General features: G+C 69.1%; 99 protein-coding genes and 2 pseudogenes (1 of these 101 cut by a window edge). 58 read left to right on the top strand and 43 right to left on the bottom strand.

Features of this window, described 5'->3' with window-relative positions:
- Positions 1-265, bottom strand: partial view of a sugar ABC transporter substrate-binding protein gene (locus AUL33_RS13470; protein WP_062208859.1) — the start only. 761 nt of this gene lie to the left of the window's left edge; only the first 265 of its 1,026 coding nucleotides appear in the window; it begins with the start codon at positions 263-265; its stop codon lies off the left edge, out of view.
- Between the two features lie 245 nt (positions 266-510).
- Between AUL33_RS13470 and AUL33_RS13465 the strand changes: the two genes are divergently transcribed.
- Entirely contained in the window at positions 511-1,743 is a 1,233-nt protein-coding gene (locus AUL33_RS13465) for an ROK family transcriptional regulator (protein ID WP_244492219.1), read from the top strand.
- Between the two features lie 18 nt (positions 1,744-1,761).
- On the opposite strand, the gene AUL33_RS13460 is transcribed toward AUL33_RS13465, so the two are convergent.
- A complete protein-coding gene (locus tag AUL33_RS13460) occupies positions 1,762-3,369 on the bottom strand; it encodes a bifunctional UDP-sugar hydrolase/5'-nucleotidase (RefSeq protein WP_062208856.1) in 1,608 nt (535 codons plus the stop codon).
- 199 nt (positions 3,370-3,568) lie between these two features.
- Between AUL33_RS13460 and AUL33_RS13455 the strand changes: the two genes are divergently transcribed.
- From AUL33_RS13455 to AUL33_RS13445, 3 genes are all read left to right on the top strand, one after another.
- Complete coding sequence (locus tag AUL33_RS13455) at positions 3,569-5,764, top strand: malate synthase G (RefSeq protein ID WP_062208853.1); 2,196 nt, start codon at positions 3,569-3,571, stop codon at positions 5,762-5,764.
- A 196-nt stretch (positions 5,765-5,960) separates the two neighbouring features.
- Positions 5,961-6,416: a YqaA family protein gene (locus AUL33_RS13450; RefSeq protein ID WP_244492217.1), complete on the top strand. Its 456-nt coding sequence runs from the start codon at positions 5,961-5,963 to the stop codon at positions 6,414-6,416.
- A 42-nt stretch (positions 6,417-6,458) separates the two neighbouring features.
- Positions 6,459-7,115 (top strand): ceramidase domain-containing protein, encoded by a 657-nt coding sequence (locus AUL33_RS13445; RefSeq protein ID WP_062208850.1) that lies wholly within the window; start codon positions 6,459-6,461, stop codon positions 7,113-7,115.
- An 83-nt stretch (positions 7,116-7,198) separates the two neighbouring features.
- On the opposite strand, the gene AUL33_RS13440 is transcribed toward AUL33_RS13445, so the two are convergent.
- Both AUL33_RS13440 and AUL33_RS13435 read right to left on the bottom strand, forming a co-directional pair.
- A complete protein-coding gene (locus AUL33_RS13440; RefSeq protein ID WP_062208847.1) occupies positions 7,199-8,179 on the bottom strand; it encodes a phosphoribosylaminoimidazolesuccinocarboxamide synthase in 981 nt (326 codons plus the stop codon).
- Positions 8,180-8,478: 299 nt separating this feature from the next.
- Positions 8,479-9,246: a L,D-transpeptidase gene (locus AUL33_RS13435; RefSeq protein ID WP_062208844.1), complete on the bottom strand. Its 768-nt coding sequence runs from the start codon at positions 9,244-9,246 to the stop codon at positions 8,479-8,481.
- 237 nt (positions 9,247-9,483) lie between these two features.
- Between AUL33_RS13435 and AUL33_RS13430 the strand changes: the two genes are divergently transcribed.
- Positions 9,484-9,930, top strand: coding sequence for a MerR family transcriptional regulator (locus AUL33_RS13430; RefSeq protein ID WP_062208841.1), 447 nt, complete (start codon positions 9,484-9,486; stop codon positions 9,928-9,930).
- A 416-nt stretch (positions 9,931-10,346) separates the two neighbouring features.
- Positions 10,347-10,853 carry an MmcB family DNA repair protein gene (locus AUL33_RS13425; protein WP_062208838.1) on the top strand — a complete coding sequence of 169 codons (507 nt, stop codon included), beginning with the start codon at positions 10,347-10,349 and terminating at the stop codon, positions 10,851-10,853.
- A gap of 189 nt (positions 10,854-11,042) precedes the next feature.
- On the opposite strand, the gene AUL33_RS13420 is transcribed toward AUL33_RS13425, so the two are convergent.
- The 4 genes from AUL33_RS13420 to AUL33_RS13405 form a co-directional block, all read right to left on the bottom strand.
- Positions 11,043-11,612, bottom strand: a complete 570-nt coding sequence (locus AUL33_RS13420) for an ActR/PrrA/RegA family redox response regulator transcription factor (protein WP_062208834.1) — start codon at positions 11,610-11,612, stop codon at positions 11,043-11,045.
- A gap of 93 nt (positions 11,613-11,705) precedes the next feature.
- Positions 11,706-13,094 (bottom strand): ActS/PrrB/RegB family redox-sensitive histidine kinase, encoded by a 1,389-nt coding sequence (locus AUL33_RS13415; protein WP_062208831.1) that lies wholly within the window; start codon positions 13,092-13,094, stop codon positions 11,706-11,708.
- Between the two features lie 112 nt (positions 13,095-13,206).
- Positions 13,207-15,741: an ATP-dependent helicase HrpB gene (gene hrpB / locus AUL33_RS13410; RefSeq protein ID WP_062208828.1), complete on the bottom strand. Its 2,535-nt coding sequence runs from the start codon at positions 15,739-15,741 to the stop codon at positions 13,207-13,209.
- Between the two features lie 46 nt (positions 15,742-15,787).
- A complete protein-coding gene (locus AUL33_RS13405; RefSeq protein WP_062208824.1) occupies positions 15,788-16,462 on the bottom strand; it encodes a DUF1345 domain-containing protein in 675 nt (224 codons plus the stop codon).
- Positions 16,463-16,897: 435 nt separating this feature from the next.
- On the opposite strand from AUL33_RS13405, the gene AUL33_RS13400 reads away from it, so the two are divergent.
- Positions 16,898-17,656 carry an SDR family NAD(P)-dependent oxidoreductase gene (locus AUL33_RS13400; RefSeq protein ID WP_062208821.1) on the top strand — a complete coding sequence of 253 codons (759 nt, stop codon included), beginning with the start codon at positions 16,898-16,900 and terminating at the stop codon, positions 17,654-17,656.
- 200 nt (positions 17,657-17,856) lie between these two features.
- Here the strand turns inward: AUL33_RS13400 and AUL33_RS13395 are convergent, their stop codons facing one another.
- The 7 genes from AUL33_RS13395 to dnaK all read right to left on the bottom strand — a co-directional run bounded on the left by AUL33_RS13395 (position 17,857) and on the right by dnaK (position 25,154).
- Entirely contained in the window at positions 17,857-18,453 is a 597-nt protein-coding gene (locus AUL33_RS13395; protein ID WP_062208817.1) for an HdeD family acid-resistance protein, read from the bottom strand.
- A gap of 51 nt (positions 18,454-18,504) precedes the next feature.
- Complete coding sequence (locus tag AUL33_RS13390; RefSeq protein WP_062208814.1) at positions 18,505-19,086, bottom strand: NADPH-dependent FMN reductase; 582 nt, start codon at positions 19,084-19,086, stop codon at positions 18,505-18,507.
- On the bottom strand, positions 19,083-19,712 hold the full coding sequence (locus AUL33_RS13385) for a class I SAM-dependent methyltransferase (protein WP_062208811.1): 630 nt from the start codon (positions 19,710-19,712) through the stop codon (positions 19,083-19,085). The genes AUL33_RS13390 and AUL33_RS13385 overlap by 4 nt, the downstream gene beginning before the upstream one ends.
- A gap of 74 nt (positions 19,713-19,786) precedes the next feature.
- Positions 19,787-20,299 carry a class I SAM-dependent methyltransferase gene (locus AUL33_RS13380; protein WP_202815303.1) on the bottom strand — a complete coding sequence of 171 codons (513 nt, stop codon included), beginning with the start codon at positions 20,297-20,299 and terminating at the stop codon, positions 19,787-19,789.
- Between the two features lie 180 nt (positions 20,300-20,479).
- Positions 20,480-21,646 carry a molecular chaperone DnaJ gene (gene dnaJ, locus AUL33_RS13375; protein WP_062209056.1) on the bottom strand — a complete coding sequence of 389 codons (1,167 nt, stop codon included), beginning with the start codon at positions 21,644-21,646 and terminating at the stop codon, positions 20,480-20,482.
- A 209-nt stretch (positions 21,647-21,855) separates the two neighbouring features.
- Positions 21,856-22,950 (bottom strand): acyltransferase, encoded by a 1,095-nt coding sequence (locus AUL33_RS13370; protein ID WP_062208805.1) that lies wholly within the window; start codon positions 22,948-22,950, stop codon positions 21,856-21,858.
- Positions 22,951-23,228: 278 nt separating this feature from the next.
- On the bottom strand, positions 23,229-25,154 hold the full coding sequence (gene dnaK / locus AUL33_RS13365) for a molecular chaperone DnaK (protein ID WP_062208802.1): 1,926 nt from the start codon (positions 25,152-25,154) through the stop codon (positions 23,229-23,231).
- Between the two features lie 351 nt (positions 25,155-25,505).
- Between dnaK and AUL33_RS22940 the strand changes: the two genes are divergently transcribed.
- From AUL33_RS22940 to AUL33_RS13350, 4 genes are read left to right on the top strand one after another with little or no spacing between them, the layout of a single operon-like run.
- The gene (locus AUL33_RS22940) at positions 25,506-25,634 is read left to right on the top strand and encodes a hypothetical protein (RefSeq protein WP_280137818.1); all 129 of its coding nucleotides are present in this window, start codon (positions 25,506-25,508) and stop codon (positions 25,632-25,634) included.
- A gap of 32 nt (positions 25,635-25,666) precedes the next feature.
- Positions 25,667-26,422, top strand: coding sequence for a hypothetical protein (locus tag AUL33_RS13360; RefSeq protein WP_062208799.1), 756 nt, complete (start codon positions 25,667-25,669; stop codon positions 26,420-26,422).
- Entirely contained in the window at positions 26,419-26,811 is a 393-nt protein-coding gene (locus AUL33_RS13355; RefSeq protein ID WP_062208796.1) for a phage holin family protein, read from the top strand. Before AUL33_RS13360 ends, AUL33_RS13355 begins: the two co-directional genes overlap by 4 nt.
- Positions 26,808-27,884, top strand: a complete 1,077-nt coding sequence (locus AUL33_RS13350) for a DUF3618 domain-containing protein (protein ID WP_062208793.1) — start codon at positions 26,808-26,810, stop codon at positions 27,882-27,884. The genes AUL33_RS13355 and AUL33_RS13350 overlap by 4 nt, the downstream gene beginning before the upstream one ends.
- A 97-nt stretch (positions 27,885-27,981) precedes the next feature.
- Here the strand turns inward: AUL33_RS13350 and AUL33_RS13345 are convergent, their stop codons facing one another.
- From AUL33_RS13345 to AUL33_RS13335, 3 genes are all read right to left on the bottom strand, one after another.
- Entirely contained in the window at positions 27,982-30,678 is a 2,697-nt protein-coding gene (locus AUL33_RS13345; protein ID WP_062208790.1) for a transglycosylase domain-containing protein, read from the bottom strand.
- 355 nt (positions 30,679-31,033) lie between these two features.
- Entirely contained in the window at positions 31,034-31,855 is an 822-nt protein-coding gene (locus AUL33_RS13340) for an alpha/beta fold hydrolase (RefSeq protein WP_062209053.1), read from the bottom strand.
- Positions 31,856-32,023: 168 nt separating this feature from the next.
- On the bottom strand, positions 32,024-32,860 hold the full coding sequence (locus AUL33_RS13335; protein ID WP_062209050.1) for a MipA/OmpV family protein: 837 nt from the start codon (positions 32,858-32,860) through the stop codon (positions 32,024-32,026).
- Positions 32,861-33,134: 274 nt separating this feature from the next.
- On the opposite strand from AUL33_RS13335, the gene AUL33_RS13330 reads away from it, so the two are divergent.
- Together AUL33_RS13330 and AUL33_RS13325 are read left to right on the top strand one after the other, a co-directional pair.
- Entirely contained in the window at positions 33,135-34,112 is a 978-nt protein-coding gene (locus AUL33_RS13330) for a tripartite tricarboxylate transporter substrate binding protein (protein ID WP_062208787.1), read from the top strand.
- 220 nt (positions 34,113-34,332) lie between these two features.
- Positions 34,333-35,004: a hypothetical protein gene (locus AUL33_RS13325; protein ID WP_156419409.1), complete on the top strand. Its 672-nt coding sequence runs from the start codon at positions 34,333-34,335 to the stop codon at positions 35,002-35,004.
- A gap of 57 nt (positions 35,005-35,061) precedes the next feature.
- On the opposite strand, the gene AUL33_RS13320 is transcribed toward AUL33_RS13325, so the two are convergent.
- The 3 genes and pseudogenes from AUL33_RS13320 to AUL33_RS13315 form a co-directional block, all read right to left on the bottom strand.
- Entirely contained in the window at positions 35,062-35,328 is a 267-nt protein-coding gene (locus AUL33_RS13320; protein WP_062208782.1) for a BrnA antitoxin family protein, read from the bottom strand.
- A gap of 9 nt (positions 35,329-35,337) precedes the next feature.
- Complete coding sequence (locus AUL33_RS21665; protein WP_244492231.1) at positions 35,338-35,520, bottom strand: BrnT family toxin; 183 nt, start codon at positions 35,518-35,520, stop codon at positions 35,338-35,340.
- Between the two features lie 122 nt (positions 35,521-35,642).
- A pseudogene (locus tag AUL33_RS13315) lies at positions 35,643-37,019 on the bottom strand (dipeptidase); the annotation flags it as partial.
- 653 nt (positions 37,020-37,672) lie between these two features.
- Between AUL33_RS13315 and polA the strand changes: the two are divergent.
- From polA to AUL33_RS13250, 13 genes and pseudogenes are all read left to right on the top strand, one after another.
- Entirely contained in the window at positions 37,673-40,594 is a 2,922-nt protein-coding gene (gene polA, locus AUL33_RS13310) for a DNA polymerase I (RefSeq protein WP_062208779.1), read from the top strand.
- 169 nt (positions 40,595-40,763) lie between these two features.
- Positions 40,764-41,978, top strand: coding sequence for a PAS domain-containing protein (locus tag AUL33_RS13305; RefSeq protein ID WP_062208777.1), 1,215 nt, complete (start codon positions 40,764-40,766; stop codon positions 41,976-41,978).
- Positions 41,975-42,709 (top strand): orotidine-5'-phosphate decarboxylase, encoded by a 735-nt coding sequence (gene pyrF, locus AUL33_RS13300; protein WP_062208774.1) that lies wholly within the window; start codon positions 41,975-41,977, stop codon positions 42,707-42,709. Before AUL33_RS13305 ends, pyrF begins: the two co-directional genes overlap by 4 nt.
- Positions 42,710-42,731: 22 nt before the next feature.
- Entirely contained in the window at positions 42,732-43,028 is a 297-nt protein-coding gene (locus tag AUL33_RS13295; RefSeq protein ID WP_062208771.1) for a DUF1330 domain-containing protein, read from the top strand.
- The gene (locus AUL33_RS13290; protein ID WP_062208768.1) at positions 43,025-43,606 is read left to right on the top strand and encodes a GNAT family N-acetyltransferase; all 582 of its coding nucleotides are present in this window, start codon (positions 43,025-43,027) and stop codon (positions 43,604-43,606) included. Before AUL33_RS13295 ends, AUL33_RS13290 begins: the two co-directional genes overlap by 4 nt.
- Positions 43,607-43,862: 256 nt before the next feature.
- Positions 43,863-45,083: pseudogene (locus tag AUL33_RS13285) on the top strand (polyhydroxyalkanoate depolymerase); the annotation flags it as partial.
- Positions 45,084-45,792: 709 nt separating this feature from the next.
- Entirely contained in the window at positions 45,793-46,233 is a 441-nt protein-coding gene (locus tag AUL33_RS13280; RefSeq protein WP_062208764.1) for a DUF2852 domain-containing protein, read from the top strand.
- A 246-nt stretch (positions 46,234-46,479) separates the two neighbouring features.
- Entirely contained in the window at positions 46,480-47,250 is a 771-nt protein-coding gene (locus AUL33_RS13275; RefSeq protein WP_244492213.1) for a M48 family metallopeptidase, read from the top strand.
- 118 nt (positions 47,251-47,368) lie between these two features.
- The gene (locus AUL33_RS13270) at positions 47,369-48,106 is read left to right on the top strand and encodes a phosphoribosylanthranilate isomerase (RefSeq protein ID WP_082652576.1); all 738 of its coding nucleotides are present in this window, start codon (positions 47,369-47,371) and stop codon (positions 48,104-48,106) included.
- Positions 48,103-49,326 carry a tryptophan synthase subunit beta gene (gene trpB / locus AUL33_RS13265; RefSeq protein WP_062208762.1) on the top strand — a complete coding sequence of 408 codons (1,224 nt, stop codon included), beginning with the start codon at positions 48,103-48,105 and terminating at the stop codon, positions 49,324-49,326. The genes AUL33_RS13270 and trpB overlap by 4 nt, the downstream gene beginning before the upstream one ends.
- A 126-nt stretch (positions 49,327-49,452) precedes the next feature.
- Positions 49,453-50,280, top strand: a complete 828-nt coding sequence (gene trpA / locus AUL33_RS13260; RefSeq protein ID WP_062208758.1) for a tryptophan synthase subunit alpha — start codon at positions 49,453-49,455, stop codon at positions 50,278-50,280.
- A gap of 94 nt (positions 50,281-50,374) precedes the next feature.
- Positions 50,375-51,289 carry an acetyl-CoA carboxylase, carboxyltransferase subunit beta gene (gene accD / locus AUL33_RS13255; protein ID WP_062208755.1) on the top strand — a complete coding sequence of 305 codons (915 nt, stop codon included), beginning with the start codon at positions 50,375-50,377 and terminating at the stop codon, positions 51,287-51,289.
- Positions 51,290-51,322: 33 nt separating this feature from the next.
- Positions 51,323-52,663, top strand: coding sequence for a folylpolyglutamate synthase/dihydrofolate synthase family protein (locus AUL33_RS13250; protein ID WP_062208753.1), 1,341 nt, complete (start codon positions 51,323-51,325; stop codon positions 52,661-52,663).
- A gap of 505 nt (positions 52,664-53,168) precedes the next feature.
- Here AUL33_RS13250 and trxA read toward each other — a convergent pair.
- From trxA to AUL33_RS13185, 13 genes are all read right to left on the bottom strand, one after another.
- Positions 53,169-53,492, bottom strand: coding sequence for a thioredoxin (gene trxA / locus AUL33_RS13245; protein WP_062208750.1), 324 nt, complete (start codon positions 53,490-53,492; stop codon positions 53,169-53,171).
- 130 nt (positions 53,493-53,622) lie between these two features.
- Complete coding sequence (gene addA / locus AUL33_RS13240) at positions 53,623-57,261, bottom strand: double-strand break repair helicase AddA (protein ID WP_062208747.1); 3,639 nt, start codon at positions 57,259-57,261, stop codon at positions 53,623-53,625.
- Positions 57,258-60,353: a double-strand break repair protein AddB gene (addB, locus tag AUL33_RS13235; RefSeq protein ID WP_244492211.1), complete on the bottom strand. Its 3,096-nt coding sequence runs from the start codon at positions 60,351-60,353 to the stop codon at positions 57,258-57,260. Before addB ends, addA begins: the two co-directional genes overlap by 4 nt.
- A gap of 250 nt (positions 60,354-60,603) precedes the next feature.
- On the bottom strand, positions 60,604-61,317 hold the full coding sequence (locus tag AUL33_RS13230) for a nucleotidyltransferase family protein (protein WP_062208740.1): 714 nt from the start codon (positions 61,315-61,317) through the stop codon (positions 60,604-60,606).
- Positions 61,318-61,394: 77 nt separating this feature from the next.
- Positions 61,395-62,957 (bottom strand): tRNA (adenosine(37)-N6)-threonylcarbamoyltransferase complex ATPase subunit type 1 TsaE, encoded by a 1,563-nt coding sequence (gene tsaE, locus AUL33_RS13225; protein ID WP_062208737.1) that lies wholly within the window; start codon positions 62,955-62,957, stop codon positions 61,395-61,397.
- A complete protein-coding gene (locus tag AUL33_RS13220; RefSeq protein WP_082652575.1) occupies positions 62,954-65,473 on the bottom strand; it encodes a PAS-domain containing protein in 2,520 nt (839 codons plus the stop codon). Before AUL33_RS13220 ends, tsaE begins: the two co-directional genes overlap by 4 nt.
- 261 nt (positions 65,474-65,734) lie before the next feature.
- Entirely contained in the window at positions 65,735-67,135 is a 1,401-nt protein-coding gene (gene ahcY, locus AUL33_RS13215; RefSeq protein ID WP_062208734.1) for an adenosylhomocysteinase, read from the bottom strand.
- 264 nt (positions 67,136-67,399) lie between these two features.
- Positions 67,400-67,726: an HPr family phosphocarrier protein gene (locus tag AUL33_RS13210; RefSeq protein ID WP_062208731.1), complete on the bottom strand. Its 327-nt coding sequence runs from the start codon at positions 67,724-67,726 to the stop codon at positions 67,400-67,402.
- A gap of 66 nt (positions 67,727-67,792) precedes the next feature.
- Positions 67,793-68,194, bottom strand: a complete 402-nt coding sequence (locus tag AUL33_RS13205) for a PTS sugar transporter subunit IIA (protein ID WP_062208728.1) — start codon at positions 68,192-68,194, stop codon at positions 67,793-67,795.
- A gap of 219 nt (positions 68,195-68,413) precedes the next feature.
- Positions 68,414-68,893 (bottom strand): HPr kinase/phosphorylase, encoded by a 480-nt coding sequence (locus AUL33_RS13200; RefSeq protein WP_062208726.1) that lies wholly within the window; start codon positions 68,891-68,893, stop codon positions 68,414-68,416.
- Positions 68,890-70,638: a sensor histidine kinase gene (locus AUL33_RS13195; RefSeq protein ID WP_062208724.1), complete on the bottom strand. Its 1,749-nt coding sequence runs from the start codon at positions 70,636-70,638 to the stop codon at positions 68,890-68,892. The genes AUL33_RS13200 and AUL33_RS13195 overlap by 4 nt, the downstream gene beginning before the upstream one ends.
- Before the next feature lie 92 nt (positions 70,639-70,730).
- Complete coding sequence (locus tag AUL33_RS13190; RefSeq protein ID WP_062209045.1) at positions 70,731-71,432, bottom strand: response regulator transcription factor; 702 nt, start codon at positions 71,430-71,432, stop codon at positions 70,731-70,733.
- A gap of 240 nt (positions 71,433-71,672) precedes the next feature.
- Positions 71,673-72,152, bottom strand: coding sequence for a pyridoxamine 5'-phosphate oxidase family protein (locus AUL33_RS13185; protein ID WP_062208721.1), 480 nt, complete (start codon positions 72,150-72,152; stop codon positions 71,673-71,675).
- Between the two features lie 346 nt (positions 72,153-72,498).
- Between AUL33_RS13185 and AUL33_RS13180 the strand changes: the two genes are divergently transcribed.
- The 6 genes from AUL33_RS13180 to AUL33_RS13155 all read left to right on the top strand — a co-directional run bounded on the left by AUL33_RS13180 (position 72,499) and on the right by AUL33_RS13155 (position 77,160).
- Positions 72,499-74,109, top strand: a complete 1,611-nt coding sequence (locus AUL33_RS13180) for a phosphoenolpyruvate carboxykinase (RefSeq protein WP_062208718.1) — start codon at positions 72,499-72,501, stop codon at positions 74,107-74,109.
- A 166-nt stretch (positions 74,110-74,275) separates the two neighbouring features.
- Positions 74,276-74,719 carry an alternative ribosome rescue aminoacyl-tRNA hydrolase ArfB gene (gene arfB / locus AUL33_RS13175; protein ID WP_062208716.1) on the top strand — a complete coding sequence of 148 codons (444 nt, stop codon included), beginning with the start codon at positions 74,276-74,278 and terminating at the stop codon, positions 74,717-74,719.
- Positions 74,720-74,966: 247 nt separating this feature from the next.
- The gene (locus tag AUL33_RS13170) at positions 74,967-75,530 is read left to right on the top strand and encodes a fasciclin domain-containing protein (RefSeq protein ID WP_062208712.1); all 564 of its coding nucleotides are present in this window, start codon (positions 74,967-74,969) and stop codon (positions 75,528-75,530) included.
- 207 nt (positions 75,531-75,737) lie between these two features.
- Entirely contained in the window at positions 75,738-76,226 is a 489-nt protein-coding gene (gene msrB / locus AUL33_RS13165) for a peptide-methionine (R)-S-oxide reductase MsrB (RefSeq protein ID WP_062208708.1), read from the top strand.
- 185 nt (positions 76,227-76,411) lie between these two features.
- The gene (locus AUL33_RS13160; RefSeq protein WP_062208705.1) at positions 76,412-76,843 is read left to right on the top strand and encodes an Hsp20 family protein; all 432 of its coding nucleotides are present in this window, start codon (positions 76,412-76,414) and stop codon (positions 76,841-76,843) included.
- A 44-nt stretch (positions 76,844-76,887) separates the two neighbouring features.
- A complete protein-coding gene (locus AUL33_RS13155) occupies positions 76,888-77,160 on the top strand; it encodes a DUF1150 domain-containing protein (RefSeq protein ID WP_062208702.1) in 273 nt (90 codons plus the stop codon).
- Positions 77,161-77,318: 158 nt separating this feature from the next.
- Here the strand turns inward: AUL33_RS13155 and ptsN are convergent, their stop codons facing one another.
- From ptsN to lptC, 6 genes are all read right to left on the bottom strand, one after another.
- Positions 77,319-77,777 (bottom strand): PTS IIA-like nitrogen regulatory protein PtsN, encoded by a 459-nt coding sequence (gene ptsN / locus AUL33_RS13150; RefSeq protein ID WP_062209043.1) that lies wholly within the window; start codon positions 77,775-77,777, stop codon positions 77,319-77,321.
- A gap of 150 nt (positions 77,778-77,927) precedes the next feature.
- Positions 77,928-78,503: a ribosome hibernation-promoting factor, HPF/YfiA family gene (gene hpf, locus AUL33_RS13145; protein ID WP_062208697.1), complete on the bottom strand. Its 576-nt coding sequence runs from the start codon at positions 78,501-78,503 to the stop codon at positions 77,928-77,930.
- Between the two features lie 227 nt (positions 78,504-78,730).
- Positions 78,731-80,242, bottom strand: a complete 1,512-nt coding sequence (rpoN, locus tag AUL33_RS13140; RefSeq protein WP_062208695.1) for an RNA polymerase factor sigma-54 — start codon at positions 80,240-80,242, stop codon at positions 78,731-78,733.
- A gap of 175 nt (positions 80,243-80,417) precedes the next feature.
- Positions 80,418-81,212 (bottom strand): LPS export ABC transporter ATP-binding protein, encoded by a 795-nt coding sequence (gene lptB, locus AUL33_RS13135; RefSeq protein WP_374754435.1) that lies wholly within the window; start codon positions 81,210-81,212, stop codon positions 80,418-80,420.
- Between the two features lie 175 nt (positions 81,213-81,387).
- A complete protein-coding gene (locus AUL33_RS13130; RefSeq protein ID WP_062208688.1) occupies positions 81,388-82,008 on the bottom strand; it encodes an LptA/OstA family protein in 621 nt (206 codons plus the stop codon).
- The gene (gene lptC, locus AUL33_RS13125) at positions 82,005-82,736 is read right to left on the bottom strand and encodes an LPS export ABC transporter periplasmic protein LptC (protein WP_062208685.1); all 732 of its coding nucleotides are present in this window, start codon (positions 82,734-82,736) and stop codon (positions 82,005-82,007) included. The genes AUL33_RS13130 and lptC overlap by 4 nt, the downstream gene beginning before the upstream one ends.
- Positions 82,737-82,959: 223 nt before the next feature.
- Here lptC and sppA point away from each other — a divergent pair, with 223 nt between their 5' ends.
- The 3 genes from sppA (at position 82,960) to AUL33_RS13110 (ending at position 84,900) form a co-directional block, all read left to right on the top strand.
- Positions 82,960-83,919: a signal peptide peptidase SppA gene (gene sppA, locus AUL33_RS13120; protein ID WP_062208682.1), complete on the top strand. Its 960-nt coding sequence runs from the start codon at positions 82,960-82,962 to the stop codon at positions 83,917-83,919.
- A gap of 110 nt (positions 83,920-84,029) precedes the next feature.
- Entirely contained in the window at positions 84,030-84,314 is a 285-nt protein-coding gene (locus AUL33_RS13115; RefSeq protein ID WP_062208679.1) for an integration host factor subunit beta, read from the top strand.
- 172 nt (positions 84,315-84,486) lie between these two features.
- Entirely contained in the window at positions 84,487-84,900 is a 414-nt protein-coding gene (locus tag AUL33_RS13110) for a lipopolysaccharide assembly protein LapA domain-containing protein (RefSeq protein ID WP_062208676.1), read from the top strand.
- A gap of 90 nt (positions 84,901-84,990) precedes the next feature.
- Here the strand turns inward: AUL33_RS13110 and AUL33_RS13105 are convergent, their stop codons facing one another.
- Complete coding sequence (locus AUL33_RS13105) at positions 84,991-85,461, bottom strand: CoxG family protein (protein WP_062208673.1); 471 nt, start codon at positions 85,459-85,461, stop codon at positions 84,991-84,993.
- Between the two features lie 158 nt (positions 85,462-85,619).
- Here AUL33_RS13105 and AUL33_RS13100 point away from each other — a divergent pair, with 158 nt between their 5' ends.
- The 4 genes from AUL33_RS13100 (at position 85,620) to AUL33_RS13085 (ending at position 89,266) form a co-directional block, all read left to right on the top strand.
- On the top strand, positions 85,620-86,798 hold the full coding sequence (locus AUL33_RS13100; protein WP_062208670.1) for a class I SAM-dependent methyltransferase: 1,179 nt from the start codon (positions 85,620-85,622) through the stop codon (positions 86,796-86,798).
- Positions 86,783-87,673: an RNA methyltransferase gene (locus tag AUL33_RS13095; protein ID WP_082652573.1), complete on the top strand. Its 891-nt coding sequence runs from the start codon at positions 86,783-86,785 to the stop codon at positions 87,671-87,673. Before AUL33_RS13100 ends, AUL33_RS13095 begins: the two co-directional genes overlap by 16 nt.
- Complete coding sequence (gene lspA / locus AUL33_RS13090; RefSeq protein WP_062208663.1) at positions 87,673-88,161, top strand: signal peptidase II; 489 nt, start codon at positions 87,673-87,675, stop codon at positions 88,159-88,161. Before AUL33_RS13095 ends, lspA begins: the two co-directional genes overlap by 1 nt.
- Positions 88,162-88,339: 178 nt before the next feature.
- Positions 88,340-89,266, top strand: coding sequence for a GNAT family N-acetyltransferase (locus AUL33_RS13085; protein WP_062208660.1), 927 nt, complete (start codon positions 88,340-88,342; stop codon positions 89,264-89,266).
- Between the two features lie 69 nt (positions 89,267-89,335).
- Here the strand turns inward: AUL33_RS13085 and AUL33_RS13080 are convergent, their stop codons facing one another.
- Positions 89,336-89,638 carry a DUF1236 domain-containing protein gene (locus AUL33_RS13080; protein ID WP_062208657.1) on the bottom strand — a complete coding sequence of 101 codons (303 nt, stop codon included), beginning with the start codon at positions 89,636-89,638 and terminating at the stop codon, positions 89,336-89,338.
- Between the two features lie 293 nt (positions 89,639-89,931).
- Between AUL33_RS13080 and mutS the strand changes: the two genes are divergently transcribed.
- The 8 genes from mutS (at position 89,932) to AUL33_RS13040 (ending at position 102,468) form a co-directional block, all read left to right on the top strand.
- On the top strand, positions 89,932-92,670 hold the full coding sequence (gene mutS, locus AUL33_RS13075; RefSeq protein ID WP_374754431.1) for a DNA mismatch repair protein MutS: 2,739 nt from the start codon (positions 89,932-89,934) through the stop codon (positions 92,668-92,670).
- A 201-nt stretch (positions 92,671-92,871) separates the two neighbouring features.
- The gene (locus AUL33_RS13070) at positions 92,872-94,314 is read left to right on the top strand and encodes an Nramp family divalent metal transporter (RefSeq protein WP_062208655.1); all 1,443 of its coding nucleotides are present in this window, start codon (positions 92,872-92,874) and stop codon (positions 94,312-94,314) included.
- 198 nt (positions 94,315-94,512) lie between these two features.
- A complete protein-coding gene (locus tag AUL33_RS13065; RefSeq protein ID WP_062208653.1) occupies positions 94,513-95,358 on the top strand; it encodes an SDR family oxidoreductase in 846 nt (281 codons plus the stop codon).
- Positions 95,359-95,476: 118 nt separating this feature from the next.
- Positions 95,477-98,368 (top strand): [protein-PII] uridylyltransferase, encoded by a 2,892-nt coding sequence (locus AUL33_RS13060; RefSeq protein WP_244492207.1) that lies wholly within the window; start codon positions 95,477-95,479, stop codon positions 98,366-98,368.
- Positions 98,365-99,972: a murein biosynthesis integral membrane protein MurJ gene (gene murJ / locus AUL33_RS13055; protein WP_062208652.1), complete on the top strand. Its 1,608-nt coding sequence runs from the start codon at positions 98,365-98,367 to the stop codon at positions 99,970-99,972. The genes AUL33_RS13060 and murJ overlap by 4 nt, the downstream gene beginning before the upstream one ends.
- Before the next feature lie 303 nt (positions 99,973-100,275).
- Positions 100,276-101,361: a tryptophan--tRNA ligase gene (gene trpS, locus AUL33_RS13050; RefSeq protein WP_062208650.1), complete on the top strand. Its 1,086-nt coding sequence runs from the start codon at positions 100,276-100,278 to the stop codon at positions 101,359-101,361.
- Between the two features lie 233 nt (positions 101,362-101,594).
- Positions 101,595-102,086 carry a universal stress protein gene (locus AUL33_RS13045; protein ID WP_062208648.1) on the top strand — a complete coding sequence of 164 codons (492 nt, stop codon included), beginning with the start codon at positions 101,595-101,597 and terminating at the stop codon, positions 102,084-102,086.
- Positions 102,087-102,114: 28 nt separating this feature from the next.
- The gene (locus AUL33_RS13040; RefSeq protein WP_062208646.1) at positions 102,115-102,468 is read left to right on the top strand and encodes a VOC family protein; all 354 of its coding nucleotides are present in this window, start codon (positions 102,115-102,117) and stop codon (positions 102,466-102,468) included.
- A gap of 34 nt (positions 102,469-102,502) precedes the next feature.
- On the opposite strand, the gene AUL33_RS13035 is transcribed toward AUL33_RS13040, so the two are convergent.
- Positions 102,503-103,381 (bottom strand): 5'-nucleotidase, lipoprotein e(P4) family, encoded by an 879-nt coding sequence (locus AUL33_RS13035; RefSeq protein WP_244492206.1) that lies wholly within the window; start codon positions 103,379-103,381, stop codon positions 102,503-102,505.
- 161 nt (positions 103,382-103,542) lie between these two features.
- Here AUL33_RS13035 and AUL33_RS13030 point away from each other — a divergent pair, with 161 nt between their 5' ends.
- From AUL33_RS13030 to AUL33_RS21660, 11 genes are all read left to right on the top strand, one after another.
- On the top strand, positions 103,543-104,124 hold the full coding sequence (locus tag AUL33_RS13030; RefSeq protein ID WP_062208645.1) for a NifU family protein: 582 nt from the start codon (positions 103,543-103,545) through the stop codon (positions 104,122-104,124).
- Positions 104,125-104,134: 10 nt separating this feature from the next.
- Positions 104,135-104,857, top strand: coding sequence for a tRNA (adenosine(37)-N6)-threonylcarbamoyltransferase complex dimerization subunit type 1 TsaB (tsaB, locus tag AUL33_RS13025; protein ID WP_062208643.1), 723 nt, complete (start codon positions 104,135-104,137; stop codon positions 104,855-104,857).
- 97 nt (positions 104,858-104,954) lie between these two features.
- The gene (locus AUL33_RS13020) at positions 104,955-105,479 is read left to right on the top strand and encodes a GNAT family N-acetyltransferase (RefSeq protein WP_082652572.1); all 525 of its coding nucleotides are present in this window, start codon (positions 104,955-104,957) and stop codon (positions 105,477-105,479) included.
- A gap of 49 nt (positions 105,480-105,528) precedes the next feature.
- A complete protein-coding gene (locus AUL33_RS13015) occupies positions 105,529-106,320 on the top strand; it encodes a lysophospholipid acyltransferase family protein (protein ID WP_374754434.1) in 792 nt (263 codons plus the stop codon).
- A 229-nt stretch (positions 106,321-106,549) separates the two neighbouring features.
- Complete coding sequence (gene miaB, locus AUL33_RS13010) at positions 106,550-107,995, top strand: tRNA (N6-isopentenyl adenosine(37)-C2)-methylthiotransferase MiaB (protein ID WP_062209023.1); 1,446 nt, start codon at positions 106,550-106,552, stop codon at positions 107,993-107,995.
- Positions 107,992-109,035 (top strand): PhoH family protein, encoded by a 1,044-nt coding sequence (locus tag AUL33_RS13005; protein ID WP_062208641.1) that lies wholly within the window; start codon positions 107,992-107,994, stop codon positions 109,033-109,035. The genes miaB and AUL33_RS13005 overlap by 4 nt, the downstream gene beginning before the upstream one ends.
- 25 nt (positions 109,036-109,060) lie before the next feature.
- A complete protein-coding gene (gene ybeY, locus AUL33_RS13000; protein ID WP_082652570.1) occupies positions 109,061-109,651 on the top strand; it encodes an rRNA maturation RNase YbeY in 591 nt (196 codons plus the stop codon).
- Positions 109,648-110,670, top strand: coding sequence for a hemolysin family protein (locus AUL33_RS12995; protein WP_062208639.1), 1,023 nt, complete (start codon positions 109,648-109,650; stop codon positions 110,668-110,670). The genes ybeY and AUL33_RS12995 overlap by 4 nt, the downstream gene beginning before the upstream one ends.
- A 136-nt stretch (positions 110,671-110,806) precedes the next feature.
- Complete coding sequence (lnt, locus tag AUL33_RS12990) at positions 110,807-112,507, top strand: apolipoprotein N-acyltransferase (RefSeq protein WP_062209021.1); 1,701 nt, start codon at positions 110,807-110,809, stop codon at positions 112,505-112,507.
- Positions 112,508-112,658: 151 nt separating this feature from the next.
- Positions 112,659-113,105, top strand: a complete 447-nt coding sequence (locus tag AUL33_RS12985; RefSeq protein ID WP_062208637.1) for a helix-turn-helix domain-containing protein — start codon at positions 112,659-112,661, stop codon at positions 113,103-113,105.
- Positions 113,106-113,271: 166 nt separating this feature from the next.
- A partial coding sequence (locus AUL33_RS21660) for an S-adenosylmethionine synthetase N-terminal domain-containing protein (protein WP_374754433.1) occupies positions 113,272-113,395 on the top strand: 124 nt, incomplete at its 3' end.

Raw genomic sequence — 113,395 nt, 5'->3', positions numbered from 1 at the left:
TGCCCTTGGCGCCCGCCGCGATGCAGCTTTCGATCGCCTGGACCTGGCTGTCCGAGTCGCCGTCGACGCGGCCGGCATAGGACTGCAGGTTGATGCCGAGTTCCTTGGCCTTGGCCTCGGCACCTTCCTTCATCTTGACGAAGAAGGGGTTCGTGTCGGTCTTGGTAATCAGGCAGACCGTCATCGGCGACTGCGCGGAGGCGCTGCCGGCGAGAGCGAGGACACCGAGCGCGCCGACGGCGGCGGACGCGAAGAGATGACGCAAATTCACTTAAGAAGCCTCCCGAAAAAAACGATCACCGGCCGGCCCGACCTTCGAGGCCGGGCGTCGGACGCGGGCGACCCGAGCCTCCTCGCCGGGTCGTACCGGGGCATCCAACACAAGCCGTCAGCCCCTGTCAATCTATAACTCACGAGGATTTATTTATTGACAGGGTCCGCGGGTTGGGAAAGGTTCGGCCGTGACAGCCGGCGCGAGATCGGCCTCACATCGGGGGAGGGCCACAGGGCATGGGCGACGCGATGCTGCCGACGGACGGGTCGGCGCGCCCGGCGAGCGGCGGCGACGAACGCCTCCGGGGCTCGAACCAGGCGGGCCTTCGCGCGCACAACGAGCGCGCCGTGCTCTCGCTCATCCGCCGCCACGGCGAACTCGCCAAGTCCGAGATCGCGCGCCTCTCCGGCCTCTCGCCGCAGACCGCCTCGGTGATCATGCGCTCGCTCGAGGGCGACGGGCTGGTGCTGGCCGGCGAGCCGCGGCGCGGGCGCGTCGGCCAGCCCTCGGTGCCGATGCGGCTCAACCCGGACGGCGCCTTCGCGCTCGGCCTCAAGCTCGGCCGGCGCACGAGCGAGATGGTGCTGATGGACTTCGTCGGCACGGTGCGCGAGAGCCGCGCCATCCTCTACCGCTTTCCCCGCCATGCCGAGATCCTCGCCTTTGTCACCCGCGCCGCCGACGAGCTGCGCGCGGCGCTGCCGCCGCTCCTGCGCCGTCGCCTGTCGGGCCTCGGGGTCGGCATGCCCTTCGAACTCTGGGCCTGGGGCGAGGCCAACGGGGCGCCGCCCGGCGAGATGGAGGAATGGCGCCGGCTCGACTTCGCCGCCGAGCTCGAACAGGCGACCGGCGAGGCCGTCTATCTCGCCAACGACGTGACCGCGGCCTGCGGCGCCGAGCAGGCCTTCGGCACCGCCGTTTCGGCCCATTACATCTACTTCTTCGTCGGCGCCTTCGTCGGCGGCGGCATCGTCATCGACGGCGCCCTCGTCTCGGGGCGCACCGGCAATGCCGGCGCGCTCGGCTCGATGCTGGTCCCGACGAGAGAAGGCCCCGAGCGCCAGCTCATCCACGTCGCCTCGATCCACGTGCTGGAGCGCATGGTGGAGGCCTCCGGGCGCTCGAGCGTCGAGCTCTGGCGCCGGGATGCCGACTGGAGCGATCTCGGGCCGCTTCTTAACGAGTGGATCACCATCGCGGCTGGCGGGCTCGCCCATGCGGTGGCCGCGTCTGCCGCGGTCTACGACTTCGAGAAGGCCGTAATCGACGGCAGCTTTCCCGCCACCGTGCGCCGGCGCCTCACCGAGGCGACGCGAGAGGCGCTGGCGCGGCTCGACCTGCAGGGCCTGCCCCCCGTCGCGGTGGCCGAGGGCACGATCGGCCGCTCGGCCCGCGAGGTCGGCTCGGCGAGCCTGCCCTTCTTCGCCAAGTTCCTGCTCGACCACCGGGTGCTTCTCGCCGACCGTTGAGGCGGCACCCGAGCGTTCCTACCGCGTCTCGCGGATGCGCCCGTCGGTGGACGGCCGGTAGGGCGCGTTCTCCGCCGTCAGGTAGGCGATGACGGCGTCTTCGAGGTTCGGCCCGTAATCGTAGGCGTTCACCGCCTTCTCGGCGAAGACCTTGTAGCCGTCGCCGCCGGTGCGCAGGAAGTTGTTGGAGACGAGCGTGTAGGTGACGGCCGGGTCGATCGGCACCCATCGGCCTGCATCGTCGCGCACCCGCACTGCCTCGATCCGGCTCTCGTTCGGCCGCCCGGTTCGCGACCAGTCGAACTGCAGCCCCGCCACCTGCGGGAAGCGGCCGGCGCCGGCCTCGACCTCGGCGACGCCGCCCTCCAGCGCCGCCACGACGTCGGCGCCCGTCAGCTGGAACGTCGCGATCGTGTTCTGGAAGGGCAGCACCGTCAGCACCTCGCCGAGCGTCACCGGGCCGGCGTCGATCGAGGCGCGAAGGCCCCCGCCATTGGCGATGGCGATCGTCACGCCCTGGTCCCCGGTGCGCGCCAGCATCGCCTCGGCGACGAGATTGCCCATCTGGCACTCGCCGGTGCGGCAGGTGTCGCGCGAGCCGTCGATGGCGGCGGCGCTCGTCCCCACCACCTTCGTTCGCATGGCCTCGAGCGGCACCGCCAGCTCAGCGACACGCGCCACCATGGCGGGGTCCTCGGGCAGGCTCTGCTCGAGAAGGATCGGCGCGCCCTCGGCCCTGGTCACGACGCCGCGCTCGTCGAAGGTCACGGTGAGGTCGCCGAGATACTTGCCGTAGGCGTAGGCTTGCACGATCGGAACGCCCACCCCGTCCGACCCGGTGACGAGCGTCGGATAGGGTCCGGCGGCCTTCGGGTCGGTGGCGGAGAGAAGCGTGTGCGAATGGCCGCCGACGATCACGTCGAGGCCGGGCACCTCGGCCGCCAGCCGCTGGTCGAGCGCGTAGCCGGAATGGCTGAGGAGCACGATCTTGGTCACGCCCTGCGCCGTCAGGCGCTCGGCCTCGCGCCGCGCCGCCGCGACGGGATCGCCGAAGCCGACAGTCCTGCCGCCGATCGTCAGCTCCGCCGTGTCGGGCGGGGTCAGGCCGATGGTGCCGATCCGCTCGCCGCCCTTCTCGACCACCGTGGAGGGCGCGATGAGCGCGGCGAGGTCCGGCTCGCGCGTGAGATCCAGATTGGCCGAGAGCACCGGAAACCGGACGCTGCGGGCGAAGTCCGAGAGCACCGGCACGCCGTCGTCGAACTCGTGATTGCCGACGGCCGTCGCCTCGAAGCCCATCGCGTTCATGAACTCCGCGGCGTCCCTGCCCTTGTAGACCGTATAGAACAGCGATCCCTGGCTCTGGTCGCCGGCATCGAGGAGCAGCACCGGCGTCGTGCCGGCCCTGGCGCGCTCGTTCGCGATCGCCGCCGCCAGCCGCGCCACCCCGCCGAAGCAGGCACCGGCCTCCGCGTCTTTGACAGAGCACGGGCCGTCGCTCCGACTGATCGGCTCGACCCGCGAATGGACATCGTTGACGTGCAGGATCTTGAGGTCGAACGCTTCGGCCGGCAGCGTGGCGGACGCACCGAGCGCGGCGGCGAGGGCGAGAAGGGCGGGTCTCATCGGCAGGTCGGTCCTTTCGGGTCGGCGGCGTGCGGCAGTGCGGAACGGGCGCGAGGGGCCCGGCGATCATCGTAGGCGAGGCGCCCGGTCCCGTCTCGCACGGGGCGGTAAAGTCCGTTTGACAGCCGCGCCCCTATTCGCGACACCTCCACGGGAACCAAGCGCCCGCGCGCCGGGATCGCACGAGGGGAAAAGCCGCATGTCCGCCGCCGCCGATGAAAGCCGCACCGAACTTCATGGCCTGAAGGTCGATGATCGCCTGAAGCAGTTCGTCGAGACCGAGGCGCTGCCGGGAACCGGCATCGAGGCCGACGCCTTCTGGCGTGATCTCTCGGGGCTCCTCCACGATCTCGCGCCCCGCAACCGCGAGCTTCTCGCCATCCGCGACGACCTCCAGTCGAAGATCGACGCCTGGTGCCGCGACCGGCGCGGCGGCACGGTGGACGGCGTGGAATACGAGGCCTTCCTGCGCGAGATCGGCTATCTCGTGCCCGAGGGCGGCGCCTTCTCGGTCGAGACCGCCGATGTCGATGCCGAGATCGCCGGCATTGCCGGGCCGCAGCTCGTCGTGCCCGTCCTCAACGCCCGCTTCGCGCTCAACGCCGCCAACGCCCGCTGGGGCTCGCTCTACGATGCGCTCTACGGCACCGACGCCATCTCGGAAGAAGGCGGCGCCGAGCGCGGCCGCGGCTACAACCCGGTGCGCGGCGAGAAGGTCGTCGGCTGGGCGCGCGACTTCCTCGACCGCTCCGTGCCGCTGAACGGCGCCTCCTGGCGCGAGGCGGAAGGCTTCGCGGTGGAGAAGGCACGGCTGATGACGACGCTGCACGACGGTCGCCTCGTGCCGCTGGCCGAGCCCTCGCAGTTCGCGGGCTATCGCGGCGAGCCGGGCGCCCCGACCTCGATCCTCTTCGCCACGAACGGCCTGCACGGCGAGATCGTCATCGACCCGACCTCGCCGATCGGCTCCACCGATCCCGCCGGCCTTTCCGACGTGATCCTGGAAAGCGCGGTCACCACGATCCAGGATTGCGAGGATTCGGTCGCCGCCGTCGATGCCGAGGACAAGGTCGCCGTCTATCGCAACTGGCTCGGCCTGATGAAGGGCGACCTCGTCGAGAGCTTCCAGAAGGGCGGCGAGACCGTCACCCGTCGCCTGAGCCCCGATCGCGACTACACCGCGCCCGACGGCTCCGCGCTGACCCTGCCCGGCCGCTCGCTCATGCTCATCCGCAATGTCGGGCACCTGATGACCAACCCGGCCGTGCTCCTGCGCGACGGGTCGGAGGCGCCCGAGGGCATGCTCGACGCCGCCATCACCACGCTCGTCGCCCTTCACGACCTGAAGAAGCAGCAGGGGCCCCGCAACTCGCGCGCCGGCTCGGTCTACATCGTCAAGCCCAAGATGCACGGGCCCGACGAGGTCGAATTCGCCGACGAGATCTTCGCCCGTGTCGAGAGCGCTCTCGGCCTCAAGCCCAACACGATCAAGATGGGCATCATGGACGAGGAACGCCGCACCACGGTGAACCTCAAGGAGGCCATCCGCCGCGCCAAGAACCGCGTCGTCTTCATCAACACCGGCTTCCTCGACCGCACCGGCGACGAGATGCACACCTCGATCGAACTCGGCCCGATGATCCGCAAGGGCGACATGAAGGCCGCCCCCTGGATCAAGGCCTACGAGGATCGCAACGTCGACGTCGGCCTTGCCTGCGGCCTCAAGGGCCACGCCCAGATCGGCAAGGGCATGTGGGCCATGCCCGACCTCATGCACGCCATGCTCGAGCAGAAGATCGCCCACCCGCGCGCCGGAGCCAACACCGCCTGGGTGCCCTCGCCGACCGCCGCCACCCTCCACGCCACCCACTATCACGAGGTCTCCGTCGCTCAGCGCCAGACCGAGCTCGCCGGCGGCTCGCGCACGAAGCTCTCCGAGATCCTCACCATCCCCGTCTCGGTGCGCCCGAACTGGACACCCGAGGACATCCAGGCCGAGCTCGACAACAACGCCCAAGGCATCCTCGGCTACGTCGTGCGCTGGGTCGACCAAGGCGTGGGCTGCTCGAAGGTGCCCGACATCAACAATGTCGGCCTGATGGAAGACCGCGCCACCTTGCGCATCTCCTCCCAGCACATCGCCAACTGGCTTCTCCACGGCGTCGTCACCGAGGCGCAGGTCGTCGAGACCCTCCGGCGCATGGCCGCCGTCGTCGATGGGCAGAACGCCGGCGACCCGCTCTACGAGCCGATGGCCGGCCATTTCGACGAGTCCGTCGCCTTCCAGGCGGCCCTCGAGCTCGTGCTCGAGGGCCGCATCCAGCCCAACGGCTACACCGAACCCGTCCTTCACCGCCGCCGCCGCGAGAAGAAGGCCGCCGGCCGCCGGGCGTGAGGCGCGCGATGGCGGGGCTGCCGCCCCGGTCCCCGCCCGGGAATGAATTCCCGGACCCTTCTTTTCTTTTGTCCCTCGATGGGGCGGGCCAACGGCCCACCCCATCGAGGGAAACCAGAGAGTGGGTTCCAAGGGGCTTCAAGTCCCTTGGCGGGGGTGCGGGGGCAGCGCCCCTGCTTGCCACGCGCCGCGCTCCGTGACCGTCGAGCTTCTGGCGGCGTATGGCGGGTTGTTCGCGGCGGCGTTTCTGGCGGCGACGCTCATTCCGGCATCGTCGGAGGCAGTGCTGGTGGGCCTGCTTCTGGCGGGCACGGGAAGCCCGTGGCTGTTGACCTTGGCGGCGACGCTCGGCAACACGTTGGGCGGGCTGTTCAACTGGGGTTGCGGGCGATTTCTGGCGGCCTACCGCGAGGCCAAGTGGTTTCCGGTGCCCGAGCGACGGATCGCGCGGGCGAGCGGCTGGTTCGAGCGCTTCGGGCTGCCCTCGCTCCTGTTCGCCTGGGTGCCGGTGGTGGGCGACGCGCTGACGGTGATCGCGGGGCTGCTGGGCGTGCGGGTGGTGCCGTTCCTGCTGCTGGTCGGCACGGGCAAGGGCCTGCGCTATCTCTTCGTGACGCTGACGACGCTGGGTCTGGCGTCGGGCGGCGGCTGAGGCCGGCGGGCACTGCGATCGGGGAAGCGGGAAGGGCAGGCCATGGACTGGTTCGCGCCGATCGACGCCTATTGCGAGCGCACGAGCGGGGCCTTCTGGGCCGAACCCGTCAACGCGCTGTCGAACGTGGCCTTCCTCGTCGCGGCGGCGCTGGCCTTTCGCCTCTGGCGGCGGCGGGCCAAGATCGAGGGCGGCGACCGCGCGACGTTAGCGCTGATCGCGCTCGTCGCGGTGATCGGCATCGGCTCGTTCCTGTTCCACACCTTTGCCGACCAGTGGTCGGTGCTTGCCGACGTGATCCCAATCGCGATCTTCATCTACGGCTATTTCGCGCTGGCGCTGCGGCGGTTCGTCGAACTCGGCCGGGGCGCGAGCGCGCTCGGCACGCTGGCTTTCGCGCTTGGCGGTCAGGCGCTGGCACCGCTGGCGGAGCCGTGGATGGGCTCCTCGGCCGCCTATATTCCGGCGCTGGCGGCGCTGTTCGGCCTGGGTACGCTGCTGACCGCGCGAGGCCATCCGGCGGCGCGAGCGCTTCTCGGCGCGGGCGGGGTCTTCGCGGTGTCGCTGACGTTGCGCACACTCGACAGCCCACTTTGTGCCGCGGTGCCGCTCGGGCTGCATTTTCTCTGGCACGTGCTGAACGCGACCGTGCTCGGGATCCTTCTCGTGGGGGCGATCCATGCGCCCCGACGCGCCTAGAGCCGATCCGGCGAACAAGGGGTCACAGGATCGGCTCTAGGTCTTTGTGAGCCGCGTTGTCCGCTGGAAATGCTCTGGACCCCTCAGCGGCCGCCGAAGAGCGGGGCGAGGCGCGTGTGGATGCGCTCCAGCACGCTGTCGCCGGAGAGATCGGGCTCGAAGAACCGCCCGGTGATCGTCTCGAAGGCTTCGACATAGACGAGCGCGGTGTCGAGGATCATGTCCTCCGGAATCTCCGGGATCTCGTCCTGGTACGGGTCGCAGCGCGCCGCGACCCAGGAGCGCACGAAATCCTTGTCGAAGCTGTCGGGGCGCTCGCCCGCCTCGAAGCGCTCCTCGAAGCTCGCGGCCTTCCAGTATCGGCTGGAATCGGGCGTGTGGATCTCGTCGGCCAGCACGATGCGCCCGGCCGGATCGGTGCCGAACTCGTATTTCGTGTCGGCGAGGATGAGGCCGCGATCGGCGGCCATCGCCTGGCCGCGTGCGAAGAGGGCCAGCGCATGGGCGCTGACCTCGTCCCATTGCGCGGGCGTGAGGAGGCCGCGCTCGAGGATCTCGGCCGGCGTCAGCGGCTCGTCGTGACCGCCGTCGAAAGCCTTCGAGGTGGGTGTGATGATCGGCTGCGGCAGACGCTCGTTGTCGCGCAGGCCGTCCGGCATGTGGACGCCGTACATGTCGCGCTGGCCGCTCTTGTAGAGGGTCAGGATCGAGGTGCCGGTGGTGCCCGCGAGATGGCCACGCACCACGATCTCGACCGGCAGGATGTCGAGGCGCTGGCCGATCACGACGTTCGGGTCGGGCGTGTCGAGGACATGGTTGCGGCAGATGTCGGAGGTCGCCTCGAACCAGAAGCGCGCGGTCTGCGTCAGCACCTGCCCCTTGAAGGGCACGGCGCAGAGGATCCGGTCGAAGGCGCTGAGCCGGTCGGTGGCGATGATGACGCGGCGCCCGTCGGCTAGGTCGTAGTTCTCGCGCACCTTGCCGCTGTAGAAGCCCGGCAGTTCGGGAAGGACGGCGGCCGGCAGGACGCGATGCGCCTGGGCGCGCAGGAAGTCTGGATCCATGGGGCGGGGCTCGAATGCTGGGACGAAGGGACGACGGAATGCGCCGTCCCTATAGCACCGCTCCGATGACGCCGCGCGGTTTTCGAAGACGGCGCGTGTGAAGATGCAAGGGAGGGAGGGATGCGTCCTCGACGTCCGATCAAGCCCGGGCCCGATCGAAGGGGTGGGGGACGCCCAGCCCACCAGTTGCCGTCCGAGAACATGGATCCCCGGTCCGCTCGCAAACAAAAAGGCCGGACGCTTCCCCCGAAGCGTCCGGCCATGGCGGTCCCCCGCCTTTAACTCGTGTGGGAGCTCGATCAGCTCTGCGGCGCGGTGCGGCGACGCGATTCCAGCGTCTCCTTGCCCTGAAGCACGATGACGCTCGCGTTCATCGGAACGCGGTCGTAGAGGTCGACGATGTCCTGGTTCATCAGGCGGATGCAGCCCGACGAGACCGACTTGCCGATCGACCACCATTCCGGCGTGCCGTGCAGGCGGAACAGCGTGTCCTTGTTGCCCTGATAGAGGTAGAGGGCGCGGGCGCCGAGCGGGTTCTGCAGGCCGGGATTCATGCCGACCTCGTTGCCATAGGGCTTGAGCTCGGGCCTGCGCGCGATCATCTCGACCGGCGGAAACCACTTCGGCCAGTGCTGCTTGTCCTTGATCTCAGCTTGGCCGGACCACGAGAAGCCGGCCTTGCCGACGCCGATGCCGTAGCGCATCGCGGTGCCCTGCGGCTCCACGACGTAGAGGAAATGGTTCTTCGTATCGACCACCACGGTGCCGGGCTCGAGACCCTCGCCATTGTAGACGACGCGCTGGCGGCGGAACTCTTCGGAAACCTTCGAGATCGGGATGGCCGGCAGCTTGAAGCCGCCGTCCTCGATCGAATCGTAGGCCGTCAGCTCGACCGGGCCAAGCGGTCCGCCCGACTTGATCTGCTCGACCGGGGCCGGCGCGACATAGGCCTGCGCCATCGGCACGTCGGTGCTGATCGACGCCCGCTGCTGGGTCGTGCAGCCGCCGAGGGCGGCCAGAGCGGCGAGCGAGACGCCGAGAAGGGAGAGGGTCGAGCGGGTCGTCATGGGGCGTCCGGGTCAGGCTGCGAGGGTTGGGCGGCCAGGCGAGGCACGGTTCCCGGATCGGGCGTCCCGGGAGGGCCGTCCTTCTGGTACGCCGATGCGATTCAGCTGGCAACGACACGAGTAGACCCCTCCATGGTTAAGATATTCTTGTTGCAACGCGAGCACAGTTGACGATCCCCAGCTTTGCCGCATTTCCTCTCTCAAGGGACGAAAATGCTGACAAATCGGGGACTTCGGATGAATATCGGCGAAGCGTCGAAACGGTCCGGCCTGCCGTCGAAGACCATCCGTTACTATGAGGAGGTCGGGCTCGTGCAGCCGGCCCGCGCGGCCAACGGATACCGCGACTATTGCGAGCGCGACGTGCATGTCCTGCGCTTCCTGCAGCGCTCGCGCTCGGGCGGTTTTTCGATCGACGAGGCGCGCAAGCTCCTGGCGCTCTATGGCGGCGAGGCGCGCGATCGCGGCGATGGCCGGCGCCTCGTGGCGCGGCGCATCGGCGAGATCGACCACAAGATCGAGGAGCTTCAGTCCCTGCGCCGGGCGCTGGCCATGCTGAGCGAGGAATGCCATTCCGGCCGCGAGCCCGACTGCCCGATCCTCGACGAGATCGCCGGTGAGAGCGCGCGCATAGCCAGCCCGGCGCTGGCGTCGGCGGGAGGCGAAGCCGCCGGCCATCGTTGAGGCGCGGCGTGTTCCGCCTCCGGATGGTGTGATTACAACGCGCAACGACGCCGGGACTTCCAGCGAGGCTGGATCTGGCGATGCAGATCGCGTCGATCCGGGCTGTCTGCAGAGACGCGTCGTTCTCCAGGAAGGGGAAGGCCGACTGACTGATCGGCCCTTGCAAGTCGTTCGGGTTCGCTGGGGAACAGTTGAACTCGACGTCACTCCGTTTGCGCGAACGAGCTTATCGCATTCGCATCCGCTCCCGCCCATCCCGTGCGTGTCGCGGCACCGAATGCTCCGCTCAAGGCGGCGCATTCGCCTCGTCGGCCCACAAGCGTTCGCCTTTCTCATGCGGCGGAACGACTCGGCGTTTCGGTTTTGCTCGCCGGGCGTCTTGATCGACCGGCGCGTCGCGGTCTACGCCTTGCGCCATGCCTCTCGTCTCGCCCAACCGCCGCGATCCCCTCGTCGACGGCCGTCAGTCCGAGCGCGCCATGCTTGTGCGGCGCGGCGTCCAGCGGTTGATGATCCGTCTGCGCGTGTCGGTCCTGCCGGAAATACCGCTCGTCTCGGGGCGGCGCGCCGATCTTCTCTGCCTGTCCGAGAAGGGTGAGTTCACCATCGTCGAGATCAAGTCCTCGATCGAGGACTTCCGCGTCGATCGCAAATGGCCCGACTATCGGCTCCACTGCGACCGCCTCTACTTCGCGACCCATCCCGGCGTTCCCACCGACATCTTCCCGGAGGATTGCGGCCTCATCCTCTCGGACGGCTACGGCGCCGAGATCCTGCGCGAGGCGCCTGAGCACAAGCTGCCTTCGGCCACCCGCAAGGCGCTGACGCTGCGCTTCGCCCGCCTCGCCTCCGATCGCCTGCTTCAGGCTGAATGGACCGCCAACCCGTTCCTCACGGGCGAGCCGACGTTGGACGAGGATTGACGCATGGCGGGGCTGCCGCCCCTTCCCCGCTCGGGGCCTGACGCCCCGAAGCCCCCGCTTCTTTTGATCGATCATCGGAAAGGGCCGGCGGCCCTTTCCGATGATCGACAGAAGTGATGGGGTTCCAAGGGCCTCAGGCCCTTGGCAGGGGTGCGGGGGCAGCGCCCCTGCATCGCATCGCCCCACGCCTCAGCGCGGGGCGCGCTTCGCGAGGATGCGCTGCAGGGTGCGGCGGTGCATGGAGAGGCGGCGCGCGGTCTCGGAGACGTTGCGGTCGCAGAGTTCGTAGACGCGCTGGATGTGCTCCCAGCGGATACGGTCGGCCGACATCGGATTCTCGGGCGGCTCGGCCTTGGTGCCGGGCTCGCGCATGAGCGCGGCGATCACCTCGTCGGCATCGGCGGGCTTGGCGAGATAATCGATGGCGCCGAGTTTCACGGCGGTGACGGCGGTGGCGATGTTGCCGTAGCCGGTGAGGACGACGACGCGGGCGTCGGGGCGGGCGCGGCGCAGCGCCTCGATGATCTCGAGCCCGTTGCCGGTGCCGAGCCGCATGTCGACGACCGCATAGGCCGGGGCCTGGGCGCGGATGGCGGCGATGCCGTCCGACACGCCCTCGGCGGTGCGCACGTCGAAGCCGCGCTGCTCGAAGGCGCGTCCGAGACGCGTTACGAACGGGCGGTCGTCGTCGACGAGGAGGATCGAGTGGTCGCCGTCCGGCAGGCGGGCGGGGACGGGGGTGGAAGCGGTGACGTCCATGAGCATGGTTTCGTTCCTTTTCCGTTCTGATTTGGAGCCGTTCGCGCGCAAGTCAACGGGCGCGACATCGCGTCCGATGGACAGAGTTTAGGATCAGAGGGAGGGGAGGGCCGACATCGAGACCCGTTCCTCGCTGTCTTCGCTGGCGGCGAGCCGCCCGAAGATCTCGCGCGGCCATGAAATGGCGACGAGGGCGCCGGGGCGCTCGGCCTCCGGGCGGTTGCCGAAGACGATCCGGGCGCCCGAGCGCTCGAGCAGGGTCTTGGCGATGAAGAGGCCGAGGCCGAGGCCGCCGCCGGAATTGCGCGGTCCCGCCTCACGCTGGGCCATGTAGGGATCGCCGATCCGGGCGAGCACGTCGGCGGGAAAGCCCGAGCCATCGTCGACGATCTCGATGTCGATGCGTTCTCCCGTCCATCCCAGCGAGATCGTGACTTCGCCCGCGGCAAAATCGACGGCGTTCTCGACGATGTTGCCGAGCCCGTAGACGATGCCGGCATTGCGCCGCATCACCGGTTCGGGGCCTTCGCGCCGCGCCGCGATGACGCGGATGGTGACGCCGAAATCGCGATGCGGGGCGACGACCTCCTCGACGAGCGACAGGAAAGACAGGCGTGCCAGATGCTCCTCTGAGGACGACGAGAGGCTGGTGAGCTGGCGCAGGATGTCGCGGCAGCGCTCGGTCTGGGTAATGAGGAGATCGACGTCCTCGCGCATCGGATGCGCGGTCGAAGTGGACCGGCCCATCTCCTTGGCGACGAGGGCGATCGTGGCAAGCGGGGTGCCGAGTTCGTGCGCGGCGGCGGCGGCGAGCCCGTCGAGGGCGGAGAGATGCTGCTCGCGCTGGAGCACGAGTTCGGTGGCGGCCAGCGCGTCGGAAAGCGTGCGGGCCTCTGCGGCGACGCGGTAGATGTAGAAGGTGGAGAACAGAAGCGTGGTGACGAGCGCGAACCACATGCCGCCGAGGTAGGGGAGCGGCAGCGCGAAGGGAAGGTCGAGCGGCCAGGGCATCGGCATATGGACGAAGGCGAGCACGGTGGACGCCGCGACGGCGAGGATGCCGAGGCCGATCGTGGTGGCCGGCGGCTGGGTCGCCGCGGCGGTCATCGCGGGCACGATGAGAAAGATCGCGAACGGGTTCTGGATGCCGCCGGTGAGGAAGAGGAGCCCGGTCGGCTGCAGGATGTCGAAGGCGAGGATCGCGGCGACCTGCCGCGACTCCAGCCGCTCGCTCTTGGGAAAGCGCAGCGAGAGGACGATGTTCAGCGCCACCGACAGGGCGATGAGACCGAAGCAGAGAAACACCGGATAGGGATACCAGAGGCCCCAGGCGACGAAGACGCAGGCCGCGGTCTGCCCGGCGATCGACAGCCAGCGCAGCCGCGTCAGCGTCGCCAGGCGCATGCGCTGGCCCTCGTTCGAGGCGCGGCCGGACCAAGACGGACCCGGTTCGAAATCGGCATGGTGCGATCGGTTCATCATGCGGCCGCACTTAGAAGCGGGCGCACCCCTGCCAAGATGCGACGCGTCGGCGCAACCTCTTTCCCTTGCAATGGAAATTCGGCCGTCCGGTGCCGCGCGGTCTGGCCTTGCGTCAGGTGCCGCGCGGCTTGGCCCGTGCGGTGGGGGCCGCGCTCGCGGGATCCTCGGGCCAGGGATGGCGCGGATAGCGGCCGCGAAGGTCGGCGCGAACGTCGGCCCAGGAACCGGCCCAGAAGCCCGGCAGGTCGCGCGTCACCTGGATCGGGCGCCCGGCCGGCGACAGAAGTTCGAGGATGAGCGGCAGGCGCCCGTCGGCGACGGCCGGATGGCGCTTCAGCCCGAACAGTTCCTGCACGCGCACGGCCAGCACCGGCCCCTGCGGCTCGTAGCGGATGGGATGGCGCTGGCCGGTGGGGGCATCGAAATGCGAAGGCACGATCCCCTCGATGCGGCGGGCCTCGGCGGGGTCGAGGCGGGCGAGCAGCGCCTCGCGGATCGCACCGGGCGCGATCGAAGCCAGCGACGCGGCGCCGGGCACGAAGGGCGCCAGCCAGTCCTCCAGCGTCGTCAGGAGCGCGTCGTCCGAGAAGTCGGGCCAGCCGGCCTCGGGGCCGAGCGCCTCGGCGGCAAAGCGCAGGCGGGCGAGCAGCCGCTCGCCGTCGCGGTCGATCGGCAGGGGCGCGAGGCCGAGACCGAGATCGCGAAGCCCGGCCATCAATGGGCCGACGGCGCTCCCGTCCTCGGGCAGCGGGCGCGGGGCTTCCGAAAGGATGGCGTGGCCGAGGCGGCGGACATGGCGGGCGCGCACCGAGCGGCTCGCGGGATCGAAGACGATGACGTCCTCCTCGACGATGCGGGCGGCGAGAATGCGCTCCAGCGCCTCGCGCGGCAGGGCGACGGCGGAGCGGATGCGCCCGACGCGCGGCGCCCCGGCGCGGGAGGGCCCACCGGGCGCGACGCCCTGCAGGTCGGCGACGATGAGCGCGGGCTCGCGCGCCAGCGCCTCGGTTTCGGCCAGGACGCCGCCGCGCCCGTTCGACAGGACGAAGGCGCCGCGCGCGCCGCGCGGCAGGGCGACGCGATCGGGATAGGCGAGCGCCAGCAGCGCGCCGGGGTCCGCGTCGTCGTGGTCGCCGATCCCGGGCTCGTCGCTCGATGCCGGCACGCTGCGCACCATCCGCGCGGCGAGGTCGTCGGCCATCCTGGCGCGCGGCGAGCGCTCGCTCGCCCAGCGGCGCAGGCGCTCGGTGAGATCGACGTCCAACCCGCCGAGCCCGTGTTCGGTGAGGAGCACGGCAAGGCGCGCGGCGGTGCGGCGCGGCGCGCCCGGCGCGGCGCCGGCCACCATGCGGGCCAGGCGCGGCGGGGCGGGCAGGCGGCGCATCGTCTCGCCCATCGCGGTCAGGCGGCCGTCCGGACCGATCGCGCCGAGATCGGCGAGCAGCGCGCGCGCTTCCGCCACGGCGGGCGCGGGCGGGGGATCGAGAAAGGCGAGTTCGGCCGGATCGCGCGCGCCCCAGGCCAGCGTGTCGAGGACGAGCGAGGCGAGATCGGTCGAAAGGATCTCGGGCCGGTCGAAGGCGTCGAGCGCGCCGGTCTCGGCCTCGCGCCACAGCCGCACGGCGATCCCCGGCGCGGTTCGGCCGGCGCGGCCGGCGCGCTGGTCGGCCGAGGCGCGCGACACCCGCACCGTCTCCAGCCGCGACAGGCCGGTGGCCGGCTCGAAGCGCGGCTGGCGCTTGAGCCCGCCATCGACGACGACGCTGACCCCGTCGATGGTGATCGAGGTTTCCGCGATCGTGGTGGCCAGCACCACCTTGCGCGTGCCCGCCGGGGCCGGGCGAATGGCGAGATCCTGCGCGGCCGCGTCCATCAGCCCGTAGAGTGGGGCGAGGATCGTGCCGGGCGGCAGCCTGGCGGCGAGGCGCTCGGCGGTGCGCTCGATCTCGCGCTGGCCCGGCAGGAAGGCGAGGATCGAGCCGGGACCGGCCGCGATCTCGGCCAGCACCGCGCCGGCCACGGCGTCCTCGATCGGCTCGGTGCCGGGGCGGTCGCGGTAGCGGATGGCAACGGGAAAGGCGCGGCCCGCGCTTTCGATCACCGGCGCCTCGCCCAGCAGCCGCGAGACGCGCGCGCCGTCGAGCGTCGCCGACATGACGAGGATCTTGAGGTCCGGCCGCAGCGCGCCGCGAAGGTCGAGCGCCAGCGCCAGCCCGAAATCGCCGTCGAGCGAGCGCTCGTGGAATTCGTCGAAGAGGATGGCGGCGACGCCCGGCAGATCGGGCTCGGCGAGGATCATGCGTGTCAGGACGCCCTCGGTGACGACCTCGATGCGCGTGGCGGCCGAAACCTTCGTGTCGAGCCGCATGCGCCAGCCCACGCGCTCGCCGGGTCGCTCGCCGAGCAGAGAGGCCATGCGCGTGGCAGCGGCGCGGGCGGCGAGGCGTCGGGGCTCGACGAGGAGGATGCGCCCCTGCGCGATCTCGCCGAGGAGATGCAGCGGTGTGAGCGTCGTCTTGCCGGCGCCCGGCGGCGCGACGAGGACGGCCATGCCGATGCGGCCGAGGGCCTCCGCCACCGCCGGCAGCACGGCCGAGACGGGCAGCGCCGGAAGCACGAGGGGAAGAGCGGCGGCGGGCGTGGTCATGGCCGGCTTGTCGGGGATCGGCGCCGCGCTGTCCAGCAGCGTGCGTTCAGATCACGCTCGCGCCGACATTCACGGCGAGCGCCAGGATCGTGGTGTTGAAGAGGAAGGCGAGGATCGTGTGCGCCAGCACGAGGCGGCGCATGCCCCGCGTCGTCACCGCCACGTCGGAGGTCTGGGCCGCCGCGCCCATCGTGAAGGCGAAATAGAGGAAGTCGAGATAGTCCGGCTCCTCGTCGCCGCCGGGAAAGGCCATGCCGCCCTCGGCCTTCGGGTCGCCGTAATATTCGCCGGCATAGTGGATGGCCATGACGACCTGCGTCATCGTCCAAGACAGAAGAATGGTGGCGCCGGCGAGCGACAGGCGCCAGCCCGAGATCGCAGCACCGCCCATCCCGTGCAGTTCGACTGCGATGGCACCGAAGCTGACGGCGATGGCGAGGCTGGTGATGACGAGGATCGCGGCACGCCCCTCGTCCTGCCCCGCCGCGTGGCTTCGGATGTCGCCGGCATCGGCGCCGAGCATCACGCGCGCTGTGGCCGCCAGATAGACGAGGACGCCGCAGTTCCAGCCGACGAGCCCCCGCGTCGACGCCGCGAGGCTCGCGGGCAGAAGCAGCGCCACTGCGATCGTCACCGCGAACCCGGCGAGGAGGCGCGGCCGTGCGCGCAGCACCCGCCAGACACGGACGACCGGTCCGGATTGAGAAAGGGACTGAGGCATGCCGGATCCGTCGAACGTCGGCCGCGACCGGCCGGGGGAGGCTGAGAAGGCGACGTCTGCGGCGTCGGAAGACGATGGCGTCCAACCGACCCGGCAGGGCTCGGCGTCCCGCCCGCCACCGGATCGTCGCCGGCCATCGACGTCCCGCATAGCCGATTTTCGCGTGTGCCGGGAGAGCGCTCCGCGCCGACGGCAGGGTTTGCCTGCGGCACCGCGTGCCGTGCTCGAGGTGGATCGTTGCAGACCGCGCGCACCCCGCTCGGCATCCTTCGTCCGATGAGCCCTCTCTGGCTGAAACGGGAAGTGGAGCGGGCGGCGAAAGATATTCCCCCGGCTCGCCCCGGTGGTCTAAAGGAAGGACGGCGCGGCGGAGTTCGATCCAAAGCGCCGACCCGCGGCCGCCGCCGGCCGCTTTCGCTCTTCGCACGAGGTCCCATGTCGCTGTCCGAGCCGCAAGACGCCCGCAAGACGCTGGTTCTCACAGGTGCCTCGCGCGGCATCGGCCACGCCACCGTCAAGCGCTTCTCGCGCGAGGGCTGGCGCGTCATCACCTGCTCGCGCCAGGATTTCGCAGCCGATTGCCCCTGGCCCGCCGGACCAGAGGACCACATCAAGGTCGATCTCTCCGACCCGGAAGACGTCGGCTACGCCGTTTCCGAGATCCGCCAGCGCCTGCAGGCCAATGGCGGGCGCCTCAACGCGCTCGTCAACAACGCGGCCATCTCGCCGAAGGTCGAGAAGGGCGCCCGCATGGATTCCATCCGCACCCCCATGCATGTCTGGCGCGACGTCTTCCAGGTGAACTTCTTCGCCCCGATCATGCTCGCCCGCGGCCTCCACACCGAACTGGCCAGCGCGAAGGGCTCGATCGTCAACGTCACCTCGATCGTCGGCAGCCGCGTCCATCCCTTCGCCGGCACCGCCTACGCCACCTCCAAGGCGGCGCTGGCCTCCCTGACGCGTGAGATGGCCGCCGACTTCGGTCCCGACGGCATCCGCGTCAACGCCATCGCCCCCGGCGAAATCGACACCGCCATCCTCTCACCCGGCACCGAGAAGATCGTCGAAACCATCCCCCTGCGCCGCCTCGGCCTGACCTCCGAGGTCGCCGACATCATCTACTTCCTCTGCTCCGACCAGGCCTCCTACGTCAGCGGCGGCGAAATCCACATCAACGGCGGCCAGCACGTCTGAGCCGGCGGCGGGTGGCATGGCGGGGCTGCCGCCCCGTGCCCCGCCCGAGGGCTGACACCCCCGGACCCCCGCTTTCTCCTGTCAGTCACCGGGGAGGGCCGCTGGCCCTCCCGGTGACTGAAACAACAGATGGGGATCCAAGGGCCTCAGGCCCTTGGCAGGGGTGCGGGGGCAGCGCCCCTGCATGCGACCCTCGCCCGCTAGCGCCCGGGCTTCGGCCCCGTGCGGGCATCGAGCGCGGCGGCGAGGAGGCTGAGGCCGGACATCAGCAGGGAGATGCCGAGGAAGACGCCGACAGCCCATGAGGCGGTGCCGGGCAGGCCAATGACGAGGAAGAAGGCGAGGGCGACGTTGAGCCCGCCGGCGAGGGCCAGCAGCCAGAAGCGCCCAGTGGAGGTGCGGAAGGCGCGGGCGAGCGACAGGATCGTCAGGCCGGTGAGGAGGAAGTAGACGGCGAGGACCGTGGTGAGGGTCACGGCGCCGGCGAAGGGATCGGCGAGGATGACGATTCCCAGCAGCAGAAGCAGGACCGAGAGCGCGAGGTTCGACCAGAAGCCGGCGGCACCGCGCATGCGGAAGCAGGCGATGAAGGCGGCGCCGGCGAGCGCCAGCACCAGCCAGCCGAGGAAGATCGAGGTGGCGAGTGTGGCGAGGAGCGGCGCAACGAGCGCGGCGACGCCGGCCAGCGCCATGAGGAGGCCCTGCAGCGAGAAGGCGCGCCAGTGCTGATGCAGGTAGCGGCGAACCTCGCGCCGCACGGTGGCGGCGGGGGCCGGCCGGTTCTTCTCGTCGCTCATTCTCAGCCTCTTGTCGCGTCATGCGAAATGCGGGTCGTCGGGCGTGGGGGCTCAGATGCCGCGCCCGAGGGCGCGGGCGTGGTCGAGCACCGCGTCCACGAGGTCGTCGAGATGTCGCCGATCACCCTCGCCGGCAAGGCGTCCGTCGGCGTCGAAGAGGGTTTCACCGGCCGTGATGCGGCATTCCGCCGTCACGATCTCGGCACCCAGCGCCGCCAGGACCTCTCGCAGGTGCCGCAGGCCTGCGCCGGTGCCACCTTCGGCGGGCGACAGGCCGGCAAGTCCGACGACGACGCGCCGGAACGGCGACGCGGCCTGAGGCGGCAGCGTGGCGCCGGCGGCGGCGATCCAGTCGATCGCGTTCTTCAGGAGCGGCGCGATGCCGGCATGGATCTCGGGCGCGATCACGAGGATGGCGTCCTGCAGCGCGAAGCGGCCGGCGAGAAGGCGGGCGTTTTCGGGCACCGCGCCGGGCGGAGCGCCGTCGAGGATCGGCAGTGGATAGTCGGCGAGGTTGGCAGTGGTGAGCGCCACGTCGGTCATCGCGAGAAGGCGCGTCGCCTCGCCGGCGAGGCGCAGAGTGGGCGAGCCGGGTTCGGCCGAGCCCGGCAGGATCAGGATGCGCGGGATCAAGGCGCCGGCTTGGTGGGGAGCCGAGCCGGGCGGTAGATCCAGACGCGGGCCGGGGGAATGTTGTCCCAGACGATGGGCGAGGCCGAGACGTCGAAGACCCCGGCCACCGGCTTCACCGGCGGGGTCCAGAGGTAGGAGAGCTGGGTCAGGTTGCCGCCCGGCGCCAAGCGCGCGAAGTAGCGGGTGAACAACGCCTGACGCTCGGCCTGCGGCAGCTTCACGATGGGGATGGCGAAGAGGATCGTCGAGAAGCGCGTCGCGCCGCCGTCGGCGAGCGTCGCATCGAGGTCGAAGCCGTCGCCGTGGATGACGTTGACGCCGGGGAAGCGGCGAGTGAGCGTGGCCGCGAAGTCGCGGTCGTATTCGATCGAGGTGATGCGCGAGGGGGCGACGCCGGCATCGAGAAGCGCGCGGGTGACGACGCCGAGGCCGGGGCCGAGCTCGAGGATCGGCCCGTCGATCTCGGTGGTGGAGGCCGCCACCATCGTGGCGCAGTAGCTGGCGGAGGAGGGCGCGACGGCGCCCATCTTGATGGGGTTGCGCACCCAGGTGCCGAAGAAGCGCACGAGATCGGCGCGTCGCTCGCGGGCTTCTGCGTTGCTCGTCTGACGCTCGTTCCGCTGCATGTCGGGCCTCGCCTTCTTCCTCTTGCGATCGCCGGTCCCGGCGATTCGTCGGACCGTCCTACCGCATCAGTTTGTCAGATCGACGAAATCGGACAAGTCTGTGTCGCATTCAGGCCAGAACCGCCGCGGCGATAGATCAGGACGCGGGCCGGCGGCAGGTTGCGCTTGATCCAGTGCGTGGCGAAGGCGCTCGCGCCGATGCGCTCGGGCTTCACCGGCAGCGAGGGCGAATAGGTGAACTGGATGAAGGGCGCACCGGGCGGCAGGAGGTCGAGATAGTCGGCGATGACGCAGGCGCGCTCGAGTTCGGGCCGCGCCATCAGCGGCAGCGAAGAGACGACGGCCGCCAGCGGCCGGTCGCCGATCCAGCGGCGAAGGGCGACGTCGGGCCGGTAGGCGTCGCCTTGCACGATGTGGGCGCGCGGGTGAAGCGCCCGCAGCAGCGCGCAGAACTCCGGCGCGTATTCGAGGCAGGCGAGATCGCTTTCCTCGACGCCGCGCTCCAGGAGGCAGCGGGTGACGACGCAGGTGCCGGGGCCGAGTTCCAGCACCACCGACCCGCGCTCGATCGGCACATGCGCCGCCATGAGGCGGCCCAGCGCCTTCGACGAAGGCGAGACCGCGCCGACCTTCAGGGGGTGGCGCAGCCACTCCTTAAGGAAATGGGCGTTGATCGGCTCGCGCCGTGGCTTGTCGCGATGCGTAAGCAGTCCGGCCTCCCGTCATTCGCTTGGAGCTCGGTCTTTACGCGCGTCAAAGACCGAATGCTACTCGCTGAGCCCTTCGAAGAAGTCCTTCATGCGCGAAAAGAAGCCGGTCGACTGCGGCGAGTTCTCGGAGGAGGAGATCTCCTCGAATTCCTCAAGCAGCTCGCGCTGGCGGCGCGACAGGCTCTGCGGCGTCTCGATCGAGATCTGGATGAAGAGATCGCCGGTCTGCGCCGAGCGCAGCACCGGCATGCCCTTGCCCTTGACCCGGAACTGCTTGCCGAACTGGGTGCCTTCGGGAACCTTGACCCGGGCCTTCTGGCCATCGAGCGTCGTCACTTCGAACGTGCCGCCGAGTGCGGCGGTCGTCATCGAGACCGGCACCTTGCAGAAGAGATCGGCACCGTCGCGCTGGAAGAACTCGTGCGGCTTCACCGAGAGGAAGATGTAGAGATCGCCCGCCGGCCCGCCGCGAAGCCCCGCTTCGCCCTCGCCGGCCAGACGGATGCGCGTGCCGTCCTCGATGCCCGCGGGGATCGAGACGGAAAGATTGCGCTCTTCGGGAAGGCGTCCGTCGCCGCCGCACTTGCCGCAAGGGTCGGCGATGATCTCGCCTCGACCCTGGCAGGTCGGGCAGGTGCGCTCGATCGAGAAGAAGCCCTGCGCCGCACGCACCCGGCCGATGCCGCCGCAGGTCGGGCAGGCCTTCGGCGCCGTGCCGGTGCGCGCGCCCGTGCCGTTACAGACGTCGCACTGGATGGTCGTCGGCACGCCGATCTCGGCGGTCTTGCCGCCGAAGGCCTCTTCGAGGCTGATTTCCATGTTGTAGCGAAGGTCCGAGCCGCGCTCGCGCCCCGACTGGCCGCCGCCCCGGCGCCCTGCGCCCTGCGCGCCGCCTCCGCCGCCCGGTCGCTGGCCGCCCATCATCTCGCCGAAGATGTCGTCGAAGATGTCGGCCATGGACGAGGCGAAGTCGCCCTTGAACCCGGCGCCGCCCTGTCCATTCTGGAAGGCGGCATGGCCGAAGCGATCGTAGGCCGAGCGCTTCTGCGGATCCTTCAGGACCTCGTAGGCCTCGCCGATCTCCTTGAAGCGGACCTCCGAGGCGGCATCGCCCTGGTTCTTGTCCGGATGATACTGCATGGCCAGCTTGCGGAACGCCGCCTTCAGGACCTTGTCGTCGCAGCCTCTGGCGACGCCGAGCGTCTCGTAGTAATCGACCTTCACGGACACCGTTTCACCGTTCTCATCATCTGACTGGAAGAGCGGCCTCGCATGGGCCGCCGCACGGGCATGCAGCCGATCGGGCCTGTTCTGGCCTCGACTGCCGTTCGCCGCATGTAAGGGCTGGAACGACGCGTTACCATAGGATGACGCAGCGCAAAAGCTGCGAACGGTCCCTGCCGGACCAAGGCGCCCGTTCGAGGACGCGTCGCTCAGACCTTCGCGAGCACGGCTGCGGGCTTCGGTTTGGCCGCCGGAGACGGACCGGCGAGGACCCGCGCGATCCGCCCTTCCAGAAAGCGTTCCGACAGGAAGGCCGCGGCGATCGAGGCGGCCATCGGCAGCAGCCACACGAGATAGAAGCTCACGGTGCCCGTCGGCTCTATCACCCGCTTCCACAGGAGCGAGAGGAAGATCGTCTCCATCACGGGATGCCAGAGATAGATGCCGAAGGAGAGGCGCGTCAGCGGCATCAGGGGCGCCAGCACCGCGGTGGAGCGGGGACGCGCCGTCTCGGAGAGGCCGACGAAGAGAATGGCGAGGAAGAGCAGGACGAGTGAGACGTAGGGCGAGAACTCGCCGAGCATCGCCGCGACCGCGAGCGCCAGGAAGCCGAGGCCCGGCAGGTGCGAGCGCACGGCGAGGACGCGCCGCCCGACGAGCAGCGCCGCGATCGAGCCGGCCAGGAAGTCGGCAAAGGCGCGATAGGCGCCGAGTGTGTCGGCATCCGTCCAGTGACCGCTCGGAAAGACGCCGCGGCGGCTCAGAAGTTCGAGCGCGCCGACCCACACCGCGAGAAGCAGGACGAGACCGCGCAGGCCGCTATCGCGCGCCACCACGAGGATCAGCGGGAACAGGAGGTAGCAGAAGATCTCGGCGCTGACCGACCAGGACGGATAGTTGAAGGCGAGCGCATCCGTCGTGCCCCAGGCATGGACGGCGAGAAGCTGCAGCGGCAGCACCGCGAAGTCCCAGCGCTGTGTTTCGCTGAGATGGACGAGCCCGGTCGAACCGATCAGCGCGACGCCGACGAAGAAGGCGAGCGTGATGAGGTGGAGCGGGTAGAGGCGGGCGATCCGCCGGCGCAGGAACGTCGCGTATTCGCCGATGCTGTGGATCTTATCGTGATAGCGGCTGGCGATGAAGAAGCCCGAGATCATGAAGAACATGTCGAGCAGCGGCAGCAACCGGTGCAGCACGGCAGTCCCCGCCACCGCGCCCTGACCCGGCGCGAAGTAGAGGAAGTGGTAGGTCATTACCAGCATCGCGGCGGTGAAGCGCCAGCAGTCGAAGATCCGGAAATACATTGTGCCGTCCGTTCCGGCATCACGCCGCCTAGCCCGTCGAGGATGGTTATAGGGCTTTAAAGGTCCGCCTTTGAGTCTTTGCGTCGTTTACCTCCCGTTAACGTAAACTCCGACCGCCCTCGGGTTCGGCTCATCCTAGGCTCCGATCTCCTTCCGCAAGATGAAGGCGGCCGGCGCTCGTGTTTTGCGGCCGATACGAAAAAGAGCCCCGGCGCGATGCGCCAAGGCTCCTTGCGAGATGTCGATCGAGCGATCCCGGAAGGATCGTTCGCGAGAGATCAGGCCGACTTCTTGCGGCCGTCGTCCTGCACTTCCTCGAAGTCGGCGTCCACGACGTCGTCCTGCTGCGAGCGGGCATCGGCCTTGGCCTCAGCCTCGTCCGCCTCGCCCGACTGCGCGGCGTCGTACATCGCCTGGCCGAGCTTCATCGAGACCTCGGCGAGACGATCGCTCTTGGCCTTGATCGTCTCGGCATCGGCTTCCGGCTTGTCGAGTTCGGCGCGCAGATCCGTGATCGCGTCCTCGATCGACTTGCGGTCCTCGGCCGAAACCTTGTCGCCGTAGTCCTTGACCGACTTCTCGGCCGAATGGAGCAGCGACTCGCCGTGGTTCTTGGCTTCGACGCCGGCACGACGCTTCTTGTCGTTGTCGGCGTTCGCCTCGGCTTCCTTCACCATCTTGTCGATGTCGGCATCCGACAGGCCACCCGAAGCCTGGATCGTGATCCGCTGCTCCTTGTTGGTGCCCTTGTCCTTGGCCGACACGTTGACGATGCCGTTGGCGTCGATGTCGAAGGTGACTTCGATCTGCGGCACGCCGCGCGGTGCGGGCGGAATGCCCTCGAGGTTGAAGCGACCGAGCGACTTGTTGTCCTGCGCCATCTCGCGCTCGCCCTGGAAGACCTGGATGGTTACGGCGTTCTGCGAGTCCTCGGCCGTCGAGAAGACCTGCGACTTCTTCGTCGGAATCGTCGTGTTGCGGTCGATGAGGCGCGTGAACACGCCGCCGAGCGTCTCGATGCCGAGCGACAGCGGGGTCACGTCGAGAAGGAGCACGTCCTTCACGTCGCCCTGCAGCACGCCCGCCTGGATCGCGGCGCCCATCGCGACGACCTCGTCCGGGTTGACGCCCTTGTGGGGCTCCTTACCGAACAAGGCCTTCACGACCTCCTGCACCTTGGGCATGCGGCTCATGCCGCCGACCAGCACGACCTCGTCGATGTCGGCCGCCGTCAGGCCGGCATCCTTGAGCGCCGACTTGCAGGGACCCACGGTGCGCTGCACCAGGTCATCCACCAGCGCTTCGAACTTCGAGCGCGTCAGCTTCATGGTCAGGTGCTTCGGCCCGGAGGCGTCGGCGGTGATGAAGGGCAGATTGATCTCGGTCTGCGAGGCCGACGACAGCTCGATCTTGGCCTTTTCCGCGGCCTCCTTCAGGCGCTGCAACGCCAGCTTGTCGCCCTTCAGGTCGATGCCCTGGTCCTTCTTGAACTCGCCGGCAAGGTAATCGACGAGGCGCATGTCGAAGTCTTCGCCGCCGAGGAACGTGTCGCCGTTCGTCGACTTCACCTCGAAGACGCCATCGCCGATCTCGAGCACCGAGACGTCGAACGTGCCGCCGCCCAGATCGTAGACCGCGATCGTCTTGCCGTCGTTCTTGTCGAGGCCGTAGGCGAGCGCCGCCGCCGTCGGCTCGTTGATGATGCGCAGCACGTCGAGGCCGGCGATCTTGCCGGCATCCTTCGTCGCCTGACGCTGGGCGTCGTTGAAGTAGGCGGGAACCGTGATGACGGCCTTCTCGACCTTCTCGCCGAGATAGGCCTCCGCGGTTTCCTTCATCTTCTGAAGGATCATCGCCGAGATCTGCGAGGGCGAGTACTTCTCGCCATGCGCCTGGACCCAGGCGTCGCCGTTGGAGGCGTTGACGATCTTGTAGGGAACGAGATCCTTGTCCTTCGTGACCGCCGGATCGTCGTGGCGGCGGCCGATGAGGCGCTTCACGGCGAAGAGCGTGTTCTCGGGATTGGTCACGGCCTGACGCTTGGCCGGCTGTCCGACGAGGCGCTCGCCATCCTCGGAAAAGGCCACCATCGAAGGCGTGGTGCGGGCGCCCTCGGCGTTCTCGATCACCTTGGCGGTCTTGCCGTCCATGACGGCGACGCAGGAATTGGTGGTGCCAAGGTCGATACCGATCACCTTCGCCATATGCTTCTCTCCTTGTTGAGCGTACCGCCCGGACCCTCGCAGGAGGCGTTCCGGCAGGCGGCACCTTAAGAATGGGTGGGTCGCCGGTCCGGGGCACAAACCCGTCCGGCGAAACTGGAAGCTATATATGAACCGGGTTTCGGCGGTGCAAGGCATCGCGCGACACCCGTTGCATGCGGCGGCACGCTGAGGCTCCCACGGGCGAAATTCCAGTTCCCTGAAGGGTTTGGCGCGGCGGCGCCCGACGACGCCTTCCATCGCCGGCCTCTCGAAAATCGATCGCGGCGAGCGTTTCGGCGGAACGCAGTTCACCGGCGCGTGTTGACCCCCCGACGGCCGCCCGCGCCCAGATTGTCGCAGTCTGGAGATGCCGCGAGCGCCATTCGAGACCCGAAAGGCATGCCCATGCGCAGCATCATCTACCTCATCGGCCTGATCGTCGTCGTTCTCGCCATCCTGTCGTTCCTCGGCCTTCGCTGATCCCGCCCTCGCCGATCCCAAGGGGACCGTCCATGTCCAATACATCCGACACCACCGGCGGCTCCGGCCGCTGGGCCGACGATCGCGAGGCCGCCTCTCGCGGCGTCGAGCGTGAAGCGCAGTCCGCCCGCACCGAGGCCTCCCATGCCGCCGGCACGATCCGGGACGAGGCCTCCAAGCTGGTCTCCGGCGCGCGCCAGAAAGCCGAGGAGCAGGTCGAGCACGGCAAGTCCGCCGCCGCCTCCAGCCTCGAGGACTTCACCGCCGCGATCCGCAAGGCATCCGACGAACTCGGCGAGCGCGACCAGTCGATGGCCGCCAACCTCGTTCGCGAGGCCGCATCCGGTCTCGAACAGGCCTCCGAGGCCCTCAAGGGCCAGAGCCTGCAGGAACTGACGCGTTCGGTCGCGGGCTTCGCCCGGCGCCAGCCCGCCGCCTTCCTCATCGGTGCGGCGCTGGCCGGCGTCGCGCTCGGGCGCTTCGCCCGCGCCTCCGGCGATCATGCCGACCGCGAGCATCTTCGCGGCGGCTCGGCACGCCCGTTCGATCGCAGCTCCGCCTCGTCGCGCAGCCAGCGCACGAGCATTCCCAGCGACGGCCTGAACCACTCCGATCCCGAGGGCGCGCCGATCACCCGCGTCGGCTCGTCGGGCTTCGAAGCCTCGCGCACCACCGGGGCCGCGTCCCGTCCCACGGGCGCCGAATTCGGATCGTCCGGATCGTCCGGCACCACTGGCACAGAGGGCCTTGCCGGATCCTCTGACATGACAAAGGACTTCCTGCGATGAGCGAGCCCCGCGATACGAGGTCCGTTCCCGATCTGATCGGCGACGTCCTGCGTGAAACCACGGAGCTGTTCCGCACCGAGGGCAAGCTCATCCGCGCCGAGATCTCCGACAAGATCGCGCAGGTGCAGGTCGGTGGCGGCTCGATCGCCGCCGGCGCGATCTGCCTCCTCGTCGCCCTCGTGGTGCTGGCGCAGGCGCTGGTGATCGCACTCGCCCATGTCGTGGGCGCCGGCTGGGCCGCGCTCATCGTCGGCGTCGTCATTGCCCTCGTCGGCGTGGCGCTGCTCGCCAAGGGCAAGAAGGACCTCGAAACCGTCAGCCTGACGCCGGACCGCACGCTGCAGCAGCTGCAGAAGGACGGCCGGCTCGTGAAGGAGCAGACCCGATGAGCACCGAGACCGAACGCCTCGCCCGCGAGGCCGAAGAGCGCCGCTCCTCTCTCGATTCCACCCTCGACAGCCTGAAGGACCGGTTCTCGCCGGGCCAGATCGTCGACGAGGTCGCCGCCTATGTTCGGGGCGGACAGGGCGCCGAGATGGTACAGAACCTCAACCGGCAGGTGCGCGACAATCCGCTGGCGCTGGGCCTCATCGGCGCGGGTGCGGCTTGGCTTCTGCTCGGGCAGGGCGTGCGCGACAACGGCTCGCGGCTGAAGTCCCGTTACGACGACCGGCGCGACGACGATCGCACCCCCGATCGCTGGGCGGCCGACGATCGCGACAACCGCTTCGACGGTCCCGTGCGACCTGTCGCCACCGCCTACACGTCGGATTACGGCAGCGACCTCGCGCAAGGTGTGCCCCGCGCCTATGCCGGGGCAGCGTCGCGGCCGTCGTCTTCGGGCGGACCGGGTCTCGGCGAACGGGCGCGTCAGGGCGCAACGAGCGCCGGCGACAGCGTCTCCTCGGCTGCCTCGGACGCCGCCGGCGCGGTGTCGGATGCCGCATCGAGCGCGGCGGGTGCCGTGTCGGACGCGGCATCGAGCGTTGCCAGCGGCGTCTCCCATCTCGGCCACGAGGCGAGCGACGCCGCCCATCGCGCCGCGGAGGCGGGCTATCGCAGCGCGTCCTATGCCGGCGAGCGTGTTTCGGACTACGGAGCCCGCGCCAAGCGGACCTTCCTCGACACGCTGCAGGAGGAGCCCCTGATCCTCGGCGCCGTTGCGGTGGCGATCGGCGCGGCCATCGGCGCGGCTTTTCCCTCGACGCGCACCGAGGACGAATGGCTCGGCGAGACCCGCGATCGTCTCCGCGACGAGGCGATCGACTACGGGCGCGACGCCGTTCAAAAGGCCGAGACCGTGGCGGCGAAGGCCTACGAGGCCGGCAGCGCCGAGGCCGAGGAGAAGGGGCTGAAGCCGGAGGCCGGCAGCGGCGAGACCATCGCGCAGAAGGTTTCGTCCGTGGTGAAGACCGCCGCCGAAACCGGGAAGGACGAGGCCCGCAAGGAAGGCCTGTCCTGATCTCGATCATGCCCGGCGCTTCCTGAGAGCGCACGGAAGGGCTCAACATGAAGGCCGCGGGATCGATCGATCCCGCGGCCTTCGTCATGTCGGGGCGTCAGTTGCCGAAGAGGCCGCGGAACAACGAGCGGTCGCTGGCGCGTCCGCCGGAGGCGGGACCTTCGAGCACGGCGTCGGGCGGCAGGTCCTGCTGGCGCACCTGACGCGCCGGACCCTCCAGCACCGCATCCGCTGGTAGGTCGCCGCGCCGGACGACGCGCGGCGGGCCGATATCGGCGGGCGGGCGCATGCGGGCGGGCTCGCCATATTCGGGCGGCGGGCCGCCATAGACGTCGTCGCCGTAGGGATCGGGGCCGTCGGCGTACGGCTCGGGAACGGAGGCGTAGGGGTCTTCGGCCGGATAGGGATCTCGCGGGGCGTCGTCGCGCCGGAAGATGCGGCGCGGCTCGGGCTCGCCGCGCGAGGCATAGCCGGGCTGGACGCCGCTGCGCCCGACGCCGAGCCCGACATCGGGTTCGGCCGGGCGATCGTCCTGACCGGGCACGACCGAGGCGATGCCGCCGTCGGCCGGCAGGCTGCCGGGTGCGGGATCGGCCGGGAGGGCTTCCTGTGGCACGGGCTCGCCGTAGGCGTCGGTGCCGCCGGAGGGCAGTTCGGTGTTCTCGTAGACCGGGTTTCCGGAGGCGTCGTAGCCGATGATCTGGCCGCCGTAGCCGGACGCGACCGGCGTGTTGCCGGGATCGCCGATCCGGTAGTTGCCAGGCAGCGGCATGGCGGGCAGGCCTTCGTGCGCGGCGGTCATGAAGGTCTTCCAGACGTCGGCCGGCAGCGTGCCGCCGGTCACCTGCCGCATCGGCTTGCCGTTGTCGTTGCCGAGCCAGACGCCGGTGGTGAGGTTGGCGGTGTAGCCGACGAACCAGGCGTCCTTGAAGTCCTGCGTCGTGCCGCTCTTGCCCGCCGCCTGCCAGCCGGGGAAGGCGGCGCGGCGGCCGGTGCCGGAGGTGACGACGCGGGTCAGCATGGCGTTCATCATGCCGACGATGTCGGAGGTGACGATGATCGGCGGCACCTCGGCGGGGCGCTCGTAGATCACCCTGCCGGAGACCGTCGTCACCTTGTTCACGAGGTGCGGCGTCGCCTGATAGCCGCCATTGGCGAAGGGCGCATAGGCGCCGGTCAGTTCAAGCAGCGAGACTTCCGAGGTGCCGAGCGCCAGCGAGGCGTTGTCGACGAGCGGCGAGGTGATGCCCATGCGCTTGGCCGTCTCGATCACGGCGGGCGGGCCGACCTCGGCCGTCAGCTTCACGGCCACGGTGTTCAGCGACTTCATCACCGCGTCGGCGACCGTCACCGGACCGCGGAACTTGTTGTCGTAGTTCGAGGGCGTCCAGTTGCCGATGCGGATCGGCGCGTCGTCGACGATCGTTTCGGGCCGCACGCCGTATTCGAGCGCTGTCTCGTAGACGAAGGGCTTGAAGGCCGAGCCCGGCTGGCGCTTGGCTTCGGAGGCGCGATTGAATTGGGAGGTGGCGTAGTCGCGCCCGCCGACGATGGCGCGGATCGCGCCGGTGCCGTCGATCGAGACGAGCGCGCCCTGGCTGACATTCTGCGTCGCCTTGTCGATCGTGTCGGCGATCGCCGCCTGCGCGCTCTTCTCCAGCGTCAGGTCGATCGTGGTGGAGACCACCACGTCTTCCTTGATATCGCCGACGAGGAGCGGCAGGTCGCGCATCACCATGTCGGCGGCGTAGTGTTCGGGGCCGGTCCAGAAGGAGCGGGCCTTCGTCGGCTTGGCGGCCTTGGCGGCGTCGAACTCGGCCTGCGTGATGAAGCCCTCGTCCTCCATCGCCTGCAGGACGATCTCGGCGCGGGCCCGCGCGGCGGCGGCGTCGCGCACCGGCGAGAGGCGCGAGGGCGCCTTGAGAACGCCGGCCAGCGTCGCCGCCTCGACCAGCGAGAGCTCGTCGGCGTTCTTGTCGAAATAGCGCCGGGCGGCGGCCTGCACGCCCGTCGCGCCCGATCCGAAATACACCCGGTTCAGGTACATTTCGAGGATCTGGTCCTTCGTGAACTTGTGCTCGAGCCAGAGCGCGAGGATGGCTTCCTGCACCTTACGCTGGATCGTCTGGTCGGGATTGAGGAAGACGTTCTTGGCGAGCTGCTGGGTCAGCGTCGAGCCGCCCTGCACGGTTTCGCCCGCCGCCACGTTCTCGGAGAAGGCGCGCACGATGCCGATGGGGTCGACGCCCCAGTGCGAATAGAAGCGCCGGTCCTCGATCGCCATCACCGCCTGCGGCAGGTAGGGGCTCATGCGGTCGAGGGCGACGGCCTCGCCGCCCGTGGTGCCGCGGTCGGCCAGCAGATCGCCCGAAACGGAAACGATCTTGACGTTGGGCGGGCGCGCGGGGATCGCCCAGGCCTCCTGCGGCAGCTTCACCGCGAAATAGCCGATGACGGCCGCGCCCGCGATGCCGCCCCACAGCGCCAGCAGCACGCAGAGGCGCACGAGATGGCCGAGGAGCGAGCGCCGCTTGCGCCGACGCCCGAAGAATCCGCCGCCGCCGCCCGAGCTGCCCGAGCTGAGATCGCGCGACTTCGAGGAGCGCCGCGTGGCGGTCGCCTCGATCTCCGGCTCGCGCCGGGTGCCGCGGCTGCCGCGCGCATTGCGGTTGGCCGCGGCGCTGGCGGGCAGGACGGCGCGGTCGTCGGCCGAAACGCGGATCTCGCTTTCGTCCCCGCCTCGCGAGGAGCCGAAGGTCGGTTCGATCCGGTCGTTCTTGCGCCTCGCCGCCATCCGTTCCCGTTCCTCAACTCTCGATCTGTCGCTGCCGGGATCTCGCCCGTCCGCCGCGCCGACGCAGGATCCGATCCTGACGGGCCGCGGCTGAACCGCCGCTGAACCCGAACGGGGACGATGGCCGACCAGCGGCGAAGCGGCGCGCGCGAGCACGCCGACGTCCCGTTCGCAACTGGAGTTTAAATGCGGCGATTTAACGGGGCGTTAAGGAACCCTGCCGCGTCGTCAACGCCTGTGGCAGCGCTTGGCGTGGCGGCGAGCCACGGCAAACGAAAGGGCCGGCACCCCTTCGGAGCGCCGGCCCGAACGGCTCGAAGCCGTCGGTCATGTGTGTCGTGGATCGTCGTGGAGATCAGACCCGCGCGAAATCCGCCAGATCGCTCGTCAGCTTCTCCTGCTCGGTATAGTGCAGGCCGTGCGGCGCGCCTTCGTAGACCTTCAGGTGCGCGCCCGGGATCATCTTGGCGGCCTTCTCGCCGGAAACCTCGAAGGGAACCGTCGCATCCTTCGTGCCGTGAATCACCAGCGTCGGCACGGTGAAGGCGGTCATGTCGGCGCGGAAGTCGGTGGTGCCGAAGGCGCGCACGCAGGCGATCGAGGAGCGAAGCGACGCCTGCAGCGCCAGGCCTTGCGTCCAGGCGAGGTAGTCCGACGAGACCGAGAAGGTCAGCGGGCCGACGCCGTAGAACTGCTTGCCGAAGCCGGTGAGGAAGCCGGGGCGGTCCTTCTCGAGATCGGAGATGAAGCCGTCGAAGACCGACTTGTCGACGCCGTCCGGATTGGTGTCGTCCTTGAGGAGATAGGGCGTCACCGCCGAGACGAGCACGGCCTTGCCGACGCGCTTGCCGCCGTGGCGCGACATGTAGCGGGCGACTTCGCCGCCGCCCATCGAGAAGCCGACGAGGACGGCGTTCTCGAGTTCGAGATGCTCCATCAAGGCTGCGAGATCGTCGGACAGCGTGTCGTAGTCGAAGCCGGTGCCGGGCTGCGAGGACCGACCGAAGCCGCGCCGGTCGTAGGAGATGACGCGGAAGCCCTGATCCACCAGCTTGTCGGCCTGGTAGTCCCACATGTCGGCATTGAGCGGCCAGCCGTGGATGAGGACGATCGGGCGGCCGGTCCCCCAATCCTTGTAGTAGAGATCGACACCGTCCTTCGTCTGCAGGTAGGTCACGCGGTTCTCCTCGGTCTGTTTCGTCTCCAAGGAATGGATCGCGCGCAAAGCGGTTCCGTCATCCAAATGGTGCCGGACATGCAAAAGGGCCCGGACACCTTTCGGCGTCCGGGCCTCGATCGGGTCGAAACGGCCGGAGTGACCCGGTCCTAGAGGAGTGGCCCGGTCCTAGAACAGGTCGAGCGTGAAGCGGTGCGACAGGCCGATGCCGGCGAAGAACTGGTCTTCCGAGCCGACCTTGACGATCGGGGAATCCTTGGCGTCGCCGATCATCCGCTCGTAGGCGGCGTTGGCATTGACGAACCAGTTGGGGCGGAACTCGTAGCGAGCCGAGGCCGCGGCGCCGACCGTCTTGAAGCCCGAACCCGCGTCGTAGGCGCCGAGGCGGCCGAACGAAGCGAGGCTCTCGATCGGCGTCACCGAGAAGTAGGTGCTCATGTACTCGGCCGAGGCGAAGGTGGTGCGCGGGCCGAGCTTCAGCGTCCACTGCTCGTTCGGACGCGAGATGAAGTCGATGCCGGCGCCGCCGACGAAGCCCTCGGCCTCGCCGAACGCATAGCGCGCCTCACCGTAGATTTCGGCGTTGAAAGTCTCGTAGAGCGGGAACTCGTAACCGGCGCGCAGGCCGAGCTGATAGGTCTCGTCGAGGGCGCGGGTGCCGAACAGTTCGGGATAGTCGGCGGCGTTGCGCTTGTCGATGAAGCGGAACGAAGGCGCGATCTTGAAGCCGCCGTAGCTCTCGTCCGGCGAGCCGATCGCGCCGATGCCGGGAATGTTCAGGTACTGCAGGCCGACGATCGGGTAGCCCGAGACGATGTAGTCGCTCGAACCCTCGTAGGCGGGCTGCGTGGAGACGCCGGCGCCGAGCTCGATGATGAGATCGGCATTGTTCACGACCGCGACCTCGGTCGTGTCCACGGTGGCGACCGCATCGGCGGCGAGGGCCGGCGCGGCGGCAAAGCCTGCGAACGCGGCGGCGAGAAGAAGGGCGGAACGGAAGGTCACGGGTGCATGCTCCGGCATCGGCGTCTGTTTCATGACCCTATTGTCGGGGAAACCCGTGCAACTTCAATCACTGAACGCCCGCAATGCAGCATTCGCGCCACAGGCGTTGCCGCCAAGACACGAAAGGCGCTTGTATCGCGCGCCAACGAGTGCGGCCTCACGCGTCCGTGATGGCGAGACCGTTCTTCCGCTCTCGCCTGCGCCGGTCACCCCGTGTCTAGTCGGGCCATCATCGGCGCCGGGAGGGCGCCGTCTCTGGGAGGAGATTTCAGCCATGAAACGACGCACTTTCATCACCGGCGCGCTCGCCGGCACGATCCTGGCGCTCGGGAGCCTCTCGGCCTCGGCGCAAGAGTACCCGACCAAGCCGGTGACGCTCGTGGTGCCGTTCGCGGCCGGCGGCTCCACCGATCTCGTGGCGCGCACCATCGCCCAGTCGATGAGCGAGAAGCTCGGGCAGCAGGTGCTCGTCGACAACAAGGGCGGGGCCGGCGGCAATCTCGGCGCGAGTTTCGTGAAACAGGCCGCGCCCGACGGCTACACGATCCTGATGGGCACGATTGCCACCCATGCGCTCGTCGCCTCGCTCTATGCCAAGCCGCCCTTCGACCCCGAAAAGGACTTCGCGCCCATCGCGCTGCTCGTCACCGTGCCGAACGTCCTGACGGTCAACAAGGACTACCCGGCCAAGGACGTGAAGGAGCTGATCGCGCGTCTGAAGGAGAAGCCCGGCGAGGAGATCTACTCCTCCTCCGGCAACGGCACGCCGCTGCACCTGTCGGGCGAACTCTTCAAGTCGATGGCCGGCGTCGACATGGTTCACGTCCCCTACCAGGGCTCCGGCCCGGCGCTCGTCGATGCCGTCTCGGGCGCGGTGCCGATCAATTTCGACAACCTGCCCTCCTCGACTGAGTTCATCCGCTCCGGTGCCCTTCGGGCGCTGGCCGTTACCACGAAGACGCGGGCGGCCAACTTCCCGGACGTGCCGACGATGGAGGAGGCTGGCGTTCCCGGCTACGAGACGAACACCTGGAACGCCTTCTTCGCGCCAGCCGGCACGCCGCCGGCCATCATCGCCAAGCTGAACGAGGCGGCCAACGCCGCGATCGCCGACCCGAAGGTGAAGGCTCGCCTCGCCGAGGTCGGCGCGACCACGGTCGGCGGCACGCCCGAAGAGCTCGCCGCCCATGTCACGAAGGAAATCGCCCGCTGGCGTCCGGTGATCGAGGCGTCCGGCGCACGCATCGAATAGCGTGCCTTCCTGAGCGTCAGACGTCGCTCTCGCAGTGTATCGCAAGTGCTTCAGGTTGTGACTTCACAACCTTCATGGTTCTGTTAGGAAAACGACATCAAACTGTCACGGGGTGGCGATGATGCTCGTTTTCCGCAGATGCCATGGTGTGCTTCTCCGCACGCTTCGTTTCCTGCAAACACCGCCGTTCGGCCAGCTCGCGATTCCGTTTGGACTGCTGGTGACGGGCCTCATCGGTCTTCACGTCGCGGCGCTCATCGCCGAGCATGTCTTCGCGGTCACCGCGATCTGGCCGTCCCTCGACGCATGGAAAATCACCATGGACCGGGGCCTCGGCGAGCTGTGCGAGACCGCCATGCTGGTGGTGACGGTGGTCAGTCTCTGGCAGGTGGCCAAGGCGCAGGGCGACCGGACGATCGCGTCCTTCGCCGTCCTCTTCGCCTGGATCGCGGCCGACAACATCCTGAGCCTCCACGAGCAGGTCGGCGACCAGCTGGCTTCTCTGCTGTCCATCGACTCGCGCGTCGGCGAGGTCGTGGGGTTCCTGCCCTTCCTCGCTCTGTTCCTCGTCGTGATCTCGCGAATGACGGCGGCGGACCAGCGCAAGGGCGCCAACCTGTTCTTCGTCGCCGCGATCGCGGCGGTGGGCGGCTTCGCCGTGGTGATCGATTTCCTACATGGGGCCGTGATCGGCCCGGCCTCGTCGCTGGCCTTCAAGGGAATCGTCAGCCTCGTCGAGGATGGCGGCGAACTCCTGTCGATCGCCGCGATCTGCTGCGGCGCCCTCAGTCTCCGGCATGCGGTCGTAACGCAGGGTGCTTTCGCCGGGGAGGCGATGCCGGCGGCTGCCGCGGCGGGTGAGGTCTTCGCGCGTTCGTCCGCCAACGGCTGAGATCATCGCTCGACGCCCGAGGTTTTGCCGGGAGGTCCGTCGAGCCGGATGCGAGCGTCAGGCCGCGCCCTTGGCGAGCCACTCCTTCAGCGCCTGGTTCACCCGCGTCTGCCAGCCCTTGCAGGAGGCGCGAAGCGCCGCGGCGACCTCGGCATCGAGCCGCAGCGTGACGCGGGCCTTGGGATGCTCGGCGGGCGGTCGCCCGCGCCGGATGAGCACGCCGTTCTCGTGAAGGTCGGCGCGATCGAACATCTCGTCGGTCCATTCCGGCGCGTCGTCGGGATCAATCCAGTCGGTCGAGGACTCTTCGACTTTCGCGTTCATGGCAGTGCCTCATCGAAATGACGTGCCGCACGTCGCCCGCGGTGTCCAGACCACCATGACGACCCGAGCCTCCAGAAAGCCCTCAATCTGGAGCCGCGGCTCGCCGTAGTCGAACCGCTCGTCGGCCGGCGTCAGCGTCCGGTCTGCGAAGAGACCGGGCGCATCAGCGAAGTCGAGACCACGCTCGGCCAGCGCGCGCTCACGCTTGGCCCGATCTAACGAGGCGGCGACGATATTTTTGTACCGACAGTTTCTGCCGCCATCAAGTCGCCGAGCGCGGCGTCAACTCGCCCCGCGTTCGCCCCGCGTTCGTCCAGCGCCGCCAGCACGCGCGCCCAGGAGCGCTGGCCCTTGGCGAAGGAGGTCATCTCGTACTTCTCGTTCGGCGAGTGGATGCGGTCGTCGCCGAGGCCGAAGCCGATGAGGAGCGAGGGCATGTCGAGCCGGCGCTTGAACTCGCCGACCACCGGAATCGAGCCGCCCATCCCGATCATCACGGCGGGCTTGGGCCATTCGGCCGACAGGGCCGCGCGCGCGGTCTGCAGCACCGGGCTGTCGAAGGGGAGCTGGATCGCGGCCGAGCCGCCATGCTCATGGAACTCGGCCGTGCAGTCGGCCGGCAGGCGCTCGGTGACGAAGGCGCGGAAGGCGGCGCGGATCGCCGCCGGGTCCTGGTCGAAGACGAGGCGGAACGAGACCTTGGCGTGCGCCTGCGCCGCGATCACCGTCTTGAAGCCCTTGCCGGTATAGCCGCCCTCGATGCCGTTGACCTCGGCGGTGGGGCGCGACCACGTCTGCTCGAGCACCGAGCGGCCCTTCTCGCCCGCGGGCACCGAGAGCCCGACCGCGCCAAGGAACTGGTCTTCCGAAAAGTCGAGCTTGTCCCAGATCGCCTTCACCTCGGCCGGGAGGTCCGGCACCCCGTCGTAGAAGCCGGGCAGCGTCACGCGGCCGGTCTCGTCGTGGAGATCGGCGAGGATCTTGGCCAGGACATGGATGGGGTTGGCGGCGGCACCGCCGAAATAGCCGGAATGGAGATCCATCGAGGCGGCCTTGATCGTCACCTCCTCGCCGACGAGGCCGCGAAGGCCGGTGGAGATCGCGGGCGTGTCGCGGTCCCACATGTTGGTGTCGCAGATGAGCGCGACGTCGGCCGAGAGCTCGGCACGGTGGGCGTCGAGGAAGGGCAGGAGCGAGGGCGAGCCCGACTCCTCCTCGCCCTCGAGAAAAATCGTGACGGTGCAGGGCAGCGATCCCGTCTCGGCGATGAAGGCGCGGCAGGCCTCGACGAAGGTCATCAGCTGGCCCTTGTCGTCGGCTGTGCCGCGCCCGACGAGGCGCTGCGTGCCGTCGGGCATGGTGACGAGCCGGGGATCGAACGGGTCGGTGTCCCAGAGCGCCAGCGGATCCACCGGCTGCACGTCGTAATGGCCGTAGAAGAGGACGTGGCGGCTGCCTTCGGGGCCCTTGCGATGCGCCACCACCATCGGATGGCCCGCCGTGTCGGCGACGCGCGCCTCGAACCCGATGGCATCGAGATCGCCCGCCAGCCACTCGGCGGCGCGCCGGCAGTCCGGAGCGTAGGCGGGATCGGTGGAGATCGAGGGAATGCGCAGGAGATCCTGCAGCCGCTCGACCGAGCGATCGAGGTTCAGGTCGAGGCAGGCAAGGACGCTGTCGAGATCGGACATGGGGCGCTCCGTCTGGGGGCACGACAGGCCGAGTTGTGCGCTGCCGCCGAATGCGAGCGGGCATAGCGCGAGGCGCCGACGAACGCAAAACCGGCGAGCGAGGGGCGGGAACGCGCGCCTCTTCATCGAAACGGCTCGTGCCGACGCAAAAAAAGCGCGCCTTGTCAGCGCGCCGGGTATCGATATGGGAGGAAAGACAGAAGAAGAGCCGTCGCGGACTGGAGGGGGATTGTCGCGACGGCTCCTTCTGATCGAGCGGAGATCCCGAGAGGGGGGATGGGATGGATCCGCTCACGTTCGGCTTCAAAGCGGGGGACGAGCTTTTGACCGAAGGCGACGCTTCGTGCGCCGTTGTCGAATAAATGCGCTTCCCCTCATTTGGGTTCAAGCGGCTGCCATCACATGATCGTGATATCAGAGGTTAAACCTTTGTAATGCAGATCCGACCCGGCATCTGCCGCTTCCGAACTCGGGCTGGTTCGTGGCCGGCACCCGTCTTACGGATTGACAGGGCGCTGGCGAAATCCGCCCGGGTCAGTCTGAGCGGCGGTCCGCGCCTCCGCCGCCCTGCGGCTCGCACCGGCGCCTTGCCCCATCGCGGGCTCCGATGCGATCGCATGGACTCGCACGCGCCTGCGCGATACGACCGGCCCATGCAAAAGGGCGACCATCTCTTCCTCGTCGACGGCTCGGCTTATATTTTCCGGGCCTATCATGCGCTGCCGCCGCTGACGCGCAAGTCCGACGGGCTGCCGATCGGCGCCGTGTCGGGCTTCTGCAACATGCTGTGGAAGCTGGTGGAGGAGTCGCGCGACACCTCGGTCGGCGTCGCGCCGACCCATTTCGCCGTCATCTTCGACCATTCCTCGACGACCTTCCGCAACGCCCTCTACGACCAGTACAAGGCCAACCGGCAGGCACCGCCCGAAGACCTCGTGCCGCAATTTGCCGTCATCCGCGAGGCGGTGCGCGCGTTCGATCTGCCTTGCGTGGAGAAGCAGGGCTTCGAGGCCGACGACCTGATCGCCACCTACACCCGCCTCGCGCTCGAAGCGGGCGGCGACGTCACCATCGTGTCCTCCGACAAGGACCTGATGCAGCTCGTCGGTCCCTGCGTCACGCTCTACGACCAGATGAAGGACAAGCGGCTGGGGCCGCAGGAGGTGTTCGAGAAGTTCGGCGTCTACCCCGAGAAGATGATCGACCTGCAGGCGCTCGTCGGCGACAGCTCCGACAATGTGCCGGGCGTTCCGGGCATCGGACCCAAGACCGCCGCCGATCTCCTCGACACCTACGGCACGCTCGAGAATCTGCTGGAGAATGCCGGCGAGATCAAACAGGCCAAGCGCCGCGAGAGCATCCTCGCCAACGCCGATCAGGCGCGCCTGTCGAAGCGGCTGGTGACGCTCGACCAGCACACGCCGCTCGACGTGCCGCTGGAAGATCTCTTCATCCACGAACCCGACGGCGAGAAGCTTGTCGGCTTCCTCAAGGCGATGGAGTTCACCTCGCTGACGCGCCGCGTCACCGCCAAGCTCGGCACCGACGCCTCGCTTGTCGAGGCCGCGACGGTCGACGTCACCGCCCCGGCGCGCGGCCCCGACCTCGATCCCGGCGGCACGCCGGGGGCGGAGAAGACCGGCTCGCATCTGTCGATGACCCCGGCCGCGCACGCTGCCGAAAGGCTGCAGGCGGCCTCCTCGACGCCGGTCGATCGCAGCGTCTACGAGACGGTGCGCGACGAGGCCCGGCTGGTGCACTGGATCGAGCGGGCCCGCGAGACCGGCGTCGTCGCCTTCGATGTCGAGACCACCGCGCTCGACGCCTTCAGCGCCGATCTCGTCGGCCTGTCGCTGGCGGTGGCGCCGGGCGAGGCCGCCTACGTGCCGATCGCCCATGTCGGCGAGGGCGGGGGCGATCTCCTGTCGGACGAGGCGGCCAAGGCCGGCGTCGGCGAGCAGATCCCGCTCGGGCGCGTTCTCGACCTTCTCGGACCTCTGCTCGAGGACCCCGCGATCCTCAAGGTCGCGCAGAACGCCAAGTACGACTATCTTGTGATGCGCCGCCACGGCATCGAGACCGCGCCGCTCGACGACACGATGCTGATCTCCTACGTGCTCGACGCCTCGTCGTCGCTGGAGGGGCACGGCATGGACGAACTGTCTGAGCGCTTCCTCGGCCACAAGCCGATTTCCTTCAAGGAGCTCTGCGGCACCGGCAAGAACGCCAAGCCGATCGCCGCCGTCCCGATCGAGCGGGTGAGCGAATACGCCGCCGAGGACGCCGACGTGACACTACGGCTCTGGCGGGTCCTGAAGCCGCGCCTCGCCGCCGAGGGTCTGTCCCACGTCTACGAGCGGCTGGAGCGCCCGCTCGTGCCGGTGCTGGCGCGCATGGAGGAGCGGGGCATCCGCACCGACCGGCAGATTTTGTCGCGCCTGTCGGGCCGCTTCGCCCAGAAGGCCGCCAGCCTCGAGGCCGACATCCACGTCATGGCCGGCGAACCCTTCAATGTCGGCAGCCCCAAGCAGCTCGGCGAGATCCTGTTCGGCAAGCTGGGCCTGCCCGGGGGAAAGAAGACCAAGACCGGGCAATGGGCCACCGACGCGCGGCTTCTGGAAGACCTCGCGACTGATGGCCACGATCTGCCGCGCCGCATCGTCGACTGGCGCCAGCTGACCAAGCTCAAGGGCACCTATACCGACGCGCTGCCGACCTACATGGATGCCGACGAGCGCATCCACACCTCCTATTCGATGGCTTCCACCACGACGGGGCGGCTCTCCTCGTCCGAGCCCAATCTCCAGAACATTCCCGTGCGCACCGAGGAAGGCCGCGCCATCCGCACCGCTTTCGTCGCGCCCGCCGGCCACAAGCTGCTCTCGGCCGACTACAGCCAGATCGAGCTGCGACTGCTCGCCCACATGGCCGAGATCCCGCAGCTGACGGAGGCCTTCCGGCAGGGCATCGACATCCATGCGATGACGGCATCCGAGATGTTCGGGGTTCCCGTCGAGGGCATGCCCTCGGATGTGCGCCGGCGCGCCAAGGCGATCAATTTCGGCATCGTCTACGGCATTTCGGCCTTCGGCCTCGCCGCGCAGCTCTCGATCCCGCGCGAGGAGGCGGGCGCCTACATCAAGCGCTATTTTGAGCGCTTCCCCGGCATCCGCGACTACATGGACCGGGTGAAGCTGTTCTGCCGCCATGCCGGTTATGTCGAGACGCTGTTCGGACGGCGGGCGCACTATCCTGATATCGGCTCCTCCAACCCGCAGGTGCGCGCCGCCGTCGAGCGCGCCGCGATCAACGCCCCGATCCAGGGTTCGGCCGCCGACGTCATTCGTCGCGCCATGGTGCGGATGGAGGCGGCGCTTGCGGCCGAGCGCCTGTCGGCCCGCATGCTGCTGCAGGTGCACGACGAACTCGTCTTCGAGGTGCCGGACGACGAGGTCGAGGCGACGATCCCCGTGGTGAAGCGGGTGATGGAGCGGGCCGCCGAGCCCGTGGTGGAACTTGCCGTTCCCCTTGTCGTTGATGCGCGGGCGGCGCAGAATTGGGACGAAGCTCACTGACATCCGGCTCTTGCGATGCGAACGAACCGCGCGACAAAATCGCGCGGCAGGATGCGTGTCGCATGGGGATGGGGCCAACATGGTATGCGCTCGGACGTGACGCGCCGGGGTGCGCCCACCGGACACGTGAAGCTGAAGGACCGCGACCATCGCGGCGCAAGGGGACGGCATGGGTCATCAGGATGTCGAGACGACCGCCGGCGTCGGCATGCCCGACGGCATGACCGCCGCGGCGCTCGCGAAGGTGCCGCTCGCCCTCGTGCTGACCAACCCGCATCTCGACGACAATCCGATCGTCTACGCCAATCAGGCCTTCGCGCGGATGAGCGGCTATGCCGTGGAGGCCACGATCGGGCGCAATTGCCGCTTCCTGCAGGGGCCGGAGACCGACGAGGCGACCGTCCGCCGGATCGGCGAGGCGCTGCGGGCCGAGGAGGACGTGACGGTCGACCTCGTGAACTACCGCGCGGACGGCACGAAGTTTCTCAACCGGCTGATGATCACGCCGCTCTATGACGCGCAGGAGAAGCTGCAATGCTTCCTCGGCGTGCAGCGCGAACTCGGCGGCGAACTGGCCGAGAGCGGCGCGGGTGCGAACGGCGAGGCGCCGGATGCGGCGCTCGGCGAGATCCAGCACCGGGTGAAGAACCATCTGGCGATGATCATCGGCATGATCCGCATGCAGTCGCGCGCCAACACCAGCGCCGACGCCTTCAATGCGCTGGCCCGGCGCATCGAGAGCCTGCAGCTCCTCTACCAGGAGATGACGGAAGCCGGCGTCGGCTCGGCGCGCTCGCAGCAGATCCCGCTCGGCGCCTATATCAGCCGCATCGCCTCCACCATCGGCTATCTCGATGGCCGCCGCTCTGTGCGCGTCAACGTCGATTGCGACGCGATTGAGGTCAGCGTCGAGCGGGCCGCGCGCGTCGGGCTCCTCTTCTCCGAACTTCTCACCAACGCCCTCAAGCACGCGTTCGAGGGGCGCGAGGAGGGGCTCGTCGAGGCGCGGCTGAAGATGCTGTCCTCGGGCGTCATCCGGATGACCGTGACCGACGACGGCGTCGGCCTGCCCGCCGGCGCGGCCTGGCCCTATGGCGTGCGCGAGGCCGGGTCCGACCAGAGCGTCGGCGAGGCCGTGCAGCTTCCCGCCGAGGGCAACGTCGCCCGCCAGCTTGCGGACGCGATGACCACCGCACCGGACTGCGAGGCGCGGACGCAGGCGGGCGAGGGGGCGGTGGACGGGCCCCGCTTGCCCCCAAGTCAGCGGGGCGGCCTCGGCGGTCGCATCGTCACCTCGCTCGTGCGCGGTCTCGACGCGCGCATCGATCTGAATTCCGATACGGTCGGCACCACCGTGACCGTCGATATCCCGAAGGACGAATGACCGCTCCCAGCCTTCTCCCCCTCGAGGCGGCCGACCGCCTCATCGTCGGCCTCGACGTGTCCTCGCGCAGCCAAGCCGAGGCGCTCGTCTCGCAGCTCGGCGACACCGTCCGCTTCTACAAGGTCGGCTACCAGCTCGGCTTTGCCGGCGGTCTCGACTTCGTCGGCGAGCTCGTGCGCATGGGCAAGCAGGTCTTTCTCGACCTCAAGCTCCACGACATCGGCAACACCGTGGAAAAGGGCGTCGAGAGCATTGCCAAGCTCGGCGTCGCGATGACCACGGTGCATGCCACCCCGCAGGTGATGCGCGCCGCCGCCAAGGGCGCCGAGGGCTCCGGCCTCACCGTGCTCGCCGTCACCGTCCTGACCTCGCTGGGCGAGGACGACCTGCGCGCGATGGGCCATGCGGAAAGCGCCGCCGAACTCGTCGAGCGGCGCACGCATCAGGCGGTGGAGGCCGGCATCGGCGGGATCGTCGCCTCGGCGGCGGAAGCCCATCGCATTCGCGCCATCGTCGGTCCGGGTCTCTCGATCGTCACCCCCGGCATTCGCCCGGCCGGCGCCGCGCTCGGCGACCAGACCCGCGTGATGACGCCGCGCGCCGCGCTCGAGGCCGGCGCCAGCCACCTCGTGGTGGCGCGGCCCGTCATCGAGGCGGCCGATCCGCTGGCGGCGGCCCGCGCCATCCTCGCCGAGATGGAAGCGGCCCACCCGGCGCCTATCTTGTCCTGATCACACGCACAGGAGACGTCGGATGCCGAAGGCCTACTGGATCGCCCATGTCGATGTCAGCGACCCCGAGCGCTACAAGGACTACGTCTCGACCGCCGCACCCGCGATGGAGCGTTATGGCGCCAGGTTCCTCGCCCGCGGCGGCCCGTTCCGCGATCTCGAAGGCAAGTCCCGCGCCCGCAACGTGGTGATCGAGTTCCCTTCGATGGAAGCCGCGCTCGCCTGCTATCAGTCCGAGGAGTACCGGGCGGGCATGGCGATCCGGCAGGAGGTGTCGGAGGCCGATCTCCTCATCGTCGAGGGCGTCGAGACCGCGTGAGCGGCCGCAAGGCGTTCAAGGGCATGGCGCCGCAAGGCTACCGCATCCGCATGATGGAGCCCGGCGAGGCCGAGGCGTTGCAGCGCATCGATGCGGCGGCCGGGCGTCTGCTCGTCGAGGCCGGGCATATCGCCAGCGCCGACCCGGTGCCGCTCGATCGCTTCGTGCCGTTTCTCCTGCGCCACGAGATCTTCGTCGCAGAGGAAAAGGGCGGCGGACCGGTGGGCTTCGCCGCCGCCGCCGACCTCGCCTCGATTGCGGGCGCGGGCGGCGAGGACGGCGAGGGGGCCGGCTGCTACTGGCTGTCGGAACTCTCGGTCGATCCTGCACACGGGCGCCGCGGTGTCGGTTCGGCGCTTCTGGCCGCGGTGGAGCGACGAGCCGGCTGGTTTTTTCACCGCGCCGTGGGACTTTCGACGGCGCGCGGCGTTGCCTTCAACGAACTGTTCTACGCCAAGCGCGGATTCTTAAGCGTTTCGCCCGACGATCTCACACCAGCCCTGCACCAGCGCTTCATGGCGGAATTGCCGGAGGGCGTGAGCCCCGACCGGCGGTGCGTCATGATCCGCTGGCTCTAGGGCCCATCCTGCGAACATCGGTTCGCCGGATGGGCCCTAGGTCTTTGTTGTGTCCGCCGTGTCCGACGACGAAGCGTGTCCGCTTCGTGTGCCAATGCCCGAGACCCTTTCCGAACGAAGCGCCCGCTTCGCCCGGCATCCGACGACCCGAACCCCGCGCGACTGGGACCCCCATCTTGCGGCGCAGGCGAAATCTGCCATCTTGCGCTGCGGTATGCCGAGTTCGAACGTCCCGCCAATCAAGACGTGGGAGTGCATGTTGTACGCATTTTACGAATGGAATCATGCGGTTATGGCACCGCTTCGCGCCGTGGCCGATGCGACGCGCGCGCTCTACCAGAACCCGCTGAACCCGCTCTCGCATACCGATATGGGTCGCACCGTCGCCGCGATGGCCGAGGTCTTCGAGCGTTCGACCCGCGTCTACGCCAAGCCGGAATGGGGCCTGCACGACACGTTCGTCGACGGCATGCGCGTTCCCGTCATCGACAAGGTGGTCTGGGAGAAGCCCTTCGGCCGGCTCCTGCATTTCGAGCGGGAGCTGCCCGCCGGACGGCGCGCCGACCCGCGCTTCCTCATCGTCGCGCCGATGTCGGGCCACTACGCGACGCTGCTGCGCGGCACCGTCGAGGCGCTGCTGCCTTACGGCGACGTCCACATCACCGACTGGCAGGATGCGCGCATGGTGCCGGTCGCGGCCGGGCGCTTCGACCTCGACGACTATGTCGACTACGTCATCGAGATGCTGCGCTTCCTTGGTCCCGACACGCATGTGATCGGCGTCTGCCAGCCGGCGGTGCCGGTCATGATGGCGGTGGCGCGGATGGAGGAGGACGAGGATCCCTGCTCGCCGGCCACGATGACGCTGATGGGCGGGCCGATCGACACGCGGATCAACCCGACCGGCGTCAACCGGCTGGCCGAGGAAAAGGGCATCGACTGGTTCCGCCAGAACGTCATCATGAAGGTGCCGTTCCCGCAGCCCGGCTTCATGCGCGACGTCTATCCCGGCTTCCTGCAGCTCACCGGCTTCATGTCGATGAACCTCGACCGGCACCTCATCGCCCACAAGGACTTCTTCGTCCATCTGGTGAAGGACGACGGCGACTCCGCCGAGAAGCATCGCACCTTCTACGACGAGTACAACGCGGTGATGGATCTCACCGCCGAGTTCTACCTGCAGACGGTGGACGAGGTCTTCATCAAGCACTCGCTGCCCAAGGGCGAGATCACCCATCGTGGCCACCGCCTCGACATGGGCAAGATCCGGCGCACCGCGCTCCTCACCGTCGAGGGCGAGAACGACGACATTTCCGGCGTCGGCCAGACGCAGGCCGCGCAGACGCTCTGCACCGCGCTGCCCGACGACATGCGCGTCCACTACATGCAGCCCAAGGTCGGCCATTACGGCGTCTTCAACGGCTCGCGCTTCCGCGCCGAGATCGCGCCGCGCATCGTCGACTTCGCGCTGACGCATGGCGGCAAGCGCGACGCGGCGCAGGCGCCGCTCGTGCCGGTGCCGGATCTCTCGGCCGAGACCCACGACGCCACGCTCCAGCCGCCCGAGGCGCTGGACGCTGCACCGACGCAGCCGACCGTCTTCGTCGCCCCGAGCGAGCCCCAGGTGGCGGCGGAGGTCCCGTCGGAACCCACGCCCGAAGCGTTCATCGTCGAAGTCGAAGCTAAAACGCCTGTTCCTGAAGACCCGGAAGCCGAAACGCCTGTTCCTGACGAGGCAATCGAGACCCACGAGCCTGCCGAGGTCATGGACGCATCGGTGTCCTTCGAGCCCGCCGACGCCGCGCTGGAAGCCGATACCGCCCTGGTGCCGCCGGTGCTGGAGCCGCATGCGGACGGCGCGATCCCGATCACGCTGGCCGATCTCCAGACGGCGCTGGCGGACGGCGCCGAGCCGGTGCCCTCGATCCTGCCGGAAGGTTTCCTAGGAGCCGCTGCGACGTCTGCCCCCACGATCAAGGGCAGCCCGAAGCTGGTGAAGGCGGCGACGCGCCCGCGCCGCAAGCGCTGACGCCGGACGGCTTCATCCATCATCGTGATCGCGCGGTCTCCTCGTCGCGCGATCATGAAACGCATCCCTCCGTTGAACGCTCCGTTCGTCGATCCCATCTCGAATCACGGGATCCTTGCCCGCTTCCCATGGGCTTCGATTGACGGAACCACGACACATGACGTCGCAAGCTTTGATTCGCCCCGCCTGGACGCCCGCCACCATCGCGCTGATGGTGCTCGGCTTCATGGCCTATTGGCCGCTCGGCCTCGCCGTTCTCGCCTACATCCTCTGGGGCGACCGCCTCGAAATCTTCCGCCGCGACGTGAACCGCACCACCGACCGGGTGATGGCGGGCTTCCGTCGCTCGGGCGCGCGCACGCCCTTCGCCACCGAGCGGACCGGCAACGTCGCCTTCGACGACTGGCGCGACGCCGAGCTGAAGCGCCTCGACGAGGAGCGTCGCCGCCTGAACGAGGCGAGCGCCGAGTTCGAGTCCTACGCCCGCGAACTGCGCCGCGCCAAGGACCAGGAAGAGTTCGACCGCTTCATGTCGGACCGCTCGCGCAACCGCCGCGGCAACGACGTCGTCGACGCCGAGATGGTGAACGCCCACTGATCGCCCGCCGCAGCGGGCTTCTCGACCTGACACGCAAGAGCCGTCGACCCCTGGGTCGGCGGTTCTTTGCATGTCGGGCGGGCGGGGGAGCCGGCTCCCGAGCATCCGGTGAAGACGGCGCCCGGCTTTGGCGCTAGAAGCGGAGGGACCCTGTCGTGGTCCGGCGCATGAGCGTCTCGAGACCGACATCATCATCGACCTCGCATCGACCCGCTGCCGCCAACCCTCGTTGTTTCCTGCGAACCCGTGAAGCCTCTCCTGCCGACGCTCCTTCGCCGTCTCGTCTCGCCGCGCACGCCTGCGGCCCGCTTTCCCGACACGATCGATCTCGGCGGGCGCAGCCTGCCCGTGATCGTGCGCCCGCACGCCACCGCCAAGCGCATCGTCATGCGGCTGGCGCCCGGCGGCGCGGCGGTGCGGCTGACCGTGCCGGCCCGTGTCTCGCCCAAACTCGTCGCCGCGTTCCTCGATCGCCATGTCGGCTGGGTGAACGAGCGCCTCGCCGCAGCCGCACCGCTCGACACCGTCGCGCCGGGCCTCGACCTGCCGTTTCGCGGCGGGACGCTGCGCCTCGAACACGACCCCAAACGCCGCGGCGCGCTGTGGGAGGCGAGGGGGCCGGGCCTCGCGCAGCTGACGGTCGGCGGCGAGCCCGCGCATTTCGCCCGCCGGGTGCGCGATGCGCTGAAGCGCGAGGCGCGCGCCGATCTGGAGCGCGCCGTCGCCCGGCATGCCGCCACGCTGGGGCTCAGCCCCCGTGCTATGGTGCTGAAGGACACGGTGAGCCGCTGGGGCTCGTGCACGCAGGACCGGCGGCTCGCCTTTTCCTGGCGCATCGTGATGGCGCCGCCCTTCGCGCTCGACTATCTCGCAGCGCACGAGGTGGCGCATCTCAAGGAGATGAACCACGGCGACCGCTTCTGGACGCTCTGCCGCGACCTCTGCCCCGACATGGACCGCGGCCGGGCCTGGCTGAAGAGCGAGGGATCCAGCCTGCACCGGTTTCGCTTCGACTGACGAGCGCGACCGGCCCGCGACCAACGGCCCTTCCGGCACTTTCGGCTTGTCCCCGCCGCATTCCGGGGCGATAAGGTCGGCTCTTCACGACATAACGAAACGACGACGGACTGAGCGCGTGATACGACCGCATATCAAGATCTGCGGACTGAAGAGCGAAGCGTTGATCGACGCGGTGCTCAGCCGTGGCTGCACGGAAATCGGCCTCGTGCACTTCCAGCCGAGCCCGCGCCACCTGTCGATCGAGGACATGATCCGTCTGCGCGCCCATGTCGGCGGGCGCGCCGCGGTGACGGTGGTGACCGTCGATCCCTCCGACGAGCTGGTGGCGCGCATCGCCGCGCGGGTGCGGCCGGACACGCTGCAACTTCATGGGTCTGAATCCGTGGCGCGCGTCGCCGAGATCGCGGCCTCCAGCGGCCTGTCGATCATGAAGGCGATCTCGGTCGCGACGGCAGCCGATCTCGACGCGGTCGCGTCCTTCCGCGCGGTTGCCGATCGCATTCTTCTCGACGCCAAGCGTCCGAAGGGTTCGGTTCTGCCGGGCGGCAACGGCGTTGCCTTCGACTGGACGATGCTGGATGCACTCGGCGAGGACCGCGACTTCGTGCTGTCGGGCGGCATCAATCCCGACAACATCGCCGACGCCGTGCGGCGCATCCGCCCGCGCGGGCTCGATGTCTCCTCCGGGGTCGAGAGCGCGCCCGGCGTGAAGGATGCTGGGCTGGTGCACCGTCTGTTCGACGCGGTCGATGCGGCCCTCACCCTGGAACAAACCGGCGCGGAACGCGCTCCCGTCCCGACGGCTGACGACGGCCGGCCCGATCACCCCTTGCAGGAACGGCAATCCGCATGAACGAGATTCCGACCCCCAACTCCTTCCGCATGGGCCCCGACGACGACGGCCGCTTCGGCCAGTTCGGCGGGCGGTTCGTCGCCGAGACGCTCATGCCGATCATTCTCGACCTCGAGGCGGCCTACAAGGCGGCCAAGACCGACGAGGCTTTCCAGGCCGAGCTCGCAGACCTGCAGGTTCACTACACCGGCCGCCCGAGCCCGCTCTACTTCGCCGAGCGGCTGACCGAGCATTTCGGCGGCGCCAAGGTCTGGTTCAAGCGCGAGGAGCTGAACCATACCGGCTCGCACAAGATCAACAACTGCCTGGGCCAGATCCTGCTCGCCCGCCGCATGGGCAAGACACGCATCATCGCCGAGACCGGCGCCGGCCAGCACGGCGTCGCCACCGCCACGGTCTGCGCCCGCTTCGGCCTGCCCTGCGTCGTCTTCATGGGCGCCACCGACGTCGAGCGCCAGAAGCCCAACGTCGTTCGCATGAAGATGCTCGGCGCCGAGGTTCGCGCCGTGACGTCGGGCGCGGGCACGCTGAAGGACGCGATGAACGAGGCGCTGCGCGACTGGGTCACCAATGTCGCCGACACCTACTATCTCATCGGCACCGCCGCCGGCCCGCATCCCTATCCCGCCATGGTCCGCGACTTCCAGCAGATCATCGGCGACGAGACGCGCGCCCAGATGCTCGATCAGACCGGCGCGCTGCCCGATGCCGTGGTCGCGTGCGTGGGCGGCGGCTCCAACGCCATCGGCATGTTCCGTGCCTTCCTCGACGATCCCACGGTCGCCATCTACGGCGCCGAGGCCGGCGGTCATGGCATCGATGTCGAGAACGGCCATGCCGCCTCGATGAGCGGCGGGCGCCCCGGCGTCCTCCACGGCAACCGCACCTACCTCCTGCAGGACGCCGACGGTCAGATCCTCGAAGGCCACTCGATCTCGGCCGGCCTCGACTATCCCGGCGTCGGCCCAGAGCATGCCTGGCTGCGCGACACCGGCCGCGTCTGCTACGTGCCGGTGACCGACAAGGAGGCGGTGGAGGCCTTCCACCTCTGCACTCGTCTCGAGGGCATCATCCCCGCGTTGGAATCGGCCCATGGCCTGGCCCATGTCGCCAAGATCGCGCCGACGATGGGCCGCGACCAGTCCGTCGTCCTCTGCCTTTCGGGGCGCGGCGACAAGGACGTCAACACCATCGCCGCGATGATGGGCATGGACATCTGAGGCACCGGCGGCGCGACGCTTGAGTCGCGCCGGCCCGCCCTGTATCGCAGGGCCTTCGAGACGATCCTCCAAACCGCGGACGCGGCCGGCAAGGCCCCTTCCTTTTCGCAGCCGAAGGCCGACCCCATGACCACACGCATCGAGACGCGGTTCGAGGCGCTGAAGCGCGAGGGGCGCCCGGCGCTCGTGACCTTCGTGATGGCGGGCGATCCCGACACCGAGACCGCGCTCGCCGTGATGAAGGCGCTGCCGGCGGCCGGCGCCGACCTGATCGAACTCGGCATGCCCTTCTCCGATCCGATGGCCGACGGCCCGGCGATCCAGCGCGCCGGCCTGCGGGCGCTGACCAGCGGACACACGCTGGGCAAGACGCTCGACACCGTCCGCCGCTTTCGCGAGGACGACGCGGCGACGCCGGTGATCCTCATGGGCTACTTCAACCCGGTCTTCATCTACGGGGTCGAGCGATTCGTGGCCGATGCGAAGCAGGCGGGCGTCGACGGGCTGATCGTCGTCGACCTGCCGCCCGAAATGGACGGCGAGCTCTGCCTGCCGGCGATCGAGGGCGGGCTCAACTTCATCCGTCTCGCCACCCCCACCACCGACGAGAAGCGCTTACCCGTCGTGCTGCGCAACACGTCGGGCTTCGTCTACTACGTGTCGATCAACGGCATCACCGGCTCCGCCGCGCCCGATGCCTCGCTCGTTTCGGCCGCCGTGGCGCGCATCAAAAGCCAGACCGCGCTGCCGGTCTGCGTCGGCTTCGGCGTGCGCACGGCCGAGCAGGCCGAGGCGATCGGCCGCCATGCCGATGGCGTCGTCGTCGGCTCGGCGCTCGTCGCCGCCATCGAGGGCGCGCACGAGGGCGGCCGAGAGGCACAGGTCGAGGCGGTCTCGGCGCTGGTGCGCGAGATCGCCGGCGGCCTGTCGCGCATCAAGCTTGCGGCGGCCTGAGCGCGCCGCCATCTGTTTTCCTCAAGGTGGCCCCGCCGACGCCGACCGGCGCGCGGGGCTCCCGTCCGATTTGGCCGTGAAGGACCGCTCCGCCATGAACTGGATCACCAACTACGTCCGTCCGAAGATCTCCTCGCTTCTCGGCCAGCAGCCGCGCGAGGTGCCGGAGAACCTCTGGATCAAGTGCCCGGAGACGGGCGAGATGGTGTTCCACAAGGACCTCGAGGCCAACCAGTTCGTCATTCCCTCGTCGAACTTCCACATGCGCATCGGCGCGCGCGACCGGTTGACGACGTTCCTCGACAACGGCGTCTTCGAGGAGATCGAACTCGACAAGGTGCCCGTCGATCCCCTGAAGTTCCGAGACGAGCGCCGCTATGTCGACCGGCTGAAGGATTCGCGCGCCAAGACCGGCATGGAGGATTCCGTGCTCGTGGCCTGCGGCGAGATCGAGCGCCTGCCGATCGTCGCGGCGGTGCAGGACTTCTCCTTCATGGGCGGCTCGCTCGGCATGGCGGCGGGCGAGGCCATCGTCACCGCCGCCGAGACGGCGGTGGACCGCAAGCGCCCGCTCGTGCTCTTCGCCTCTTCGGGCGGCGCGCGCATGCAGGAGGGCATCCTCTCGCTCATGCAGCTGCCGCGCACCACTGTGGCGGTTGAGATGGTGAAGGATGCCGGACTTCCCTACATCGTCGTCCTGACCAATCCGACCACCGGCGGCGTCACCGCCTCCTACGCCATGCTCGGCGACGTCCACATCGCCGAACCCGGCGCGCTCATCGGCTTCGCCGGCCCGCGCGTCATCGAGCAGACCATTCGCGAGAAGCTGCCCGAGGGCTTCCAGCGCTCCGAATACCTGATGGAGCACGGCATGGTGGACATGGTCGTGCACCGGCACGAGCTGAAGGAGACGATCGCCCGTCTCCTCAAGGTGCTGACGAAGAGCGACATTGCCGCGGTAGAGCCCGCCGGCCTCATCACCGACGAAAGCGAAGCCGAGGCGGCCTGAGCCTCGGCTTCCCTCCGCGAAAGCTTGCCGCCCGTGACCGCGCCAACCAGCCTTGCCGATGCCGAGATCGGCAAGCTCCTCGCCCGCCACCCGAAGGGCTTCGACCTGAAGCTCGACCGGATCCGGCGCCTGCTGACGAGCCTCGGCGAGCCGCAGACGAAGATGCCCCCGACGATCCACGTCGCCGGCACCAACGGCAAGGGCTCCACGATCGCCTTTTCGCGCGCGATCCTCGAGGCCATGGGCCGCGGCGTCCATGTCCACACCTCGCCCCATCTCGTCGACTGGCACGAGCGCTATCGCCTTGCCGACCCCGCAGGCGGGCCCGGTCGCCTCGTCTCCGATGCGATGCTGGCGGAGGCGATGCGGCGCGTCGCGGACGCCAATGGCGAGGAGGCGATCACCGTCTTCGAGCTGCTGACGGCCGTGACCTTTCTCCTGTTTTCCGAACAGCCCGCCGACGCGGTGCTCCTCGAAGTCGGCCTCGGCGGTCGGTTCGACGCCACCAACGTCATCGAGCAGCCGGCGGTCAGCGTCGTCACCGCGATCTCCCTCGATCATCAGGCCTATCTCGGCGACCGGGTGGAACTCGTCGCCGCCGAGAAGGCCGGCATCTTCAAGCCGGGCGTGCCCGTGGTGATCGGACCACAATCCGAGCCCGCCGCGCTCGACGTTCTCAAGCGGCAGGCCGAGCGCACGCGCAAAAGGACGATGGTCTACGGCGAGGACTTCTTCGCCTTCACCGAGCGCGGCCGGCTCGTCTATCAGGACGAGCGCGGGCTGCTCGACCTGCCCATGCCCCGGCTTCCCGGGCGCCACCAGATCGGCAATGCCGCCACCGCCATCGCGGCGCTGCGCACCGGAGGCTTCGACCCCGCGCCGGCCGCGATCGAGCGCGGCGTCCTCCAGGTGGAGTGGCCGGGCCGCCTGCAGCGCATCACCTCCGGCCCGCTCTTCGATCTGGCGGTGGAGGGTTCCGAACTCTGGCTTGACGGCGGGCACAATCCCGGCGCCGGTGTCGTCATCGCCGAGACGCTTGCCGACATGGAGGACCGCGTCCAGCGGCCGCTCTTCCTGATCGCGGGCATGTTGACGACGAAGGAGCCCGTGGGCTTCTTCGAGGCCTTCGCGGGCATGGCGCGGCACGTCTTCGCGGTGCCGATCCTCTCCTCCGATTCCGGCATGAGCCCCGACGACCTCGCCGACGCCGCCTCGCAAGCCGGTCTCGACGCCGAGCCCTGCGAGAGCGTGGCGCAGGCGATCCGGCTGGTTTCGACGGGCTGGCGCTCCACGCCCGCACCCCGCTTCCTCGTCTGCGGCTCGCTGTATCTGGCAGGCGAGGTGCTGCGCGACAGCCGCCTGGCGCCGCGCTGAGGTGCGGGCTGGCTGCGCTATGAAGCGCGCAGGCCGCCGGGGGCTACCGGCTAGAGCGGACCGATGCGGCCATGCGGCCTGCCAACGCGGCGTTCGGTGGAGCGCCGCCCCTCCAGGCGCCACCCTTTCAGTTTCGTCATCCCGGCCCCCGAGCCGGGATCCATGCCGCGTCGCTCGTCACCGCCGTTCGGGGTACGCTTGTCCTGGCCGGTGGAAGACCTGGAAACGCTTGGGCATGGATCCCGGATCAAGTCCGGGATGACGAGATGGAAAGGGATCGGAGTGGGAGCCGACGATCCTTCGACGCCGGGGCAGCTGCCTTGCCGGCGAACTGCGGATCAACGGGCCTGAGCCGTCGGGCCCATCAACCGGCCCGAGCTCCGTTGGCAGACGCCCCACCAAAGGCACGCTCCGACAATCCCGCCCCGCCCAACCACCATTCGCTCAGGAAAAAGCCCGCGACGATCGCTCGTCGCGGGCTTTCTTCATTCAATCGTCGAAGCCGTCAGGCTGCGACGTTGGAGTTGATCCAGGCGACGAGCTTCGACTTCGGGGCGGCGCCGACCTGGACGGAGGCCTGCTCGCCGTCCTTGAAGAGCATCAGCGTCGGGATCGAGCGGACGCCGAACTTGGCGGCGAGATCCGGGTTCTCGTCGATATTGACCTTCACCACGTCGATGCCGGCCATCTCTTCCGAGATTTCCTCGAGGCTCGGAGCGATCATCTTGCAGGGGCCGCACCATTCCGCCCAGAAATCGACGACGACGGGCTTCGAAGCCTCGAGCACGTCGGCCTGGAAATTGCTGTTGTCGGTCTTCTTCGTGGCCATGGTTGGCTCCGTTCGCGAGCCGCTCGGCGCGTGGCGCCTCGGCTCTGGGGGTCCTGTTGTCGATTCGGCTGCCGACGGCGATCGCCGGCACCGGACGTCCGCTCATAGGTAGATGGCAGGGCGCTCGTCTTCAAGCCGTGCCCTGGCCCGACGCGGCTCGGGCCTCGCGCGCCACCAATGCGGCGTCGAGGCGGGCGGCCGGCACCTCGATCAGGTGCGGCCCTTCGGTGAAGAGCAGCGCCGCTGCGACCTCGCGGCCGGGATAGAGCGGGCGCACCAGCTCGCGGTAGAGCGAGAGCTGCAGGAGATAGGGCTCGGGCACCTCGTCCAGCGTCAGCGGCGGCGGCCGGTTGGTCTTGTAGTCGAGGATCCGCACCGTGGCCTCGCCCGCCGCCAGACGGTCGATCGTGCCGGTGACAAGATAGGGATGGCCGGCGAGCGCGATCCGGCCGGAGATCGCCACTTCCGCGCGGCTGCCCGGTGCGAAGAAGGGCGCGAAGGCGGGGGCATCGAGGATGGTGAGGACCTGTGCGATCACCCGCTCACGCTCGGCGACAGTGAGAAAGTCGCCGAGCGCTGCGAGGTAGTCTTGCGCCGCCGCTGCCCGGTCCTTTGCGGGGAGATCCGGCAAAACCTGCAGCAGGCGGTGGACGAGCAAGCCCCGGCGCAGGGCCGGACCGGGCTTGGTCGATGCGCCCAGCACCGGCGAGGCCGCGTCGCCGGTCGGGCGTGGCAACGGCTCGGCGTCGCCCAGCGCCTCGATCCGATGCGCCCCGCCCGCCGAGGACGGCGACAGCGGGCGCGGCGGCAGCGGTTCGGCCGGGAGCGGTGACAGATCGATCGCGCGATAAGCCGGCAAAGCATCCGGCAGGGTGGCCGCCAGCTTGTCACGCGACGGATCGGTGCCGAGGCGGAGCGCCAGGAGTTCGTCCGTCTCGCGGTCGCGGATCTCGCTGGCGGCCGGGCCGAGCGCGGCCTGCACGCGCTGCAGCCAGGAGGCTTCGTCGGGACCGCGCGTTCCGGCGAGGCCGCAGACCACCAGCCGGTCGGCGGCGCGCGTCAGCCCGACATAGAGCAGCCGGCGATACTCGTCCTCGGCGCGGGCGCGCTCGATCTCGCGAAGGCCCACCACGACTTCGTTGCGGAGACTCGTCTCCGGGCACCAGAGGAAGCCCGGCGGGGTGTCCGGCACGAGGCCCGGCATGTCCGTCCACTCGATCAGCTTGGCGCCGTGGGCGTGGCTGAACGGCGCGGAGCCGGGATCGACAAGGAAGACCACCGGCGCCTCCAGCCCCTTCGAGGCGTGGGTGGTCATGATGCGGACTTCGCCGCGCCCGTGCTCCATCTCGCGCTTGATCGTCGGCGGCGAGGCGGCAAGGTCGGCGAGAAAGGCGTCGAGCCCGCCGCGCCCGGCCTCTTCCTCGGCAAGCGCCAGATCGAGAAAGGCGTCCACCACGTCGCCCGCGTCGCGCCCGAGCCGCGCCACCAGCCGGCGGCGGCCGCCTTCGGGGCCGAGCAGCCGGGCGAAGAAGGTGAAGACGGTCTCGAAGCCGGCGCGCCGGCGCAGCTCTTCCAGCCGCGCGAAGGCGAGCAGCGCCTTTTCGTGCAGGATGCGGCGGGCCTCGTCGCCGAGGAAGTCCGGCAGCCGCCGGTCGCCGCCGGCCCGCGCCACGAGACGGAGCGCCAGATAGAGCGGCTCGGGGCGGGTCTCGGTGGCGCGCGAGAGAGCGAGCGCCATCAGTTCGTCGTCGCTGAAGCCGAAGAGCGGGCTCTTCAGGACGGCGGCGAGCGAAAGCTCGTCTTCGCTGTTGGCGACGGTGCGCCCGAGCGCCATCAGGTCCTGCACCGCGATATGGTCGGTGATCACCAGCCGGTCGGCGCCGGCCACCTTGATGCCGGCCTCGCGCAACGCCGCGCCCATCGCCGCGACGAAGCCCGAACGCTTGCGCACGAGGATCAGCATGTCGCCGGCTCCGAGCGGGCGCTCCACGCCCTTCACCCGGATCGGCTGGCCGATCCACGCCTTGATCTGCGCGGCGATGCGCCGGGCGAGGCGGTTGGCGGGCGAGGACTGCGGCTGGTGATCGATCGGCGCCAGCCAGTCGTCGCTCGCCGCGGTCGCCGCCGGCACCAGCACCGGCCAGACCTCGATGAGACCGGGCTCGCCGGCCCGCGCCGAGACATGCACGGGCTTCTCGTCACCGAAGGTGAGGCCGCGCCGGTCGGCAGGTTCGGTGAAGACGCGGTCGACGGCGTCGAGGACGTCGGCCACCGAGCGAAAGGACTGGTGCAGCTCGACGCGTGAGAAGGGCAGGCCGGCGGCCGCCGCCAGCCGCTCCATGCCGGCGCGTTCACCCGAGAACATGGCCGGCGAGGCGCCTTGGAACGAGTAGATCGACTGCTTCTCGTCGCCCACCGCGAAGACCGTGCGCGGACGCGGGCGCGCCGCGCCGCCGGCGAAGAATTCCTCCACGAGCTGGCGCACCACCTGCCATTGCCGCGGGCTGGTGTCCTGCGCCTCGTCGACGAGCACGTGGTCGATGCCCTGATCGAGCTTGAAATGCACCCAGGCCGAGGCCTCCGAGCGCAGGAGAAGATCGGCGGTGCGCACGATCAGGTCCTCGAAATCGAGTTGCCCGCGCCGGCGCTTCAGCGCCTGATAGTCGGCTTCCAGCCGCTCGGCGATCACCAGCGCGGCACGGCTGGCGCGGTAGAGACGCAGCGTCGCGAGGCGCTCATTGGCCTCGTCGACGAAGTCGGCGGCCATCTCCAGCCGCTCACTGAGGTCCTCGAACCCGTCCGCCACCGCTTTCGTGGCGATGCTGCCCGGCTTGTAGCGCCCGCCATCGGCCTTGAGGAGGATCGCCTTCAGGGCCCCGAAGCGGGTGGCCGGCCGCTCCGCGCTCTCGAAGGCGAGGAGCTTGGCGGCGAGCTTATTGTCGGTCGCCTTCGTCGAACGACTGGCTGCCTCCGCCAGCCGTTCGCGGAAGTCCTCCTCCAGCCCGGGCGGGTCGATCGCGCCGGCGAGGATCGTCTCCTCGCTGGCGTCCGCGCGAAGCCCGAGCGCACGCCGCAGATGATCTTCGGCGCCCTCCAGCCCGCCGACCGCATCGAGATGACGGCGCAGGCGATCGCGCTTGGCGACGATCTCGGCGATAAGCGCGTCGAGCCCCCATTCGCCGGCGAGCATCAAGGCCTCAGCGAAGGCCTCCGCCAGCGTCGCAGCCTCCGGATCGGCGGGATCCGGCACCGCACCGGAGATCAGCATGCGCCGCGCTTCCGCGAGAAGCAGCGAACTGGCGCTGTCGTCCATCACCTCGAAATGGCCGGGAATGTTGGCCTCGAGCGGAAACTGATGGAGGATCGCCTCGCAGAAGGCATGGATCGTCTGGATCTTCAGGCCACCCGGCGTCTCCAGCGCGCGGGCGAAGAGGCGGCGGGCCTTTCGGATGCGATCGGGCGATGGCTCGGCCCGCTCGAGATCGCGTAGCGCCTTGGCGAGGTCCGCGTCCGCCATCGTGGTCCAGGCGGCAAGGCGCTTGAAGACGCGGGTCTGCATCTCGGCGGCGGCGGCCTTGGTGTAGGTGAGGCAGAGGATCTTCGAGGGATCGGCATCCGACAGGAGCAGGCGCACGACGCGCTCCGTCAGCACATGCGTCTTGCCCGAGCCGGCATTGGCGGCGACGAAGACCGAGCGCGTCGGGTCCGAGGCGATGCGTTGCGCCTCGTCGGTGCCCAGCGCCAGCGCGTGCGGCGGGATGACATTCATTCCGGGGCTCCCTCGTCTTCGCCGGTTGCCGCGACCGCCCATTCGCGGGCACGGGCGAGATGGTCGTAGGCCCCCGAGAAATCCCCGGCGACGAAGGGTCGGGCGCGCGACAGGTAGCCCTTGTCCGGCTGGCGGTATTGCGCGGCGAGCGCGCGAAAGCGCGCCAACGCCTCGCTCGCCAGATCCTCGGCGCTCACCGGCTCGCCCGACCGCCCGCCGGAATGGGCGAGGCGCTCCTCGTAGAACTCACGCTCGCGCAGCCGAACGTAGAGGAGATCGCCGATGGGCGCGTTGGGCGCCACCGCCTCGAACCCGCCGAGCCGCACCATCGCCGCCTCCAGCGGCAGCTGGGGGCTCAGCAGCGTGCGCGCCTGCTTCACCGACGGGCTGGTGCCGGTCTTGTAGTCGACGATCTCGATCGCCCCGTTCGTCATCCGGTCGATCCGGTCGGCATAGCCGCGAAGGCGCATGTCGAGATCGGGGAACTCGACCGTCCCCTCCGCCTCGGTGAAGCGCTCGGCGATCCTCGGCGTGCGCTCGCGCTCCCATTCGATCATGTTGCGCGCCAGCGTCTCCATGCGCGGCCACCAGACCGCCTCGACCTCGGCCGGCAGCGCCAGCCTGGCGAACTCCTCGCGGGCGATCGCCAGAAGCTGCGTCTCGGCCTCGGTGGCGGCGGGGTCGACCCCTTCCGCGACGAAGCGGTGGAGGATGGCGTGGTATAGATTGCCGCGCTCGGCCGCACCCGGCGCGCGCAGCATTTCGGGCAGCGGGTCGAGCTTGAGGATGCGGCGGGCATAGACGGCATAGGGGTCGCGCACCCAGGTCTCGACCTCGGTAACCGAAGTTGCGCGCGGGCGCGCCTCCACCGGCGGGCGGGGCTCGGGCCGGGGCACCGGCGCCTCGTCGGGCGCCTCGTCGAGGTTGCGGGCATGGGCGAGATAGGTCTCGCCGAGGCCGCGCATCTGCGCCGTGCCCGACGGTCCGGCGAGCGTCAGGATGCGCTGCAGCCAGCGCGAGGGGATCGCCGGGGCGCCGCCCGCGCGGTGCGAGCGCGCCATCACCACGCGGCGTGAGCCCATCGCCATCCAGAGATCGTGGGCGGCCAGCCCGATGCGGCGCTCCGGCGGGTCGAGCGCGATCTCCGAGCGCATGATGCGCGACAGGAACGCATCCGAGCGAGCGGCGCGCGGCCATGTGCCCTCGTTCAACCCGCCGAGGATCATCACGTCGACGCTCTGCAAGCGCGCTTCGAGCGCGCCCCAGACGAAGACCCGCCGCGACAGGCCGCCGCGCGGGCTGACCGTCTCGCCCGCCATCAGCGCCCGCACGACATCCGGCAGCTCCGCCGGCAGGAAGGCAAAACCCGTCTCGGGCGCGGCGACGAGTTTCGCCAGCGCGTCGCGCAGCGCGGTGCCCGCTTCCTCGGCATAGAGAGCGGTCGGGCGGTCGTCGTCGTCGCGGGCCAAGGCTTCGAGAACACGGGTGAGGCAGACCGCGAAACCGGCCACTTCCTGCGCGCCGTCGCCGCGAAGGTCCGTCAGCGGCCTCAAGGCCGCCTCCAGCCGGGTGGCGGCCTCCTGCGCATGGTCGCGCTCGGCCTGGCCGAGCAGTCGGACGGGGCGCACCGTGCGCGCGCCCTCCGCCTCCGACGCCGCGCGCGCGCTGCGAAACAGCGCCCCCAGCGCCGCGCCGTCGGCGATGCCGGTGCCGCCCCGCAGCGCCACGAGCTCGATCGTGCGGGCGGCATCGCGCGCTTCGGGCGCCGTGAAGCCGAGCCGCAGCAGCGGGTGCTTCAGGAGCGACAGGATCGCCACCGGGTCGCCCGGCTCCAGCGCCACCTGCAGCGCCAGCTGCGTCAGCGTGCCCGGCGCGGTGTTGGCGAGCGGACGGCCGGCGGAATCGTTGGCGAGGATGCCGAAGCGCTCGAGCTCGGCGACGACGCGGCGCGCCAGATTGCGGTCCGGCGTCGTCAGCGCCACGGTGGCGGCGGGATCGCTCAAGGCGTCGCGGATCGCAACGGTGATCGCCAGCGCCTCCTCGCGCTCGTCCGCCGCCTCGATCAACTCAAGTCCGTCGATCGCCTCCTCGCCGTGCCGCTCGCCCGCATCCTGCCAGAGGTCGGTGGTCTCGGCCGGGCGCAGCGCGTCCGACAAAAACCGCTCGCGCGCCAGAAGCGTCTCGCCTTCGCCCGGCGTGATCGACGTCACCGACTGGCGGTCGATCAGCAAGCCTTCCAGGATGCGCCGCATGCCGTATTGCGGATGACCGGGCGCGGCGATCGACTTTGCCCGGTCGATGGCGTCGAAGCTGGCGGCGTCGAGATGGCAGTCCACCCCCGGCAGCACCAGCGCTCCGTTCGGCAGGTTCGCGACCGCCCGCAGGAAGCGCAGCGTCGAGGGCGCCGTCGCCGTGGTGCCCGCCACGAGGATCGGCCCCGGCGACCCCCGCGTCGCCAGCCGCTCGGCCTCCGCATCGAACCAGCGCACCCGCAGCGTCGCCGCATCCTCCAGCCCGCGCTCCGCGAGGATTGCCGGCCACTGCTCCGACAGGATCGCCAGGAAGCGCAAGGTGAGCTGCCACCATTCCGCGAGCCGGTCCGGCGCCAATCCGGCGAGACCCACCAGCCCGGCCTCGTCCGTCGTCGCCTCGTCGAGAAACGCCGCCAGGTCCTCCGACAGATACAGCGCATCCGCCGCCGACGCCGGCAGCACGATCTCTTCGCCCGTCAGGATGCGCAGCGACGCCCGGTTCAGCTCCTCCTTCCAGAAGCGAACCAGCCGCGCCAGCAGCAGCCGGCGCTCCAGCGCGTCCATCTCCGGCACCAGACCCGCCCCCGGCCCCGGAAATAGCGCGGCCTCGTCGGCGTCGCCCAGCGTGCGGATCGCCGGCAGGATCGCCGCCCGTCCACCCAGAAGCCCCGTGAACTCGGTGCCGAGCGCGCGCGCCGCGCGCCGCGTCGGCACCAGGATCGTCAGCCCCGCCAGCGCCAGCGGGTCGGCCGCGAATTCGTGCTCAGGCAGGAACCGGCGCTCCAGCACCCCCCGCGCCAGCGTTCGAAGAAAGGGCAGGCCCGGCGAAATGGAAAACACATTCGATCGCATCGCCGCCACTCTAGCGAGCGCGGCCGCGCGGCACAAAGGCCAAGGTGGTGGGTGGCATGTGGGGCGCTGCCCCTACACCCCGCCAAGGGCCTGAGGCCCTTGGAACCCCATCACTTCCATCGTTGATCGGGGCGGGCCGTCGGCCCGCCCCGATCAACGATCAAAACGAAGCGGGGGTCCGGGGTGTCAGCCCTCGGGCGGGGATCGGGGCGGCAGCCCCGCCATGCCACCCGTCGCCTCAGGCGTATTGCACGCGTGTCGCGCTGGCGAGGAAGGCGGCGTCGGCATCCTTGACGGCCTTCGGGGTGCCGACGGTGAGCCAGAGACCGTCGAGGCGCACGCCGAAGAGGCGTTCGGCCTCGATGGCGGTGTCAAAGACGCGGTTGAGGGAGAAGGTTTCCTCGGGCAGGCCGCGGAAGATGTCGGGGCTGAGGATGCCGGCGCCGGCGTAGATGAAGGGGCTCATGTCACGTTCGGCCACGCGCTGGAGACGGCCGTCGCGGTCCATGGTGAAGTCGCCACGTCCCTCGTAGCCGGTGGACTGGCGCATCTCGGCGATGAGCAGGAGCATGTCGGCCTCGGAGGGATTCCAGAGGTCGGCCATGAGATCGAGATTGTCGCGGTAGCCGTCGATCCAGAACGTGTCGGAATTGATCAGGTAGAAGGGATCGTCGCCGATGAGGGGCAGGGCGCGCACGATGCCGCCGCCCGACTCCAGGAGCTGGTCGGTTTCGTCGGAGACGAGAACCTCCATGTCGCGGCGCTTGCGCAGATGCGCGCGCATGAGGTCGGCCATGTAGTGGACGTTGACGACGACGCGCTCGACGCCGTTGCGGGCCAGCGCGTCGAGGCTGTAGTCGATCAGCGCCTTGCCGTGGACCTCGACGAGGGGTTTCGGGATGGTCGAGGTGATCGGACGCATGCGCTTGCCGAGGCCGGCGGCGAGGATCATCGCGGTCCTGGGCTTCGGGGTCCGGCGGGCGCGGGCGGTCGGGATACGCGATGTCACGAGGCTTGGGATCCGGCGGTTCAGGGGCGGGGCGGCTCGGGGTCGTCGGCGAGGATGTCCCAGTCCCGGTAGAGCGCGGCGAGTGCTTCGAGCGCGGGATGGTCGAGCGTGCGGTTGAGGTAGGTCTTAATCCGAGGAATGTGACGCAGGTATTGCGGTTTTCCGTCGCGCGCCATGAGGCGCACGAAGATGCCGAGGATCTTGGTGGCGCGCTGCGCGGCCATGATCGCGTAGGCACGCTCGAAGGCGAAGGCGTCGAAGGCCGGGTCCTGCGCGCGGCGGGCAGAGATATAGGCTGCGACGAGGCGGGCCTCGAGCTCGGCGGGAACGTCGACGCGCGCGTCCTGCGCCAGCGAGGCGAGATCGTAGGCGGTGGGCCCGATCATCGCGTCCTGGAAGTCGAGGAAGCCGATGCGGCGCGCGCCGCTCTCGCCGGGCTGCCAGAGCAGGTTCGGCGAGTGGACGTCGCGCAGGAGAAGGTTGCGCTCGGCGAGATCGAGATCCTGGAAGAGGTCGCGCCAGACGCCCGCGAAGGCGTCCTCCTCCGCCGTGTCGGCGGGGCGGTGATGGCGGTGGGGCCAGTACCATTGCAGGAAGAGGCCGACCTCGATCGCCATCGCGCCGTGATCGAAGGAGGGAACGACGTGGACGAGGCCGGCGCCGGCCTCGATCCGGGGATCGAAGGGCTCGACGTGGAGGGCGGCGAGCGCCCGCGCCGCCGCTTCGTAGCGCTCCGGCATCGGGCGGCCCTGCGCGTCGAGGACACCCTCGCTGCCGAGATCGCTCATCACCACGAGGCCGGCGTCGAGATCGGACGAATGGATCGCCGGCACCGTCAGGCCGCGCGCGTCGAGCGTCGCGGCGATCGCCACGAAGGGGCGCACGTCCTCGGCGATATGGGCGATGCGCGTATAGGGCAGGCCGTCCTTCACCGGCTTTCCCGGCGGCAGGCGGGGGGCATCCATCAGCACGAGCGTGTGGCCGCCCGGCGTTCGCACGCTCTCGTAGCGCCGGGCCGAGGCGTCGCCGGGAAACGGCGCGCGGGCGGCGAGCGGATGGCCGGCATCGGTGAGGAAGCGCCGGATCTGCAGCGTGCGGCCGACGCGGCGCGCGGCCTCGGCGGCGCAGCGGATCTCGGCGACGCGGCCCCCGCCGGCCCCGTCGCGCAGGGTGAGATGGATGTTGGCGAGATCGAGGGCGTGGGCGGCGCGCTCGGGCCATTCGCACAGAACGATGCCGGTCTCGGCCGCCTCGTCGAAGCCGAGTTCGAAGAGCTCCGCCTCGTCGCCGATCCGGTAGAGATCGAAATGCGTGGTCTTCGGGCGGGTCTCGTAGATCTGCACGAGCGTGTAGGTGGGCGAGGGCACGTCCAGCGCCGGGTCGCCGGCGAGCGCCCGCAGGAAGGCGCGCGCGAAGGTCGTCTTGCCGGCGCCGAGTTCGCCCGACAGCGCCACGACGTCGCCGAGGCCCAAGACGAGCGCGAGGTCGGCGGCGAGCCGCCCGGTGGCGGCATCGTCCGGCAGGTCGACGGCGAAGATGCGCTCGCCCGTGTCGAGGTCGGCGGCGCTCGGCGGAACGCTCATTCGGCGGCCAGATCCTTTTCTTCGGACGGAGCCGGGAAGCGGCAGGTCACGACGGTGCCGCCGCTCGGCCCGGCGCCGATCTCGACGCGTCCGCCATGCAGCTCGACGAAGCTCTTGACGATCGAGAGGCCGAGGCCGGCGCCGCTCTGGCGCCCGCCCGCGGGATTGGCCTCGAAGCGCTCGAAGAGGCGCGCGACGTCGGCCTGCGCGATGCCCGGACCCTCGTCGGCGACGCTGAAGGCGACCTCGCCGTTGCGGCGTGCGACGCGCAGCCGGACGGTGGAACCGGCGGGCGCGAAATTGGCGGCGTTCGACAGGAGGTTGAACAGGATCTGGGTGACGCGGTGGCCGTCGGCCCGGAAGGTCGAGCCGCCGGCGGCCGCGATGTCGACCTCGAGGCGGATCTCGTTGGCGCGCAGCCGGTCGCGCACCGCATCGGCGGCATGCTCGACGGTGCCGGCGATGTCGACGTCGCTGAGGTCGAGATCCATGATCCCGGCATCGACGGTGGCCAGATCCAGAATGTCGTTGACGATGGTCAGGAGCGAGGAGGTCGAGGTGCCGATATAGTCGAGATATTCCGACTGGCGCTCGGTGAGCGGCCCGGTCTCCGGCGAGCGCAGGAGGGCCGAGAAGCCGATGATGTTCGTCAGCGGCGAGCGCAGTTCGTAGTTCACATGCTGGACGAAGTCGCTCTTCAGCCGGTCGGCGTTCTCCAGTGCCTCGTTGCGCTCGCGCAGCATCCGCTCGGCGGCGCGCGCGTCGGAAATGTCGGTGAAGGTCAGCATCGTCTGCCCGTTCGGCAGGGGCACGATGCCGTAGGCGTGGACGCGGCCGTTCGACAGCTCGAACTCGCCGCTCGACGCCTCGCGCGAGGATTCGTCGAAGGCGGTGACGGCCTGGATGAAGGTCGACCACGTGGTGTCGGAGACGCCCTCGATCCCGGCGGGGCGGATCGAGACGCCCGCGGTGGCGCCGAAGGCGCGGATATGGGGCTTGGCGGCGAGGAACTCGTCCGAGAGCCCCCAGAGTTCGGAGAAGATCGGGTTCGACAGGCGCAGGCGCCCGTCCTGGCCGAACACGGCGACGCCCTCGCGCAGGAAGTCGAGTGTCTCGCCCTGCAGGCGCACGAGCGCGTTCAGCCGCGATTCCAGTTGCAGCTTCTCGGTCAGGTCCTCGAAGACCCAGGTCGCGCCGCCCTGCGGCTCGGGGCTGGTGAAGACGCGCAGCGTGCGCCCATCCGTCAGGTGCCAGATCGCGTCGGTCGGCTGGGTGGCGCGATGCGCGGCGAGAATCTCGGCCTTGATGTCGCGCAGCGGCCGGTCGTCGGGCAGGATGCCGCGCGAGCGCAGCTGATCGAGGATCTCGATGTGGTCGGGCGCCGTGTCGAGATAGGTGGTGGCGAGGTCGAAGAGCTTGGCGAAGGCGGCGTTGTTGTAGGTGAGCTGCGTCTTCTCGTCGAAGCGGGCGATGGCGGTGGTCAGGTGATCGAGCGTCTCGGACTGCGAGCGCACGGTCTCCTTCAGCTCCAGCCGCACGGCCTCGGTCTCGGAAATATCGACGGCAAGGCCCGCCGAGCCGAAGGGGCCTGCGGCGTCCACCACGTGGAAGTTGCGCCGGTCGGCCTCGACCACAGCGCTCAGCTTGTCGGCGAAGCGACCGGTGCGGGCGGTCTGCGCGGCGATGAGCGCTCGGTCCTGCTCGTTGAGGAACTCGATCTGCCGGTCCACCGCCGAGGTGACGCCGGGCGCATCGACCGAGCGGGCATAGGCGGTGTTGACCCAGACGAGGCGCTTGCCCTCGTCGCGCAGCCACATCGGCATCGGCGCGGCGTCGAACAGCGCCTGCATCGTTTCGATCATGCCGTTGGCGCGGTCCTGCTCCAGCCGCAGGGCCGCGAGCTCCTCGCGCACGCCCACGAGCGGCGTGAAGCGCACCGTCGCCAGCGCACCCACGGTGCGCCCGGCGATTTCGAGGACGCGGCCGTCGGGCCGCTCGATCTCGAGGCGGAAGGGCTCGGCGCGGGTGCGCAGCTGCGCCACCGCGCGCTCCACTTCGCCCGCTTCGCCGGGTTCCATCCAGCCGGAAAAGGCGAGGAAGCCGGCCGCGTCCGCCGGACAGCCGAGGTCCTTGGGCAGCGATCCGACGATGTCGGGCGCCCCGGCGCCGGTGAAGATCACGAGGCGCTGGCCTTCGTCGGAGAGGAGGCTGCCGCGCCGCTCGGTCTCGTTGAGGGCGTCGGCGAGATCGGCGCGCAGGCGCTTGTTGTCCTCGGCGGTGGCGGCCTGCTGGCGGATGAGCCAGACGGCGGCGAGCATCGCGGCGCCGAGCGTCAGGCCGACGAGGGCGAGGTTGAGGATGGTCTCGGGCGCCATCGGCGCCGCCATGCCCTGGGCGAGCGCCTGCGGCGGGGTGACGAGGAGAAGAGCGCCGGCCGCGCCGGCAGCCGACGCGAGCGACGAGGTTCCCGCACACAATCTGCGCGCGCAGTCACGCGCGCGCGACGACCGGACCATTCGGCCCGTCCTGTGTGGTGATTCGCGTTCCATCGTCCCCCGTCCTTCTCCGCCGCCTGTCGAGAAAAGACAGATGTCCCCAAACTCGACGGGCCGTTCCCCAACAGCCCGTCGATTCGGCAAATCTAAACGGTGGATAACTTTCCGCAAAGCGCTGGAACGGCACAGTGGGGAAAAAAGAAAATGCGCCGAGGGCTTGCCATCGGCGCATCCGGGTCTTTGTCGCCGGAGGCCGTCACCGGCCTCCTGAAACGACACGCATCAGTAGCGGTAGTGCTCGGCCTTGAACGGCCCGCTCGGCGTGACGCCGATATAGGCGGCCTGTTCGTCGGAGAGCGTGGAAAGCTTGGCGCCGAGCTTGTCGAGATGCAGGCGGGCGACCTTCTCGTCGAGGTGCTTAGGCAGCACGTAGACCTCGTTGCCGTATTTCTCGCTCTTCGTGAAAAGCTCGATCTGCGCCAGCGTCTGGTTGGTGAAGGAGGCCGACATAACGAAGGACGGGTGGCCGGTGGCGTTGCCGAGGTTGAGCAGGCGCCCTTCCGACAGGAGCAGCATACGCTTGCCGTCCGGGAAGGTGATCATGTCGACCTGCGGCTTGATGTTCGTCCACTTGAGGTTCTTCAGGGCCGCGACCTGAATCTCGTTGTCGAAATGGCCGATATTGCCGACGATCGCCATGTCCTTGAGGACGCGCATCGTGTCGAGCGTCACCACATCCTTGTTCCCGGTCGTGGTGATGACGATGTCGGCCGTCGGCGCGGCGTCCTCGAGCGTCACGACCTCGAACCCGTCCATCGCCGCCTGAAGCGCGCAGATCGGATCGACCTCCGTCACCTTGACGCGGGCGCCGGCGCCGACGAGCGAGGCCGCCGAGCCCTTGCCGACGTCGCCATAGCCGCAGACCACGGCGACCTTGCCGGCCATCATCACGTCGGTGGCGCGGCGGATGCCGTCGACCAGCGACTCCTTGCAGCCGTACTTGTTGTCGAACTTCGACTTGGTGACACTGTCGTTGACGTTGATCGCGGGGAAGGGGAGGAGACCCTTCTTCTGTAACTGGTAGAGGCGGTTGACACCGGTCGTGGTCTCTTCCGTGACGCCCTTGATGGCGTCGCGCTGGCGAGCGAAGAAGCCGGGGCTGGCGGCCATGCGCTTCTTGATCTGCGCGAAGAGGATCTCCTCTTCCTCGGAGCCGGGATTGGACAGGACGTCCTCGCCGGCTTCGGCGCGGGCGCCGAGCAGGATGTACATCGTGGCGTCGCCGCCGTCGTCGAGGATCATGTTCGAGGGCTGGCCGTCCGGCCACTGGAAGATGCGGTCGCTGTAGTCCCAGTATTCCTCGAGCGTCTCGCCCTTCACGGCGAAGACGGGCGTGCCGGTGGCGGCGATCGCGGCGGCGGCGTGGTCCTGCGTTGAGAAGATGTTGCAGGAGGCCCACCGGACCTCGGCGCCGAGCGCCTGCAGCGTTTCGATCAGCACCGCGGTCTGGATGGTCATGTGCAGCGAGCCGGTGATGCGCGCGCCCTTCAGGGGCTGGTCGCGACCGAACTCCTCGCGGCACGCCATGAGACCCGGCATCTCGGTCTCGGCGATGTCGAGTTCCTTGCGGCCCCAGTCGGCCAGCGAGAGATCCTTGACGATGTAGTCGGCGGTGGCCGTCATGCTGCGCTCTCCTGCTCGTGGGCCGGGAGAGGCGCGCCTGCGAGCGTCGCCTGGTCCGCGGCCGAAATGCTGCGGCAGACCTAACAGGAGAACGCCAAAAATGATATAAGGAAATCCTTATGCGGTTATATCGGGGAATTCGCCGCGCGCATTCGCCTCCCACCCGCAAGCGCCCGATTCCCGGTGAGTTCGCCCTGCGAATTCGCGCTCAAGGCCGCCAACGTCGGCTGATCGGCTCACCCAAGCGCAACTCGCAAGCCCGCCTCAGCAGTCCTCGCCGAACCGGTCGGCGACCAGCACCGCGATCGCATCCACCGCTTCGACCGCATCAGAGCCTTCGGCCATCACGTCGATCGTGGTGCCCTGGCCGGCAGCGAGCATCATCAGGCCCATGATCGACTGGCCGCCGACGGTCATGCCGTCGCGCGAGATGGTGATCTCGGCGGCGAAGGTCTCGACGACCTGCACGAACTTGGCGGAGGCGCGGGCATGCAGGCCCTTGCGGTTGACGATCGTCAGCGTCCGGCTCGCGGAGGTCGCTTGGGTCACGGCGCGTTCGACCTCGAACTGGTGGGCGGTGGCTCGGCTCATGCTGGCGATCCGCTGAAGGGTTTCTGTCGTGTCCGGGGGCGCCGCGCCGTCATGATCGGGGATCCGCTACTTGCCGGAAAGGATGCGGCTGGCGACCGCGATGTATTTTCGCCCGGCGTCCTGCGCCTGGACGAGCGCCACGTCCATCGGTCGTTCGCCGCGCACGCTGGCGAGCTTGATCAGCATCGGTAGGTTGACGCCGGCGAGAACGTCGATCTCGCCCTCGTCCATCACCGAGATGGCGAGGTTCGAGGGGGTACCGCCGAACATGTCGGTGAGGATGATGACGCCCTTGCCGCGGTCGGCGTCGCGCACGGCCTGGACGATGTCGAGGCGGCGCTGCTCCATGTCGTCGTCGGCCCCGATGCAGATGGTCTCGAACGCCTCCTGGGGGCCGACGACATGCTCGACTGCGAGCTTGAACTCGCGTGCCAGCTGGCCGTGGGTTACCAGCACCAGTCCAATCATTCGTCGTCCGCTCCGGGATTCGCCGCTCTCGTGGGCAGAGGATTGTGCGCCTGCTGCCATGGCCTCGCAAGGCGAGCCGGGACACAGCGCCCAAGAATTATTCCAGATTGCGGGGTTTCTGGGCTTGGCAAACCGATCACGCCTTCGAGAGGTGTGAGGGTTCCCGCAGGACGCGTGCCGAATTTGTGCGCTGCAACTGCCTCGTCCTGACGCAGCGCATCAAGACCTCCGTTCCGGGCCTGTCGGCACCATGACGGCCTCCGGTGCCAGAAGGGTCAGGACGAGATCGGCGCCGAAGGCGGGGTCGCGGCTCGGCATGGTGACGCGGCGCACGCACCGGCCGAGGATCTCGGCTGTCGTGGGATCGGGCAGCCGCTCGATCGTTTCGCGCTCCACGAGGTCGATCACGAGATCAAGCCGGACCATCGGCGCGTAGGGCAGGCGCAGGAGCCCGATGCCGCGCAGTTCGATGAGGCCCGCGATCGTCTCGGGCGCATGGAGCGAGACGCCGTCATCGCCTGCGAGACGCACCATAACCTGATCGTCGGCAACGAGGTGCGCCGGCCAGCCGAGCGCCGTGGCGCGCTGGAGGAGCGAGAGGGCGAGCGACGACTTGCCGCTGCCCGAAAGGCCGCGGATCAGGAGGCCGGATCCCGAGATCATGACGGCGGTGGCGTGGATATAGCTCTCGCCGCTCATTCCTCGGCCGGCAGCGAGACGGTGAAGCGGGCGCCGACGAGACGTGCGGGATCGGCGGGGTCCGTCATGTTCTCGGCCTGGATGTCGCCGCCATGAGCCTCGACGATCTGGCGCGAGATCGACAGGCCGAGGCCGGAATTCTGGCCGAACGCCTCGGCGGCCGGCCGGTCGGTGTAGAAGCGCTCGAAGATGCGGTCGATCTTCTCGGCCTGGATGCCCGGCCCGTTGTCCTCGACGGTCACGACGACGCGCCGGTTCTGGCGCTTGAGGCGCACCGTGATGCGCCCGCCCGCTTCCGGCACGAAGGAGCGGGCATTGTCGATGAGGTTGGTGAAGACCTGGCTGAGGCGCAGGTCGTGGCCCGACACCTTGTAGGTCTTGCCCGCGGGGGGCGGGGCGATCGCCAGATCGATGACGGTATCGCGGCCGGGCTTCAGATGCGCGCGCGCCCCGTCCACCACCGAGCCGACGAGACCGGCGAGATCGACGCGACCGGCGACCTCGCGGGCGAGTTCCGCATCGAGGCGCGAGGCGTCGGAAATGTCGGTGATCAATCGGTCGAGACGGCGCACGTCGTGCTGGATGATCTCGAGAAGGCGCTCGCGCGAGGCTTCGTTGCGGGCGAGCGGCAGGGTCTCGACGGCCGAGCGCAGCGAGGTCAACGGATTCTTCAACTCGTGGCTGACATCGGCGGCGAAGCTCTCGATCGCGTCCATGCGCGCGTAGAGCGCGTTCGTCATGTCGCGGATGGCGGAGGCGAGGTTGCCGACCTCGTCGGCGCGGTCGCCGAAATCTGGGATCTCCTCGCGCGCATTGACGCCGCGCCGCACGCGGATCGCCGCGGCCGCCAGACGCCGCAGGGGCGTTGCGATGGTGGAGGCGAGCAGCATCGACAGGACCACGGTGACGAGCGCTGCCACTGCGAAGGTGCGCACGATCGCCATGCGCTCGGCCTGGACGATCTTGTCGATGTCGCCGCCTTGCGTCGACAGGAGGAGCACGCCGAGCACCGCGCGGAAGCGCTGGATCGGCACCGCGACGGAGACGATGAGTTCGCCGTTCTCGGTGGAGCGCACCACGGTGGCGGGGCCGCCGGTCAGCGCGCTCATCACCTCCGGATAGGTGGCGCCGGAGCCGCCGGGCGTCTCGCGGTAGACCGGCAACCCGCCATGGCCGAAGAGGCTCGTTGCCTGCCGCTGCAGCCAGGCGAGCGCGCCCTCCTCGTCCTGTTCCACCGGCGGCAGGCTGTAGCGCAGGATCTGGCCGCGCGAATAGAGATGGCGCGAGTCGAGGATGAGGTTGGCGTCGCGGTCGTAGAGGCGGGCGCGGGTGCGCGTCGGCGAGATCAGTCGGCGCAGCAGCGGGGCGACGCGTTCGGGATTGATCGGAAAGTCGAGGCTTTCGGAGCTGTCGGAATTGGGCTGCAGGGTCGCGCCCGCCTGCATTTCCAAGAGCCGCTCGGGATCGAGCGTGATCGAGTTGGTCTCGACCGTGGCCGAGGAGGCGATGGCGCTGGCGATGATCTCGCCCTGCGTCAGCAGGCTTTCGACGCGCGCGTCGATCAGCCCGGCGCGGAACTGGTTGAGATAGAGGATGCCGGACACGAGGACGATGAGCGCGACGAGGTTGAGAAAGACGATGCGCCGCGTCAGCGAGGAGAAGATGGAATGGCCGAGCACCCAGCGCAGCCGGAAGAGCGAGCGCCGGATGAAGGGCACGCGGCGCCAGCGCGCGCGAACGCGCATCGCCCGGCTGCGCGCAGTGGACGCAGCCTCGACCGTCTTGTCGCCAGCGTGATCGGGGGTGGTCAGCAAGGTCCTGCCCGGCTCCCTCCTCGTCAGATCTCCCGGAAGCGGTAGCCCACGCCGTAGAGGGTCTCGATCATGTCGAAGTCGTCGTCGATCGCTTTGAACTTCTTGCGCAGCCGCTTGATGTGGCTGTCGATCGTGCGGTCGTCGACATAGACCTGCTCGTCATAAGCGGCGTCCATCAGCGCGTCGCGGCTCTTCACCACCCCCGGCCGCTGCGCCAGCGAATGCAGGATGAGGAACTCGGTGACGGTGAGCGTCACCGGCTGGCCCATCCAAGTGCAGGTGTGGCGCTCCTGGTCCATCACGAGCTGGCCGCGCTCGAGCGAGGATTCGGGCGAGGGGCCGCTCTTGGCACCGGCCTCGCGCGGGGCGCCGCGGCGCAGGATGGCGCGCACGCGCTCCACCAGCAGACGCTGCGAGAACGGCTTCCGGATATAGTCGTCGGCGCCCATCTTGAGGCCGAAGAGCTCGTCGATCTCCTCGTCCTTCGAGGTGAGGAAGATCACGGGCAGGTCGGACTTCTGACGCAGCCGTCGCAGCAGCTCCATGCCGTCCATGCGCGGCATCTTGATGTCGAAGATCGCCAAATGCGGAGGGCGCGCCGAGAGTCCTTCGAGCGCGGAAGCGCCGTCCGTGTAGGTCTCGACCCGGTATCCCTCGTTCTCGAGCGCGATCGAGACGGACGTCAGAATGTTCCTGTCGTCGTCCACCAGCGCAATCGTCGGCATGCCCATTCACTCCACGTTCGCTCGCGCGTGTCCGCTACGAGATGCCACCGACGACGGGGCCACTACCGTCTCGCGCTGAGCGATCCGGCCGTGGTCACGACTCGTGCGATGATGCATTCCCAAGAGAATGTGGCATTTCGCACGCATTTGCAAAGTTTTTGCCGAACGGGGCCGAAAGCGCTTTCCTTTTGACCCCGTTCGGGCGGTGGCAGACAGGGGGGCGGCTGGAGCCGCCCTCGATCAGAGCTGAACCTTGACGTGCTCGGTGGTGTCGGGCCGGTCCTTGTCGCCGAGATAAGCCTTGGCGAATTCGTAGGCCTGCGTGATCTTGTTGGTCTTCACGTCCCAGATCTCGGCCTGCGAAGGCTTGATGACGAGGACGGCTACGTTCGGGCCGTCCTTGCCCTGCGGCATCCAGGCTTCCATCTCGGCGTCCCAGATCTCGTCGATGCGGGCGCGATCCTGCGTCACGCTGGCGGTGCCCGACAGGGCGACATACTCGCCATGCTTGGTGAAGGTGCAGGCCACCTGATCGTCGCCGGCGACCTCGCCCACCTTGTGGGAGGTCTTCTCGGTGATGAAGAGGATCTCGCCGCGCTCCTTCGAGAGGCGGGGCGCCATCGGGCGAGCACGCAACGTTTCGCCGTCGCGGGTCGTCACCATGCAGGTGTCGAAACCCTTTATCATATCCCAGAACTTCTCGGTCGCGTGTTCGGCCATGGGTTGCCCTTTTCCTGGATCGTTTGTCGCCTTGCGGGCCCGCGTTCGCCGCCACCCTGCAAGGTTCCGATGGGGTCAAACGCGCGGGCGGCGCAAAGGTGCCGTGCCCGCGCGATGTCGCTCCTCGCGGCCGGCGGTGCGCTGCAGCGAAATATTTTGCGTGCGCCAAGTCCTCAAAAGACCGAGTTGAACCGATTTAGACCGGTATCAGGCCAGTCTAAACCGATTAAATGACTGTTTTGACTGATGATTTACCGTAATGGGGCAGTTGCGTGACGCCGATCTCCATCGTATTTCATCGATCCACCGGCCGCGTTGCTTCGGCCCTCCCGGAAGGAGAGACGTCATGGAAGAGATCGGGATCCGCAACGCCGCGAGCGGGATCGAGACCACGGGCCTTCGTCATCTCGGGTCGCTGCGCTGGAATCTTGGCGAGGCCGATCTCGTGGAAACCGCGATCCGCCGCGGCGAGGGCAAGCTGACCGCCCATGGCGCACTCCTCGTCACCACCGGGCAGCACACCGGCCGCTCGCCGCGCGACAAGTTCGTGGTGCGCGATGCCGAGACCGAAGACCGCGTCTGGTGGGACAACAACAAGCCGATGGCGCCCGACGCCTTCGAGCGTCTCTACGAGGACTTCAAGGCCCATGCCGAGGGCCGCGACCTCTTCGTCCAGGATCTCGTCGGCGGCGCCGATCCGGCCAACGCCATCCAGGCGCGCGTCGTCACCGAATACGCCTGGCACTCGCTGTTCATCCGCAACCTGCTGATCCGTCCCACGAAGTCTGAGCTCGAAAGCTTCGTGCCGGAGCTGACGATCATCGACCTGCCGTCCTTCAAGGCCGATCCCGAGCGTCACGGCTGCCGCTCCGAGACGGTGATTGCCTGCGACTTCACCCGCAACATCATCCTCATCGGCGGCACGACCTATGCCGGCGAGATGAAGAAGTCGGTGTTCACGGTGCTGAACTACCGCCTGCCCGAGACCGGCGTCATGCCGATGCACTGCTCGGCCAATATCGGCCCTCAAGACGACGCGGCCGTGTTCTTCGGCCTGTCGGGCACCGGCAAGACCACGCTCTCGGCCGATCCCAACCGCACGCTCATCGGCGACGACGAGCATGGCTGGGGCGAGAACGGGCTCTTCAACTTCGAGGGCGGCTGCTACGCCAAGACGATCCGCCTGTCGGCCGAGGCCGAGCCCGAGATCTTCGCGACGACGCGCATGTTCGGCACCGTCCTGGAGAACGTGATCCTCGACGAGAACGGCGTGCCCGACTTCGACGACGGCCGTCTGACCGAGAACACCCGGGCAGCCTATCCGCTGCACTTCATCCCCAATGCCAGCGCGACCGGCCTCGGGGCCCACCCCAAGAACATCATCATGCTGACGGCCGACGCCTTCGGCGTGATGCCGCCGATCGCCAAGCTGACGGCCGCCGAGGCGATGTACCACTTTCTTTCCGGCTACACGGCGAAGGTGGCGGGCACGGAAAAGGGTGTGACCGAACCGGAGGCGACCTTCTCGACCTGCTTCGGGGCGCCGTTCATGCCGCGGCATCCGTCGGAATACGGCAATCTCCTGCGCGATCTCATCGCCCGCCACGATGTCGACTGCTGGCTGGTCTCCACCGGCTGGACCGGCGGCGCCTACGGCACCGGGAAGCGCATGCCGATCAAGGCGACGCGGGCGCTGCTCGCCGCCGCGCTCGACGGCTCGCTGAAGGAGGCGACGTTCCGCACCGATCCGCATTTCGGCTTCCAGGTTCCGGTCGTGGTGCCCGGCGTCGATCCCGCCATCCTCGACCCGCGCTCGACCTGGGCCGACGGAGCCGCCTACGACCGGCAGGCCCAGCGCCTCGCCGCCATGTTCCGCGCCAACTTCGAGAAGTTCGAGGCGCATGTCGATGCCAGCGTGCTGGGCGCCTCGCCGGCCATGGCGCTCGCGGCGGAATAGCGATCAGGCCCGGCTCCGCGCCGGGCCGACCCTTGCTCTGGGAGGAGCACAAGGCCTGCGATCCCCTCGGCGGGGTTGCGGGCCTTTTTCTTTTGTGGCTCGTGCGGGGACGCAAGGCGGGCGTCTGCCCCGTCCCCGCAGCGATCCTCCGCGAAGGCCGGAAGCCATGGATGAGCACAGGTCCGAGAAGGGGCTCTTCGTCAGTGCCCGCGTGCGCATTCCCGACGACGAGATCGAGGAGGCGTTCATCCGCTCGGCCGGTCCCGGCGGGCAGAACGTCAACAAGGTCTCCACCGCCGTCCAGCTGCGGTTTCGCGCGGGCGCCTCGATCGTGCTGTCGGACGACGTGAAGGCGCGCCTTCTGAAGCTCGCGGGCTCGCGGGCGACGAAGGAGGGCGAGATCCTGCTCGAGGCCTCGCGCCATCGCACGCAGGAGCGCAACCGCGAGGATGCCCGCGAGCGCCTCGTGGCGCTGGTGCGTCAGGCACTGGTGCCCCCGCCGCCGCCGCGCAAGAAGACGCGGCCGACGCGCGGCTCGGTGGAGCGCCGCCTGGAAGCCAAGAAGGGCCGCTCCGACACCAAGCGCATGCGCGGACGCGTCGACGACTGACGCGCCGATCCGCCGCCTGCCGCCTGCGCTGGCGTCCTGCGGCTGCGACGAAGTGGCATTACGGGTTCAGACGTCACGCGATCTCAACGGGTTAGAACGTCATCCCGACCCGATCGGCCTCGGATCCAGGCCGACTGCCCGGAAAAAACGCATCCGTGATCCCGAGCGATGCACCTTTTCGGTGGCTGTCTTCGTATCTCGTTCACCTTTCGAGAAACGGAAGGCGAACCTTTCAAGGGAACGCGACATGATCCAGTCTCTCATCCGCCATGCGGCGATCGCCACTGTCCTCGCCGGCTCGATCTCGGGCGCAGCCTTTGCGCAGACCGCCAAGTCCGTCGAAGTCGGCGGCGCGCCGATGTATGCCAACAAGACCATCGCCGAGAACGCCCCGAACGCGTCCAACCTGACGACGCTCGTCGCCGCGGTGAAGGCCGCCGGCCTCGTCGAGACGCTGGGCGGCAAGGGTCCGTTCACGGTCTTCGCGCCGACGAACGCGGCCTTCGAGAAGCTGCCGGCCGGCACGGTCGACACGCTGGTCAAGCCCGAGAACAAGGCGATGCTGACCAAGATCCTGACCTATCACGTGGTCCCGGCTGCCGCGACGTCGGAAGCCGCGATGAAGATGATCAAGGATGATGGCGGCAAGCACGTGGTCAAGACCGTCGAGGGCGAAGAGCTGACGCTAGCCATGAAGGGCGACAAGCTCACCGTGACCGACGCCAAGGGCGGTGTCGCCACGGTGACGCAGGCCGACGTGATGCAGTCCAACGGTGTGGTGCACGTCATCGACACCGTGCTGATGCCCTGATCCATCTGCGACGATCGCCCGCGGCGCCTCTCCGGCGCCGCGGATGACATTCGGCGTCCCGTCTCCCACATTGGGCGACAGGGACGCCGTTTTCAGTTTCGGCACCGCGGATTACAGCGGCCCGGTTCCGGTCGCCGGCAGGCCGACGCCTCAGATGCCCGGCGGGGTGCCATCGTCCGACTCAACCCATTCGACAGGAGACCTTCCATGCGTCGACGTCAGTTTCTCGTGGGGGGCGCCGCAGCGGTCGCGGGCCTCGGCTTCTGGTCCACGCGCGGCACCGCGGTCGCCGAGACCTTCCCGGTGTCGATGAGCGACGCCGCGTGGAAGGCCAAGCTCGACCCCGACGCCTACGCGGTGCTGCGCCAGGAGGCGACGGAGCGCCCCTTCTCCAGCCCGCTCAACCATATCGAGGGCTCCGGCCTCTTCCACTGCGCCGGCTGCGACACGCCGGTCTACTCCTCCGCCACCAAGTTCGATTCCGGCACGGGCTGGCCGAGCTTCTGGCAGGCGGTGGACGGGGGCGTCGCCACCAAGACCGACCATGTCCTCGTCTACGCCCGCACCGAGGTCCACTGCGCGACCTGCGGCGGCCATCTCGGCCACGTCTTCGACGATGGCCCCCAGCCCACCGGCAAGCGCCATTGCATCAACGGCGTGGCGATGCGTTTCGCACCAGGGCCGGTCTCGTCCTGAGCCTTTGCGGGTGCGGCGCAGGCCGTTAGCCCTCCGTCAAGCTTTCGGGTTCTTCATGGTCGAGTGGGATCGCCCCGCATTGAACCCGAGGCGATCCGACGCCATATCGAAGGTCAGTCGAGAGCGGGTGCCGATGTCTTGGGCCTGCATTCGATAAGTCGCTTGAAACAAGGACTTGCCGTGCGATGAACCGGATTGCGCCATTTTCCAACCCCCTGCTCCTCGGGTTCGACGGGGTGGAGAAGACGCTCGAACGCCTGGGGAAGGGCGCCGACGGCTACCCCCCCTACAATATCGAGCGCATCGCGGCGGAAACCGCCGGGGTGAGGGGAACCGCCATCCGCATCACGCTCGCGGTCGCCGGGTTTCGACCCGAGGACCTCGAGATCACGACCGAGGAGAACCAGCTCACCATCCGCGGCTCGCAGACCGACCGCGGCGACCGGGAGTTTCTCCATCGCGGCATCGCATCGCGCCAGTTCCAGAAGAGCTTTCTGTTTGCCGACGGCATGCGGATCCTCGGGGCTCAGCTCAAGAACGGCCTTCTGATGGTCGATCTCGCCAAGCCCGAGCCCGAGCGCGTGGTGAAAAAGATCGAGATCGCAGTCGAGGATTGAAACTTCCGGCTCCGCTCTCCCGTTTGCCTTAGAAGGAGACGTTCATGACACAGTTCCAGCCGTTCGGTCCCCAGTCCCCGAGCGACGTCAAGCAGGTCGATCTGGCCGCCATCGGCGAAGGGCATCTGGCCTATCTCAGGCGCATGTCGTCCGACGATATCCGTGCCCGGTTCCCGTCCGCCCAGTCTATCCGTCCGGGCCTGAAGCTCTGGGCTCTCTTCTCCGCCGACGGCACGCCACTCGCGGTTTCCGACGACCGCGGCTCCATTCTGGCGAGCGCCACCGAGAACGAACTGATGACGGTGAGCCTTCACTGAGACGCGAACGGGTCGGCAAGGTCGAGCATGAGACCCCTCGGCTCGATCGATCGTCGCGGTTGCTCTCACGATGAAGTGTACGATGATTGGCCGGGGATCTGGTTCGCCAGATGTCCGGCTTTTTCGTGCGCCGGCCCGAGCGGGTTCGAGCGCTCCGGTCAGCCCGCCGGCGGGGTCTGCGTCATCAGGTGATGGATGGAGGCGGCATCACGGGACGCCCGCAGGTCCCGCACCGTCTGGGGATGGCGCAGCATCCGCGCGATCTTCGACAGCGCCTTCAAATGGTCCGCGCCCGCCGTCTCGGGGGCGATGAGAAGGAAGACGAGGTCGACGGGCTGATCGTCGAGCGCCTCGAAATCCACAGGCTTCACCAGACGTCCGAACACCCCGCGAATGCGCGGCAGCGTGGCCAGCTTGCCGTGGGGAATGGCGATGCCGTTGCCGATGCCGGTGGAGCCGAGGCGCTCACGTGCCAGCACGGTCTCGAAGATCTCGCGGCCTTCGAGCCCGGTCATCTGCCCGGCGCGCTCGCTGAGGTCCTGAAGGATCTGCTTCTTGGAATGCGATCGAAGCGCGGGGAGGATCGCACCCTCTTCGATGAGTTCGGATAGATGCAAGGTCAGACTGCCCTTCGCCTTCGCACCGGCCAGCACGGGGGACGGTCCGCCCTCGACGCTGCAGGCCGGCCCGTTCTTTCAGGTCCCGTTACCACCGGGACGGGTGGCCGTCTGGCGACGGCCACTCTTCTCGTTGTAGGGCGCCGCGTATCAGACCTTGGCGCGCAATGTCGAGGGGTCGATCCAGCCGACGTTTCCATCGCCGCGGCGATAGACGATGTTGATCTCGTCGCTGGCGCCGTTCTTGAAGACCACGACGGGGCTGTCGCGGCGGTCGAGTTCCATCACCGCGTTGGCGACGCTCATCGTGCCGACGATCAGCGAGGTCTCGGCGATCACGGCCGGAGCGAAGTCCTCGGCCACGTCTTCCGCCTCGTCGGGCACCGGACTCATGACGGTGTAGGCCACCTCGCGCGAGGTGTTGGCGTTGGCCTTGTGATCCTTCAGCCGCCGCTTGTAGCGGCGCAGGCGCTTCTCGATCTTCTCCATCGCCTCGATGAAGCTGGATTCGGGATCGTGGGATTCACCCGCCGCCTGGAAATAGACGCCGCTGTCGAGATGCAGCGTGCAGTCGGTGGTGTAGCGGGAGGCCTCCCGCGAGAGCACGACCGCACCGGAGAAGTTGCCGTCGAAATACTTGGTGACCTGCTCGTCGAGGCGCTCCTCGATGCGTGAGCGGAAAGCCTCGCCGACATCCATGTGACGGCCCGATACACGAAGTCCCATTCGTTTCTCCTTCCAATCGTCCGGCGGCCGTCCCGAGCGACGGATCGAGCGCTGAGGGCCGGTGCCGTCTTATCGAAGGCTTGCGCCCGGCTTTTCGTTCCGGCTGCCGAAGGCTTTCATTCGAGACCATATCGGCGCCCCGCGATAGTCTTCGAAGGTGCCGGGCGCGAAAAAGCCGGGGGTCGCGTGTGCGGGGCGGGCGGGCGCCAGTCGTGGTTGCGCCGAGCTCAGCCGGCGAGGCGCCGGGCGTTCATCTCGCGGCGGCGCTGGACGGAGGAGGGGAGGCCGAGCGCCTCGCGATACTTGGCGACCGTGCGGCGGGCGAGATCGATCCCGTCGGATTTCAGAGCCGCGGCGATGTCGTCGTCCGAGAGCACCGCGCCGGGTCGCTCACCGGCGATCATCCGGCCGATGCGCAGCTTCACGCTCTCGGCGGAGTGGGCGTCGCCCCCGTCCGAGGAGGCGATCGAGACGGTGAAGAAGAACTTCATCTCGAACGTGCCGCGGGGCGTCGCCACGTACTTGTTGGCGGTGACGCGGCTGACCGTCGATTCGTGCATGCCGATCGCCTCGGCGACGTCCATCAGCGTCATCGGCCGAAGCCCGGAGACGCCTTCGCTGAGAAACCGGTCCTGGCGCCGGACGATCTCGACGGCGACCTTGAGGATGGTGCGGGCCCGCTGGTCGAGCGATCGGGTGAGCCAGGTGGCGTTCTGCTGGCACTGGGCGAGGAAGGAGCGCTCCTCCGTCGAAGCGGCGCCGCGCAGCACCTCCTGCGCATACTGCTGGTGGACGAGAATGCGCGGGAAGGCGTCGGCATTGAGATCGACCTGCCAGCCTTCGCCCCCGGCGGCCGGGCGCACCACGACGTCGGGCAGCACCGGCTCGGCCTCGCCGGGCGACAGGCCCGCACCGGGGCGCGGATCGAGGCGGCGGATCTCGCCGAGGATCTCCATCAGCCCGGCTTCGTCCTCGCCGGTGATCCGCGCCAGCGCGGCGAAGTCGCGCCGCGCCAGAAGCGGCAGGTGGTCGAGAACGGCGGCGATCACGGGATCGAAGCGGTTCTGCCGGCGCAGTTGCACGGCAAGGCATTCGGCAAGCGTGCGAGCGAAGAGGCCGGCGGGCTCGGCCTGCGCCTGCAGGCGCGCGAGCAGCGCCTCCGTCGCGTCCGGCGCAAGACCCAGCGCTTGCGCGCGCTCGGCCGTGCCGGGCCCGAGATAGCCGGCGGCGTCGAGATCGGCGAAGAGGACCTCCGCCAGCCGTCGTTCGGTGGGATCGGCGAAGACGTCGGATATTTCCGCGAGTGCATGGGCATGCAGCGAGTGCGGGCCGGAACCGGCCGTCTCGATCGGATCGGCCCCATCGAAGCCGCCGGAGCGCTCGCTCTCGCCCAGAGAGCGAAGGGCGGGCAGGAAGGCGTCGGGATCGTCGGCATGCGGGGCAATGCCGTCGTCGCTGCCGTCCGCGAAGGCGGCGCCGTCCGCGCTGGCGCCGGTGAGCGGCGCTTCGGATGCCTCGCCCGGCGGGAGGGCGGGCGCATCTTGGTCGCTTGGCCCGACCGGCTCTCCCGCCTCGACGCCGGCGGCGATCTCGATGATCGGGTTGGCCTCGGCCTCGCGCTCGAGAAAGGCCTGCAACTCTGCATGATGGAACTGGAGAAGGCGGATCGACTGCAGCAGCTGCGGCGTCATCACCAGCTGCTGGCTCTGACGGATCTGGAGGTTCACCGACAGATTCATGAAATCGTCTCGCCTCCTGTCAGCCGTTGCGGGCCGCGGGTCGGCGATGCCGGCGCCTCGCGGGGCGGCGAGGCCTCATGCCTGTCACCGCCCACTCAGGAGACTGGTCCCGAACTTGCTTGTCAAGGCCGCCCTCACCTCTGGGCCGGGCATCCTGCACGGTTCGGAAGCAGCGTCAGTAGGTGAACTGCTCGCCGAGATAGATGCGGCGAACGTCGGCGTCCTCAACGATGTCCTGCGGCGAGCCGTGGGTCAGAACCGCGCCGGCATGCATGATGTAGGCGCGGTCGATCAGGCCGAGCGTCTCGCGCACGTTGTGATCGGTGATGAGGACGCCGATGCCGCGCCGCGTCAGGTGGCGCACCAGCTCCTGGATGTCGGCGACGGCGATCGGATCGACGCCCGCGAAGGGCTCGTCGAGGAGCATGAAGGTTGGGCGCGAGGCGAGCGCGCGCGCGATCTCGCAGCGCCGCCGCTCGCCGCCCGAGAGCGCCGTGGAGGGCTGCTTGCGCAGATGCGCGATGCGAAATTCCTCCAGCAGCGCCGTAAGCTGGCGCTCGCGCTCGGCCTTGTCGGGCTCCACCATCTCGAGGACGGCGCGGATGTTGTTTTCCACCGACAGGCCCCGAAAGATCGAGGCTTCCTGCGGCAGGTAGCCGATCCCGAGGCGCGCCCGCCGGTACATCGGCACCGAGGTGATGTCGTGGCCGTCGAGCTCGATGCGCCCGCCATCCACCGGCACGAGGCCGGTGATCATGTAGAAACAGGTGGTCTTGCCCGCGCCGTTCGGCCCGAGCAGGCCGACGGCCTCGCCCCGGCGTACGGCGACGTCGACGCTGTCGACCACGCGCCGTCCGCGATAGGTCTTGGTGATGCCGCGCGCCACGAGCGTTCCGGCCGACGGGTGCACCGTGCCGGCGCCGTCCGGCGTCGCCAGCCCGGGAACGCCGGAGCGCGGATCGATCGCCAGCGAACCGGGATCGCTGGCGGGAGCGTCCCAGCGCGAGGTGTCCTGCGGGCGGGCGGGCGGCACGGGGCGGCCTGCGCCCCCGAGATCGGGCGATTGGGTCAACGGAACTCCGAGGCTGATGTCGGGCGCGGCGGCATTCGAGGAAAGACCGGGCCGTGCGGCGCCGGTGCCGGAATCAGGGCTGCTGGCCTGCGCCCGGCGAGAGCAGCATGCGAACGCGCCCGCCCGCACCGCCGCCCGAGGCGCCGCCGCAATCCTTGCTCTGCAGGCGCGCGACGCCGGTGTCCATCTTGATGCGCAGGATGCAGCCGGTCGCGACGTTCTGGCCCTGGCTGAGCACGACGTCGCCCGAGAGCACGGCGACTTGCGTCGCCATGTCGAAATCGGCCTTCGAGGCGGTTGCGACCTGGTCGGCGGACTTGATCGTCACCTTGCCGGTGGCCTCGATGCGGCTGATGTCGCTGGAGCCGCCGGGCATGTTGCTGCCGGCGGCAGCGGCGGGCTTCGGCGTCGCGGCGGTGCCCTCGGGCTTGCGCACGTAATGGACGAGCAGCTTCTCGGCGTTCATCGAGGTTTCGCCCTGCTGGACGCTGACATCGCCCGAGAAGGTCGCGAGCGAGTTGGCGTCATCGACGTCGAGCTGGTTCGATTCGATGGCGATCGGCTGGTCGCCCTGGACCTGCAGCCCGCCGAAGGAATTGCCGAAGCCCGGGCTCTGCTGGGCGAGCGCTGGCGCGGTGAGGGCGAGACCGGCCAGAAGGAAGGCCGCGGCGCCGGTGCGAAGGGTCGGGATCATGGTTTCGGCTCGCTCGAAGGGGGCTCGGCCCCCGGAAGTGGGGAGGATGGGGATGCGGAACTGGCAGTGGGCAGGAGCGTCAGCTTCACCCGGTCGCGGAACGACAGGGAGCGACCGCTCTGCGTGACCACGAGATTGCCGGCCTCGAGCCGCTGGCTCGGCGTGGTGATCGACACGGGACCGCTGCCGGTCATCTGACCGTCGGCGAGCGACACGTCGGCGCTGCGCAGCGTCATGCGCACGCCGTTGGAGGCTTCCACGGTGATGTCGTCGTAGAGGCGCAGCATGTTGCCCTGCGTATCGTAGCGGCCCTTCGTCGCCTGCAGCTCGGCCGTCGTGTCGTCGCCGATCGTCAGGTTGGCGCGCACGCCCTCGAGATCGATGCCGGAACCGCCGAGCGCCTGGATCGCGCGGGCGGCGACCATCGAATAGGGCCGGTTGTTGCCGTCGACGCCGGACATGCGGGGATCCTGCATCACCAGCCGCCCGTCGACGATGCTGGTGGAGGCGAAGGCGACGTCGGCGGGCAGCGCGCGGGCCAGCCAGGTCACGGCCAGTGCGCCCACGACGATCACCGTGGCGATGGCCGGCAGGCCGATCTTCAGGCGGCGCACCCAGCGCGAATGCCGGTCGGCGCGCAGGAACTCGCGCTCCGAGCGTCCCGAACGCTGCGCCTCGCCGACGGCGATACCATCGGTCTCGTGCCGCCTCGTTCCCTGTGCGCCCATGCTGCCTTCCAAGCTCGTTTCCGTCCTCGCTTCGATGCGGCCGGCGGCCGGCGGATCACGTCGTGTGTTCATGATACATGATATGAGGTTTTTACATGGTAAATCGACCCTTGGTTGCCGCAGCGCTCCCGCTTGTGAAGCCGGCACGGGCATCGTATCGCTCAGCTCGGGTGCGGACGACGGGCGTCTTCCGCTGGCACGGGGCCGGGGCAGGGCGAGACGCATGGACGCACAAGGCATCATCGATCGGCGGCGATTGCGCCGCAAGCTCGGCTTCTGGCGGATCGCCGCGATCCTCGGTCTGGCGCTGGCCGCCATCCTCCTCGCTATCGCCTCCGGCTGGCGACCGGGCGCGAGCCTCGGCGAGCGGATCGCCCGCGTCAGCATCGAGGGCCTGATCACCGAGGACGAGGACATGCTCGAACTCCTCGATGACCTGAAGGACGACCGCAGCGTGCGGGCCGTGATCGTCAAGGTCGATTCGCCCGGCGGCACCACGGTGGGCGGCGAGACGCTGTTCAACGCCGTGCGCGACCTTGCCGCCGTGAAGCCCGTGGCCGCCGAAGTCGGCACGCTCGCGGCCTCGGCCGGCTACATGGTGGCGATGGCCACCGACCGGATCGTCGCGCACAATTCCTCGATCGTCGGCTCGATCGGCGTCATCTTCCAGTATGTCGACGCTTCCGTGCTGCTCGGGCGCATCGGCGTCGACGTCGAGGCCGTCAAGTCGGCGCCGCTGAAGGCCGAACCCTCGCCCTTCAAGCCCGCAGCGCCCGGCGCGCGCGAGATGATCGGCCGCCTCGTCGACAATTCCTTCGGCTGGTTCGTGCGGCTCGTCTCGGAGCGCCGGGCGATGCCGGAGGACCAGGTTCGCATCCTCGCCGACGGCTCCGTCTTCACCGGCGAGCAGGGGCTGGCCAACCGCCTCGTCGACGCGCTCGGCGGCGAGCGCGAGGTGCGCCGCTGGTTCGAGGAGGAGCGCGGCGTGCCGGAGGGCCTCGAAATCGTCGATCGCGAGCCGAAATCGAAGGATTCGCGCTTCGGCTTCCTCACCGGCGCGCGCGCCGCGGTGTTCTCGTGGATCGGCCTCGACCCGAAATCGGAAAACCTCGGCCAGGCCCTGTCGCGCGCCACCGGTCACCTTGACGGGATGGTGTCGCTCTGGCAGCCTCCCGCCCGATGAGTTGTGCCGAGATGCGGTCTGCAACCTGTTGAAATCATGACGAGTTTGATAGGCCCTCTCTGGGGCTTCGCTCGCCGACAGTTCCGCCGAAGGCCCGAGGAAACCCTGCCGTGATCAAGTCCGAACTCGTCCAGATCATCGCCAGCCGCAACCCGCATCTCTACCAGCGCGACGTCGAGACGATCGTCAACGCGATCTTCGACGAGATCACGCAGGCCCTGTGCGACGGCAACCGCGTCGAGCTGCGCGGCTTCGGCGCCTTCTCGGTGAAGAACCGTCCGCCCCGCGCCGGCCGCAACCCGCGCACCGGCGAATCGGTGGAGGTCGAGGAGAAGTGGGTGCCCTTCTTCAAGACCGGCAAGGAACTGCGCGAGCGGCTGAACGACGAGGCCTGACGGGACGGGCGCCCGCTCGCACGAAGGCGCCGATCGCCTCGATCGGACCGACGGCGCTCACGCCTCTACGTTTTAAGCGATTGACGCGGGGCGTTTGCGGTTTATCTCTGCGTCCACGCGCCGGATCGCCGCCGGCTCGCGGTTCGAATGGCGTGCTTGAGCGGAAAGTCCGATGGTCTCGAAGATCCTCTCCTTCATCATCCTGGTGCCGCTCGCGATCGTGCTCGTGGTGTTCTGTGTCGCCAATCGCGAGGCGATCAGCGTCTCGCTCGATCCGATCGGCACCCTGCCGCAGCTCGCCTTCCAGGCGCCGCTCTTCGTGCTCCTGATCGGCTCGCTCATCCTCGGCCTGCTGCTCGGCGGCGTCGGCACCTGGATGACGCAGAGCCACTACCGCGCCAAGTCGGCCCGCCGGCGCCGCGAGGTCGAGAACCTCAAGCACGAGGTCGAGCTGTCGAACGAGCGGCTGCGTCGCCTTCGCGAGGAGCGCGACCGCGAGGACGTCGCCCGGCAGGCGACCCTGGCGGCGCTTCCCGCCGTTTCGAACAATGCTCGCGCGTTGGCCGGTCCGCCCGTCGCCGCCTGACGCCTTCGGGTTTCGGACCAACTCTTCAGACTCAGAGCCGGCGGACCTTTCGAGGACGCCGGTTTTTTCGTGTCGATCGGGCCGGGGTCGTCAGGCGACGGCGTTCGCCGCGGCCGGTTCGCCCGCCGTGCAGCGGGCGGCGAAGCAGTCGAAGAACTGCCCGGCCAGCTTCTTGGCGGTGGAGTCGACGAGGCGGCCGCCGAGTTGCGCGATCTTGCCGCCGACCTTGGCGTCCACCGAATAGGTCAGCACCGTCTCGCCGCTGTCTTCCGTCAGATGCACGTCGGCGCCGCCGGAGGCGAAGCCCGCGATGCCGCCCTTGCCCTCGCCGACGATCGAATAGCTCTCGGGAGCGTTGATGTTCTCCAGACGCACCTCGCCGGTGAAGGTCGCCTTCACCGGGCCGACCTTGGCGACCACCGTCGCGGCCATCCGGTTGCCATCGGTCATCTCCAGGCTCTGGCAGCCGGGGATGCAGTCGCGCAGGACCGCCGGGTCGTTGAGCAGCGCCCACACGGTCTCGCGCGGCGCGGCGAGGCGGTATTCGCCCTTCAGGTCCATCGTCGGTCTCCTCCCGTTTCCTTGGCCGTCGGCATTCGCGTTCGGCTCTCGCAGAATGACCCCGCGCACGCGCTTCCACAAGGCGCGCGCGGGCCGGGGCGACGGCGCGGCCCCAAGCCGTTTGCGGCGGAGGCGTCCGATACGCTAAGAGCCGGTCCATGACGAAGAACCGAAACGAGACGCGCGGGGGCCGAGGCGAGCCCGATCGCGCCCGCCCGAAGGGCGGCGAGCGCCCCGTGCGCGGCAAGCCCGGCCCCGATCGGACCGGACGCGACGCGCCGGCCGGCGCCAAGCGCGCGGCCGACACGCGCCCGGCGCCGGCCCGGCCGCTTGCCGTGGACGGGGAGCCCACCGTGCGGCTCAGCGCCGAGGAGCATGCGCGCGAGGGCCGGCGCGACCGGCCCGCCGTGATCTGGCCCGCGGGCGCACGGCCGGAGTTCCGCGCACCCGTGGTGCTCACCGTCGAGCCCACGGCGGACTATGCGCTTCTCGATTCCGGCGACGGCGAGAAGCTGGAGCGCTACGGCCCGCTCACCATCCGTCGCCCCGAGAACCAGGCGATCTGGCCGCGCCGCACTGGCATCGACTGGGAGGGGGCCGACGCCGTCTTCACCGGGGACACCGACGAGGAGGGCACCGGGCGCTGGCGCTTTTCCAGCGAGGCGATCGGCGAGACCTGGCCGATGCGCCAGGATGCGCTGCCCTATCTCGGCCGCTTCACCTCGTTCCGCCATGTCGGCGTCTTCCCGGAGCAGACCGTCCACTGGCGCTTCATGACCGATGCGATCGAGGCCGCGCTCGACACGGGCTCCAAGCCGGTGCGCGTCCTCAACCTCTTCGGCTATACGGGCCTTGCCTCGCTGCTCGCCGCGCGCGCCGGCGCCGAGGTGACGCATGTCGACGCCTCCAAGCGCGCCATCGCCTGGGCGCGCGAGAATGCCGAGATCGCCGGCCTGTCGCAGAAGCCCATCCGCTGGATCTGCGAGGACGCCGTGCGCTATGCCGAGCGCGAGGCCAAGCGCGGCTCGCACTACGATATCATCCTTCTCGACCCGCCGAAATTCGGCCGCGGTCCGAAGGGCGAGGTCTGGCAGATCTTCGAGGACCTGCCCTATCTTCTGGCGCTGATGCGCCAGCTCCTGTCCGAGCGTCCGCTGGCGCTCGTTCTCACCGCCTATTCGATCCGCTCGTCCTTCTACTCGCTGGCCGCCCTGATGGGCGAGCAGTGCCGGGGCTTGGGCGGGCGGATCGAATCGGGCGAACTCGTCATTCGCGAGGCGGGCGAGGATGCCCGCCTTCTTTCCACGTCGCTCTTTTCCAGATGGGTGTCCGCTTGACCCGAGACCGCGAGGGCCCCGCTGCCCCGACGCCAACGCCGCGCCGCCCCGAAACCGTGGCGCCCGGCCGCGTCAAGGAGGTGACGAGCGTCTCCAATCCGATCGTCAAGGACATCCGCAACCTCGCGCTGAAGAAGCATCGCGAGGAGACCGGGCTGTTTCTCGCCGAGGGGCTGAAACTTGCCATCGACGCGCTCGACGCCGGCTGGACGCTGGAGACGCTGATCGTGGCGCGTTCGCAGCTCGACAACGAGTTGCTGGCCAAGACCGCGGCCCGCACGATCTCGGTCGGCGCCGACGTGCTGGAGGCCAGCGACAAGGTTCTGGCCGCCATCGCCCGGCGCGACAACCCGCAGAGCGCCATCGGCGTCTTCCGCCAGAAGACGGTGCGCGCCGACAAGATCGAGCTCGGGCGTGACGGCTTGCTCGTGGTGCTCGACCGGGTGCGCGACCCCGGCAATCTCGGCACCATCCTGCGCACCGCCGATGCGGCCGGCGCCAAGGGCGTGGTGCTCGTCGGCGAGAGCGTCGATCCGTTCTCGCTGGAGGCGGTGCGCGCCACGATGGGCTCGATCTTCTCAGTGCCGGTGGCGCGCATGGACGAGGCGGCCTTCCTGCAGTTCCGTCGCGGTTTCAACGGTTTCGTGGTGGGAACCCACATGCGCGGCGAGACCGACTATCGCACGCCCGCCTACGGCAAGAAGCCGACGCTGCTGCTGATGGGCAACGAGCAGGCCGGCCTCTCCGAGCCGCTGGCGGCGGCGTGCGAGACGCTCGTGCGCATTCCGCAGGTCGGGCGGGCCGACAGTCTCAATCTCGCCGTCGCCACCGGGCTGATGATCTTCGAGGCGCGTCGCGGGAGCCTTTCGCTCTGATGTCGCGCATTCTCTCCGGTTTCACCGTCGTCGCGCTGGCGGTGGCCGCCGACCAGCTGGTCAAGCGTCTCGTGGTGGAGGGGCTGGGGCTCGGCGACGCCATCGAGATCCTGCCCTTCCTCGCCATCTTCCACGCGCGCAACGAGGGCATCGCCTTCTCGATGCTGAACGGGCTCGACGGCCTCGGCCTCGCGGCCATCGCCGCGCTCGTGCTCGTCTTCGTGCTGTGGCTCTGGTGGAACACGCCGGCCGACCGGCGGCTCACCCAGTTCGGTTTCGCAATCATCGTCGGGGGCGCCATCGGCAACCTCATCGACCGCGTCAGCCTCGGCTACGTCGTCGATTACATCCTGTTCCACACGCCGGTCTGGAGCTTCGCGGTGTTCAACCTCGCGGACGCCTTCATCACCGTGGGCGCGGCGCTGATCCTTCTCGACGAGTTCCTGCTCGGTCGCCGTCGCAAGCGCGAGGGCGCCGAGCCCTCTTGAGGATCCCGTGAAAACGGCGGCGCGGCGCTCACGCGCCTGTGATCCGCCACGCTTTTGGCTTGATGGCGGGCCATGAACGAAAGCCCGCCGACCGGGGCTGCGCCCCGCGTCATCACCCTGTCGCGCCGGGGCGCTAACCGGCGAGCGCCGCCATGGAGGCGCGGTGAGGAGACGAGCCATGGGTGCCTATGCCAGAATAGAGACGCGCACGGCCAAGGTCGCGCGAATCGCAGAGCCGTTCGGGACCATGATGAAGTCGATGCTGCCCTCGTCGCACCGGCGGCCGCCGCTGCCGCTCGACCCGCAGGCGCCCCTCCTCGGGCAGATCGGCTCGCTCGAGGTGCGGCTGGCGCGCTCCAAGGACGAGATCCGCGCCGCGCAGGAGCTGCGCTACCGCGTCTTCTACGAGGAGATGAGCGCCAAGGCTTCGCCGATCCAGAAGGTGACGCGGCGCGACCGCGATGCCTTCGACCGAAACTGCGACCATCTCCTGGTGCTCGACCGGGCGCGCGGCGGCGAGACCGCCGGGCAGATCGTCGGCACCTACCGGCTGCTGCGCCAGTCGCAGGCGCTGCACACGGGCGGCTTCTACACGGCGCAGGAGTTCGAGATCGACGGGCTTGTGGCGCGCCATCCCGACAAGCGCTTTCTGGAACTCGGCCGCTCCTGCGTCCTCAAGGACTACCGCTCCAAGCGCACGGTGGAGCTGCTCTGGCAGGGCATCTACGCCTATGTCGTCCAGCACCGGATCGACGTCCTGTTCGGCTGCGCCTCGCTGGCGGGCACCGATTCGGCGGCGCTCGCCGGCCCGCTGGCCTTCCTGCGCGACAACGCGCCGGCACCCGAGGCCTGGCGCGTGGCGGCCGTCCCGTCGCGCCGTGTCCCGTTGCCGGCCGACGCCGTGTGCCTCGACGCCAAGCGCGCGCTCGGCGCGCTGCCGCCGCTCCTGAAGGGGTACCTGCGGCTCGGCGGCTATGTCGGCGAGGACGCGGTGGTGGACCGCCAGTTCAACACGACCGACGTGCTGATCGTGCTGCCCTTCGAGAACATCAAGCAGCGCTATCTCACGCATTTCGGCGGCGAGGCGACTCGCACCGCGGCCTGACGGAGTCGTGCCGCACAGCGCAGCGGGAGCCGAAGCCGGTTCCCGTTGCGCGGTGCGGTTCTCCGACGCCTACTGGTCGATGCGCACCACGGCGCGCGTCGCCATGTCGACGATCACCGGGCGGCCCTCGAAGTAGAAGTAGCCGTAGACCTTGTTCTCGCCGACCGTCGCCAGCTCGATCGTCTGCGGGACGGAGGCGCCCAGACTCGGCGCGCCCGTGTTGCTGACGTCGGCAACGGGATGGTCCACCGCATACTGGTAGACGTTGACGCTTTCGGTGCCCTGCGCGAGGGCGCCGGTGACGGACGCCAGCGCCAGAACCACGCCTGCCGTGAGCGTCCTGAGGAGCGATGTCTTGCCGATGGTCCGCATGATTGTCCTTCGCTTGCCGCCGGTTGGTGGCGGCGAGCCGTCTATGTGGGGATAAGCCTTCTCACATCATAGGCGTTGGGCGAAATGATGGAAGGCCGGGATACTGCACCGCACTTGAACCCTTCTACACCGGCTCCGTTGAACCCGCGATGAACGAGGCGGATTCTTCCGGCATCGCGGTGACGGCAGCGCGTCCCGCGCCACGGGCATGTCCCCTGTGAATCCTGGGGAGTTCGCGGGCGCCGGCGCCGCTTCGGTTCCGCCGGCCGGCAATCTCAGCTAATCCAGTCCCCATGCTGGAGATCCTGCGACCCGACCGCGCCCTCATCGCCGCCGAGCCCCAAGGCTCCGGCGATCCCGGCCCGACGCCGATGATGGCGCAGTTCCTCGCCATCAAGGCCGCGCATGCCGACTGCCTGCTGTTCTACCGGATGGGCGACTTCTACGAGCTGTTCTTCGACGATGCGGTGGAGGCCTCGCGGGCGCTCGGCATCACGCTGACCAAGCGCGGCAAGCATCTGGGCGACGACATCCCGATGGCGGGCGTCCCCGTGGTCTCGGCCGACGACTACCTGCAGAAGCTGATCGCTCAAGGCTTCCGCGTCGCCGTCTGCGAGCAGGTCGAGGATCCCGCCGAGGCGAAGAAACGCGGCGCCAAGTCCGTGGTGAAGCGCGACGTGGTGCGGCTGGTGACGCCGGGCACCATCACCGAGGAGACGCTGCTCGAACCCGGCCGGCCCAACCACCTGATGGCGATGGCGCGCATCGGCGGCGGCGAGGGCGAGGTGGCGCTCGCTTGGACCGACCTCTCCACCGGTCAATTCCGCGTCGCCGCCTCGACGATCGAGGCGCTCGGCGCCGACATCGCGGCGGTCGAGCCGTCCGAGATCGTGGTCGCCGACACGCTGTCGCGCGACGAGCGTTTCGCGCCCCTTTTTGCCCGCCTCGGCCGGCGCGTGCGCTTCGAGCCCGCCGTGCTCTTCGACGGGGCGACCGCCACCGAGCGCCTCTGCCGCTTCTACGAGGTGGCGACGCTGGAGGGGTTCGGCGCCTTCGGGCGCTGCGAACTCGCCGCCGCCGCCGCGCTGCTCGCCTATCTCGGCCGCACCCAGTTGAAGGCACGCCCGGCGCTGGCGCGGCCCGAGCGGGTGGAGGCCGGTTCCTTCATGCGCATCGACCCCGCGACGCGCGCCAGCCTCGAACTCAGCCGCACCACCACCGGCAAGCGTGCGGGATCGCTGCTGGCGACGATCGACCGCTGCGTCACCGGCGCCGGCGCCCGGCTTCTCGCCGGCCGGCTCGCCTTTCCGCTGACCGACCCCGCCGCCATTCGCGCGCGGCAGGAGAGCGTCGGCTTCTTCGTCGCCGAGGCCGGTCTTCGGGCCGCTTTGCGCGAGGCGCTGCGCGGCCTGCCCGACACCGAACGCGCGCTCGCGCGCCTCTCGCTCGACCGGGGCGGCCCGCGCGATCTCGGCGCGCTGGCCGTGGCGCTGCACCGCGCCGCCGAGATGGCCGATCTCGCCGCCGCGCCGGACCTGCCGGCCGAGATCCGGGCCGCACTCGATGATCTCGCGGCGCTGCCGGTTGCACTGATGGAGCGTCTCGGCCAGACGCTCGCCGACACGCTGCCGGTGAACCGGCGCGATGGCGGCTTCGTGCGCGAGGGCGCGCTGGAGGCTCTCGACGCCGCACGGGCGCTGCGCGACCACTCGCGCCGCGTCGTCGCCGACCTGCAGGCGCGCTACGCCGCCGAGACCGGCCTGCGCTCGCTGAAGATCCGGCACAACAACGTCCTCGGCTACTTCGTCGAGGTGCCGGAGGCGCAGGGGCCGGCGCTCCTGGCCATCCCGAAGGACGAGGGCGGCGGCTTCACCCATCGCCAGACGCTGGCCTCCGCCATGCGCTTCTCGACGATCGAGCTCGCGGGTCTTGAGACCCGCATCCGCGAGGCGGCGGCGCAGGCGCTGCGGCTGGAGCTGGAGCTGTTCGACGCGCTGCGGGCCGAGGTGCTGGCGGCGACCGACGCGCTGCAGCGGGCTTCGGCCGCGATCGGCGTCCTCGACGTGTCGTCGGCGCTCGCCGATCTCGCGGTCGCCGCCGACTGGTGCTGCCCGAGCGTCGACGCCAGTCTCGCCTTCCGCATCGAGTGCGGCCGCCATCCCGTGGTGGAGGCGGCGCTGAAGGCCTCGGCCACCGCCAGCTTCGTCGCCAACGACTGCGATCTCTCGCCGCCCGCGGGCTCCGGCAAGAAGACGGGCGGCGGCGCCATCTGGTTGCTGACCGGGCCCAACATGGGCGGCAAATCCACCTTCCTGCGCCAGAACGCGCTCATCGCCGTGCTCGCGCAGATCGGCGCCTACGTGCCCGCGACCTCGGCTCATATCGGCATCGTCGATCGCCTGTTCAGCCGTGTCGGGGCCTCCGACGATCTCGCCGAGGGGCGCTCGACCTTCATGGTCGAGATGGTCGAGACCGCCGCGATCCTCAACCAGGCAAGCGAGCGCACGCTCGTGGTGCTCGACGAGATCGGGCGGGGCACGGCGACCTATGACGGCCTGTCGATTGCGTTTGCCGCCGTCGAGCACCTGCACGAGGTGAACCGCTGCCGGGCGCTGTTCGCCACGCATTTCCACGAGATGACGGCGCTCGCCGCGCGCCTCAAGCGCCTGTCCAACGCCACGGTGCGGGTGAAGGAGTGGGAGGGCGAGGTGATCTTCCTGCATGAGGTGACGGCGGGCGTCGCCGACCGCTCCTACGGGATCCAGGTGGCGCGGCTCGCCGGCCTGCCGCCGGCCGTCGTGGAGCGCGCGCGGCAGGTGTTGACGCAACTGGAAAAGAGCGAGCAGGGCGAACGCCGCACCGCCTTCATCGACGACCTGCCGCTCTTCGCCGCCCTCAACGCGCGGGCTCCCGAACCACCGAAGGCACCGGCCGCGATCGAGGAACTGGCGGGGATCGACCCCGATGCGCTGAGCCCGCGCGAGGCGCTGGAGGCGCTCTACCGGCTCAAGGCGCTGACCGCGAAGGGCTGATGGCCGGCAGAGTGCCCAAGCCGAACCACGCCATCTTTCGTCGGTGACTGCACCCGATCGTGATGGCGCGACGCTTGACCGCGAGGGGCGTTCCTGAAGAGACGGGACGACGCCGCCGCTTCATGGCCGTGGCCCGCCCGCCGCGATTGACGACGCGGCCGGGTTGCATCACAGCGGGGGCGAAGCATCCAAGGGGGGACGATGTCCATTCAAGAAAGCGCAAGAGGGGGCTCGGCTGCCGACCTCTTCCCGACCCACGTTCTCGGCCGGCCGGAGGTGCGCGAGCTGCCGCCCGCGCCCAAGAACATGCGCCGTCTCATCGGCCCCGGCCTCGTCGCGGCCGGCGTCGGCCTCTCGTCCGGCGAGTTCATCCTCTATCCCTACATCGCCAGTCAGGTCGGCATGGCCTTCGTCTGGGCCGCGCTTCTCGGCGTGATGACGCAGTTCTTCCTCAATATGGAGATCGAGCGCTACACGCTGGCCACCGGCGAGACCGTGCTCACCGGGTTCAGCCGCTTCTGGCGCCATTGGGGCCTGGTCTTCGCCATGCTCGCCTATTTCGCCAACCTGTGGCCGGGCTGGGCGACGAGCTCGGCGACGCTTCTCTCCTACATCGTCGGCGGCGAGCCGCGCTGGATCGCCATCGGCCTTCTCGCCGCGATCGGCCTCATCCTGACGTTGGCGCCCGTCGTCTACGTGATGCTGGAGCGCCTGCAGATCGTGAAGATCGCGGCGGTGGGCGTCCTCATCGTCATCGCCTCGATCTTCGTCATCACCGCCGACGACTGGGCGGCGCTGCCGCAGATCGCGACCACCGCGTCCATCCCCGTCGAGGAACTCGGCTTCGCGCTGCTTTTGGGCGCGCTCGCCTTTGCGGGCGCCGGCGGCGGCCAGAACCTCTGCCAGTCCAACTGGATCCGCGACAAGGGCTTCGGCATGGGCAGCTACGTGCCGCGCATCACCAGCGCGCTCACCGGCCAGCCGGAAGCGGCGCCCTCGACCGGCTACGTGTTCGAGACGACGCCCGAGAACATGGCGAAATGGCACCGCTGGTGGCGGTTCGCCAACTGGGAGCAGATGCTCACCTTCGTCCTCATCACCTTCATCACCATCACCTTCACCTCGCTCCTGGCCTATTCGACGGTCTTCGGCGAGGAGGGGCTCGCCAATTCCGTCGCCTTCGTCCAGCGCGAGGGACAGGTGCTGAGCGAACGGGTGGGCGGCTGGTTCGGTGCGCTGTTCTGGTTCATCGGCGCCTTCTCGCTCTTCGGCGCGGCCACCGGCATCGTCGATTATACGAGCCGCCTCGCCGCCGACGTGCTGCGCACGACCTACCTGAAATCCTATAACGAGAGCCGCCTCTACTTCGGGCTCGTCTGGGGTCTCGTCCTCGTCGGCATCCTCGTGATCCTCGCGGGCGTCACGCAGCCGCTGGTGCTCCTTGTCATCTCGGCCTGCGTCGGCGGCCTGATGATGTTCCTCTATTCGGGCCTCCTCGTCGTCCTGAACCGCAAGGTTCTGGCGCCGGCGATCCGGCCGGGCGCGTTCCGCGTCGGCATGCTCGTCTGGGCCTTCCTGCTCTTCGGCATCCTCTCGATCCTGACGATCGTCCAGCAGCTGCCCAAGCTCTGGGGCGCCGGCTGACGCCAGCACCGACAGGCGCTGAGCGGACGGCGGTCGCCGTCGCCCGCTCAGCGCCATGAGAGTTCGGCACGCCGCGATCCTTGGCCGAGACCGGTTTCGCCGAGGCCGCCGGGCGGAACGTCCGCCCGCCACGGCGCTTCCCCGTTCGACCGCGCCGCCTTCGGGCCGCGCCCCGCGAACTTTGAGGGAACCGCCGACATGACCAACTTTCCGCCCCAGCATCAGGACAACGATCCCGGCCTCGAGCACGAGATGGATCCGCGGCCCGACTACGCGCCGCGCTTTCCCGGCTCCGGCCGGTTGAAGGGCAAGACCGCCATCATCACCGGCGGCGATTCCGGCATCGGTCGCGCCACCGCCGTGTCCTTCGCGCGCGAAGGCGCCGACGTCGCGATCATGTATCTTGACGAGGACCGCGATGCCGAAGAGACGAAGGCGCTCGTCGAGAAGGAAGGGGCCAAGGCGCTGCTGATCCGCGGCGACGTGCGTTCCAAGGCCTTCTGCAGGGAGGCCGTCGAGAAAGCCGTGGCCGAGTTCGGCAAGCTCGACATCCTCGTCAACAATGCGGCCCACCAAGAGGAGAAGGAGGACCTTCGCGAGATCTCCGAAGAGCAGCTCGCCAAGACCTTCGAGACCAACATCTACGGCTATTTCTACATGACGCAGGCCGCGCTCGACCACCTGAAGCCGGGCGCCTCCATCGTCAACGTGACCTCGGTCAACTCCTACAAGGGCAACGACACGCTCATCGACTATTCCTCGACGAAAGGCGCCATCACCGCCTTCACCCGCTCGATGGCGCTCAACCTCATGGACAAGAAGATCCGCGTCAACGGCGTCGCCCCCGGCCCGATCTGGACGCCCTTCATCCCGATGACGATGGACGCCGAGACCGTGGCCAATTTCGGCAGCCAGGTGCCGATGAAGCGCGCGGGCCAGCCCAACGAGGTGGCGGCGGCGCTGCTCTTCCTCGCCTCCGACGACGCCTCCTACTTCTCGGGACAGGTCCTGCATCCCAATGGCGGGACGATCGTCGGCGCCTGACGCATCGCGCCTAGCGAGCGCGATCCCGCCGGGCCTTCGCGCGCCCGGCGGGATCGCAACGTTTTGTCAGCGGCTGAAATGCTTTATAGCGGCAGGCCCCTGACATGAAGGCATTGCCATGACGGCCCCGATGACGGCTCACCCGGCGGCGACGACGAAGACCGCGAGCCGGCCGGCACAAGCACAGGCCCATCGCCCCGACGAACTGCGTCTCGGCGAGATCGTGGACGGCACGGTCCTGCGGGCCTCGCTCGACGCGCTCGGCTCGCCCGAGGACGTCGGCACCGGTGCCGACGCCGAGGCGCGCTCGAAGGTTCTGGCCCTGCTCAAGGAGACGAATGCGCGCGGGCGTCTCGTCGCGCAGGAGATGCTGTTTGCCGATGGCGGCGGCCTGTCTTGCGCCGCGCGCATCTCGCATCTCCAGGACGAGCTGATCCGGGCGGTCTACGACTTCGCGCTCCACCACGTCTTCGGCTCGCCCAATCTCTCGTCGGGCGAGCGCATGAGCATCGTGGCGGTCGGCGGCTACGGCCGCGGCACGCTGGCGCCGGGCTCCGACATCGATCTCCTCTTCCTCCTGCCCTACAAGCAGACCGCGCTCGGCGAGCAGGTCGCCGAATATCTTCTCTATCTCCTCTGGGATCTCGGCCTGAAGGTCGGCCACGCCACGCGCTCCGTCGAGGAATGCGTGCGCCTGTCGGAGACCGACTTCACCATCCGCACCGCCATTCTCGAACGGCGCCTCGTCTGCGGCGACAAGGCCCTGTTCGACGAACTCGGCGCCCGCTTCGAGGCCGAGGTCGTGGAGGGGACGGGCCGCGAGTTCATCGCTGCCAAGCTCGCCGAGCGCGACGCCCGCCACCGCAAGAGCGGCGACACGCGCTATCTCGTCGAGCCCAACGTCAAGGAAGGGAAGGGGGGTCTGCGCGACCTTCACACCCTGTTCTGGATCGCCAAGGACCACTACCGTGTCGACACGCGCGAGGCGCTCGTCGCCAAGGGCGTCTTCTCGCGCCGCGAGGGCAAGATCTTCGAGAAGGCCGAGGATTTCCTCTGGGCGGTGCGCTGCCACATGCACTTTCTCACGGGCAAGCCGGAGGAGCGCCTCTCCTTCGACATCCAGCCCGAGATCGCCGCGCGGCTGGGCTACAACACCCATCCCGGCCTGACCGACGTCGAACGCTTCATGAAGCACTACTTCCTGATCGCCAAGGATGTCGGCGACCTCACCGGCATCTTCTGCGCGGCGCTGGAGGAGGAGAAGGCCAAGGATGCGCCGGGCCTGCGCAACTTCGTGCGCTCGCTGCGCCGGCGCGCCCGCTCGATCCCCGGCACGCTCGCCTTCCTCGTCGACAACGACCGGATCACGGTCGCCGACCGGCACGTCTTCGCCAGCGATCCCGTCAACATCCTGCGCATCTTCAAGCTCGCCGCCGTCCACAAGCTCGAATATCACCCGGACGCGCTGAAGCTCGTGCGCCGTTCGCTCCGGCTGATCGACGCCAACCTTCGCGCCAATCCGGAAGCCAACTCGCTCTTCCTCGACGTCCTCACCGACCGCACCGATCCCGAGCTGCACCTGCGCCGGATGAACGAGGCCGGGGTGCTCGGCCGCTTCATTCCCGAGTTCGGCAAGATCGTCTCGATGATGCAGTTCAACATGTATCACTCCTACACGGTGGACGAGCACCTCTTGCGCACCGTCGCCGAGATGTCGCGCCTCGAGCGCGGCGTCTCGGGCGAGGAGCTGCCCGTTTCGAGCGCCATCGTCCACACGGTGAAGGACCGCGTCGCCCTCTACGTGGCGCTGCTCCTCCACGACATCGCCAAGGGCCGGCCGGAGGACCATTCGATCGCCGGCGAGATCATCGCCTACGAGCTCTGCCCGCGCCTCGGGCTCGATGCTCGCGAGACCGCGCTCGTCGCCTGGCTGGTGCGCGACCACCTCGTCCTGTCGATGACCGCGCAGCAGCGCGACCTCACCGACCGCAAGACGATCCGCGACTTCGCCGAGCGGGTGCAGACCCTCGACCGCCTGAAGCTCCTGATGATCGTTACCGTCTGCGACATCCGGGCGGTGGGGCCCGGCGTCTGGAACGGCTGGAAGGGCCAGCTCATCCGCACCCTCTATGCCGAAACCGAGCTGGTGCTGACCGGCGGCTTCTCGGAGACCTCGCGGCTCGAGCGCACCGCCTTCGCCCGCCGCCAGCTCGCCGCCCATCTCGGCGCCTGGCCGGAGCGGGAGCGCACCGCCGCCGTCGACGGGCACTATCAGAACTACGTCCTCACCGTGCCGCTCGAGGAGCAGGTGCGCCACGCCGAGTTCGTGCGCGATGCCGGGCTCGAGGGGCGCAGCTTCGCCACCACCGCCCGCACCGACCGCTTCCGCGGCATCACCGAGATCACGGTCCTGGCGCCCGACCATCCGCGCCTTCTCTCGCTCATCGCCGGCGGCTGCGCGGCGGCCGGCGCCAACATCGCCGACGCGCAGATCTTCACGATGACCGACGGGCGCGCGCTCGACATCGTCACGATCAACCGCGAGTTCACGCAGGACGACGACGAGATGCGCCGGGCCGATCGCATCGCCCGCAACATCGAGGCGCTGATGAACGGCAAGGAGGCGATGCCCGCCATGCTGGCCCGCCGCCGCAGCCCCCGCGTCTCGCCCTCCTTCGCCTTCCGCCCGCGCATCGAGCTCGACAACAGCCTGTCGAACCAGCTCACCGTCATCGAGGTCGAGGGTCTCGACCGGCCGGGCCTTCTCGCCGACCTCACCGGCGCGATCTCCGACCTCAATCTCGATATCCGCTCGGCCCACATCTCGACCTATGGCGAGAAGGTGGTGGACGTGTTCTACGTCACCGATCTTCTCAACATGAAGATCGTCGGCGAGGGCCGGTCCGAGCGCATCCGCCGCCGCCTCCTCTCGGTCTTCGACAGCCCCGAGGGCGAAGTGTCCTCTCCCTCCGCCAAGCCCTCGCCGGTCGCCTTCGGATTCGTCAGTTGAGCCTTCTCAAGAAATTCGCCACCGTCGGCGGCGCGACCCTCATCAGCCGCGTCTTCGGCTTCACGCGCGAGATGATGATGGCCTCGGCGCTGGGCATCGGCCCGGTCGCCGACGCCTTCAACCTCGCCTTCCGCTTTCCCAACCTCTTCCGACGGCTCTTCGCCGAAGGCGCCTTCAACGCCGCGTTCATCCCCCTCTTCGCGCGCTCGCTGGAAGACGAGGGCGAGGAGGGCGCCCGGCGCTTCGCCGCCGAGATTTTCTCCACCCTCTTCACGGTGTTGGCCCTCGTCACCGTCGCGGCGATGATCTTCATGCCCGCGCTCGTGCGCACCATCATCGCGCCGGGCCTTGCCGTCTGCATCGACGACCCCGTGACGCTGGGTCACGCGCTCTCCTGCGAGGACCGCTTCGGCATCACCGTCGCCTTCTCGCGGATCATGTTCCCCTATCTCGCCTGCATGTCGATGATGGCGATGGTCTCCGGGATCCTCAACGCCTTCCGCCGCTTCTTCGCCGCCGCCGTGGCGCCGACGATCCTCAACTTCGCCCTCATCGGCATCCTCTCCTACGCCTGGTGGGCGCGCTCGACGCCGCAGACCATCGGCTTCCTCATGAGCTGGGGCGTGCTCTTTGCCGGCGTCGGACAGCTTCTTGTCGTCACGATCGCCATGCGCATGGCCGGCTTCTCGGTGGCGCTGCGCCGGCCCCGCTGGACCCCGAGCCTCAAGCGCCTGCTCGTGCTCGCCGGCCCCGCCGCCCTCATCGGCGGCATCACCCAGATCAACCTCTTCGTCGGCCAGGCCATCGCTTCCTACAAGCCCGGTGCCGTGTCGATCCTGACCTATGCCGACCGCCCCTACCAGCTGCCGCTCGGCATGGTCGGCGTCGCCATCGGCGTCGTGCTGCTGCCCGAGCTTGCCCGCGCCCTCAAGGCCGGCCGCATGGAAGAGGCCCAGCACACCCAGAACCGCTCGCTGGAATTCGCCCTCTTCCTGACCGTGCCCGCGGCCGTGGCGCTCTTCCTCATCCCCGAGCCGATCATCCGCCTCATCTACGAGCGCGGCGCCTTCGAGCCCGCCACCACCGCCAAGGTCGCCGCCGTCCTCGGCCTCTACGCCCTCGGCCTGCCCGCCTTCGTGCTCATCAAGGTGTTCTCGCCCGGCTACTTCGCCCGCGAGAACACCCGCACCCCGATGATCATCACCATGGTCTCGGCCGGCGCCAACACGCTGCTTAGCCTCGTGCTCTTCTGGTACTATGCCGAGCGCGGCATCGCCCTCGCCACCACGCTCGCCGGATGGCTCAACGCCTGGCTTCTCTTCGAGGGCCTGCGCCGCCAGGGTCTCTGGCACGTCGATCGCGCCCTCCTCAAGCGCTCCGCCCTCGTCGTCCTTTCCTCCGCCGCGATGGGCGCCGCGCTCCTCGCGATGATGCGCCTCCTCGCGCCCTTCCTCGACCCGCAGGCCTCCGTGCCCGAACAGGCCGGCGCCATCGTTCTCATGGTCGCCGCCGCGATGATCGTCTACTTCGCGCTCGCCTTCCTCACCGGCGCCGCCGACCGCAACCTCGTCGCCAAGCTGACGCGCCGCCGGGCGCGGGCGTGAGATGCGGGGGCGCTGCCCCCCGCGCCCCCGCCCGCAAGGGCGAGCCACCGGTCTCGCCCGTCCTAACGGACGGCCTGAGGCCCTTGGAACCCCTCTCGTGCTTCGGTCTCGGGGACGGGCCTTCGGCCCACCCCCGAGACTGACAAATGAAAAGGAGGGTCCGGGACTTCTGTCCCGGGCGGGGCTCGGGGCGGCAGCCCTGCCATCCCACCCGCACCGCGCTTGCCTGGCTGCCGACGCTCGGCCATAAGGCGCGACTTGACCGACGCCCTTCCAACCGGCGTCCTTTGGAGTTCGCGTTCGATGACCGCTTTCAAGCCGCTCGTGTTTTCCGGCGTCCAGCCCACCGGCAACCTGCATCTGGGAAACTATCTCGGTGCGATCCGGCGCTGGGTCGCCCTGCAGGCCGACCATCCCTGTCTGTTCTGCGTGGTGGATCTCCATGCCATCACGGTGTGGCAGGAGCCGGCCGATCTCGAACGGCAGATCCGCGAGGTCACGGCGGCGTTTCTGGCGAGCGGGATCGACGCCAAGAAGCACATCCTGTTCAACCAGAGCCGGGTGCCCGAGCATGCGGAACTCGCCTGGATCTTCAACTGCATCGCCCGGCTCGGCTGGATGAACCGCATGACGCAGTTCAAGGACAAGGCCGGCAAGGACCGCGAGAACGCCTCGCTCGGCCTTCTCGCCTATCCCAGCCTGATGGCCGCCGACATCCTCGCCTATCGCGCCACGCTCGTGCCGGTGGGCGAAGACCAGAAGCAGCATCTGGAGCTGACGCGCGACATCGCCGCCAAGTTCAACCATGACTTCGCCGACCGCATCCACGACAAGGGTCTCGGCGTGCCCATGACCTCGATTGGCGACAGGGAAAGCGACGACGATACGGCGCAGGGCTACTTTCCGCTCACCGAGCCTCTCATCGAGGGCCCGGCGACGCGCATCATGAGCCTGAAGGACGGCTCGAAGAAGATGTCGAAGTCGGACCCCTCCGATCTCTCGCGCATCAACCTCACCGACGATGCCGACACGATCTCGAAGAAGATCCGCAAGGCCAAGACCGATCCCGCCTCGCTGCCCTCCGAGCCCAAGGGCCTTGCCGGACGTCCGGAGGCCGACAATCTCGTCGGCATCTACGCCGCGCTCGCCGACCGCACCAAGGCCGAGATCCTCACCGAGTTCGGCGGCCGTCCCTTCTCCGAGTTCAAGCCCGTCCTCGCCGACCTCGCCGTGGAGAAGCTGAGCCCCATCGCCGACGAGATGCGCCGCATCCTCGCCGACCCCGCCGAAATCGACCGCACCCTGCGCGACGGCGCCGAGCGCGCCCGGGCCATCGCCTCGCAAACCCTATCCGACGTCAAATCCATCGTCGGCCTGCTCAACAACTGACGGGCGGGGGGTGATGCAGGGGCGCTGCCCCCGCACCCCCTCCAAGGGCTTGAGGCCCTTGGAACCCCTTCCGTTGTTTCAGTCATCGGGGAGGGCCGCTGGCGCTCCCCGATGACTGACGAAAGAAAGCGGGGGTCCGGGGGTGTCAGCCCTCGGGAGGGGACCGGGGCGGCAGCCCCGCAACTCACCGCCGCCCGCTTGCCGACACGGGCCGGCGCTGCCATGGTCCGGCCATGGTATCGAAGCGATTGGGACGCGAGGCCGGTGGGCGTCGCAAATTTCTGGCGGTGATCGACGAGACGCCCGAATGCGGGCGTGCGGCCGCCTATGCGGCGCGGCGCGCGAAGGCGAGCGGCGGCGCGGCGGTGTTTCTCTATGTCATCGACGGTGCGGACTTCCAGCATTGGCTGGGGGTCGAGAAGATCATGCGGGCCGAGGCGACGGAGCTGGCGGAGACGCGGCTGTCGCGGGTGACGGACGAGATCCGGCAGGACGTGGGGCTGGAGCCCGAGACGATCGTGCGCGAGGGCAAGACGGTGGACGAGATCCGGGGGCTCATCGAGGCCGATCGCGAGATCGCCATTCTCGTGCTGGCGGCGAGCGATTCGACGGAAGGGCCGGGGCCTCTGGTTTCGGCGGTAGCGGGCTCGGGCTCGGCCTTCCCGATTCCGGTGACGATCGTGCCGGCGACGCTCAGCGACGAGGACATCGAGAGCCTCTGCTGACGGCGCGGTGCAGGTGAGGGAGGCGGTCATGAGCGTGCTGCGGATCGTCGCCAATCTGGCGGTACCCGATCCCCGCGCCGCGAGCGCCTTCTACGAGCGCCTGTTCGGCCTGTCGGTGCGGATGGACCATGGATGGATCGTGTCGCTCGGCAACGCGGCGTCGGCGCCGGTGCAACTGGCCTTCGCCAGCGAGGGCGGCGCGGGAACGCCGGTTCCCGCCCTGTCGATCGAAGTGGACGACGTCGACGCGGTCCACGCGGCGGCACGCGCGGCGGGTGACGAGATCGTTTATCCGCTGACGGACGAGCCTTGGGGCGTGCGCCGCTTCCATCTTCGCGATCCCACGGGCGTGATCGTCAACGTCCTGTCACATCGGGGCTGAGAAGGGCCGGCGGGGCCGGCCCTCGATACCGGGCTCAGGGTGCGGACGGGCCGCTCCAGGCTTCGAGCGCGTCGATCTTCATCCGGCGCTGCTCGGCCGCGGGCAGCTTGTAGTCGCCCTTGTAGGGCGAGGATTCGAACGAGCCGTAGGTCGGGTTGGCGATGGCGATCCAGTCGCGGCCCCAGTGCGGCGCGGCCTCGTCGAAGGCGGCTTGGCGCTCCGTGAGCGTGCCCTTGTAGCTGTCGGTGAAGTCGCCGAGATTGTCGCCGACGAGCATGAGGATGCGGTAATCCTTGGCGATGAAGAAGCGGCGGGTGCTTTTGGCGGAGGTCCAGTCCGGCTGCTCCTTGGCCGAGAGGAACGTGTCGACATTGCCGCCGCCGGCAAAGCCGAGCGCAGTCATCAGCTCGACGGTCGGCGCCTCCTCCTCCTTCGTACGGTTGGTGACGTAGAAGACCTTCACGCCCTTCGAGGCCGCATATTGGGTGAAGTCGACGGCGCCGGGAATGGCGGTGTCGACCTTGGCCTTGACGTATTGCGTCCAGGTCTCCGCCGAAAAGCTCTTGTCGGCCTTCAGCGCCCAGGCCTGATAGCGCGAGGTGTTGAGGAGCGTGTCGTCGACGTCGAGCACGACGGCGGGGGGCAGATCCTCGAAGTCGCCGGTCTGCTCCTTCGGCGCGGCGGTCCGCGCGGTGTCGGCGAGGGCCTCGTCGAGGCGGATCCTCGCCAGCGCGAAGGCGCCGACGAAGCCGGCCTGCGCCTCCACCGATGTCTGGTCCCAGAGCACGGCGTTGAGATTGTCGTTCGGCGCGGGCGCGTCCTGCGCCAGCGCGCCCATCGGGACAAGCGCAGTGAGCAGCGCGATGGCGAGGCGCGAAGCCCGGAGTTCCAGGGAGCGCGGGAGGCGAGTCATGACGGGCGGTCTCCTTCGTCGGAAGGCTCCATGAAGGGCAGGCGGTGACGGATCGTCAAGGCGCGTCGGCCTGTCGGACATGCTGCTTCGCTTGCGGCGCAGGTGCCGGGCGCTTATCTGATAGGGACAAGATTTCCGCCGCCTTCGCCTAAGGACGCGCCATGTTCATCCAGACCGAATCCACACCCAATCCGCAGACCCTCAAGTTCCTGCCCGGACGCGTGGTCCTGGAAAACGGCACCGCCGAGTTCCTCGACCGGACCGACGCGGAGGCGCGCTCCAAGCTGGCGGCGCGGCTGATGGCGATCGAGGGCGTCACCGCCGTCTTCTTCGGCTACGACTTCGTCACCGTGACGAAGGACGAGACGGCGTGGCAGCATCTGAAGCCCGCCATCCTCGCCGGCCTGATGGAGCATTTTCTGTCGAACGAGCCGGTGATGGCGGCCCATGCCGGCACGGGCGCCGAGGTGTCGGATTCCGGCGAGGAGTTCTTCGACGCCGGCGACGAGGGCCTCGTCATCACGATCAAGGAACTCTTGGAGACGCGCGTTCGCCCGGCGGTGGCGCAGGACGGCGGCGACATCACCTTCCGCGGCTTCCGCGACGGCGTGGTGTTTCTCAACATGCGCGGCTCCTGCGCGGGCTGCCCCTCGTCCACCGCGACCCTGAAGCACGGGATCGAGAACCTGCTGCGCCACTTCGTGCCGGAGGTCGAGGCGGTGGAAGCCATGGAGGCCGCCTGAGCCCGGCTCGATGGTGACGGACCCGGGCGGTCTGCTGCTGGCGATCGACACGTCGAACGAGCGCTGCTCTGCGGCAGTCCTCGACATGGCGACCGGCGCGCTTCTCGCCAAGGCCGATCCGCTGATCGGCAAGGGCCATGCCGAACTGCTGATGGACGTGATCGCGACGGTGCTGCGATCGGCCGAGGCGACGTGGTCCGATCTGACCAAGCTGGCGATCGGCATCGGGCCGGGCTCGTTCACCGGCATTCGCGTCGCGGTGGCGACGGCGCGCGGTCTCGAGATCTCGCTGGGCATTCCCAGCGTCGGCGTCACCACGCTGGAGGCGCAGGCCGAGCCGCATCGCGGCGACGGCCGGCCCGTGCTGGCCGTCCATGATGCGCGGCGCGGCGAGGTCTATGCCGCACTCTTCGCCTCGGACGGCCGGGAACTGGCACCGCCCGAAGCGATGAAGCCCGATCGCCTCCCGGAATTCTGCGCCGCGTTCGGGATCGATCCGGCCGGGCTCGGCGTGGTCGGCACCGGCGCGGTGATCGCGGCAAACGTTCTGCCCGGCAGCCTCATCATGGCGGATGACGGCGAGACCTCGGCCCCGATTGAGGCCATCGCACGGATCGGGCGCCTGCGCGAACCCGGTGCGCTGCCGCTGCCGCTTTACCTGCGCGGTGCCGACGCGAAGCACCAAGTTCCCGCCGGCCTTCGCGCCGTGGTGGCGTCTGCCGGCCCGGTCTGAGGTTTCGCCCGCCGACATCGCCGGTTAAGGAACGGGCGCGATAGTGTCACCCGTGCCGGCTCGTCGAGCCGGTCCGTCCTCGGGGGAGGTGGAAGACATGTACTGGTATCTGCCTTTGGCCTGGACGCTGTCCTTCTGGGACGGGCTGATGACGCCGGCGGGCTTCACGGTGATGCCGCTCGGCATCGACGATCTCGACGACGCCGCCGAGCTCCATAGCGACGCCTTCGCGCAGTCCTGGTCGGGCGACGAGTTCGCCTCGCTGATGGCGCAGGGCGGCACGTTCGGCTTCGCCGTGCGGCGCGAGGGGCAGGCAAAACCCATCGGCGCGGTGCTGGCACGCCTCACCGTCGACGAGGCCGAGATCCTGACGATCGTCGTGGACCGCACGGCCCGCGGCAAGGGCATCGGCCGGCTGCTGATGGACAACGTGCTGCAATATCTCCACGCCGAGCGTGCCGCCTCGCTCTTCCTCGAGGTCGAGGAGACGAACGCGCCGGCGCTCGCCCTCTACCGCCGCCTGCGCTTTGAGGAGGTCGGTCGCAGACCCGCCTATTACGCCGCGCGCGACGGCAGCCGCACCAGCGCTCTCATCCTGAAGCGCACCCTTGGCGCCGACTGAGACGCCGGCCACCCCGAACTCTGGTTCCGTTCCACCCATGGGGCGTGACGTGGTGGCGATGGGGCGCATCGGCTGGGCCGCTCTCGTGCTCGTCATGATGACGCTCGTGCTCTGGCCGCTTCAGGCGCTGTCGATGCGCCGCGACTGGCCGCTCGCCCGGCGCCTGCCGCATCTCTGGCACCGGATCGCGCTGCGGGCCGTGGGCCTGCGCGTGACGCTGCGCGGCAGCCCGGCGGCGGGGCGCCCGCTGCTGCTGGCCGCCAACCACCAGTCCTGGGCCGACATCGTGGCGCTGGGCTCGGTGATGCCGCTCTCGTTCATCGCCAAGTCCGACGTGCGCGACTGGCCGGGCTTCGGCCTGCTGGCGCGCCTGCAGCGCACCGTCTTCGTCGAGCGCGAGGCGCGTGGGCGCACGGCCGCGCAGGCCGACGAGATCGGCGAGCGTCTGGCGGCGGGCGATGCGATGGTGCTCTTCGCCGAGGGCACGACCTCCGACGGCAACCGCGTCCTGCCGTTCAAGACGGCGCTCTTCGGCGCGGCGCAGGCCTCGCTGAAGCGCTCGGGCGTCGAGGCCGTGTTCGTGCAGCCGGTGTCGATCGCCTATACCCGCGTCAACGGCATGCCGATGGGCTGCTATGGCCGCCCGCTCGCCGCCTGGCCGGGCGACGTGACGCTGATGCCGCATCTTAAGAGCTTCCTGCGCGAGGGCGCGGTCGACGTCGAGATCGCCTTCGGCGAGCCCATCCGCTTCGAGGCGTCGAGCGACCGCAAGGCGGTGGCGCGCCGCTGCGAGGCGGCCTGCGCCGCGATGCTCGGCCACAGCCTTCGCCACCCGCTCTGAGCGGCGGTTTCTCGAGCCCTGCGCGCCCTTGGCGGGCCGGGGCGGCGGGGCCTTCGCCAAAACGTCGCTTGCGTCGCCCGCGTGCCGGGTCGATATAGAAGGACGAGGCAGGCGCTGGCGGACCCGATCGCCGGGTGCCCTTTGGCCTCATGGAACGAGATCCGGGTCGCCCCGGTCGATGCGCCCCGCGCCGGACGACAGCCGCCCGGCGGGCACCCGCGAAGGATGCATGAGCGAGACTTTGGACGACAACGGCACGGCGGAGCGCAAGGTCTTCATCAAGACCTACGGCTGCCAGATGAACGTCTACGATTCGCAGCGCATGAGCGACGCGCTTCGGGGGGACGGCTACCGCGAGACCGACGTGATCGAGGACGCCGACCTCGTGCTCCTCAACACCTGCCACATCCGCGAGAAGGCCGCCGAGAAGATCTATTCCGAGCTCGGCCGCATCCGCGTGCTCAAGGCCGAGAACGCCGCCAAGGGCCGCACGATGCAGGTCGGTGTCACCGGCTGCGTGGCGCAGGCGGAAGGCGCCGAGATCATCGCCCGCGCGCCCGTCGTCGATCTCGTGATCGGCCCGCAGACCTATCACCGCCTGCCCGACGCCCTGAAGCGCGCGGCGAGGGGCGAGCGTGTGGTCGAGACCGATTACGCGGTGGAGGACAAGTTCGAGCACCTGCCGAACCCGAACGAGCGCCAGATCCGCGCCCGCGGCGTCACCGCCTTCCTCACCGTGCAGGAGGGCTGCGACAAGTTCTGCACCTTCTGCGTCGTGCCCTACACACGCGGCGCCGAGGTCTCTCGGCCGCGCGCGGCGATCCTCGACGAGGCGCGGCGTCTGGCCGCTGCCGGTGTTCGCGAGGTGACGCTGCTCGGGCAGAACGTCAACGCCTGGGAGCACACGGACGACGCAGGCCGGCGCCACGGCCTCGGCTCGCTCTTGCGCGATCTCGCCGAAATTCCAGGCCTTGCCCGGCTGCGCTACACCACCTCGCATCCGCGCGACATGGGCGACGACCTCATCGAGGCGCATCGCGACCTTCGCGCGCTCATGCCCTACCTGCACCTGCCCGTTCAGTCGGGCTCGGACGCGATCCTCAAGGCGATGAACCGGCGCCATAAGGCCTCCGATTATCACCGCCTCGTCGCGCGCATCCGGCAGGCCCGGCCCGACATCGCCCTGTCGGGCGACTTCATCGTCGGCTTTCCCGGCGAGAGCGATGCCGATTTCGAGGCGACGCTTCGTCTCGTGCGCGAGGTCGGCTACGCCGCCGCCTACACGTTCAAATATTCGCCCCGTCCCGGCACGCCCGGCGCCTCGATGGACGGGCACGTGGCGGAGGCGGTGAAGACCGAGCGGCTGGAGCGCCTGCAGGCTCTGATCCGCGAGCAACAGGTCGCCTTCCAGTCGGGCTTCGTCGGGCAGGACAGCGACGTCCTCATCGAGAAGCCCGGCCGTCACGCCAACCAGATGATCGGCCGCTCGCCCTACCTCCTGCCGGTGGTGATTCCGGCATCGGCCGGACGGGTGGGCGATATCGTCACGGTGCGAATCGGCGACACGCGCCCCAATTCTCTCATGGCCGTCGGCGCCGAGCCGTCAGACAATCTCCCGCCCCGTTCGCGCGCCGTGCGCTTCGAGACGGCGACCCTTGCAAGGAAGATCGCATGAAGGCAGTGCGCGGCATGTCTCCAGCCTCCGGCGCCTCCGACATGGCCCATATCGTGCTGACTTTCGACGACAACCGGCTCGCCGGTGCGCTGTTCGGCCAGTTCGACGAGCATCTCGCGCTCATCGAGCAGAAGCTGCATGTCGACGCGCGGGCGCGCGGCAACAATGTCGAATTGCGGGGCGACCCGACGGCCTCCGAACAGGCGCGGCGCACGCTCGACATCCTCTACGAGCGCCTGCAGGGCGGTCACGAGATTCAGCGCTCCGACGTCGAGGGCGCGATCCGCATGGCCGTGGCGCAGGACGATCAGCTCGTGCTGCCGACGCTGGAGAAGAAGGGGCGCATGTCGCTCGCCCACATCTCCACGCGCAAGAAGACGATCCATGCGCGCACGCCGACGCAGGACGCCTATATGCGCGCCATGGAGCGCGCCGAGCTCGTCTTCGGCGTTGGCCCGGCCGGCACCGGCAAGACCTATCTCGCCGTCGCCCACGCCGCGCAGCTTCTCGAGCGCGGCCAGGTCGAGCGCATTATCCTGTCGCGTCCCGCCGTCGAGGCGGGCGAGCGGCTCGGCTTCCTGCCCGGCGACATGAAGGATAAGGTCGATCCCTATCTGCGCCCGCTCTACGACGCGCTCTACGACATGATGCCGGCCGAGAAGGTGGAGCGGGCCATCGCCGCCGGCGCCATCGAGATCGCGCCGCTCGCCTTCATGCGCGGGCGCACGCTGACCAACGCCGCCGTCATTCTCGACGAGGCGCAGAACACCACGACGATGCAGATGAAGATGTTCCTGACGCGCCTGGGCGAGAACGCCCGCATGGTGGTGACGGGCGACCCCTCGCAGATCGATCTGCCGCCGGGCCACACGTCCGGCCTCGTCGAGGCGCTGCGCGTGCTCGAAGGCGTCTCCAGCATCGTCTCGGTGCGCTTCGAAGCCAAGGACGTGGTGCGCCACCGCCTCGTGCAGTCGATCGTCGAGGCCTACGAGTCCGACGCCACCGATCAGCGCGCCAAGCCGGTGAGCCGCCGGCCATGAGCGCGAACCGGCGAGCCCCGAAGCGATGAGCGACGGGCGATCTAGTCTCGAGGGCAGGGCAGCCGAGGCCGCGTCCGGCCTCGACATCCTCCTCGGCGTCGAGGACGAGGGCTGGGCACAGCTTCTCGGCAGCGACCCCGCGCCGCTGGTGCACGAGGCGATCTCCTGCGTGCTCGTCCGGCTCGGGTTCGGCGTTGGCCTCGCGAGCGAGGTCTCGGTGACGCTTGCCGACGATGCGGGCGTCCAGGTCCTCAACCGCGAATGGCGCGGCAAGGACAAGCCGACGAACATCCTGTCCTTTCCGATGATGGCGCTGCGGCCGGGCGACCGGCCGGGGCCGCTTCTCGGCGATCTCATCCTGGCGCGCGAGACCTGCGCCCGCGAGGCCGGCGACGAGGGCAAAGCCCCGGCCGACCATTTCCGTCATCTCCTCGTTCATGGCACGCTGCATCTTCTGGGTTACGACCACGAGAGCGACGAAGAGGCCGACGCCATGGAGGCACTCGAAATCGAGATCCTCGCAGGCCTCGGCATCGACGACCCCTATGCGGACGACGAAGACGACGATGACGACGACGACCTTTCAGAACCCAACCGGCAACAGGTGACGCGATGAGCATGAACGGCAATGGCGACGAGGCGGGGCTCGGTGAGCGCGGCGCCTCCGAAACCACGGCGGATGCCCGAAGTCGTCGGCGCGCGACGGCGGAGGAGCCCGGCTTCTTCGAGTCCCTCGTCGCCTTCCTGAAGCCGCGGGTGCCGACCTCGCTTCGCGAGGAGTTCGTCGAGGCGCTCGACGGCGAGGGCACCGGCTTCACCGCCAACGAGCGGCTGATGCTGACCAACATCCTCGAATTGCACGACGTGCGCGTCGAGGATGTGATGGTGCCGCGCACCGAGATCGAGGCGATTTCGATCACCGCGACGCTCGCCGAGCTGATGGAGCGTTTCGAGGAGAGCGGTCACTCCCGCATGCCGGTCTACGGCGAAGGGCTCGACGATCTCCTCGGCATGGTCCACATCCGCGACATGGTGGGCCACATCACCCGCGCCGCCCTCTGCTTCGGCCACGAGGACGGGCGCGAGGAGGCGCCGGTGCGCTCCGGGCTGGATCTCGGCCGCGTCGATCTCACCCACACGATTTCCGATCTCGGCCTGCTGCGCCAGACCCTCTTCGTGCCGCCCTCCATGCACGCGGCCGAACTGATGGCCCGCATGCAGTCGACCCATATCCAGATGGCGCTGGTCATCGACGAGTATGGCGGCACCGACGGCCTCGTCTCGCTCGAGGACATTCTCGAAATGGTGGTCGGCGACATCGAGGACGAGCACGACGACGAGGAGATCCTCGTCACCTCGGCCGGAGACGGTGTCTACTACGCCGATGCGAGAGCCGATCTCGACGAGGTGCAGGAGGTCGTCGGCGCGGATTTCGACGTGCGCATCCATGAGGAGGAGGCCGATACGATCGGCGGTCTCGTGGTCAACGCGCTCGGCCGCGTGCCCGAGACGGGCGAGGTGGTCGAAGCCGTGCCGGGCTTCGAGATCGAGGTGCTCGACGCCGATCCGCGCCGCGTCAAACGCCTGCGCATCGTGCGCTTTCCCGAGGGCTCGGCGAGCCGGCTTCCGGGCTGAGGGCGGCACTTCGTTCTCGGTGACGGATTGCCGGGGGATCCGGCCTCGCGAAAGCTCGCGATCTTAAACAGGCCGATGATCCCGCGGGCAGGGCGCGAGCGCGCCCGTGCCCGGCGCGGAGCGCGGCACGGAGGCGATGGATCGAGCGATGGGACTGGAGCGGCTGGCCGGACGGATCATGCTTCTGGCGGGCTGGCGCCGCGCGCTCGTCGCCTTCGGAGCCGGCCTCCTCGCGACCTTCGCGCTCGCGCCGTACAACCTGCCAGCCGTCGGCTTCGTCTCGTTTCCGCTCCTCGTCTGGCTGATCGACGGGGCGAGCGGCGATCCCGGACATGGCTGGATCCGCCGCCTTGCACCGGCCTTCCGGGTCGGCTGGTGCTTCGGCTTCGGCTACTTCATCGGCGGCCTCTGGTGGCTGGGCGCGGCGTTGCTCGTCGATGGCGACGCCTTTCTCTGGGCCCTGCCGCTTGCCGTCCTCGCCCTGCCGGCCATCCTCGCCGTCTATCATGGCCTCGCAGCCAGTGCCGCGCGCCTTCTCTGGAGCGACGGCCCGCTGCGCATTCTGGCGCTTGCCGCCTCTTTCGCCGGTTTCGAATGGCTGCGCGGCATCCTCTTCACCGGCTTTTCCTGGAACGAGATCGGCGCGATGGTGGCGCTCGTGCCGCTTCTCATGGGCTCGCTCGCCGCGGTCGGCCTGCACGGGCTGACGCTGGGCGCCGTCTTCGTCTTTGCGCTGCCGGCGATCGTCGCCGGCGCCCGGCGCGGACGCGCCGGCGTCCTCGCGCTCGGCGTCGTGCTGGCATGCGCCCATGTCGGCTACGGGGCATGGCGTCTGGCGGTCGCGCCGCAGGGCAGCGTTCAGGGCATCGCCCTCAGCATCGTGCAGCCCAATATCCTTCAGTCGCAGAAGTGGGACGAGGCGGAATCCGAGCGCATCTTCTCGCGCCTACTGACGCTCAGCGCCCCGCCGTCCGGCACGTTCGCGCCCAAGGTGGTGCCGCAGGACGACGTGTCGCCCGACGCGGCCGAGGCCGGGGAGCCGGCCGCGACCCCGGATGCCGTTCCCGCTCCGGAGCCGATCGTACGCCGCCTCGTGGTCTGGCCCGAATCCGCCTTCCCCTTCGTCCTGACGGAGCGCCCGGATGCGGTGGCCCGGCTGGCCGAGACGCTGGCGCCGAACGACACGCTGCTGGCCGGCGCCATGCGCGTCGAGGCCTCCGGCGGCGAGCCGCGCTTCTACAATTCGCTTTACGTGATCGGCGAGGACGGGGCGGTCGAGGCCGCCGGCGACAAGCTGCATCTCGTGCCCTTCGGCGAGTATCTGCCGTTCCAGCCGCTTCTCGAAAGCTGGGGGATCACCCAGTTGACCGAACTGCCCGGCGGTTTCTCGCCCGGCGCCGTGCGCCGGCCCTTGCGCGCCGGGGAGGGCGGCCCGCGCTTCCTGCCGCTGATCTGCTACGAGATCATCTTCCAGGACGAGATCGACGTGCCCGCCGATGAGCGCCCCGAATTCATCCTCAACGTCACGAACGACGCCTGGTACGGGATGACGCCGGGGCCCTATCAGCACCTGCGGCAGGCCGAACTCACGGCCGTCGCATTCGGCCTACCGCTGGTGCGTGCGGCCAACACCGGCATCTCCGCCGTGACCGACAGCGCGGGGCGTCCGGTGGCGGGCCTTCGCCTCGGCGAGACCGGGACCGTCGAGGCCGCGCTGCCGCTGGCGGGTGCTCCGACCCTCTTCTCGCAATACCGCAACCTGCCCTTCGCCATCCTCCTTCTGGCTTCGATCCTCGCCTCGGGTGCGGCTGCTGCATCCTTTTCGCGCAGAGATTGATTGACGTCCCTCAAGGGCCCGCCTACCGACTTGTCTGAATGAATTAGGATGACATGCGTGCGGCCCTTGGGCAGGCTCGCATGGTGTTCGCGATCGAGGCACCGCCGCGAGGGGTGTCGCAGATCCGGGACGGGGCGGCGGGACGCAGCGAATGGTCGACAACAAGAAGAAGCCGAACCCCGTCGACATCCATGTCGGGGCGAGGGTCCGTCTTCGCCGCACCATGATCAGCATGAGCCAGGAAAAGCTTGGCGAGCATCTCGGCATCACCTTCCAGCAGATCCAGAAGTACGAAAAGGGCACGAACCGGATCGGCGCCAGCCGTCTGCAGAAGATCTGCGAGGTCATGGGCGTGCCCGTGTCGTTCTTCTTCGAGGGCATTTCCGAGGCGACGCCGGGGACGGCTGGGGGCTTCAACGAGCCGTCCAGCGAATACGTCACGGATTTCATGTCGTCGGCCGAGAGCGTCCAGCTCAATCGGGCTTTCACGCGGATCCAGGACCCCAAGGTGCGCCGGCGCATCGTCGATCTCGTACGCTCCCTCGCCGATGCCGAAATCGAGGGCCTGAAGGACGCCCCGGTCGACAAGGAGGCCTGAGGCACGGGGTCTTCAGGCCCGGAGCCGGCCCGTGCACTGCAATTTCTTCTTGCGCGGTGCGGCATCCCATCCTAACCCCCAACGGACCCGCTCGCCTCGTAGGGGCGATCGCGCATGATCCGCGCCCGGACCGGTGGGACCGGGCATCACTCTCATCGGACGCCGAGTGGCGGGACGGGACGAGACCACGGCGATGGCACGCAGCGACTATCACTTCACCTCCGAGAGCGTTTCCGAAGGCCACCCTGACAAGGTGTGCGACCGGATTTCCGACGAGATCGTCGATCTCC

The sequence above is a fragment of the Aureimonas sp. AU12 genome, assembly GCF_001463705.1.
Taxonomy (GTDB): domain Bacteria; phylum Pseudomonadota; class Alphaproteobacteria; order Rhizobiales; family Rhizobiaceae; genus Aureimonas.
Note: the sequence above shows the minus strand (reverse complement) of the source record. Positions and strands in the feature narration are given on the sequence as shown.

What these genes read in the sequence shown, in the direction of transcription:
- AUL33_RS13465 (WP_244492219.1), top strand. Translation starts at nt 511, where the DNA reads ATGGGCGACGCGATGCTGCCGACGGACGGGTCGGCGCGCCCGGCGAGC.
- AUL33_RS13460 (WP_062208856.1), bottom strand. Translation starts at nt 3,369, where the DNA reads ATGAGACCCGCCCTTCTCGCCCTCGCCGCCGCGCTCGGTGCGTCCGCC.
- AUL33_RS13455 (WP_062208853.1), top strand. Translation starts at nt 3,569, where the DNA reads ATGTCCGCCGCCGCCGATGAAAGCCGCACCGAACTTCATGGCCTGAAG.
- AUL33_RS13445 (WP_062208850.1), top strand. Translation starts at nt 6,459, where the DNA reads ATGGACTGGTTCGCGCCGATCGACGCCTATTGCGAGCGCACGAGCGGG.
- AUL33_RS13440 (WP_062208847.1), bottom strand. Translation starts at nt 8,179, where the DNA reads ATGGATCCAGACTTCCTGCGCGCCCAGGCGCATCGCGTCCTGCCGGCC.
- AUL33_RS13435 (WP_062208844.1), bottom strand. Translation starts at nt 9,246, where the DNA reads ATGACGACCCGCTCGACCCTCTCCCTTCTCGGCGTCTCGCTCGCCGCT.
- AUL33_RS13430 (WP_062208841.1), top strand. Translation starts at nt 9,484, where the DNA reads ATGAATATCGGCGAAGCGTCGAAACGGTCCGGCCTGCCGTCGAAGACC.
- AUL33_RS13425 (WP_062208838.1), top strand. Translation starts at nt 10,347, where the DNA reads ATGCCTCTCGTCTCGCCCAACCGCCGCGATCCCCTCGTCGACGGCCGT.
- AUL33_RS13420 (WP_062208834.1), bottom strand. Translation starts at nt 11,612, where the DNA reads ATGGACGTCACCGCTTCCACCCCCGTCCCCGCCCGCCTGCCGGACGGC.
- AUL33_RS13415 (WP_062208831.1), bottom strand. Translation starts at nt 13,094, where the DNA reads ATGATGAACCGATCGCACCATGCCGATTTCGAACCGGGTCCGTCTTGG.
- hrpB (WP_062208828.1), bottom strand. Translation starts at nt 15,741, where the DNA reads ATGACCACGCCCGCCGCCGCTCTTCCCCTCGTGCTTCCGGCGCTGCCC.
- AUL33_RS13405 (WP_062208824.1), bottom strand. Translation starts at nt 16,462, where the DNA reads ATGCCTCAGTCCCTTTCTCAATCCGGACCGGTCGTCCGTGTCTGGCGG.
- AUL33_RS13400 (WP_062208821.1), top strand. Translation starts at nt 16,898, where the DNA reads ATGTCGCTGTCCGAGCCGCAAGACGCCCGCAAGACGCTGGTTCTCACA.
- AUL33_RS13395 (WP_062208817.1), bottom strand. Translation starts at nt 18,453, where the DNA reads ATGAGCGACGAGAAGAACCGGCCGGCCCCCGCCGCCACCGTGCGGCGC.
- AUL33_RS13385 (WP_062208811.1), bottom strand. Translation starts at nt 19,712, where the DNA reads ATGCAGCGGAACGAGCGTCAGACGAGCAACGCAGAAGCCCGCGAGCGA.
- AUL33_RS13380 (WP_202815303.1), bottom strand. Translation starts at nt 20,299, where the DNA reads ATGGCGGCGCATGTGCCGATCGAGCGCGGGTCGGTGGTGCTGGAACTC.
- AUL33_RS13370 (WP_062208805.1), bottom strand. Translation starts at nt 22,950, where the DNA reads ATGTATTTCCGGATCTTCGACTGCTGGCGCTTCACCGCCGCGATGCTG.
- dnaK (WP_062208802.1), bottom strand. Translation starts at nt 25,154, where the DNA reads ATGGCGAAGGTGATCGGTATCGACCTTGGCACCACCAATTCCTGCGTC.
- AUL33_RS13360 (WP_062208799.1), top strand. Translation starts at nt 25,667, where the DNA reads ATGTCCAATACATCCGACACCACCGGCGGCTCCGGCCGCTGGGCCGAC.
- AUL33_RS13355 (WP_062208796.1), top strand. Translation starts at nt 26,419, where the DNA reads ATGAGCGAGCCCCGCGATACGAGGTCCGTTCCCGATCTGATCGGCGAC.
- AUL33_RS13350 (WP_062208793.1), top strand. Translation starts at nt 26,808, where the DNA reads ATGAGCACCGAGACCGAACGCCTCGCCCGCGAGGCCGAAGAGCGCCGC.
- AUL33_RS13345 (WP_062208790.1), bottom strand. Translation starts at nt 30,678, where the DNA reads ATGGCGGCGAGGCGCAAGAACGACCGGATCGAACCGACCTTCGGCTCC.
- AUL33_RS13330 (WP_062208787.1), top strand. Translation starts at nt 33,135, where the DNA reads ATGAAACGACGCACTTTCATCACCGGCGCGCTCGCCGGCACGATCCTG.
- AUL33_RS13320 (WP_062208782.1), bottom strand. Translation starts at nt 35,328, where the DNA reads ATGAACGCGAAAGTCGAAGAGTCCTCGACCGACTGGATTGATCCCGAC.
- polA (WP_062208779.1), top strand. Translation starts at nt 37,673, where the DNA reads ATGCAAAAGGGCGACCATCTCTTCCTCGTCGACGGCTCGGCTTATATT.
- AUL33_RS13305 (WP_062208777.1), top strand. Translation starts at nt 40,764, where the DNA reads ATGGGTCATCAGGATGTCGAGACGACCGCCGGCGTCGGCATGCCCGAC.
- pyrF (WP_062208774.1), top strand. Translation starts at nt 41,975, where the DNA reads ATGACCGCTCCCAGCCTTCTCCCCCTCGAGGCGGCCGACCGCCTCATC.
- AUL33_RS13295 (WP_062208771.1), top strand. Translation starts at nt 42,732, where the DNA reads ATGCCGAAGGCCTACTGGATCGCCCATGTCGATGTCAGCGACCCCGAG.
- AUL33_RS13280 (WP_062208764.1), top strand. Translation starts at nt 45,793, where the DNA reads ATGACGTCGCAAGCTTTGATTCGCCCCGCCTGGACGCCCGCCACCATC.
- trpB (WP_062208762.1), top strand. Translation starts at nt 48,103, where the DNA reads ATGAACGAGATTCCGACCCCCAACTCCTTCCGCATGGGCCCCGACGAC.
- trpA (WP_062208758.1), top strand. Translation starts at nt 49,453, where the DNA reads ATGACCACACGCATCGAGACGCGGTTCGAGGCGCTGAAGCGCGAGGGG.
- accD (WP_062208755.1), top strand. Translation starts at nt 50,375, where the DNA reads ATGAACTGGATCACCAACTACGTCCGTCCGAAGATCTCCTCGCTTCTC.
- trxA (WP_062208750.1), bottom strand. Translation starts at nt 53,492, where the DNA reads ATGGCCACGAAGAAGACCGACAACAGCAATTTCCAGGCCGACGTGCTC.
- addA (WP_062208747.1), bottom strand. Translation starts at nt 57,261, where the DNA reads ATGAATGTCATCCCGCCGCACGCGCTGGCGCTGGGCACCGACGAGGCG.
- AUL33_RS13230 (WP_062208740.1), bottom strand. Translation starts at nt 61,317, where the DNA reads ATGATCCTCGCCGCCGGCCTCGGCAAGCGCATGCGTCCGATCACCTCG.
- tsaE (WP_062208737.1), bottom strand. Translation starts at nt 62,957, where the DNA reads ATGAGCGTTCCGCCGAGCGCCGCCGACCTCGACACGGGCGAGCGCATC.
- AUL33_RS13220 (WP_082652575.1), bottom strand. Translation starts at nt 65,473, where the DNA reads ATGGTCCGGTCGTCGCGCGCGCGTGACTGCGCGCGCAGATTGTGTGCG.
- ahcY (WP_062208734.1), bottom strand. Translation starts at nt 67,135, where the DNA reads ATGACGGCCACCGCCGACTACATCGTCAAGGATCTCTCGCTGGCCGAC.
- AUL33_RS13210 (WP_062208731.1), bottom strand. Translation starts at nt 67,726, where the DNA reads ATGAGCCGAGCCACCGCCCACCAGTTCGAGGTCGAACGCGCCGTGACC.
- AUL33_RS13205 (WP_062208728.1), bottom strand. Translation starts at nt 68,194, where the DNA reads ATGATTGGACTGGTGCTGGTAACCCACGGCCAGCTGGCACGCGAGTTC.
- AUL33_RS13200 (WP_062208726.1), bottom strand. Translation starts at nt 68,893, where the DNA reads ATGAGCGGCGAGAGCTATATCCACGCCACCGCCGTCATGATCTCGGGA.
- AUL33_RS13195 (WP_062208724.1), bottom strand. Translation starts at nt 70,638, where the DNA reads ATGCGCGTTCGCGCGCGCTGGCGCCGCGTGCCCTTCATCCGGCGCTCG.
- AUL33_RS13190 (WP_062209045.1), bottom strand. Translation starts at nt 71,432, where the DNA reads ATGCCGACGATTGCGCTGGTGGACGACGACAGGAACATTCTGACGTCC.
- AUL33_RS13185 (WP_062208721.1), bottom strand. Translation starts at nt 72,152, where the DNA reads ATGGCCGAACACGCGACCGAGAAGTTCTGGGATATGATAAAGGGTTTC.
- AUL33_RS13180 (WP_062208718.1), top strand. Translation starts at nt 72,499, where the DNA reads ATGGAAGAGATCGGGATCCGCAACGCCGCGAGCGGGATCGAGACCACG.
- arfB (WP_062208716.1), top strand. Translation starts at nt 74,276, where the DNA reads ATGGATGAGCACAGGTCCGAGAAGGGGCTCTTCGTCAGTGCCCGCGTG.
- AUL33_RS13170 (WP_062208712.1), top strand. Translation starts at nt 74,967, where the DNA reads ATGATCCAGTCTCTCATCCGCCATGCGGCGATCGCCACTGTCCTCGCC.
- msrB (WP_062208708.1), top strand. Translation starts at nt 75,738, where the DNA reads ATGCGTCGACGTCAGTTTCTCGTGGGGGGCGCCGCAGCGGTCGCGGGC.
- AUL33_RS13160 (WP_062208705.1), top strand. Translation starts at nt 76,412, where the DNA reads ATGAACCGGATTGCGCCATTTTCCAACCCCCTGCTCCTCGGGTTCGAC.
- AUL33_RS13155 (WP_062208702.1), top strand. Translation starts at nt 76,888, where the DNA reads ATGACACAGTTCCAGCCGTTCGGTCCCCAGTCCCCGAGCGACGTCAAG.
- hpf (WP_062208697.1), bottom strand. Translation starts at nt 78,503, where the DNA reads ATGGGACTTCGTGTATCGGGCCGTCACATGGATGTCGGCGAGGCTTTC.
- rpoN (WP_062208695.1), bottom strand. Translation starts at nt 80,242, where the DNA reads ATGAATCTGTCGGTGAACCTCCAGATCCGTCAGAGCCAGCAGCTGGTG.
- AUL33_RS13130 (WP_062208688.1), bottom strand. Translation starts at nt 82,008, where the DNA reads ATGATCCCGACCCTTCGCACCGGCGCCGCGGCCTTCCTTCTGGCCGGT.
- lptC (WP_062208685.1), bottom strand. Translation starts at nt 82,736, where the DNA reads ATGGGCGCACAGGGAACGAGGCGGCACGAGACCGATGGTATCGCCGTC.
- sppA (WP_062208682.1), top strand. Translation starts at nt 82,960, where the DNA reads ATGGACGCACAAGGCATCATCGATCGGCGGCGATTGCGCCGCAAGCTC.
- AUL33_RS13110 (WP_062208676.1), top strand. Translation starts at nt 84,487, where the DNA reads ATGGTCTCGAAGATCCTCTCCTTCATCATCCTGGTGCCGCTCGCGATC.
- AUL33_RS13105 (WP_062208673.1), bottom strand. Translation starts at nt 85,461, where the DNA reads ATGGACCTGAAGGGCGAATACCGCCTCGCCGCGCCGCGCGAGACCGTG.
- AUL33_RS13100 (WP_062208670.1), top strand. Translation starts at nt 85,620, where the DNA reads ATGACGAAGAACCGAAACGAGACGCGCGGGGGCCGAGGCGAGCCCGAT.
- AUL33_RS13095 (WP_082652573.1), top strand. Translation starts at nt 86,783, where the DNA reads ATGGGTGTCCGCTTGACCCGAGACCGCGAGGGCCCCGCTGCCCCGACG.
- lspA (WP_062208663.1), top strand. Translation starts at nt 87,673, where the DNA reads ATGTCGCGCATTCTCTCCGGTTTCACCGTCGTCGCGCTGGCGGTGGCC.
- AUL33_RS13085 (WP_062208660.1), top strand. Translation starts at nt 88,340, where the DNA reads ATGGGTGCCTATGCCAGAATAGAGACGCGCACGGCCAAGGTCGCGCGA.
- AUL33_RS13080 (WP_062208657.1), bottom strand. Translation starts at nt 89,638, where the DNA reads ATGCGGACCATCGGCAAGACATCGCTCCTCAGGACGCTCACGGCAGGC.
- mutS (WP_374754431.1), top strand. Translation starts at nt 89,932, where the DNA reads ATGCTGGAGATCCTGCGACCCGACCGCGCCCTCATCGCCGCCGAGCCC.
- AUL33_RS13070 (WP_062208655.1), top strand. Translation starts at nt 92,872, where the DNA reads ATGTCCATTCAAGAAAGCGCAAGAGGGGGCTCGGCTGCCGACCTCTTC.
- AUL33_RS13065 (WP_062208653.1), top strand. Translation starts at nt 94,513, where the DNA reads ATGACCAACTTTCCGCCCCAGCATCAGGACAACGATCCCGGCCTCGAG.
- AUL33_RS13060 (WP_244492207.1), top strand. Translation starts at nt 95,477, where the DNA reads ATGACGGCCCCGATGACGGCTCACCCGGCGGCGACGACGAAGACCGCG.
- trpS (WP_062208650.1), top strand. Translation starts at nt 100,276, where the DNA reads ATGACCGCTTTCAAGCCGCTCGTGTTTTCCGGCGTCCAGCCCACCGGC.
- AUL33_RS13045 (WP_062208648.1), top strand. Translation starts at nt 101,595, where the DNA reads ATGGTATCGAAGCGATTGGGACGCGAGGCCGGTGGGCGTCGCAAATTT.
- AUL33_RS13040 (WP_062208646.1), top strand. Translation starts at nt 102,115, where the DNA reads ATGAGCGTGCTGCGGATCGTCGCCAATCTGGCGGTACCCGATCCCCGC.
- AUL33_RS13035 (WP_244492206.1), bottom strand. Translation starts at nt 103,381, where the DNA reads ATGACTCGCCTCCCGCGCTCCCTGGAACTCCGGGCTTCGCGCCTCGCC.
- AUL33_RS13030 (WP_062208645.1), top strand. Translation starts at nt 103,543, where the DNA reads ATGTTCATCCAGACCGAATCCACACCCAATCCGCAGACCCTCAAGTTC.
- tsaB (WP_062208643.1), top strand. Translation starts at nt 104,135, where the DNA reads ATGGTGACGGACCCGGGCGGTCTGCTGCTGGCGATCGACACGTCGAAC.
- AUL33_RS13020 (WP_082652572.1), top strand. Translation starts at nt 104,955, where the DNA reads ATGTACTGGTATCTGCCTTTGGCCTGGACGCTGTCCTTCTGGGACGGG.
- miaB (WP_062209023.1), top strand. Translation starts at nt 106,550, where the DNA reads ATGAGCGAGACTTTGGACGACAACGGCACGGCGGAGCGCAAGGTCTTC.
- AUL33_RS13005 (WP_062208641.1), top strand. Translation starts at nt 107,992, where the DNA reads ATGAAGGCAGTGCGCGGCATGTCTCCAGCCTCCGGCGCCTCCGACATG.
- ybeY (WP_082652570.1), top strand. Translation starts at nt 109,061, where the DNA reads ATGAGCGACGGGCGATCTAGTCTCGAGGGCAGGGCAGCCGAGGCCGCG.
- AUL33_RS12995 (WP_062208639.1), top strand. Translation starts at nt 109,648, where the DNA reads ATGAGCATGAACGGCAATGGCGACGAGGCGGGGCTCGGTGAGCGCGGC.
- lnt (WP_062209021.1), top strand. Translation starts at nt 110,807, where the DNA reads ATGGATCGAGCGATGGGACTGGAGCGGCTGGCCGGACGGATCATGCTT.
- AUL33_RS12985 (WP_062208637.1), top strand. Translation starts at nt 112,659, where the DNA reads ATGGTCGACAACAAGAAGAAGCCGAACCCCGTCGACATCCATGTCGGG.